We start from the raw sequence: 115343 nt of genomic DNA on the forward strand, positions 1-115343 counted from the left end.
CTCGCTGCGCGTGCCGCCGAAGCCGCCGCGCCCGCCTTTGCCCGCTGCGCTGCCGCCGCGAGCAGCCACGCCGGCACGGCCGCCGCTGCGTCCGCCGGAGCGCTGCCCGCCGCGTGCGCCGCCAGCTTGCTCGCGCTTGTACGACGCACGCCCGCTGCCCCGGCCCTCGCCTGCGCCCTCATCGTCACGCGCACTCACATTGCGGCGCGTGTTAATCTTTTTCAGCCTGCCGTCGGTGCCTTTCTCGATCTTGATCAGCTCTTCACGGTCGCGAGGAGTGGCAAACGTCACGGCAACGCCCTTGGAACCCGCGCGGCCTGTCCGGCCGATCCGGTGAATATAGCTTTCCGCATCATGCGGAATGTCGTAGTTGTACACATGCGTAATTCCCTCGATGTCCAGACCGCGCGCAGCAATATCTGTCGCTACAAGGAATTGCAGCTTCGCATCACGGAACTTCTTCAGCACCGCTTCACGCTTCGCCTGCGACAAATCCCCGTGCAGCTCGTCCGCCAGGAAGCCCTGGTCAACCAGTGCTTCGGTCAATGCGGCTGCCCGGCGCTTCGTGCGGCAGAAAATGATCCCCAAAAACGGCGGATCCTCTTGCATATAATTGATCAGCGCATCTTGTTTGCCGCGGTCCGTCGTTTCGATTACAATCTGCTCGATCTCATCCAGCGTCACTTTCCGGCCGGCAATACGCACTTCCTCCGGCTGCTTTAAATATCTCGAAGCCAGATGTTTAATCTGCGCAGGCATCGTAGCGGAGAACAGCATCGTCTGGCGGCGCCCCGCCGTCTGGGCGATGATTTCCTCTACTTCATTCAGGAAGCCCATGTGCAGCATCTGATCCGCTTCATCCAGCACCAGCATCTGCAGGTGGCCGAAGTGAACGGAGCCGCGGCGCAAATGGTCCAACAACCGGCCCGGCGTACCGATAACAATGTGAATGCCGCCCTTCAAACGGTGCATTTGCCGTTCCACATCTTGACCGCCGTATGCCGCCAAAACGTTAGCGCCAACGGTAGGGGCCAGCTTTTTCAATTCGGTCGTAATCTGCAAAGCCAGCTCCCGCGTCGGAGTAATAATTAATCCTTGCACATGGGAAGACTGTACATTGATCTTTTCGAGCATAGGAAGGACAAAAGCCAGCGTTTTGCCCGTACCTGTCTGAGCTTGTCCGATTAAATCTTTGCCTTTAAGCAAAATCGGAATCCCCTGTGTCTGAATCGGAGTCGGTTCCGATACGCCGTGCTGACGCAATGCATCTACAAGCTCCGGGCGGATGCCCAAAGCGGAAAATGCGCTGCCGTCCGCCTTATTGCGGCTATTTGAATTCGTTGTATCCATGTAATAGGTAGCTCCTTTTGATCAATAATCGGTAGTGTTCCACATTTTTCAAAAAATCAAACTTACAAGAGTATAACACAGATCAATTTTGTATGCGGTTTTGGTCAAAAATATCCGGTTGCACCTGCAATGTCAAACCAGTAAAATAGTCTGCATAACAAGTGATTAAACGTTTAATCAACCAGGTGGACACGTGCTCCCCTGACCAAATACCTTATAGAAACGGAAGATGAACATGGAAGACTCAAGCGCAGCGATTCACCCCGATAAAACCCAGATGGCAACCGTAGGCGCCAACATGCGCAATATCGGCAAAGTAAGCAGCTTCAGCAAAGTATCGGATTATGTGTACCGGGTAGACGCCCAAAACGCAAATATTGCCCTTTCTTTTGTAAGTGACGATATTGTCCGGATCAAAATCTTTTTCACCTCGGAATTCGATTTGAAAACGACGGCAGGCGTACTCCCGCAAAGGACGGCACCAACGCAGTTAAACGTAAACGAGACGGAGGAGTCCATTATAATCCGCACCGCCACGATGCAAGTCGTGATGGCCAAAGAGAATTTCACGCTGGAAGTGCAAGACTTGGAAGGCGGTAAATTCTACTCCCAAAACAACGTGATCTGGGACAACCGCGGCGCCGTGACGGCATTCAACAGCATGGATTCCGAAGCTCACTTTTACGGGTTAGGCGAAAAAACCAGCTTCCTCGACAAGCGCGGCGAGCGTTATGAGATGTGGAACTCGGATATTTTTGCGCCGCATGTGCCGGAAATTGAGGCTTTGTATGAGTCGATTCCATTTTTGCTTCATTATAATAGAGGGAATGTGTACGGCTTGTTCCTGGATAACCCGGGCAAAACCACGTTCGATATGCGCACGCATGCTGACATGTACACGGTAAAAGCCGATACAGGATCGATGGATTACTACATTATAAACGGTCCCCAGCTAAAAGATGTCGTGAAGCGCTACACAGACCTGACTGGACGCATGTCGATCCCGCCAAAATGGTCCATCGGGTATCACCAATCCCGCTATTCTTACATGAGCCAAGAGGAAGTCATGGACCTGGCCCGTACGTTCCGCGAGAAAAATATCCCGTGCGACGTCATCTACCTCGACATTCACTATATGGACGAGTACCGCGTGTTCACGTTTGACAAGACCCGGTTCCCGAACCCGCAGCAAATGATGAAGGATCTGCGCGAGATGGGCATCCGCATTGTGCCGATCGTGGATCCGGGCGTGAAGCAGGACCCTCGTTATCCGATTTATCAAGAGGGCATTGCCAATGACTATTTCTGCAAAAAGATCGAAGGCGACCTGTTCATCGGGCCGGTCTGGCCGGGGCAGAGCGCATTCCCTGACTTTACGGAAGACGAAGTAGGCCGCTGGTGGGCGGACAAGCACCGGTTCTACACGGATATGGGGATCCAGGGCGTGTGGAACGATATGAACGAACCGGCTGTTTTCGTCGAATCCAAAACGATGGATCTGGATGTCGTTCACCGCAACAACGGCGACATGAAGACGCATGAAGAGCTGCACAACTTATACGGCATGCTCATGTCCAAAGCGACATACGAAGGGCTTCGCGAACAATTGGCCGGCGACCGTCCGTTCGTTCTGACCCGTGCGGGGTACTCCGGCGTGCAGCGGTATGCCGCAGTTTGGACGGGGGACAACCGTTCCTTCTGGGAGCACATGGCGATGGCTATGCCGATGTGCCTGAACTTGGGTCTTTCCGGCATTCCGTTCACCGGTCCGGATATCGGCGGATTTGCGCACCATACGACAGCGGACCTGCTGACGCGCTGGACGCAGATGGGCGTGTTCTTCCCGTACTGCCGGAACCACAGTGTGCTGGATTCCGTCCGTCAGGAACCTTGGTCGTTCGGGCCGGAAGTGGAGACCGTTCTCCGCGAGTACATCGGGCTTCGCTACAAGCTGATGCCGCTGCTGTATAACTTGTTCTACGAAGCTTCGCAAACCGGTATGCCGGTCATGCGTCCGCTGCTTTTGGAATATCCGCATGACAAAAACGTATTCAACCTGAGCGACCAGTTCCTGTTCGGCAGCGACATGCTCATCGCGCCGATCATCCGCCCGGATACCGATCACCGTTCGGTGTACCTGCCTGAGGGCGTATGGTACGACTACTGGACCGGAGAGAAGTTTACCGGCGGCAAGCACATCCTGGCTTATGCTCCGATGCATGTTATGCCGATCTACGTGAAGGCCGGTTCCGTTATTCCGGAACAGAGCCTGCAGCAGTACGCAGATCAGCCCACCGACGGCGTGCTGCGCCTGAACGTGTACGGCGTTGGTGCCGAAGCTTCCTACAGACACGAACTGTATGAAGACGACGGCCGCACCTTCGCCTACGAGCAGGGTGCATACAACCTGGTGCGTCTGAACATGGAAGAAGGCGCAGCTGAAGCCGCCATCTCCTACGAGTACGCGCACAAGGGCTATGAGTCCGAGCACCGTACCTGGCTCGTCCGCTTCAAGTTCGCTGCCTTCCAGCCGACGGCTGTGGAAGGCCTGGAACAGCTCAGCGTCTCACAGATCGGCGCTGCTGACGCCGGCTGGGCGTTCGACGAAGCGGCTGGCGAACTTCTGGTGAAGTTCGCGCCGAACGCGGCCGGCGGCACGCTGCGCATCCGCGGCTAATCCTGTCCGGCCGGCCGATTCTTCCGGCCGCCGCCTATAACTGCAAGGCCCCCTATATTCCGGGGGCCTTTTTGCTTTTTCTAAAGCCACGTATTACCTATTGCCTTAAAGTTCACTTTAACCTGTATGATGAACTCAGCTGCTGAGAAACATAGGATGAGCAGCGGAACAACATATGTTAATAAGGAGCTTGATAATAAATGTACAAACCAACATTACAGCAGCCGATTGCCTCCGGGTTCGGAGCGGAGACAACGGCCTCTGAAGTAATGAAAGGCATTGATCTTAGCGGCAAAACGGCCATTGTAACAGGGGGTTACTCAGGAATTGGAGTAGAAACTACAAGAGCACTCGCCGAGGCCGGGGCAACGGTAGTAGTGCCGGTGCGTTCTATAGAAAGAGGGAAAGAGGCGCTAAAAGGTATACCAAACGTAGAGATGGATGTTATGGACTTAATGGATCCTTCATCGATTGATACGTTCGCGCAGCGCTTTCTGGACAGCGGCAGGCCGCTTCACATTCTGATCAACAGCGCAGGCGTGATGGCTACTCCGCTTCGCAGGGATGCCCGCGGGTATGAATCCCAATGGTCCACCAATCATCTGGGCCATTTTCAATTGACGGCCAGACTTTGGCCGGCACTGCAAAAAGCCGGAGGAGCGAGAGTAGTCTCCGTGTCTTCCCGCGGTCACAGGCTTGGGGGCATCCGATGGGACGATCCCAACTTCGAACACTCTGAATATGACAAATGGAAAGCTTACGGCCAGTCCAAAACCGCTAACATTCTGTTTGCACTGGAACTGGACAAACGGGGGGCGGCGCATGGAGTACGTGCTTTTTCCGTCCATCCCGGACTAATTCCGGCTACCGGCTTAAGCAGAGATTTGACGGAAGAAGAAGCTGCGCCGGTGGCTGTGAAAGACGAGGAGGGCAACGCCATCTCCAATGAACAGCAAGCATTCTTTAAAAGTGTGGAACAAGGTGCTTCCACCAGTGTCTGGTGTGCAATATCCCTGCAGTTAAACGGACTTGGCGGCGTATATTGCGAGGATACGGATATTGCTGTTGCCGTAAGTGCAGACAGCCTGGAACCGTTCGGTGTCCGCCCATGGGCGATCGACCCGGAATCGGCTGAACGCTTATGGAAACTTAGTGAGCAGGCTACTGGCGTGAAGTTTTCCGTGTAACAAAATGCTTCGTAAAACTCAAATGGCAGTGCAGGAGTAACCTTCCTGACCGCCATTTTTTGTTGCTCTTTGTTCAAATTAGGATAATATGAGCCTCTTTCCCGAATCAGAGAAAGAGAGACAGGGTAAATATAATAGTAGATACTTTTTTACCGATGTCCACGGTGAATGGACATTTGCGTCGTGTCCCCGTTAATCCAGAGCGGATCGTTAGAGGGAATAGGGCCGTTCGAGAAGAAATGTTTGATCATTACGTTAAAGTTATTTATCAGAGGTTTTGTATCCCGTCCGGACCAACCCACTTTGGCGTATGCGGCCATGGCATTGATGAATTCCTGATTTGCGCTGATATGCACTTCCAAGACGTGAGGGCTTTGGGCGCGTACAACTTCAGCTATTTTTTGCTTATATTCTTTGCCGAGATCATTATGGTCGTTCACTGTAAAGTAGGAATTGCGGCCTGTGACAACTTTTTGTCCGGAGCTGTTCTCCATCTGGTTTTCAAGCGCGCCTTTCATGGAACCGAGGTTCGTTTGTTCGCGGATGCTGCCGTCACCGCGGATATCCAGGCCTGAATCATCCAAAATGACAGCCACATAAGCATTTCTCTCCGTCAAAAAGACAATAGAACCGGCTACGCCGTCCATAGCTGACACAGCTGTGGACACTCTGTGACTATATTCAAAACGTTTGTTGTCGTGCTGCTTAGGGTCGGCCATTAAAGTGCCATAGGATCTGCTGTTATGCGCGTTGTACGTTTCGGTCTTTTTCTTCTCCTCGTAGCGGTGCTGCTGCGGGCTGCAGGAGCAGAGAAGCGCGGTGCTGGCAGCCGCGGCCAGTACGATGAGGGCGGTCCTCCGGAGTTTAAGGCCCATTTCATACCCCTCCTTATGATCTTAATACATATAGAGTTTGCTTTTTGGAGAGAATTATAATTGCCACATTTTAGGCTGAAAAGGGCTTCGAAAAAGCAAGAGGAAAGTGCGTTTTTTTCAGTCAGGAAGCGGGTTTTAGAACAATTTGTGAACTTTCCCCTGAAGATTGACAAATGTGTGACCCGAAATTATATTTAATAGGGTGACGAATTATTGACATTGTTATGCCATCCATGGTAATAGTAATAGAATGTCAGTAAGCGAACGGACGTTCTATTAAAACACAGAAGTGGGGTTGATGAGGGATGAATCGATGGCACTACGTAAAGCGTCTTCTGCCACTGATTGCAGCTATGACGATTTTACTCGCAGGTTGTGGGCAAGCGGATACATCGACGCTGATTCCGCAGGGTCCTGTAGCACAGAAACAATACGATCTAATGAAGTTATCCATCTCAATTATGATCGGTGTAGTTGTAATTGTATTCGCTTTAGCTATTTATGTCCTGATCCGGTATAGACGCCGTCCGGGGCAGACCAACATTCCCGTGCAAGTCGAAGGGAATCATAAATTGGAGATTCTTTGGACCGTAATTCCGATTCTGCTGCTGGTAGTATTGGCAATTCCGACGGTTCGTACCACGTTCGACCTGGCCAAGGATTATTCCAAGGAACCTGATGCTGTGAAAGTAAAGGTAACGGCTCACCAGTTCTGGTGGGAATTCGATTATCCTGAACTGGGCATTAAGACAGCACAAGACCTGATTATCCCGGTCGGTAAGAAAGTGCAGATCGAACTGGTATCCGCAGACGTTCTTCACTCCTTCTGGGTACCTTCCCTCGGCGGTAAGATGGACACGAACGTAGGCGAAGGCAATATCAACAAGATGTTCCTTATTGCCGACAAAGAAGGCGTATACAAAGGGAAGTGCGCCGAGCTTTGCGGTGCGTCCCATGCATATATGGACTTTAAAGTTCAATCTGTTCAAGAGCAGGACTTCAAGGCTTGGGTCAGCTCAATGAAAGCCGGAGCTGCGCTTCCTGCCGATCAAGAATTGAAAGACGTATTTACGCAGAAATGTCTGTCTTGCCACGCTGTGGGCGACCAAGGCGTACAATTTGCTCCTAACCTGACCGGTATAGGCAGCCGCGAAACGATTGCGGGTATTCTGGCTAACAACCCGGAAAACATCGCGAAATGGATTCATGATCCGCAGAAAGTGAAACCGGGCAACCTGATGCCGAAAGTGGATTTGACGGAAGAGCAAATCACCGGCATTTCAGAATATCTGTCAGGTTTGAAATCCAGCATCAGGCAGTAACTAACATGTAAGCAAAGGGGGTAAAGGCATTGGCGGCACATGCAGCACATTCTGCACATCACAAGGTGAAGCGTTATAGCGGAATTATGGACTGGCTTACTACAGTTGACCATAAGAAAATCGGGATTCTTTACTTACTTGCCGGCGGCATCTTCTTCTTAATCGGAGGTTTGGAAGCGGTTCTGATCCGGCTCCAGCTGATCCGTCCGGAGAACGATCTGATCTCCGCCGAAACATTCAACGCACTATTGACCATGCACGGTACGACGATGATTTTCCTGGCAGCGATGCCCGTTATCTTCGCCTTAATGAATGCGATAGTCCCTTTACAGATCGGGGCGCGCGACGTAGCATTTCCTTTCGTTAATGCTTTAGGCTTCTGGACATTCTTCTTCGGAGGATTGCTGTTAAATGTAGCCTGGATCGTCGGCGATGTGCCGGCAGCCGGTTGGACGGCTTACGCTCCGCTGGCCGGAGCTGATTACAGTCCGGGCAAGAGTATGGACTTCTATGCTGTCGGTCTTCAAATCGCCGGTATCGGTACATTGGTAGGCGGCATTAACTTCCTGGTTACGATCATTAACATGCGCGCACCTGGTATGACATTCATGCGGATGCCGATGTTCACATGGGCATCATTCATTACTTCCGCTCTAATCCTGTTCGCGTTTCCGGCCCTTGCGGTAGGGTTGGTTACACTCAGCTTCGACCGGATGTTCAGCGGGAACTTCTTCGTAGCTGCAAACGGCGGTACAGGAGTGCTTTGGGAACATATCTTCTGGATCTTCGGTCACCCCGAAGTATATATTCTGATTTTGCCGGCATTCGGTATTATTTCCGAGGTTATCGCAACCTTCTCCAGAAAGCGCCTGTTCGGATACAGCTCGATGGTATTCGCTACAGCGTTGATCGGTTTCCTGGGCTTCATGGTATGGGCTCACCATATGTTTACAACAGGGCTTGGTCCTGTAGCGAACTCGCTCTTCTCCATCGCTACGATGTTGATAGCGGTTCCGACAGGAATTAAAATTTTCAACTGGATCTTCACCATGTGGGGCGGGCAAATCCGTTTTACCTCGGCAAACCTGTTCGCGATCGGATTCATTCCTACTTTCGTAATGGGCGGCGTTACAGGGGTTATGCTTGCAGCTGCACCGGCTGACTTCCAGTACCACGATACTTACTTCGTAGTAGCGCATTTCCACTACGTTATCGTCGGCGGTCTCGTACTTGGTCTATTCTCCGGCGTTCACTACTGGTGGCCGAAGATGTTCGGGCGCGGCCTGAACGAATTGCTTGGAAAGTGGACGTTCTGGACGTTCTTTATCGGTTTCCATCTAACTTTCTTCGTGCAGCATTTCTTGGGCTTGATGGGTATGCCTCGCCGGGTATTTACCTACCTAAAGAACCAAGGCTGGGACGATCTGAACTTCATATCTTCCATCGGTGCGATTCTGATGGGTATAGGTACGATTATTTTCATTATTAATATTTTCGTTACTATGGCTAAACCTAAGAATGCCAAAGGCGATTTCTGGGAAGACGGCCGTACGCTGGAGTGGGCGATTCCATCCCCGGCACCTGAATACAACTTTGCGCAAACCCCCCTGGTACGCGGTTATGACGCGTTCTGGAAAGAGAAGATGGCAGGCAATGCCGAGATGACTCCTGCAGAACCGCTGGGTCCGATCCATATGCCGTCACCGTCGATTCTTCCGTTCTTCATGTCTCTTGGCTTGTTTATTGCAGGCTTCGGTTTTATGTATGCGGAGAATGAGTTCGCAAATTCAGCGATCAGCTATCTGTTCAGCAGCTATATTGTGGCGGGAATCGGCCTATTGATATCGTTCCTGTGTATGGCACTGCGGTCCTTGTATGACGATCACGGTTTCCACATCGAAGAGGATGAAATTACCGGCAAGGGGGTTAAAGCATGAGCAGTCACGATATTCACGCGAACGGCGAACTGCCCCACGAGCCCGAAAGAGCGACCTTGGAAGGACGCAATAAGCTTCTTGGCTTCTGGTTGTTCCTTGGCGGCGAGACCGTCCTTTTCGGAACGTTGTTCTCTGCGTTTCTTGCTTTGAGAAATAACGTCGCAGACGGCAAAACAGCGCAGCAATTGTTCGAATTGCCGCTGATCGCCCTTGCTACGTTCCTGCTTTTAACTTCCAGTATGACGAGTGTTATGGCCATTCAGGCTATGCATCGTCAAAAGCTGAAAGAGCTGGCTATTTGGCTCATCGTAACTGTTGTTTTGGGCGCGGCATTCTTATCACTTGAGATTTACGAGTTCTATCACTACGTACACGAAGGCCACAAGTTTTCAACAAGCGCCTTTAGTACTTCCTTCTACTCGTTAGTCGGATTCCACGGAGCTCACGTAGCCTTCGGTGTAATCTGGATCGGCTTACTGATTGGCCAATTGTTCCGCAAAGGACTTACGGTCGTAACAGCACCTAAGGTATATGTAGCCAGCTTGTACTGGCACTTTATCGACGTTGTCTGGGTATTCATCTTCACAGTTGTCTATCTGATGGGAAAGGTGGGGTAACACATGGCACAACCGCATGGAACCGCTGAACAAGGCGGAAGAAGACGCCGCCATGAAGGACCGCAAAAGCATCTGATTGCTTTCGTGTTCTCCCTGATCTTGACTCTGATCGCCTTTGCTGCTGTAGCGGCAGGCGAGATGAACCGCAACTTCGTCCTGGTTTTACTGGTTGTCATGGCTATCGGCCAAGTGTTGATCCAGCTGATTTTCTGGATGCATATGAAAGACCGCGGTCACCTGTACCCGATTATCGGGCTTGCGGCCGGAGCCTTCGTAGCCTTTACGTGTGTTATCATGGCGCTGTACTGGGTATGGTGGTAAACGGATAAACGGATACATGAAAAAGAACTGTCCGAATGGACAGTTCTTTTTTGCAGCTTTAAGCCGGGAATCACGCTCACTTATGATGTTTAACGATAATGATGACCCTAATTCTGACAAATTAAGCATGAACCCGACATTAAGGGATAATGTGACCTCTATCCATTTTTCTACAATATGACATCAGCTATTTTCACGAAATTGTAATTAGGAATTGCTATGGATTTACAGTACAATGAGATAAACCTCTATTGAGGTATTTTGATGCGAAATGATCGTTTAGATGAAGGTTTTTTCGCCAAGAAGAAGCCCGTTTTCAGTTCCGAAAACCTATACTTTCTTATGTGATAAGAAGGCCCGTTTTCGTTGCCGAAACTTACATTTTCTTATGTGGTGATAAAAGCGAAAGGAGGTCCGTCTATGTGGGGACTTGAAGTATTTGGCTTCACTGCGTTATTCAGCCCTTTCTTTTTGCTGTTCATGCTGTTCATTGCAGGCAGTTACTGGCTGCTGACAGGACCGCAGCGCGGCAGGTTTGAAGGTTCTGCGCCAGTATCGGTTGGAAAGCAAATTACTTTTTATACGGCATGTTTCCTGTTTTATCTGGTACAAGGGGGGCCGTTGGAGCTGCTAGGCCATTTGATGTTTACCTTTCATATGGTGAATATGTCCATCTCTTATATCCTGGTTCCGCCGCTGATCCTGCTTAGTGTGCCGGACTGGATGTGGCGGGCGTTATTTCGGAAGCGGTTTAATCCTAAGACAAGCCCTTGGATGCATCCTATTTTTACGGCAGTACTGTTCAATGTGTTGTTCTCGCTGTATCATCTGCCGAACATCCATGATGTGATCATGACCAATTATGCGCTGCATACGGCGTATTACCTTGTTTTATTGATTGCTTCCTTTATGATGTGGTGGAATGTGATCTGTCCTGTACCGGAGTACAACCGGCTTACGGAACTTCGGAAAATGGGGTACATTTTCCTGAACGGATTGCTGCTTACGCCTTCCTGTGCGTTGATTATTTTTGCGGGAGAGCCGATGTACGCCGTTTATAACAACCCGCAGGTGTGGGCCGATGCGATGGGGTATTGTGTGCCGGGTGATCCAGCGGAGCTCTTAAAGCTGTTCCAAAACGGGCCGGCGAGTGTCATCAATCTGCTGCCTCCTTTAGACGATCAGCAGCTGGGCGGGGTGCTGATGAAGCTGATCCAGGAATTTATTTACGGAGCCGTCCTGGCTTACGTGTTCCGTCAATGGTTCAAGCGGGAAAGTAAAGAGGACGAACTTCCTCCGGGCCCCTTGAACAGGTCGCCAAGAGAAGGTTTTCAGCCTTAACAATTACTATTATTCATGAATCGAAAGGCAGCTGATGGACGTGTTTCAAATTTTGCCGTTTATCTCAACTTCTTTTATCTTAATCAGCGCGATTCTTGTCGCCATCGGTTGGGTGTTGATCATCCAAGGTAAAAGAGAAGCCCACAAACGTGTTATGCTGATGGCCGCAGCGGCCGCGCTCATTTTCTTCATTATGTACGTGGCGCGGATTGTGCTGTTGGGTAGCACACCGTATGCGGGTCCGGACTGGCTAAAGCCTTATTATCTTGTGTTCCTGCTGTGCCATATCGTTCTGGCAACAATGGCAGGTGTCTTCGGACTCGTGACGATCTCTCTTGGATATAGAGAGAAGTACGCGAAACACCGGAAGATCGGCCGGGTTACTTCGATCATGTGGTTCATCACGGCTATATCTGGAGTTACGGTATATACTATTCTGTATGTGCTGTATCCGACGGAACATAAGAAGAGCTTGCTTGATGCCATTTTCGGAGGCTAAGCGGAGCCGGCTGCCCTGCAGCCGGTTTTTCTGTATGCAAGGTGTAGAAACGCTCAGTTTTATTAGCGGCATGAAATATGGTATCGTGAAAAGAAAAAGCTAAATTACTCTCTAGGAGGAAAAATGCTATGATACAAATCTATCCCGCCGCTTCCCGTTATTCGGCGGATCACGGCTGGCTGCAGAGCAACTTCAGCTTTTCGTTCGGTGACTACTATGACCCGGATAATACCGCTTTTGGACCGCTGCGTGTGTTTAACGACGATATTATCCACGCCGGCCGGGGCTTCGGTGCTCATCCCCATAGAGAAATGGAAATCGTATCCGTTGTTCTGAAGGGACAGCTGAAGCACGAAGACAGTGAAGGCAACAGCGTTGTTACTACCTTTGGAGAGATCCAGCGGATGACAGCGGGTACCGGAATTATTCATTCCGAAGTGAATCCGGGTGTAGACGAAACCCATATTCTTCAAATCTGGTTCACACCCGATGAACGGGGCCTGACTCCTTCTTATGAAGCGACAAGTTATGATTTTACGAAAGCCCAGAACGCGTTTTTGCCGGTTGTATCGAAGCAGTCCGGCCCGGACATCGCCCATATCCATCAGGATCTGACTATGTATATCTCTGAGCTGGAACCAGGCAAAACTCTGACATTTAAACAACCACCCGGCCGGCGTGTATACCTGTCAGTCATTGAAGGAGCTCTTCGGGTGAACGGGGAACAGTTGAACCGGCGTGATGCCGCTCGTATTACCGATACGCCTAAACTTGAGTTAACTGCCGAGCAGGGTACTCTATTTCTGCTGATAGATCTTCCTTAATGGAACGGAGGAGGGATAATACCGTGATCAATAAATTGCTGATCAAACATGTAACCGGGAGAATGCTTTTAAACACAGCGGCTGAGGAGTTAGCTTTTACCCACGAAACTGCAGGTGAGCAGTGGAGATTTACCGTCCAGGGGGTACCGGCGGAAACCGGAAAGATGATCTGTTCTTACGAGGATGAGCTGAACCTGTTTTACATGCAGGAAAATGCAGAGGGACAGCAGTTCAATAAATGCTGGTATTACGGAAAACAGACACCTGAAGTCATCTATGATGAGGCAGCCAGATTGTTGTCGATTCAATTGGATTCGCGGAAGTTCTATACGAACGAACGTGTATAGTTACATATATGAAGCAGGGAGCGCAGAGGCTCCCTGCTTTTTTATTTACATTGTTAAGGATGGAAATTTGAATTATCTTCTTGAATAAAATGTAAATTGAATATATACTGTATATATAAACATACACAGTATATACAGTGTAAGGAGGAAAGAGACATGTTAAACAATGCCTGGTTCATTGCAAAGAGGGATATGGTGATCCATAAATGGGGCTGGCTTACGACCTTCTTAATGGGAGCTTACTTTGTATTGATTTTGGCCGGAATTCTGCAAGATTATCAGGTGCGGGAGATGAAGGTCATGTTTCCGGTTGACCTGTTATTCTGTATTTTGGCAAGTGTGCTTGGATTTGCTTTTACAAGAGATTACATGCTGTATTTGAAGGAAGATACGTTCACGAAGAAGATGGCGCTCTATCGAACCTTGCCTTTACGGACGGAAGAAGTAGTACTGGGGCGGATCCTTCACATTCTGGTTTACACTCTGTATAATTCGGTGACGATTTTTACGGTGCTGTATTTTGTGAGCCGGGGATTGAACCGCCAGCTTACGCCGCTGCAGTACGTGGCTTTTGTGGCTGCGCTGATCGGGTTCTCTTTTGTATTCTCCGCATTCTATATTTTCACAGAGCTTGGGTATTCCGGCAGAACCTATTTTTGGCTGAACATGATAGTTGTGGTTTTGCTGATCGGAGGCATTTTTCTGCTGATGATGTTGAAGGTGAGTTTAACGGATGAGCTGATTGTCGGGATCCGGCAGTACGGATTTCTGATTCCGGGTATGATGCTGCTGATTGGGATAGGTTCCCTGAGTTATGCCTATCAAGCAACGGTTAGGCACCTGAGCACTCGAGAGTACAGATGAAGATAGATGCAGGCAGGATTATATAGTAAAGAAGGTGAGCACCATTCGAATTCCGATCCAATTAAAAGAGGACAGCGCCGAGCCTTTGTATCATCAGATCGAGGTTCAGCTCCGCGGGCTGATCATTAACGGCCATCTGCCGGAAGGGACACATCTCCCCTCGATTCGGGAGTTCGCGCAAGAGCTGTCATGCAGTGTAATTACGATCAGGCGGGTATATCAGGATTTGGAGCATGAAGGACTTCTGCGGACCAAGCAAGGGACGGGAACGTTTGTCAGCAAAATAGATACTACAGATCAGGCAAAGTTCCGTAAGGCGGAAGTGACGGAAGCTTTGAAAACAGCGGTTGATACAGGGATCCGGGCTCAATTCCAGGCGGAAGAGGTGGCGGCCCTGTTTCAGGAAGTGCTGAATGCCAGGTACGGAAAGGGAGAACGGACAGATGAGTGAAACAGTGATTTCTCTGGAAAGGGTTAGCAAGCCGCTGGGAGCGATCGAGCTCGGGCCTATCGATGTAAAGCTGGAGAGAGGGATGGTCTACGCAGTCGTAGGGCCCAACGGTTCAGGGAAAAGCTCGCTGTTCAAGCTGATCCTTGGCTTGCTGAAGCCGAAGCAAGGCGAGCTGCGGGTATTCGGATCCGACCCGGCTGTGCAGGATCCCGCCTTAAGGGAGCGAATTGGATATGTATCCGAATCGTCGGACGTATACGATGACCGTCTGACAGGACGGAGCTGGGCCCGTTTTATCCAGCGGTGGTATCCACAGTGGAACGGGAGGCTGTTCGCCGAGCTTGTAACCGAGATGGAAATCGATCTGACCCGCCAGCTGCGGAAAATGTCCAAGGGAGAACGGCGCCGGTTCGATTTGGCGATCGGCCTCGCGAAGGAACCCGAACTGCTGCTGCTCGATGAGCCGTCCTCCGGACTGGACCCGCTCGCTTGGCGGCATATGAACGACAGGCTCACCCGCTTTATGAGCGGGGGAGACCGGACGATTGTGATGGCAACGCACATCGTCGAGGAAGTCAGAAAGCTGGCGGATTATATTATTTTTATTCATAAAGGGAAGATGCTCGGGATCTATGAGAAAGATGAGCTTCTTGCCGGCTGGAAAGTGCTTTGGGTCGAAGGGCTGCTGGAAGGCAAACTGGGCAGTGCCGTGGAACAGACAGTGGAAGGGAAGCTTACCCGGGTGGTAACGCCGAGCCCTGCTGTTACCGAGCGGGAACTGGCGGAAGCGGGCGGACGTCTGCTGCGCACCGAAGCGCTTGGACTGGACGACATTCTCTATTATATGATCCAGAAAGGATGAGAGCTATGAATGCGTTAGAGCTGAACCATCTGTATAAGCAGTTTGGCGAGAAAACCGCCGTGAACGGGATCTCCTTGGAAGCGAAGCCGGGGGAGATTTACGGCTTGCTGGGAGCCAATGGGGCCGGCAAAACAACCACTATGCGCATGGTGCTGGGACTTATTTACCCTGATGCGGGAGAAATCCGGTTGAAGGGGCAGAAGCAGACGCTGGAAAATTCACGCCGTATCGGCTATTTGCCGGAGGAGCGCGGGTTGTATCCGAAGGTGAAGGTGAGCGATCAGATTCTGTATCTGGCACAGCTGCGCGGGGTGTCCCGAAAGCAGGCGGATGCGGATTTGAAGCGGTGGCTGGAGAAATTCGAAGTACCCGAGTATTACAACAAAAAGGTGGAGGAACTCTCGAAGGGCAACCAACAGAAAATTCAATTCATCGCCGCGGTGATCCACAATCCGGAGATCATGGTGCTGGACGAAGCGTTCAGCGGGCTGGACCCGGTGAATGTGGAGCTGTTGAAGTCCACCGTGAAAGAGCTGCGTGATCAGGGCGCCTGCATTTTGTTTTCCACACACCGGATGGAGCATGTGGAGGAGTTGTGCCGTAACATTTCTATTTTGCATAAATCGAATACCGTGTTAAAAGGAGCCGTTAAGGACATTAAAAATTCATTCCCTAAAGAAAAAGTGGTGCTTGGCGTAGAGCATGAGGTGCAGGGGTTAGAAGCAGTTCCAGGCGTGAACGGCGTGGAGCGTACGGAAGACGGATATTTGCTCCGGATTGCGCGTCCCGAAGCGGCGCAGCAAATATTGGCCGCAGCCATAGCCCAGGGGCCGATTCAAAGATTTGAAGTGTTGGAACCGACATTGAACGAAATTTTTATTAAATCGGTAGGTGAACGCCATGAATAATTTAGGTGCTGTCATTGGTTTTACGTTAAGGAACCGGCTGCAGACGAAATCTTTTGTAGTGACATCTCTTATCATTGGACTCATTATTACGGTTGTCATTCATTTGCCGTTTATTTTAGCGTTATTCGATAAGGGCGGGGCAAGGCAGATCGGGGTTGCGGATACCGGTTCGGAAGTCGTGCAGGCGCTGGAAGCTTATTACGCGAAGCAGGAAGAGCCGGATGTGGAGCTTGTGAAATTTAAGGACGCCACGGAAGAAACATTCAAGAAGGCGATTGTCGACGGCAAAATTGACGGATACCTGGAGCTGGCCGATCAACCAACCGGGTTTCCTGCATTGACGTATAAGGCGGAAGGGACCGGTTCTGGCGCTGTAAATGAACTGCAGCAGGCTTTGCAAGTAGTCAAGACTGAGCTGGTTATACAGAATGCCGGGCTCACGGAAGAGCAGAAAAACTTGATCTACGCTCCCATTGATATCAATCAGGTGCAAATTACAGCTGAGGGCGGCGCAGGCACGGTGGGCAGCGGCAAAACTTCTTCGGAAGTAGCCATGTCCATGGGTGTTGTTTACGTGACCATTATTCTGCTGTTCATGGGCATTATGATCACCGGGCAGCTCATCGCTACGGAGATTACCTCTGAAAAGAGTTCACGGGTTATGGAGGTACTGATCACTAGTGTGAATCCGTTGACGCAAATGTTCGGCAAAATTCTGGGGATGCTGGTTGTCGGTCTGAGTCAGATCGGAATTTTCATTGCCGTTGCAGTTGTTAATTTTCTTCTGCCGCATAACTTGCAGAAATTCAAGGAGATGGACATTCGGTTCAGCGATATCGACCCATTGATGGTTGTGTATGCCGTGGTATTCTACCTGCTGGGCTACTTCCTTTATGCTACGCTGTTCGCCGCGGTCGGCTCGCTGGTAAGCCGAACTGAAGATCTCGGGCAAGCGGTCATGCCGCTGACCTTCCTGTCGATGGGCGGATTCTATATCGCCATCTTCGGGCTGAACAGCGCGGACGCGCCGCTGATAAAGGCGGCCTCGTTCATCCCGTTCTTCAGCCCGTATGCGATGTTCCTGCGGATCGGTAACTCCGATCCGGCTGTGTGGGAAGTCGCGCTGTCGCTGGCCATCCTGGCGGCAAGCATCCTGTTCTTCGGTTGGCTGTCGGCGCGGATTTACCGCACCGGTGTGCTGCTGTACGGCAAGCGTCCTTCTTGGAAGGAGCTTCGCAAGGCAATGCGGGCTTATAAGGCTTGAGATAGTGTGCATAGACGGACTGATGCTGCTACTGCTGCTCAGTTTTTGGTGGGGAAGCGAAGATGCGCAGCAGTTACAGAAATTAGAGTCACCGTCTTTCAAGAGTATGATTCCAAATAATTCAACCTATGTTTCGGAGATAAATTCTACATTGCTGCCTATTATCTAAAAAGAAGGATACCGTCCCCGGTACCCTTCTGGTATGTTACTAACTTCATCTCAGACCTATTTGTTTTCTGTATCTTTGTTTTCATCTTTTTCTTGGTTCATCACGTTGTTAACCAGATTTTGAGTCGCATTTCGGGTAGCGCTAACTGCATTTCCTACGGCGTTCTGAACATAGTTTGCTGCGGATTGAAGTCCGTCTTTTGTAGTATCAACGGCGTTTTCCATCATGTTTTCTTGGTTCCGGTTATTTTCAGACATTGCTGTCCCTCCATTCATCGATTTCGTATATATTCTCCAGATATTGATGATCGTATTCCGGCCCGGCTGAAAGAGCGGCTGTCGATTGTTCAGCTTAAGGTTAGATGCCTTTATATAGAATTGATTGCCGGGTTCATTCTGATTGATGTGAAGTCGAGGGAAGAAGCCATAGAGCGGGCCATGCGAATGCCGGACCCGCAAGGACATGGGGAAGGTCAGATTGAATTGCGTCAAGATTTTGAGGCGCCGGTTGGGAACTTGCCGGAACGGTGGCAGGCTGGCGTTATTTCCGGAAACCTTATGTCTGGCTGATAACGCGCTGTCGGCGTTGGATGATACCGGCTGGAGAAGCGGAAAAAGCGGGAAAACTGCCGGGCAAGTTTATATAACGGCATATAAGAAGGCAGCCCTTACTCGTTCCATAGGAACAACCAAGGGCTGCCTTTCAACTTAGTTCCTTATTTCGATCCCACACCGATTCGCCTTTCACCAAAGTCACGTAAACCCGCTCATTCTCTACGCTCTCGCCTGCGATCAGCTTGAGAAGCTGTTCGGCTGCCAAGGCGCCCCACTTCTTCTTGGAGTAGTCGATGGTAGCGAGACGGGGGGTTGTATAGTCCATCATTTCAATATTGTCGAAGCCGATCAGGCTGATCTGTTCCCCGATGCGATAATCCGACTTGGCCAGTGCTGTATACATCCCCAATGCCATTTCGTCGTTTAGGCAGAATACTGCGCAAGGGGCGGTGTATTCCGCGATGAGCAGTTCGGCGGCCGCTTCGCCGCCTGATTTGTTAAAGTCCCCCGGGATAACGATTAACTCAATCTCGCTGTGCCGTTCCACCACTTGGTGCACAGCATGCATCCGCTGCTTAGAGTCGAAGGAATTGTCGGGTCCCGTCACTACATATATTTTCTTATGGCCTTGTTCAATCAGGTATTCAACCGCGAGGGAGGCCCCTGCCTTGTTATCCAGCTGAACCAGGTTGATGTTCGGATGGTTCAGTTCCCGGTCCAGAACGACCAGCTTATGGCCCCGGTCTGCATACTGCAGCAGCTTCTCGCTGTCGAAAGTCCAATCCAGTACAATCGCCCCGTCGATCATCCGCTCGGGCAGCATCCGGTGGGACTGCCTTCCGCTGCATACGACCAGATCGTAGCCTTTTTTGTTCAAAACTTCCTTCGTGCCCTGCACTAAATTCCCGTAAAAGCCTCCGCTGAAATCCGTCAGGAAGACGCCGATAATTTTCGTTTCGCGCTTCTTCAAGTTTCTAGCCGCTGCATTGGGAACATAGTTCAGCTCCTTGGCGATCGCCAGAATTCTTGCGCCGGTTTCATCGGTTACTTTGGGGCTTCCATTCAGCGCGTAAGACACGGTTGAAATGGAAACACCGGCTTTCTTGGCAATATCTTTAATGCTGACCACGGCACTCTCTCCTATTCTTTACTTCTCCTTCATACTATCTCATCTACTATGTTTTAGCCATGTATATCCATGATATTGATGTCGTCTGTCAAGTTCTCCTCCAGCCACGCACGGCTGATCCTAACACCTGCGGAACGGTACCGGTTGGCTTCAGCCGAAGCCTCAGCCGGACGCCCGTTCAACGTCACGCGGGCGATGGAACCGGGGCTCTGTGTCACCCAGTAAACGAATGTAACCGGCTTGCCGTGAACACGATACTCGAAGCGCATGCCGTCCAAGTGATCAGGCAGCACCGGATCCAGCAGCAAGTCGCCGCCTTCCATCCGGATCCCCAGCGCTTGGGAAATCAGCTGGTTCATGTAAATCCCCGGGCCGCTGGAATAGATGCGCCATCCGCCTTTGACCAGGACCGATCCGTCGCGCAGCCCGCTGAACTGCTGCTGAGCTTCGTACCGGCTCTTAAACTTTCCGTCGGAGGAGGAGAAGTAGGCGTTGCTCTGCCGCAGCTCCGCATTCGGCACAACCTCCTGCAGCCCAATCGGGTTAATGCGGGCAAGTCCGCTCCATACTTCCCCTCGTTTGCCCAACTTTGCCATCGCTTCCACATAGCGGATGTGGGCATGTACGTATTGCAGGCCGATCTCGCGCCCGAAGTTGGAAGCCTGCTCCGCACGCTTGAAATTTATGCTGACCCCTCCCGCGTAATGGGCAGGGCGGTTCATCAGCCGTACGCCGTCGGGACAGAACAATTCCTGTTGGATCAGCTGATAGTGCGCTTCCGCTTCCTCGGGGCTGAGCAGCTCGCCGATCATGCTCCGGGTCATGGGCAGCAGCCGGTATTGGATGCCCGTCTTGCGGTCCGTCGGATGCAGCATGCGCTCCGCCATGCCGGGTTCCTCCATATATACAAAGCCAGGTATAACTTCATCACTGAGCATGTAGCGGCGGAAATCCGCTTCAATGCGCGCAGCAAGTTCAGCAAGTTCACCGGATAAAGGAATATCCACCCCGGCCAGCACTTTAGACAGCTTGGCAATGGTCTGGTAGGTGAGGGCCACCGTCCAAGAGCTGGCCATAAACTGTTTCAACTGCGCGTTGGCGGGTTGAAGCGTGTCATCCCAATCCCCATCGCCGTATGCAGACAGATGCGTATCGTGAAGAAAGTGGCCGCGGATATAGTCCAGCTGCTTATGGATATGTTCCAGCAGAGCAGGGCGCCGCCCGGTAAACTCGAACGTATGTCGGTCCGTATAGGGCAGCGGCTCCTGCAAAATGCCGTAGTCCGCGGTTGCCGCCAAATAATCGCCGATCACTTTCAGCGGCCACACAATGATGTCGCCGTGGCTTTCTTCGGATTGGATCTTTTTATACCTGTCGAACATGAACCATTGGGGCCAGTTACCGGTATCCTCATACTGAGCGGAATAGACGGCGGCGATAATCTCCCGAACTGACCCGTACCGCTGTGTGGCGAGGAAGTACTCCGCAGGTCCCTGGCACACGTCGCGCGTCCCCCAGGCTGCGCCACCGTATTGCTCCAATCCGTGCGGGGATGAGTAGTGGACCAGCATATTGTGCGTATACCACCAAGCAAGGGTGTTCATTTTGAACATCTCCGCGCCCAGTTTCTGCTGGCCTTCGCCGGCGGATAGGCGGAAGCCGTTCATTACGTCCCGGTAGAACTCCCGGAACTTTACGGATTCTTCCTCGAAGGACAGATGGGAGAAGGCAGGCGTTCCGCCCTCCAGCAATCCCTGGATGGTTAAGCTCCAGGACGAAGCTGCGGCGAGCTCAAGCACCACCAGCGATGCGGAGCCAGGCGCGGCATGCCCGGCCAGTACCGATTCATCGGAGACGGTCACGGCCGCGCCGTCGACTTTCATCCGGTAAGACAACTCAGGCTGGATTGAGGCACTCATAGCCGCTTCATCTGCCTTAAAGGTAAGAATCCCGCCGGACTCCTGCATCCGGAATGGAGTTTCATATTCATTGCCGTTCATAACGACCTGCTGCGTAACAAGATACCGGTAAGCCCGGCCGCTTTGGGATAACACCTCGAGCCGGATTTCAGGGGTATCGAAGCGGGTATAGTTTGTCACTGTAATCAGGTCGTCTTCGGTCTTGTAAAACCAGCGGGCATAATGAAATCCCATCTCGAATGCAGAAGGCATAGTCAACAGCCGATACCGTCCCTGGTGCTCCAGATAAATCCGCTGTCCTGAGGTTTTCATAAGATTTAATGCACTTCTCGCGTTGGAGATCATTTTGTTGAACGAAGTATTGCCTACAACCACCTGCGAGTTGAACATTCCGTACATATAAGAAGTCGTGGCCAGTACGTCAGGCTTCATGGATGCGTTGCGGCCGGTCATCAGGATGTGGCCATGAGGACGCTCGGTTCTTACTTCTTTTTCCTGCAAAACTACATGCTCATGCGTTTCCGTGAAAAAAGAAAGCAGCATCCCGTTCTCCCATTCTTCCTGCTTGCGGGCGGGGAAGTGTTCCTTAAGCTCTTCGCCGGAGAAAGGCAGGGACTGGAGAGGAGGGCCGGCCAGAGGCGACGGCTTCGGCTGGCCAACATGCTGAAAGCGCAAGATGTCTGCGGGCCGTGCGCACACCCGGCGCCAGGCTTCGGCCACATCCTCCTGAAAGTCCGGTTTGGTAACGGCATCGGCATGATCCGGACGGTACAAGCCGTAAAATACAAAACGCGCGGTTCCATTCAGATCGACCAGCTCGGACTGCAGGGCCGTATAAGCGAACTCATACTGGTACACCTCATTGGCTAAGGCTGGCTTGTTTAGAATTTCCGGAGTATCCGTAACCTTATAGCTTAATCCGAAAAACTGGAAGCCGTCCGTGGAGTAGCCCGATGCCTTGGTCAAAGAGCCCTGCTGGACATAAGGGAAACGGCCGCCTTGAGGCTGATTTTGCCGGGAGCATACAATATAACCCAACTCACCGGTCTCAAAAACAGCATGGTCGATGTATTGTGACACGTAAGCCTCATTGCTGCGGACGAATCCCCTGTGGCCGATGCCCAGGTCCTGCCCGTAAAGGATATCGGCGTTGCAGTTCGTGCCGGTCAGCCGGATATCCCAAAACCAGATGCCGGCGGCGGTTAGATGAAATATGACAGAGTACTCGACGCCCCCCGTTTCTCCGTCAAAGCGGAGCGCTGTTTCACCGGCGGAAACCCGGCTGGCAGAAGCGGCGCCGAGCAGAGGAACCGCGGTAATGCCTGTGCCGGTATGCAGGCGCAGGTACAGGTTGTTCAGCGATCCGTCTACCGGGTTCCCGGCGAGCTGGTTGATGAGAATCTCGCCGGCGGACGCTTCGAGCAGGTCTCCGTTCGGGGAAAATGTGAATTGCAGCTCCCCGGCTTGCAGTTGAAGTTTCGTTTCTGTAGCTTGTATCACGGGAACACTCCTTCTTATGGGAACATGAATTTAAGTTTTCGGAAACGAAAACGGGCTTTCATAATTGACGAATAAATCTGGTTTTAGAAGCGGTCGCACCGCATCGAAAGATATCTGAAAACATCAGCATGATAAGTTTCTCGTTATACTCCATTCTGATATTCTCCGGAATGAAACGAACTGTTCCGCCTAAAGGACGGCGCCGGCGGTTTCACCTCATTTAGCGAGTTCAAAGGAAAGCTCGATTACATCGCGGCTGTTTGGGCCGATGTAAACGCGGAACGAGCCGGCATCGCTTGCGTGTGTCAGATCCGCGTGATAATAGCGGAGCTGCTCCTCGCTGAGCGTAAAGCGGACTACTTCGCTTTCGCCTGGCTCCAGCGCAGCTTTGCGAAACGCCTTCAGCTCTTTCACGGGGCGGACGACGTCGCCGGCCATGTCGCGCACATAGAGCTGAACGGTTTCCACGCCGGCTGCGCTGCCGTTGTTCGTCACGCGCACGGAGACCGTGAGCGGCTGATCCGGCGTCATGGTGCCGCCGGATAATGCTGCTTCACTGTATGCGAACGACGTGTAGCTTAGCCCGAAGCCGAACGGGAGCAGCGGTTCATTCGGAATGTCCAGATACTTGGACACGTAATGGTCCGGTGCGGTCGGCACGTTCGGCCTGCCTGTGTTGTAGGCGTTGTAATAGACCGGCACTTGTCCGACCGCGTAAGGGAAGGACATCGTCAAGCGGCCGGTCGGGCTCACATCGCCGAACAACAGGTCCGCGAGGGCGGCGCCGCCCTCGCTGCCTGGGAACCAGGCTTCCAGCACGGCGTCGGCTTCATCGATGACGCCGTGCAAATCCAGTGGGCGTCCGTTGAACAGGACGACCGCTATCGGCTTGCCAAGCGGCTTCAGCTTGGCGAGCAGATCGAGCTGCGCCTGCGGGAGGCGGATGTCCGCGCGGGAGCAGGCTTCGCCGCTCATGGAAGCGGACTCGCCGAGCGCCAGCACGATGACGTCGGCCGTGCGCGCTGCTTCCAGCGCTTCGGCCAGCTGCGCCTCCGTTGCCGGCGCTTCAACGCCGCAGCCTTCCGCTGCGGTGAGCAGGCCGGCCGGGAGTTTCGCAGCCATGCCGTCATACAGCTGTACGGCATCGTCGTGCACCCCGCGCCAGCACCAGGCGCCGAGAAGATCCCCGCTCCGGCCGAACGGGCCGATCAGCGCGATGCGGCTGTCCTTGCGAAGCGGAAGGACGCCTTCGTTCTTCAACAGCACGCAGGACGCCGCAGCGGCGTCGCGGGCTGCCTGGCGGTGCTCGGCGGAATATACTACCGCACGTTCCAGCTCTACATCCGCACCGCGGTACGGATTTTCGAACAGGCCCAGCTTCTGCTTAAGCGTCAATATGCGCAATACCGCTTCGTCAATCAGCGCCTCGCTGATTTCTCCGGATTCGACAAGTCCCTTCAGATGCTTAGGGTAGCAGGACGTCATCATCTCGATATCTAATCCGGCTATGATCGCCTTTCGCGCCGCTTCCGCTTCGTCTGCAGCTACGCCGTGCGGAATCATTTCCTTTACGGCCCCCCAGTCCGAGATAACAACGCCGTTGAAGCCCCATTCCTCCCTGAGCAGCTTCCTCATCAGCCAGCGGTTGCCGGAAGCCGGAATCCCGTCGATCGTATTAAAAGAGGTCATCACCATTTCGCATCCCTCTTCCAATGCGGCACGGTAGGCCGGCAGGTAGAACTCCCTAAGCTGGCGCTCGGACATATCTACCGTGTTGTAATCCCGTCCCGCCTCAGCCGCGCCGTAAGCGGCAAAATGCTTCACGCACGCCGCCACACGCAACGGATCCTGCAAGTCGTCCGTTCCTTGGAAGCCGCGTACGAAGGCTTTAGCGAACTCGCTGTTCAAATACGTATCTTCCCCCGTAGATTCCATGACGCGTCCCCAGCGGGGATCCCGGACCAGATCGACCATCGGAGCAAAAGTAACATGAACACCCGAAACAGCAGCCTCCTTCGCCGCCACCTCAGCGCTGCGCTCCGCCAGCTGCAGGTCCCATGAGCAGCCCATAGCGAGCGGGATCGGGAAGATCGTCCGGTAGCCGTGTATAATGTCAGCCATAAACAATAAAGGAATACCCAGCCGGTTTCGTTCCAGATGGGCTCTCTGCAAAGTAATGACATCCTGCGCTCCGGTGACGCCAAGTACAGAGCCTGTATCGCGCACCGTTTCTTCTGTAATCCCTAAAGATGCCATAGGACCTGTGATTTCGCCATGGGTTCCGTCAAAGAAATGGCCGGCCAGCTGCAGCAGCTGTGAGATTTTCTCGTCCAGGGTCATCTTTTGAAGCAGTACTTGCAGATCGTTCACCATCGTCATAGTTCCTCCCGAGTGCGGTAATGTAATGAAAATGAAGAAAAGATACTCAATAGAAACGTTTCTATAAACTGTAAAATGCATTATAAAGATAATAAAAAACGAAGTCAAATTGTTAAATAGCATATCGAAACGTTTATATCTTTGCTATTTTTGGTTCATTATAGCATAATAGAAAGCAGTTGAATACGATTTCAAAATGTTTTATAATCTTATCGAAACGTTTTTATTGCGAATGTCAAAGCTGAATCAGGCATCCGGAGAATCGTTTCACAACCGCGCTTTAAAGTTTTTGAAAGCTGTTTCAATCCGGGAAACGGACGATTTCTGTAAGATGCATGGTAGAATTGTACTTTAAGGGGAGGAAGACATCATGAAGAAGAAGATGGTTACAGCAGTACTGGCAAGCACTCTGCTCCTATCCGGGATGTTGGCGGGATGCGGTTCCGACGGAAACGGCAGCGGCAAAGACGGGCAGGTAACGCTGAACGTATGGGGAATGGGAGAGGAAGCCAAGTCGCTGCCGAAAATTGCCGAAGCGTTCGAGAAGGACAATCCGGATATTGACGTGAAAGTGCAGGCGCTTCCTTGGGATACGGCTCATGACAAGCTGTTGACCGCCGTGGCTTCGAAGAAAGGCCCGGATGTCCTTCAGATGGGAACAACCTGGATTCCGGAATTCGCCTCCGCCAAAGCGCTGCTCGATTTGAAGCCGCACCAGGAGAAGTATCCTGAATTAAAGAATGACAATTTCTATGAAGGCACGCTGAATACCGCCGCTTATGAAGGTGCCGTAGTCGGAGTTCCATGGTATATCGACACCCGGGTACTTTATTACCGCACGGATTTACTGGAGTCGGTCGGCTATAAGCAGGCTCCGAAAACCTGGGAAGAGCTGAGCGATGCGGCCCAAAAGCTGGCCAAACGAGGCAAAGGGAAGTACGGGATCTCCCTGGATGCGAAGGAACAGAGCCTGGGCTTTATGTTCGCGCGTCAGAACGGCTCCAAGCTGATCGACGGCGGCAAACCGCAGTTCAATCAGCCGGAATTTGTGGAAGCTATCGAATATTTGAATTCCTTCTATACTAACGGTTCCGCTCCGAAAGATCTGGGTCTGGACATCGTCCAAGGCTTTAAGGGAGATGCCATTCTGCCGATGTTCATCAGCGGCCCTTGGATGGTCAAGCTGATCAATGATCAGGCTCCTGAATTGAAAGGCAAATGGGCTACTGCCGTCCTTCCGATGAAAAAGAATAACATTTCCGCATTGGGCGGTTCCAACTTGTCCATCTTCCAGCATTCGAAGAACCAAGAGGAAGCTCTGAAATTCCTTGCTTATATGAGCAAGCCAGAAACTCAGGCAGAGTGGTTCAAGCTGACCCAGTCCATGCCTTCGACGAAGAAAGCCTGGGAGGATCCGGCGTTGAAGGATGATGCGAATTTCCGTGTCTTCGGCCAGCAGCTGGAGGCGTCCGAGCCTATGCCGCTGATCAAGCCTTGGGAGAAAATTGCGCAAAGCTACCTTCAGACATTTGAGAAAATATACCGCGGTACAGGCGATGTGAAGCCGGAGCTGGATGCTTTCAACAAACAGGCGGAACAAATACTTAACTGATAATCGCCCCGGGCAGGCGGCCTTCAGCGGGCTTCCCGCGTGTGCCGCCTTGTCTAACGGCTTTCATGCATCAACGCAACGAAAGAAGGGATAGCTTTGAGAAGCTTCAGCACAAACAAGGCTGCACCATACTTGTTTATAGCACCGGTCATTGTGTTGCTTACTTTGTTCTCGCTGCTGCCGATTCTGGTAGCTCTGGTCATCAGTTTTACCGACATGGACATTGCGGGACTGGGGGATTTTTCTTCGATTCAATTCATCGGTTTCGGGAATTATGTGCAGGTGCTGTCGGATCCGATATTTGTCAAATCGATCTTGAATACGCTGTTTTACGTCGTCATCGGGGTACCGCTTGTTATTTTGTTCTCGTTGTCGATCGCTTTGCTTGTTAATTTCGGAAAATCACGGACGTTTAAAGTATTCCGCGTCGTTTTCTATATGCCATCGGTAACGAACGTAGTAGCGGTGGCGGTCGTATGGAGCTATCTGTATAACCCGAGTATCGGACTTTTTAATTATTTACTGGAAAAAGCGGGCGCAGGAACCGTACCGTGGCTTACAGACCCTGTCATGGCGAAAATTTCGCTGATCATTCTGGCATTATGGCGCGGGATCGGTCTAAATATGATTATTTTTATCGCGGCCCTGCAGGGCATTCCGAGATCATATTACGAGGCGGCGGCTCTGGACGGGGCAAACCGTTGGCAGCAATTGGTTTATATTACGATTCCGATGCTTCGCTATGCTATATTCTTCGTGTCCATTACAACAATGATCGGCTGGCTGCAGTTCTTTGAGGAGCCGTTCATTATGACAGAGGGCGGACCGCTCGACAGTACCACATCCGTAGCGCTGTTCATCTACCGTAACGGGTTTTCCATGAGCAACTTCGGTTACGCGGCCGCGGGCTCTTTCGTTCTGTTCCTTGCGATCATTGCGATCACGCTGATTCAATTCCGTCTGCAAAAGAAAGAGACCGATTTTTAACCCGGTCTATAGGTGAGGTGATCTTATGAGTTCCATGACAGTGAACCGGACGAAAACGCAGGGAAGGGCAGGGGACAGCGGGTTCCAGTGGGCTGCGGGCATTGTTTTGACGGTCGGCGGCCTTCTGATGCTGCTGCCGTTTCTATGGATGATTCTATCGGCGTTCAAAACGGAAAGCGAAGTGTTGCAGATTCCCCCGACAATGATTCCGGCGGAAGTGACATTTGATAATTTCCGTAATTTGTTCGCCAATATGAACTTCGCTTTATATTTGAGAAACACGCTGATTATCGTATTGTTCTCTTTTCTCGGCCTGTTTTTGAATGCCATGGCGGGTTTTGCTTTTGCCAAGTATACATTTAAGGGCAAGGAGAAATTTTTCCTGCTGGTGCTGGCCACGATGATGATTCCAGGACAGGTGACCATGATTCCGGTATATCTGATTCTGAACTATATGGGCTTGACTAATACGATGGCGGGCATTGTGCTTCCTGGATTAGTAGGCGCGTTCGGCATCTTCCTTTTCCGCCAGTTCATGTCGACGATACCGGATGAGCTTCTGGAAGCGACACGGCTCGACGGTGCCGGCGAGTTTCGAACGTTCCTGCAGATCGTGTTGCCGATCTCGAAGCCCATTATTGCCGTTCAGGCGATCTTGACGTTTATCGCAGGGTGGAACAGCTTCCTGTGGCCGCTGATTATCGCCAACGATGAGGCTCTGTATACGCTGTCGGTGGGGCTTTCCTTGCTGAAAGGGCAGTACGGGGGCAATTATGCGCTCCAGATGGCCGGCTCCGCCTTCATGGTCGTGCCGATCATCGCCATCTTTGTGTTTTTCCAAAAGCATATTATTGAAAACTACTCGATCTCGGGGATGAAATAAGAAATATCCACTCCCTTTCAGACAATGGTACTTTAAGGCGTGCGTAACGGGCATAAAAAAGCGGCAGAGCAGGAAATATCCTGTACTGCCGCTTATTTGCTTTTGTGGAGGAGCTTACCCAAGCTTAATGCCGATCGCAGCATTGTCTTCCGGTGTTCCAAGCCAATAGCCGTAAGCTATGGCCGTTCCAACAAACTTCTGCAGAACTTCAGGGGAGGGAGGACCCGGTTGAACAGATTCCGCCGGACGGCCGATTTCAACAAAAAAATCTCCCATTTTCGCAGTCGATGTAAGCAGCAGGGTTGCAGCTTCATTGGTGGAATTCCTCCAAGCATGCTTTACATCTCCCGGAATATCAATGGCTTCGCCGGCTCGAACGGTTTTCCAGCTGTCTTTTACATAAGCTTCAAGTTCGCCCGAAAAAACATAAAAGGTTTCGCGGTCTTCATGACTGTGAAGAGGTACGACAACATGCGGCGGAACTTCAGCAATCATCTGGCTGTAATCCCGGTTTTCCGCTAACTCCGTCAAAAGTCTGACACGTGGTCCCATAACATCTAAATACGACACAAACCCATTCCTCCAATATCGGTATCTTTGAGCTGCAATCCAGGTGAATAACGTTCTAGCAAAATGATGCGACGAGGCGTGTTTCTAGGACAGAATGTTGTATTTTCTACAACAATCGCATTGAAGTTTCCTCTGCTTTACCCGAAATGCGCACTCTATACAACATTTTCAGCATAAACCGTACATTTGATCAGCTTATTGTTGTACAAAGTGCAACATTCCGCCTTTTGGGGTCAAAACATCTAACAAAGTGTTGTAAAAAATACAACATGTAGCTTTCCCTGTCCCCACTCTGTTAGCGATGAACATGTTCTCATCCGCCTCCTGTCCATCCACAGCGACTATATCGTGCAACCTTCGGAAGCCATGTCATCCGTCCGGAGGAAGCGATGGCCCGCCCCGAGGAGGAGTGTGTTAGGTGTTTCAGGAGAAGCTGGAGCGGAACAAACAACGCCCGCTGCCCGGGTACCCGGGAGCGGGCACGTTATGTTCAGGAGCTTTTGCGGAGACGGTACATCTGGGAATGCTTAATGAATAAATCGACCTCGCCAATAAGCAGCAGGAACATGAGCTGAAGGGGGAAATGCGCCGTTGCAAGATCCTATTCATGGAAACTTCCGGAAACCTGGCCGCCGGCTTTGCGGTGAATCCAAAGAACGACGTAAGACAGGATGATAAACCCGAAGAACGAGTAGATGTGCTTCCAATGTTGAAGGAAGAACATGTGGAAGAAGATGAACACCGGTTCTATGATGAAGCTGAACAAGAAAGCCAGAGCCAGCGTGCCTATGAAATACTTGCGGGCGGTACTTGCCCATTTATACATCCACATATATAGCACCGGGATCACCGTCAAGTCAGCTGGAAACATAGGCGGAACCATCGGCAGCAGTTTATCGGGGTACCCCCACAGCAGCAGTTCTCCTCCGATGACATCAAAGCTGGTGGCCAACGATGCCCACAGAAACCCGTATGACAGGATTTCATAGCTTCGGTTTCGATCTCTGTACCGCCGCCAAACGATCCATGGCACAATCGAGACTAACAAAAGGAACCACCATTGCCACGAACCTAAATCTTCATGGTACCAGTGGGAAGCCGACACATCACGCAGACGTTCCCTAGCCTGAAGGACATCATCATAGGTAGGATATTGCATGTGGTCGGCCTCCTTTGTTCCTTATTTTACGAAAGAAGGAGAAAATTATCCGGTAATGCTTAACAAACAATACCATACCGCTCCCGTTTCCTACATAGGGAGCGGCCGTGATCAGGAAGGCACATTCAGTGCAGTCTCGATATTTTGCAGGTCCAGCTTGATTTGTTCGTTAACGTTGTGCGGATGATAGAGTCCTTTCTGAACCAGGTAAGCGGAGATGATCTCATGGGTGTCGATCGCTTCCTCCAGCTGCTTCGTAAGAATGGCTTTCACTTCAGGGGTAGCGCATTCGGTGACGGCCATAGCATAGTTACGGACACCGCTCTTGGCAGTGATTAGAAAATCCATTGCGATGACCTGATCGGTCAGTGTATTCATCCCTGTTAAGCGCTCAATAATGGGATTCATCGGATCATCTCCCTTGCTGTGTATTGGACAGCAGCCCGCCGAGTTCCTGAAGCTGCCGGGTAGATAGCTGAACATCATCTTTCAAGATCTGCTTTAGTTCCGGGTCCGATATAAGCAGCTGCATGGTTTTGGACTTCGTAAGGCAGACCGTCTTAAAAGCAGCGATTTCATGTACCTCAAGTGTTTCATGCAGCGCATAGGTTGATTGATCCATTTGCATGTTTCCTCCCGTTTCCTTCATCTCTTACGGTTTCAGGACTACTTTGATGCAATCGTCCGTCTTGGTATCGAACACTTCATATCCCCGTTTGGCCTCGCTCAAGGGAAGGACATGGGTGATCACATCCCCCGGATCCACCTTGCCTGTTGTAATCAGCTCGTACATATACGGCATGTAGTGAATGACGGGAGCTTGTCCGGAGCGGATATTGACGTTGCGTTGAAATATATCGCCGAGCGGAAAAGCGTTATAACGGCCGCCGTATACGCCGGTAATCTGGATGGTTCCGCCTTTGCGGACCGCTTGGGAGGCGATCACTAACGCGCTCATCGTTCCGCCGTGCAGCTTCAGACCGCTGGCAAGGAACTCCAGGTCGCTCATTTTGCCATCCATGCCAACCGCATCGATAACCACGTCCGCTCCGCCTTTGGTGATCTCCTTCAGATAGCTGCCGGTGTCCTGATGGTCCTCGAAATTCACGGTTTCCACGTTGTTTGTACGCTTCGCATGCGCAAGGCGATAACCTACGTAATCCACGGCTATGACGCGCTTGGCGCCTTTCAGCCAGCAAAATTTCTGGGCGAGCAAGCCTACCGGGCCGCAGCCCAGGACGATGACCGTGTCTCCGTTTTTTACCCCGGCATTATCTACGGTCCAGAACGCAGTGGTCATGGCATCGGCAATGAGGCATAGCGTTTCATCGGGATGCTCGCAGCTTTCGGGCAGCTTGAAATGAGTGAAGTTGGCAAAAGGAACGCGTAAATACTCGGCTTGGCCGCCAGGAATGCCACCGGTGGTTCCGGAATAGCCGAAAAAACCGCCTTGTTCACCGTTATCGTTGGAGTTATCGCATTGGCTTTCCAACTGGTTTTTGCAGTAAAAACACTCTCCGCATGCGACGTTGAACGGGATAATGACCCGGTCGCCCTTTTTCAGCTTGGTCACGCCAGGCCCCACTTCTTCTACAATCCCCATCGGTTCGTGCCCGATGACATAGTTCTCCTGAAGGTTGGGAATCATCCCGTGCAAAAGGTGAAGGTCCGATCCGCAGATGGCCGTCGTAGTTAGGCGTATGATCATATCGTCCGGCTTTTCGATTTTCGGATCCGGGACCTCTTTTACTTCGATATTTTTGATGCCTTGGTAGGTTACGGCTTTCATGCTTCATGTCCTCCTGCGTGTTCGTCCGGCGTCCGGTCGAACATTCCCTTGCGGCGTGTATCTTTCGGGAACAAATTCATTTGGCCGATCATCACAGTATTTTTGGCAGATTGCTGGTCGAGTTGATATTGTTCGCTCAATTCATAGGGATGGAACCACTTCTTGCGGATCATAAGCTCGGAAATTTCCTGGTGCATGGCAAGCCCCTCGCGCAGCTGGCTGCGAAGAAGCGCTCTCACGTCCGGTGAGGCGGCCTCCGTTAGGGCGATGGCTGTATTTCTTACGCCTTCCTTGGCACGGATCAGAAAGTCCATAGCAAAGGTCATATCCGCCGTTTCCGGCATATTCAGCGCGTTGATCGGATCTAAATAATCGTTGTTCATTCAATAGTCCCCTTTAATTTAAAATTGGAGTCGGCCGGTGAGCCGGTACGGGTACTTGGAAGGGAGCTCTGGCATAAACGGCTTGCAGTTCGGCAATCGCACGGATGGATTGCTCGACATCTTTTTGCATCAGGTCTTTCAGTTCCTGGTCAAACACAAGGCCCTGCATCAGCTTGGACTTTGCAAGGCAAAGAGTTTTAAAGTTCAAAGCTTCGTGAAGGTCTACAGATTCGTGCGGGGCTAACGGCGGCAGTTGATTCATTTTCGTATCACCTCCAGTTATGGTTTTACTGAGATAGCGTTTCCTTCCGAAATTGGTTTATACAAACAAAAAAAAACGAGCTGTCCGCGGCAAGGGAAGCTCGTTCTTTCAAGATTATGGATGTATGGAAATCTGCTGGGCCGCCTCTTTTATCGTATCTATGAGTAGGCCGGGTTCTGCCAGTTGAGGAAAATGCCCGCTTTTTGCAGCGATAATGTGTTTACTGCGGTTGGATAGCGTGAGGAGTTCCAGCTGGTGGTTCAGTCTTAGTTTACGTGCTTCCTCCGGCATCATCCGGTTTTCCTTGCCGCCTGTAATGACGTAAACGGGAATGTCGGGGAACGGTCCTGCTGTTTGCAGCTGTTCCGCGGTCTTTTTCACAAAATGGACCTCATTCCATTGCTTATGGGGAGAAAAAGAGTCGAACATGGAGAAGATCTTATTGAGGCTTTTGACGGCGCTGCCTTGGTACTCGTTGAGTTGAAGATCTTTGGGATGGCTGGCTTCAACCAGGATGACGCCTGCTGCTTCTTCAGGGTAAAGCCGGGCATATAGGTTGGCGTACAACCCGCCGAGGGAGTGGCCTATCAGCAAGTAGGGAGGTTCCAATTCAACTAGTGATAAGGCTTCCCGCAGCGTTTCCACGATCGTCCTGCCGTCTTGAGGCTCTTTCGGCTTATCGCTGCCGGCGACACCAAGCCGGTTATACGCAAAAATCGAGCCGGTCTCGGAGATACCGGGCAGGATTCTCATCCAGCCTTCGATAGGACCCGATCCTCCGTTAATCAGTACAATATGGGGCCGGCCGTTCCGGTTGAGATGGTAACGCAGCTTTCCTTTGGAAGTTTGAAGGGTATGCTGTTGAATGTTCATGTAAGCACCTCGCTTTGTTTAAAGAAGATTTGATTAACGATACGCAGGCGGGGAAGTGTCCGTTTCACCAACTTTGAAAATCACGGTGGAGCAGTCTGTGCCTGCTCCCGCATGTTAGGCCAGCCTGGCAACTGTGTCTGCCTCAACGCTAACGAACCCACCCAGGACACCCTATTTGCCCGAAATTTACTAATTTCAGATTGTAAGGAACTCTAGTAACGTTATTTCCCTCTAATCCATGCAAACTTCTGCATTTTTGGCTTCATAGCGATGTTACGGTTCGTTAGATTTGTAAAAGAGCCATTTTTGAGTAAATAGGGTGTGTGCGGTTCGTTAGCGGAATGTAAGGATTGACGGTTCGCAAAAAGCATCAAAACGGTGCAGAAAAAGTCGGGCAGCCGTAAGGCGGACCTGTTACTCTTGTTGTAAGAAAGGAGGGATGTTATGGATTCGCTGCAAAAGATGAACGAGGCTATGAAGTATATTGAGGACCATCTGGCGGATGACATAGATTTGAAGGAAGCGGCGAGGATCGCCATGTGCTCGGAGTATCACTTTACGAGAATGTTTTCTTTTCTGGCTGGAGTTACGTTATCGGAATATATCCGCCGCAGACGGCTCAGCCTTTCGGCTTTTGAACTGGTCCATGGCGATCAGAAGGTAGTTGATGTTGCCGTAAAGTATGGATACAGCTCCCCGGACTCTTTTGCAAGAGCTTTCCACCAGCTGCACGGGGTGACACCTTCAGAAGCAAGGCATCGGGGGCAGCCGCTGAAATCCTTTCCGACCATGACTTTTCAGCTTACTATCCAAGGAGGGAATGAAATGAATTATCGCATCGTAGAGAAGGAAGCTTTTCGGATTGCAGGGATTACAAGACGGGTGCCGATTGTGTTCAACGGCGTGAATCCGGAGATCGCGGCCATGTGGCAAAGTCTGAATGAGGAAACGATCCGGACCATCAAAGAGTTATCTAATGTAGAACCGGCTGGGCTGGTCAGTGCTTCTGTGCATTTTTCCGAGGGCAGAATGGAGGAGAAGGGAGAGCTGGATCATTATATCGGGGCCGCCACAACCAAAGAGTGTCCTGCCGGTCTGGCTCAGCTTGAAGTGCGGGCTTCCACATGGGCTGTATTCGAGTCGGTTGGCCCGTTTCCGGAGACGCTGCAAAATATATGGGGGAGAATTTATTCGGAATGGTTCCCTTCCTCCACCTACCAGCTGGCAGAAGGGCCGGAAATGCTGTGGAATGAGCACAAGGATGTGTCTTCACCGGTATTCCGAAGCGAAATTTGGGTCCCTGTTACCAAAAAAGATTTGGATTAAAAGACTGTCCTCCAAAGAAGCAGAACCAATTTGTCAGATTTTGTCTTGTGAACTAGTCCCGAATGACTATAATTAATGGAATGTATTGTTAATTTGTCATAGCATCCAGACAGGGGCTTTGCGGGAAACGAGGAATCAAGATGAAGATGAATGCGAGAAAACAGCTGATCGCGGCGGTGCTTGCCGGCACGATGGTGGCGCTGGCTTCGATGATGCCGGCAGCGGTATCTGCAGAAACGGTATGGGATTCATACAATCAGGCAGTAAAGCTGGAGACGAAGAAGGATTATACAGGGGCCATCAACAAGTACAAAACGGCGGTTCCTCAATTTCTAGCGAAAAAAGAGTACGGAAATGCTGGACAAATGCACCGCCGGATCGGCGAGAATTACGTTAAGCTGGGCAATTATGATAAGGCTGTGGAGAACTGGGATTTGGAGTCATCCTACTACGCCAAAGTAGGCCGGACCCAGGACAGCATTGCGGTTAAGTATAAAGCGAACCGGCTGCGGAGCAGTGCCAGCCTGTATTATGAAACAGCTGTGGAGCCTTCCGGCGGCAAGCTGGCGCTGCTGGAGCCGGCGAACGGGGTGCTGCTCGGCGCTTATGCGGAACAGGATCCGGCGGTGCATAACCCGAAGAACGGGAAGCCTTTTTATACAGAACAGTTTCCGATTTTGACGGGGAAGCATCATGCGGGGTATCTGATCTATTTTACGTATGGACAGCCTCTGTCCGTTATCCGCACGCATATCGCGAAGGCGAAAGCCAACGGCGCTGCGCTGCAGATCGGCCTTCAGCCGCTTAAGGGCATCGATGAAGTAAAAGATGACGCGTACCTGCATCAATTCGCAAAAGACTTGAAGGAAGCGGGCATTCCGTTCTTCCTGCGCTTTGCCAATGAGATGAACGGGAAATGGGTGCCTTGGTACTCCACACCGAAGCAATATATCGAAAAATTCCGCATCGTGGCGGATGTGGTGCATCAAGAGGCTCCGGACAATGTAGCGATGGTTTATGCTCCGAACCCGGAACCGGAAAACACGATTCAGGATTATTATCCGGGCGACGCTTATGTGGATTGGGTAGGGATCAGCCTGTACAGCATCTTTAATCCGAAGGATGATCCGCTGAAGCTGGGCGAGGACCGGACAAGCCATCTCGGCAAGCTGGATGCGGTCTATAAGCTGTTCGCGAACCGGAAGCCGATCATGATTTCCGAGGGCGCCATTTCCTATATGTATCCTGAGAAAATGCTCGACAAATCAGACTGGGCCGTGTACAAAGTCCACGAGCTGTATGGCACGCTGCCGCTGCTGTATCCCAAAATTAAAGCAAATTTCTGGTTCGACACGAACCATGATGCGGCACGGATCAAGTACTATCAACTTTCGGCGAACGCACGTCTGCTCCAGGCTTATAAGGACGTGATTGCTTCGCCTTACTATCTTGGTGCCGTCGGAGACGAGTCCTCGATAGCTTATCGGCCGATGGCCGTCGGATCCGTTCCGGCAGCCAAGCTGAAAGTGGCGGGCTATGTAAAAACATGGGCTCCTGTACTTTCCAGGGTAACCTATGAGATCAACGGCCGAAAGGTCGGCGAGGCACAGCTGCCTCCATGGCGTACGGACATTGACTTCGCAGCATATGCAGGCAAAAACGTGGCGGTTGTCGTGAAGGCATACGGCCCGTCGGGCAGTTTGGTCACAACGAACACAGTAAAAGTGACGGTACAATAAGAAGGATTGCGGTGCAGACGGGAAATGTCTGCACCGTTTTTTTGTAATTATCAGAATGTATAAGTTTTTCCGCCAACCTTTTCACTTTGCTGTGGAAATTGAGCGGAGGCTAATCCCCATTTTAGGCGAAGTATTGGAAACTTATGAGAGCGTGCAGGTAACCCATTTCGCTAATCTGCTTTGTCATTACTCTATATCCGGAAATTTGGAGTGTCTGGCAGAAACTTCGACGATGAATTACCTTGTCGTGTTGTTACAGGTGCTCAACAAGGAAAATGGCAGTCGTGCCTTTGCTGGTTTTCCCTGGATCCAAGCAAATAGCGAAAACCGGCAACAATACAAGGAAATTCATTGCCTTACCAGCTGCGTTGTCCCGAAAACGAAAACGGTATTCTTATCGGTGAATCTACCTGGATCTTAACGCGGCCTTCCCTCTCGACAGAGGTTTTGTTCTATGCGCGGACAAGTTGATGACTTGCTGTTGTATCGATCCAGCCCGGTACAGGTAATGTTTCCTGGTATCCTTTCCGCGCCGGCACGCTCCTTCGTCAACGCTCCTTCTTCGTCATCGCTGCTCATGATGGCGGAAATGTTGGGGGGAGACTCCCGAGAATTTTTTGAACAGGCGCGAGAAATAGAAGACGTCCGCAAACCCGAGCGAACCGGCAATATCCTGGACGGATTGGTCGGTGTTGAGCAGCCTGTTCTTGGCCTCCGAAATTTTAAGCCGGTGCACATACTCGTGAAGCGAGTAGCCTGTATGGCGGTGAACGAGCCGGCGCAGCGTCGAGATGGAGATCAGGTGGCGCTTGCACAGCGCCTCGGCATCGAACCGCTGATGGATGGTTGCTGCAATGTCCTCCATCAGTTCCGTATAGCGGTCTCCCCCTGTCAGGTGCCGGGGGCGAGCGTCGCTGCCGGCCGCAAGCTCAAACAGCAGCGATTCCAGCAGCAGTGCGGCGCGGTCCAGATTGTCCGGGATGCTGCTGTCCATCAGCAGAAAGATGCGGTCGATTTTATTTTGCACGGCATCATCATGCGTCGTGCGGCGGACGCGTTCCGGCTCCGTCAGCCAGCTGGACATCCACTCTCCGATCCGCGGACCTTCGATTGTGAAATAGTATTCGTCCCATGTTTGCCGCCCCTCCGGACCATAGTCGTACACTGACCCCGGCGCGAACAGAAACCAGCTGCCTTGCTCCACGGCCTGCTTCTCCCCGTTGTTAACGCGGTAGGTGCCGGATCCGTCTGCGATATAGACTAGCGCGTAATGGAGGAATGTTGCTTCGGACCGGTACTGGACCCGGTTCGGAAGATGTCCGACGCTGTAGATGGATAGGGACTGTATGCTCAGCTTGCTTCGATCGGTGGTGCGGTCAATGATTCGAATCGGGTTCAGGCTGACCGTATAATCCATGTAAGTGGCCATAATGGGCATTCTTCCTTTTCAACTGTCATGTTATCCTGATTGTATAACAAAACCCACCCTTCATACAGGAGGTATCATTCCATGTTGAACAAGCTAAAGATCGGTGTCATCGGAGCGGGCTCGATTTCCGATATGCATTTGCAGGCCTATGCCAAAAACCATAACGCCGAGCTGTACGCCATTTGTGATGTAAACCGGGAGCGTGCGGCCGCCGCAGCGGAGAAATACCGGATGCAGCATGTGTACACGAACTACGCGGACTTGCTGGCGAATCCGGATGTGGAGGCGGTCAGCATCTGCACATGGAACAATTCGCATGCGGAGATTAGCATCGCTGCCTTGCGGGCCGGCAAACATGTGCTGGTGGAGAAGCCGCTTTGCCGCACGGTTGAAGAAGCGAATGCTATAGAAGTTGCGGTGCGGGAGACGGGCAAGACGCTGCAAGTCGGCTTTGTGCGCCGTTATGACGCTAACGCGCAGCTTGTGAAACATTTTATCAACCAAGGTGAACTTGGCGATGTTTATTATGCCAAAGCTTCCTGCATCCGCAGGCTGGGCAATCCGGGCGGCTGGTTTGCGGACCCGGAGCGTTCCGGCGGCGGGCCGTTGATTGATCTGGGGGTACATATCATCGATTTATGCTGGTACATGATGGGGCGTCCGAAGCCGGTATCGGTAAGCGGCAACACCTATCACAAGCTGGGCAACCGTTCTAATGTGAATAATTTGTCTTTCTATAAGGCGGCTGACTATGATCCTGCTACGAATGGCGTGGAGGACTTGGCCAATGCGCTCATTCGCTTCGAGAACGGCGCATCCCTGCTGATTGATGTAAGCTTCACGGTGCATGCGAAGCAGGATGAAATTGCAGTCAAGCTTTACGGCGACAAAGGCGGCGTTGAGATTGAGCCGGAGCTTGCGATGGTTACGGAGAAGTACGATACGATTCTGAATATGGCACCGCAGACGGATAGCAAATCCATTGATATAACTCAGGCATTTTGTAATGAAATCAATCATTTCATCTCCTGCGTACAGAAGGGAACGGCGCCGATCAGCCCGGTGGAAGACGGAGTCTCTATGATGAAAATGCTGTGCGGTATTTATGAATCGGCGGCCAAGGGACGGGAAGTTCTGCTGTAGGCCGGAAAATCTCAGGAAAAGAGGCGGAAGCTATGAAACTGGGTGTGAGCTCATACAGCTTGCTCGGAGCGATGAAGTCCGGGGAAATGGATATTTTGGGTGTGGTGGATTGGGTTGCGGATCAGGGCGGCGAGCATATCGAAATCGTTCCGCTCGGCTTTGAACTAACCGGAAATGGGGAACTGACTGACGCAATTCGGGAGAAAGCGGCTGCGCGAGGCATCGACATTTCCAACTATGCTATTTCGGCCAATTTTGTCACTGAGACCGAGGAGGCGTATGAAGCGGAAATTGTTCGTGTCATGGCTGAGGTGGATACTGCTGCGCGCCTTGGCGTCAAGCGCATGCGCCACGATGCGGCGAGCTGCAGTGATATCTCCATCGGCAATTTCAACCGTATGCTGGATCGGATTGCTGCGGCTTGTGCCCGAATTGCTGACCATGCGGCACAGTACGGCATCGTGACGAGTGTAGAGAATCACGGATACTTCGTTCAGAACAGTGACCGGGTGCAGCTTCTCGTGAACCGGGTCAACCGGGATAACTTCCGGACTACGCTCGATATCGGCAACTTCATGTGCGCGGATGAGGATTCCATTGCCGCTGTAAAGAACAACATTTCGATCGCTTCCATGGTTCATGTGAAGGATTTCTATTTGCGTCCGGCTTCTCAGCATCCCGGCGAGGGCTGGTTCAGAACTGCCAGCGGGAACTACTTACGCGGTGCGATCACAGGCCACGGCGATATTAACATTCCCGAGGTGCTTCGCGTCATCAAGAACTCCGGGTATGACGGATATTTGTCGCTGGAGTTCGAAGGGTTGGAGGAGTGCAGGCGGGCCACGAAAATTGGTTTGGACAATATAAGGAAATATTGGGCCGAAGCGTAATTAGGCTGCATCAAAGGCGGGAAAAAGAGGAGGATTATGGCAAATGACACTGGTTAACCCGATTGGAATTATGGTGGACAGCTTGCGCCTTGATTTGCGAGAAGGGCTAAGAAGAGCGAAGGAGCTTGGTGCTGACGGCGTGCAAATCTATGCCGTTTCCGGGGAAATGGATCCCGCGAACATGACGGCAGCGCAGCGTGAGGAGCTGCGAAGCTACGTCGATTCGCTGGGCCTGAAGATCAGCGCGCTTTGCGGCGATCTGGCCGGTCATGGCTTTCAGGACGCGGCGGCCAACGCTGCCAAGATCGAGAAGTCGAAGCGTATTCTTGATTTGGCAGTTGATTTGGGCACGTCCATTGTCACTACGCATATCGGCATCGTTCCGCAGGAGGAGAACAGCCCGGTATATGAAACGATGCAGCGTGCGTGCGAAGAGCTGGGCATGTATGCGAAAAGCATGAATGCTTATTTTGCCATCGAGACAGGGCCGGAAACGGCGGCGCATTTGAAGCGGTTTCTCGATTCGCTTAGCACGAATGGCGTCTCGGTCAATTTCGATCCGGCGAATATGGTGATGGTGACCGGCGACGACCCGGTTCAAGGCGTCTATCAACTGAAGGATTATATCGTTCATACGCATGTGAAAGACGGCGTCCGCCTGCGCGTCGTCGATCCTCGCGAGGTGTACGGCGCGCTCGGTTATGAGCCGATGAGCCATGAACGGCTCGCCGAGGAAGCGCAGGCGGGCGCAAGCTATCGGGAGCTGCCGCTCGGCGAAGGCCGTGTGAAGTTTGATGACTATTTTAAGGCGCTTCAGGATATCGGGTACACGGGCTACCTGACCATCGAGCGTGAAGTCGGCAACAACCCGGAAGCGGATATTGCCAAAGCGATTCAATTTATTAAAGGTTATAAATAATTGCTGCAGTTAAGTGTATTGGATGCACCGAACGGACCTGATGTCCTGTTCGGTGCATTTTTGTGTTTCCGGAGATTTCATAGAAACGATTACATGTAATTTTTGATTTTTACCCGTAACCGCATAAATTACAGCTTGGACACGGTTCCAGCGCAATTGGTTATAATTGCGAAAGGGAGAGGAACACGGGTTTTCATCAAAAACTACACATGCATGCAAGATTGGCATATGGGGGAAACAAGTTATTTTGCAGGAAAAGGCAACGGCTGCCGGCTAAACGAAAATGACATATTTACGGTTTCCGCCTCTGTTGGCTATGGTTAATGTAAGCGCTGGCAAAGACCGGTTTGCGGAGATACAAGATATCACAACTTATATGAAATTGTTCGGGAGGGAGGATACGATGCAGCCTTCAAAAGCTATCTTGAGAGGCCGTACGCTTGCGCACAACGGAATAGGAAGAAACAAGCGGTGGAAGAGCGTACTGCAGAATTGGGAGCTATATCTGTTCATTGCGCCAGCTTTTTTCTACTTTCTTATTTTCAGCTACGGTCCGATGTACGGTATTCAAATCGCTTTTAAAAACTTTGTGCCGACTAAAGGAATATTGGGGAGTCCGTGGGTAGGCCTCGACCATTTCGTCCGATTCTTTGACTCCTATTATTTCTGGGATTTAATTTGGAACACGTTAAGCATTAGCCTGTATGACCTGGCGGTCGGGTTCCCGATTCCGATCATTCTCGCGCTTGCCTTCAATGAAGTGAAGGACGGTTTCTTCAAGCGGCTCGTTCAGACGGTCACCTATGCGCCGCATTTCATTTCCGTCGTTGTGATGGCAGGCATGATTATTACATTCTTGTCTCCGTCATCAGGTATTCTCATTTATATGTTAAAATGGCTCGGAATCGATGCACCGGATGTTTTGACAGACCCGGCCTGGTTCAAAACGATGTATGTATTCTCAGGCGTGTGGCAGAGCGCGGGATGGGGAACGATCATTTATTTGGCGGCGCTGGCCGGCGTCGATCCGCAATTGCATGAGGCGGCCATTATGGACGGGGCTTCGCGCTTCCAGCGTGTACGCCACATCAATATTCCCACGCTTGTGCCGACTATGACGATTTTATTAATTCTGAACATGGGCAGTCTCCTCGGTGTCGGCTTCGAGAAAATATTGCTGCTGCAAAATCCGTTGAACATGAGCTCCTCGGATGTCATTTCGACATTCGTGTACCGTTCAGGCCTCATCGATGCGCAGTATAGTTTCTCCACAGCGGTCGGCCTGTTTAATTCCGTCGTTAATGCCGTTCTGCTCATCATGGTGAACCAGATTGTACGCCGCACAAGCGAAAACAGTCTTTGGTAGAGAAAGGAGGTGGAATCGATGATATCCGGCGTGAGAGAAACGGGCAGGGATAAGCTATTTCTCATTTGCAATTATATTTATGTCATGTTGGCGCTTATCATTGTCGCTTATCCTGTCATTTACATGGTAAGCGCTTCGATCAGCAATCCCAAGTTCGTGGGCTCGGGGGAAATGTGGCTATGGCCGAAAGGGCTTACATTTAAGGGGTATCAGATCGTGTTTCAGAATCAAAAAATTTGGTCCGGCTACGGCAACACGATTTTCTACACGCTGCTTGGTACGGCAATTAACCTGCTTGTCACGATACCCGCAGCTTATGCGCTCAGCCGCAAAGACTTTGTCGGACGCCATTTCTTTATGGGGATGTTCATGGTGACGATGTTTTTCGGCGGCGGCCTTGTGCCCACGTATTTGCTGGTCAAAAACCTTGGCATGGTGAACACCGTCTGGGCCATCGTCATTCCGTCGGCGGCGTCGATCTGGAACATTATTGTAGCGCGGACTTTTTTCCAGTCCTCCATTCCTAAGGAATTACAGGATGCTGCGCAAATCGACGGATGTACCAACATGCGGCTGTTCCTTACAATTATATTGCCGCTCTCGATGCCGATTATTGCGGTTATGGCGTTATTCTATGGTGTAGGAAACTGGAACAGCTACTTCTCGGCGCTTATTTATTTAAATGATGAAGCCAAGTATCCGCTCCAATTGATTTTGCGTCAAATTCTTGTGTTGCAGGAAATGTCGGCGCAAGCGGGCGGTGCAATGGATTCTGCGTCTGCCGCAGCCTTGAATAACAAGGCGGAAGTCGCCTCGCTGGTCAAATATTCCGTCATTATCGTGTCCACGCTGCCGGTGATTGCGATTTATCCGTTTTTGCAGCGTTACTTTGTCCAAGGTGTCATGATCGGTTCCGTTAAGGGCTGATTTTGAACATAAATAGCCAGAATGGGGAGGATTCTCGAATGCATAAGTTACGTAAACCAGGGTTGCTGCTGCTCAGCCTCACAATGCTTTGCTCGATTGCAGCCGCGTGCAGCTCGTCCAATGAAGGACCGAAGACAGCCAACAACGGTGGAAGTAAGGGGGGCAATACGCCTGCCGCAACCTCCAATGTGAAGAAAGATGGATTCCCGATTGTGGATAAGCCGGTTGAGCTTACGATGATGGCGCCGGATACCGGCGTGGCAGATTGGGATAAATTACCCGTCCTGCAAGAGATGGAGAAGCTGACGAATGTAAAGCTGAAGTTCCAGAATGCGCCGCTGGACAGCTTTGACACGAAGAAAAACCTCGTCTTTGCAAGCGGAAGCTTGCCGGATATTTTCTACGCGGCCGATTTGAAGCCTTCCGAGCAGGTAACCTATGGCAGCCAAGGTGTCCTTCTCCCATTGGAAAAGCTGATCGATGACTATGCGCCGAACCTGAAGAAAATATTGGACGAGCATCCGGATCTCCGCAAATCGATGACGACGCCGGACGGACATATTTACGCGCTTCGTGCCATTGACCTGTCTGCAGTCTGGTATCGCGGACCGATGTGGTACAACGGTAAATTCCTGAAAAAGTTCGGCATGGAAAACAAGCTTCCGGCGACAACGGAAGAATTGTATACCTATCTTAAGCGAGTGAAGGACGAGGATGCGAACGGCAACGGCAAGCCGGATGAAATTCCGCTCACTTCCGTCAAGCTGGACGATTTGCGCATGTATTTCTTCGGCTTTTGGGGCATGTACAATGACGGCATTTACTCGGACAAGGCCGGCAAGGTTCATTATCCGTGGCAGGAAGAGGGTTACAAGGGCTATTTGACCTTTATGAACCGCCTGTGGAATGAGAACTTGCTGGATCACGAGACGTTCTCGCAAACGGACGAGCAGAAGAAAGCGAAAGGCAAAAACAATCAAATTGCACTTTTCAGCGATTACTTCCCTTACTTTACGCTTGGCGGCGAACCGAGCAAGGACAATCCGCTCATGACGCCGGTAGCGAGCGACATTGCCGGAACGCCTGTCTACGGGAAACATCCGGGCATTTCTTCAAACGGCACGTTTGCGATTTCGAGTACGAACCCGAATCCTGAAGCATCCATGCGCTGGGTTGATTATCTCTACGGCTACGAGGGTGCAACTCTGTTCTCCCAAGGACCTGAAAATCTGCTTTGGAAGTATACGAATAAAGAGAAGCATGAGAAAGAATGGCTGCCGGTTCCGGGCGGCAAAGAACGTGAGGAATATAAAGGCACAATGACACCAAATTACGGCATCGTGAATCCGGGCGTTAATGACAACTCGTTCAGCCTCGGTTTGCGAAGCGATTTCGACAACTGGATTGATGAGGAGAATGCGAAGAAGCTGACTCCGATCGGCAAGGCTCCTTTCGCGGATGTGTTCCTGTCAACGGAGGAGCAGTCGGAAGTGTCTGCGCTTCAATCCGATCTGGACACCTATGTGAAGCAAATGGAAGCCAAATTCGTGACGGGCGCGGAGCCTCTGTCGAACTGGGATAAATACAAGGCCCAGCTTCAGAAGATGGGAAGCGACAAAATCGTTACCATCTATCAGGGCGCTTATGACCGTTGGAACTCGGGCAAGTAAGAAATAAAACAGCATGAGGCCTATGGCAGCAACACGCCATGCAGGCTCTCAGGTTACGTTCGCAGCGGACCTGCGGCTGAAGCCGGTACACAAAGCAGCTTCCCGCCATGATTGCATTGTGGCGGGGGCTGTTTCGGTTTTATTGCAGTTGCAGATGATCCTCCGCATCAGAAGTTTGCGCTTGCATTTGACGGAATTGCCCCGGTGTCAGTCCGGTTTCCTTCTTGAATTTGCGGATAAAGTTCGGCGTGTCCAGATAGCCGACGCGCAGAATGATGTCTTTGAGCGGATCGTTCGTCGTTCTGAGCTGATGCTTAACCGCCTCCAACCGTTTTTGCCAGATATATTGGATGAAGTTCGTGCCGACCTTCTCTTTGAAGGAACGGCTGAGATGAGAAGGTGAAATCGTAAATTCCAGGGAAAGGGTTTCGAGACTTAGCGTATGATCCATATAATGAGTGTCGATATAGCTCACGATCCGATCCATGAGCGAATGTTCTTCCTTCTTGTGATTCCGCTCGACCTGGGCGCAAATCCGGGAAGCGAGCAGAGAGAAATTTCGTTCAAGCTCCTCAAACGAGCCGGCCATGAAGTTCGGTCCCGCCTCTTGCAGAACATGGTGGATGCCAAGCTCTGATGCCGTCTTGAGCATGGTGTTCAGAATATCGAAGCAAACGCATCGGATGAGCAGCGGTGACAGCTCCGAAGTTTGCAACTCGAGCAAAGACTGCCGGATCATCTGAAGAGCTACATCCGAATTCCCCAGCTTCAGACTTTGCGTGAGCTTCAGCAAGACACTGTTGTCGATCCAGGCGGTCTCTTGCTGCAAATAAGAGGGCTTCTCGAAATAGGCAATTGCAGTGGGGCCGCCGGATGTGAGCATTTCCAGGGCGGAGCAGGCTTCGATAAAAGACTGATTCAGCTGCTCCAGACTTGGATAGCATGTTCCGACGCCGATGGCCAGATTGTCATGGGACATATCCTGCACCATGCTGCGCACCTCTTCCACGATCAGCTGCACATGCGTAAATTCGTCCATGCGGCGGTCCGGATGGAAGCTGACAATAAGCGCAAGCTGGTCCAATTGGGGAAGCTCGACACCATAAGCTTGGGCGGCAAGCTCAGGAAACCGGATATGGGAAAGCATTCGAATCATCTCTTGGAGGTCGTGAAGATCACCATGCTCGTTCTCTTGCTGGGTCCATCGGATGACCATCGCGAAGCAATGCGACTGATCGAACTGCAAATTGAACGCTGCAAGAAGGTCAGGCGATAAGCTGCGGATGCCGCCGTATTTCAGCAGCATGGAAAGAAAATGGTTGCGTGCATAGGGTTCTTGGAGGTCGATTTTGGAGCTGTAATCCTGCAAGGTTGTCCGAATACGTTCCAGCTCATTGCCTGAAGTGCGGTCCTTGCCGGACTTCGTATTCGCGAAGTTGACAAGCTCCACAATCGGCAAATACTGCATTCTGGCCAATGCAAGCGCAATGGCTGCCCCGACAAGCACGAGGATGCAGAACAAGATCATAATAAAGCTGCGAACCTGCAGCACGCTGCTAAAAAATTGATCACTGGTCATTAACGTGACATACGTCCAGCCGTTCTTTTCGGATTTGACGGAAACGACAGAATGAGCCCGGCCGTCGATGATCTGTTTATGAATGCCGTCGGAGAGCCGGAAGAGCGGGAGGACGGCATCCGCTGCCAGAGACTCGCCGTTACCGCTGTGCGTCAGGATATGGCCCTTAGCGTCAAAAATATAAGTTAAGCCGCGATAGTTGCCAAGTACGGACTCGATCAGGCCGGTAACTTCCGATTCACGAATCAAGTACATGACAGAGCCGTGAGGATTGGGGCTGTTCGGTGTGATCGGAACGTTGTATACAAGCATCGACTGCTCCAGATTCGCGTTGCGGACGACTACATCGGCGGGCCGCATGCTTGGGAATTTGGCCGTATTGAGTTCTTTTACCAGATCGTCAGATTTCCAGTTTCGGAAGCCATAGTTGCCTGCGAACACCTGAAGATTGGACATGCCTTTCGAGGAGTAGATTCTGTCGTCTTGATGATAGTACAGAAACAGTTCTCCGATAATGGAGCTGGTTGCTTTGTAGTTGTTCAAGGCAAGTATCGAATCCCTGCTGTCATACGGGTCATGGACTTTGTAACGGGTCAGCCGCTCATCATAAGCGATACGGGTAGCAATCTCGTTCAATTCCTTAATACGGCCGTCGATCACCGTCTTCGTCTGCGTCAGCTGATTAAGGTGGGCTTGCCCGATTTCCGATTGCAGATTGGTGACCGCATTGCGGTAAATGAATACGGTTGCAAGAATGAGCGGGATGAGCAGGATAAACAAGTAAGATCCGATGAATTTCAGAAACAGTTTCGATTTAAAGTAATTCCGGTTCATGCCCGTTGCCTCCTTGAGTTCAATAGTAAAAAGTCCGCAACCCATCGGTCGTCGGTGTTGTACGGCGGAACAGCAGGCGCACCAGGGTGAGCAATGCGCATGTTGCAAGGGCGCGTGAAATCACCCGGCTATGATGAATTTAATGGATTTACAAAGGTGTTGTCAAATCATGGACGGCAGCAGAGTTGAGTTACAGTATGAATCCATAGGACGGCAGAAGATATGCATGAGCATGTGATGCACTAAAGCTGGAATGGAACGTGGAGCTGGAGAGGTACGGCGGCTCCGGCAAAGGTATTACGCATAACAAGCAATGTGCTGCCAGACCGGCAGCTTGGTGTGCCAAAACACGGGAGGAGGCTAAAGCTATGATCAGATCCGGAGTACCGGAGCCGAGGATTGACTTTGCGCCGAAGCATTACATATGCCGCCGTGCAGACGGCGAGCTTACCCTGGATGGACGGATTGACAAGCCGTTCTGGGAGAAAGCGGATTGGACTGATACGTTCGTCGATATCGAAGGCGATCTTCGTCCGCTGCCGCCGAAGCGGACGCGGGTCAAAATGCTATGGGACGACCGCTATTTCTATTTTGCGGCAGAACTGATGGAAGATCAGATTTGGGCAACGCTGACGGAGCGGGATTCGGTCATCTTTTATGACAATGACTTTGAAATCTTCATCGATCCAGACGGCGATTCGCATCAATACTACGAGTTTGAAATCAATGCGCTGAACACCGTATGGGACTTGCTGCTCGTCAAGCCGTACAGAGACGGCGGCCCTCCGGTAAACGGCTGGGATATTGGGGGGCTGAAGACGGCCGTTCATATTGACGGGAAGCTCAACGTACCGGGGGCGGACAACCGCAAGTGGACTATTGAGGTCGCAATGCCTTGGACGAGCCTGGGGGAATGCGCATCCGCAGGAAGGCCGCCAGTAGCAGGGGAGTTCTGGCGTGTTAATTTTTCCCGCGTTGAATGGAGAACGGAGGTTCATAACGGCAAATACCGCAAAGTGGTGAATCCGGCATCCGGCAAGCCCTACCCGGAAGATAATTGGGTCTGGTCGCCGATGGGGATTGTTAACATGCATTATCCCGAGCTGTGGGGCTATGTCGTCTTTGCCGATCAGGATGGTCCGGACACGTTCGAACTCCCTCCGGATGAGCTTGTGAAATGGGAGCTGCGCAAGCTGTATTACCGGCAGCGGAACTATTATGAAGCACATGGCAGGTTCACGCGTGAAGCAGAGAAGCTTATGGGAGACGAGAGCTGGAGCATACAGCCGACCATCGAGACGACGAGCCGGTCGTTCCTGCTGTCGGCTCCGTCGGTTGACGGAACGGCGACTATATATATTCGTGAGGACGGAAAGCTGTGGAAGGAGTGAGAGGCGTGACGGAACAAACTGGTGTATTTTCGTTGGACACAGCGGCTATGGAGCGGATTGAGCGGAAGTTCCAAGAGAAGCGGCAGCTCGCTAAGGCAAGAGAGCGGGAGCTGTTTCATGTTTTCGATGAACCGTTGACGGAGGAAGAAGAATGGGCGCTCAAATTGCTGTATGCGTATATGCCAGTGAACGATTTGGCCGATTATAACGGTGAGCTGTTTCTCAGCCATGTTCGGACAACGCTGGACATACGCCGACAGATGCCTTGGGGGCAACGGGTTCCGGACCCTTTGTTTCTTCATTTTGTGCTGCCTTACCGGGTCAATACGGAGAATATCGAGGACAGCAGAGGTATTCTGTTCCGTGAATTGGCCGAGCGGACAAAGGGCTTGCCGATGGCATCCGCCATTCTGGAGACAAATTACTGGTGCCATGAAAAAGCAACTTATATCGGCAGCGATCTGCGCACGGTGTCTCCGCTGACGATGCTGAGAACGGCGCGGGGGCGGTGCGGAGAAGAGTCGACGCTTGCCGTAGCTGCATTGCGCAGCATCGGCATTCCGGCCCGCCAGGTGTATACGCCGCGCTGGGCGCATTGCGACGACAACCATGCCTGGGTGGAAGCCTGGGCGGACGGCACATGGCATTACCTAGGCGCTTGTGAGCCGGAAGCGCGTCTGGATCAAGGGTGGTTCAGCCCTCCGTCAAGACGTGCGATGCTGATTAATACTCGCATTCTTGCCCGTTATCCGGGTCCGGAGGATATTACGCTTGCGGATCCGTGGTTTACGGAAATCAATTTGCTGGAAAGCTATGCGCCGACACGTACGGTGAAGGTGACGGTCAAGGACATGCACGGCAAGCCGGTGTACGGTGCGTATGTTGAATTCCAACTATATAATATGGCGGAATTTTATCCGATTGCGATAGTACCAACGAATGAGCAGGGAGAAGCGTCGTTGAAAACCGGATGCGGCGATCTCCTCATCCGAGCGGTTAAGGACGGATGTTGGGGCGAACAAAAGGCGGCGGCCGACGGAGGCGGCGAGCTGGAGCTGGTCATTGACCGGCGTGAGCAGCCGACAGCCAGCCAGGATTTCGACATGGCGCCCCCGCCGGAACGGGAGGGAGAACCAGTTGAACCGCTCTCCGAGGACGCGCTGCTCCGGCATCAAGCCCGTTTGGAGGAAGGCACGTCCATCCGGACGGGATATGAGGCCTCCTTCCTGACGGAGGCTGGAGCAGAAGAGGTTGCTAAGCGCGCCGGCCTTCCAGCCGACCGGGTATGGGATATATTGCGCAAGGCGCGTGGCAACGGCCGCGAAATTGCTGCGTTTCTCGAGGAGCGCGCACCGGCTTACGGGGAATGGCCTTTGCGGCTGTTGGAAAGGATGAACGAGAAGGACTTGGCAGATACATTCCGGCCCGCGCTCGATGATTTTCTCATCGGGGCGCTGGCCCTTTCCGACGGGATGGATGAGGAGTTGTTCAGTGCCTATGTCCTCTGTCCGCGCGTTCGTTATGAGATGCTTGGGGCCCACAGGCGCGAGTTCCAGGAAGCGTTCCGGCGCGAGGCTGAGCTGTACAGAAACGAGCCTGCACAACTTGCCCGGTGGATCGAGTCCACTTTCCGCATTTGGGAGGATCTCCCCTATTTAAAGGGCAGGGGAACGCCGCTGGGCACATTCAACCTGAAGGCGGGGGACCCCGACTCTCTTCGGATTCTGTTCGTCGCCGTCTGCCGCAGCCTGGGCATACCGGCCCGCCTTCATCCGAGCGAGCAAAAGCCGCAGTATTGGATGGACGGCGCTTGGAAAGACGCGCGGGTGGCGAAGGGACCGGCGGAGCCATTATCGCCGTCCCAACCGGGGATGCTGCGCTTGCTGTGGGATAGCGCCGCCCCGAATGAAGCCTCCCAAGCTGCATATGCGGTCAATTTCACAGTTGCCCGCCTGGAAGGCGGACGCTACAAAACGCTGGACTATCCTCATGGGAAATCGGATGTGTACGACGAAACGTTTGAAGTTGAGCAGGGCTCTTATCGGCTCACATCAGGTGTGCGGCTTCCGGACGGAACGGTGCGGGCGCGGTTTGTATTTTTTGCCGTTCGCGCTGGGGAGTTGACGGAGGTTCCTCTGACATTCCGCCGATTAGAGATGAACCTGCCGGTCCTCGGTGAGATGGACCGTACCGGCTTGCTGGCATCGTGGGAAGGAGCGGAAAAGCCATTGGGCGAGTGGATCGGCAGGTGCAGCGCGTTGGTCTCCTGGCTGGAGCCGGAACGGGAGCCTTCCAAGCATCTCCTCCGCGAGCTAACGGAGCTGCAGGCTTCGTTCACGGAGCAAGCCGTCCCCGTCGTTCTGATTGTCGGAGACCGGCAGCTGACTGCGTCCTTCGATCCGGGAAGCTATCCGGCGCTGCCTGCGGGGACCCGTTTTGCCCGTGACGCCACCTATGCATTGCTCCCGGCGTTCCTCTCCGAGCCGCCTGCAAGTGAAGCGGGCTTTCCGCATCTCATGGTGCTGGACGAGAAAGGCCGCATTCGGTACACGGCCTCCGGGTACAGATTGGGAGCGGCCAAGGAAGCGCTGGAAGTGTTGATGAGCCTACGGCAATAAGCGGGAGGGCAGCAAAAGTTACAGTGAAATAAAGGATAGTCAAGCACAGACGGGAATCCGTTTGTGCTTTTTTGGCATTGACATGCTTTGAAAACGCATACTATACTCAGGTAGACAGAAACGATCATAAACGGTCAATAAGAGTCAGACTCAATCAAGGAAACAGTCAGCACATTGTCGGGACATTCATTCAGGAGGTGGAGGCCTCTTTATGTACGAAGCGGAACGAAAACGCAGCATCTTGGCTTTATTAAAGGAGCAGGAACGGGTAGAGGTGCAGGATCTGATTCAACTGCTGGACGTATCAGAATCTACGGTCCGGCGGGATTTGAAGGAACTGGAGCAAAGCGGCTTGCTCAAACGCACGCACGGCGGGGCGGTTCCCGTGCATACGGTCAACTATGAGCCGACGTTCAGCGAGAAGGAGATTACTCACCGGGAGCAAAAGCAGGCGATCGCCCGGGAGGCGTCGGCGCTTGTAAGCGAGGGCGACGTAATCCTGTTGGATTCGGGAACCACGATGGTGTATCTGGCCAGAGAGCTGAAGCGGTTCCAGCGGCTTACGGTGGTCACCAATGCGATTCCGGTAGCGCAGGAGCTGCTTGGTTGCGGGGGGATTGAGCTGATCTTGCTGGGCGGTACGCTGCGAAAGGATATTTTGTCGCTGGTTGGGCCTTTTGCTGAAGAAATTCTTGGGAAACTGCATGTGGACACCGCTTTTATTGCAACCAATGCGATTCATGCCGAAGCAGGGCTCAGCACGCCGAACGTGACGGAGGCCAGCATGAAACGCAGGATGATTGCTTCGAGCAAACGGGCGGTTCTGTTGGCGGACTCCTCCAAAATAGGGAATATAACGTTGGTGAACTTTGCTTCCTTGAAGGATATCGACCTGTTTATCACAGATGGGGAAGCTTCAGAGGGACTTGCGGAACTGGAAGCAGCCGGATTACAGGTGAAGGCAGCAGCAGAGAGAAAGTAAAGTATTCATAGAATGAGGTGCCATATGTACGATGTAGTAGCGCTTGGCGAGCTATTGATTGATTTCACGCCGCAGGCTTCGCCTGACGGAAAAGAAACCTTCTTTCAGAAAAATCCTGGCGGAGCTCCGGCTAACGTGCTGGCCGCTTTATCCCGGCAGGGGAAGCGGACCGCCTTCATCGGAAAGGTAGGCGCGGATGCTTTCGGGACATTTTTGGCGGACGTTCTGGAGACTAACGGTATTTCCACGCGAGGCATGCGTTTCTCGGAAACGGAGAACACCACGCTGGCGTTTGTGGAGCTGAACAGCGAAGGTGACCGTACGTTCACGTTCTACAGGAAACCCGGGGCGGATATGATGCTGCAGGAATCGGAGCTGGATAATGAGTTGATTGCGGATGCGCGTGTGTTCCATTACGGGTCGATCTCGATGACGAACGAGCCTTCCCGCACGGCAACGCTGAAAGCAATCGGGTATGCGAAGGAGCAAGGGCTGCTGATCTCGTACGATCCGAATCTGCGCCTGCCGCTGTGGCCGGACGCGGCTGCGGCTAAAAGAGCCATCCTTGATGCAATGGGATATGCGGATGTGTTGAAGATCTCCGAGGAGGAGCTGGTGTTTCTGACCGGCACGGAGGATGCCGAAGCGGGTTCGGCTCAGCTTCGGGAGCAGTTCGGCATTTCGCTCATTTGTGTCACGATGGGCGAGAAGGGGTGCTTTTACCGTGCCGGCGGGATCACCGGCCACGTTCCCGCTTTCCGTGTGAAGCCGGTGGATACGACCGGCGCGGGCGATGCGTTTATGGGCGGCGTGCTGTCGCAGCTGCTGGATGCGCCGGCCCCGCTGGCTGCCTTGACGCGGGAGCAGCTGGACGGCATCATCGCGTTCGGCAACGCGATGGGGTCGCTGGCGACGACGCGGCGCGGCGCGATCCCGGCGATGCCGTCGCCGGAGGAAGTTCGGGAGCAGCTGGCCTCGAGTAAGTAAGCATTTTATATTAGAGAAAAGGTGCTGAATATGATGACGACTTCCTTTTACAATGAAAAGTTTCGTCCGCAGTTTCATTTTACCCCTGAAGCTCATTGGATGAATGATCCGAACGGGATGGTATTTTTTGAAGGAGAGTACCATTTGTTTTATCAATATTACCCGAACGGGACGGTATGGGGGCCGATGCACTGGGGGCATGCGGTAAGCCGGGATCTGGTTCACTGGGAGCATCTGCCCGTAGCGCTCGCACCGGATGAACATGGTTATATTTTCTCGGGAAGTGCGGTCGTGGATTGGAAGGACAGCAGCGGGCTGTTTGGCGGAAAGCCAGGTTTGGTTGCCATCTTCACGCATCACAGGTTTGATGAGGAAGCTCAGGTTGTGAGGCAGAGCCAAAGTATCGCTTATAGTGCGGACCGGGGCAGAACCTGGCTGACCTATGAGGGCAACCCGGTGTTGAAGGGCGAGGGAATTGTCGATTTTCGGGATCCGAAAGTGTTCTGGCACGAACCTTCGCAGCATTGGATCATGGTGTTGGCTGTGGGCGATCATGCGCGTTTCTATCGTTCTGCGGATTTGTTAAACTGGACATTCTGTTCCGAGTTTGGCCGCGAAGAGGGATCCCATGACGGCGTATGGGAATGCCCGGATTTGTTTGAGCTCCCTGTAGAAGGTTCGGCAGGGGACAAGCGGTGGGTGTTGATTATCAGCATTGGCAACGAGGAAGGAGTTCCGGAAGGGTCGCGGACGCAATATTTCGTCGGCCGCTTTGACGGGGAAACGTTCGTGAACGAGGAGTCGGCGGATCAGGTGCTCTGGCTGGACCATGGACGGGACAACTATGCGGGAGTTACCTGGTCAGATATTCCGGAGGAGGACGGCCGGAGGCTGTTCATCGGGTGGATGAGCAACTGGAAGTATGCGAACCTGACTCCTACGGAAAGCTGGAGAGGCGCCATGACGCTGCCGCGGGAGCTCTGGCTGAAGAAAGAGACCGGTGGTATCCGGCTATATCAGAAGCCTGTGGAAGAGTTGAATTCTTTACGGGTAAGAACGGTTACCTTACAAGAGAGACTTGTGGCCGCAGAGACACAGCTGCTCCTAGAATCAGGCAATGGTTTGCTGGAAGTGGAAGGAACGGTGAATGTGAACGAATCCGGGGCAGCTGAGTTCGGATTTAGATTGGACTATGCGTCTGGGCAGTCCGGTACGGTCGGATTTGATTTGAAGCGCAGCACTGTGTTTATTGACAGAAGCGGTTTGGAGGGGGATGTGCCTTTCCATGAAACGTTTGCGGGCAGGCATGAGGCGAGTGTACAGGGGGATCATGAAACGGTTACGTTCCGAATCTATGTTGACCGCTCCTCTGTGGAAATCTTTGCAAACGGGGGCCAAGCTGCGCTGACGGATCTTATCTTTCCTGAGTCAGAAGAGTTCGAGCTTTCCTTCTATTCGGCAGGCGGAAGCGTTGAAATCGTAGAGTTGAACATACATGAACTGGCGTCTGTTTATGAGTAACTAGAGTAATATAGTGCTGTTACCAAAGGATCGGCGGAAAGAGTAACTTTTCGGGCAGATTGGTGCGAGTTAGTGATACCACATATCACTAACTCTATCTGTCGGGCGAGCTAGTGATATCATATAGCACTAACATGGCCGGATCGGCGGAAAAAGTAACTTTTAGGGCAGATTGGTGCAAGTTAGTGATACCACGTATCACTAACTCTCTCTGCAGGCGAGCTAGTGATATCATATAGCACTAACATGGCCGGATCGGCGGAAAAAGTAACTTTTAGGGCAGATTGGTGCAAGTTAGTGATACCACATATCACTAACTCTCTCTGTCGGGCGAGCTAGTGATATCATATAGCACTAACATGGCCGGATCGGCGGAAAAAGTAACTTTTAGGGTAGATTGGTGCAACTTAGTGATTCCACGTATCACTAACTCTATCTGTCGGGCCAGCTAGTGATACCACATAGCACTAACATGGCGGGATCGGCGAAAAAAGTAACTTTTCGGGCAGATTGGTGCGAGTTAGTGATACCACATATCACTAACTCTATCTGTCGGGCCAGCTAGTGATACCACATAGCACTAACACAGCGGGATCGGCGGAAAAAGTAACTTTTAGGGCAGATTGGTGCAAGTTAGTGATACCACGTATCACTAACTCTATCTGTCGGGCCAGCTAGTGATACCACATAGCACTAACATGGCGGGATCTGCGGGAATAGCCCAATTACACCTTAAACGATCTTCCCACCAACGGATACAACCACTTCACACCCTTGGGCGTTAACGTATCCGCAGCAAGGTGGGAGACATAGCCGGCGACGGCGGTGTTCATCAGCCCGGGGATGCCCAGCTGCCGTTCCAGCCCTGTACTGATTGCGGCCCATGCCAGAATGGCCCACACCGTATGGGACAACCCGCGGTGCTTTAGCCAGGGTACCCAGGCGATGAATAAACCGAAGCCGGCGAGCCAATGCATTTGCATGGTAAATCCGGCGTACAGCAGACCGCAGCCAACTAGACTGACCAGGCTGTTGCGCAGGACACCTTCCCGGACGACCAGTCCAAGGAGAAGAATCATAACGGAAACAGCGGCAAATTTCCAATACAGCTGTCCGTTCAACACATATTGCAAGCCTACAACGACCGCGAGGATCACTCCCGCGGTCGTTGTCCATTGTTGGAACATGCGGGATGCCTTATCCAGCTTGCTGCTCAGCATGCTGGGGCCGTCGAGGTCCGCAGCAAGTGCGGAAAAGCCTGCAACGGCAATGTAGATGGCGGCATTAGTTAATGTAAACGGATTTAATGAAGCAGACGCGATCCCGATAGCAGCGCCGATCGCAAGATGGGTGGTTCCTTTCATTACAGGCCTCCGATGACTGATATGTATGATACAAGCAAACAAATGTTCCTGTAAGGATTATACCTGATTTGAAGAAAACTTTACACCCTATCCCTGATTAATTCCCCTCCTGCCTATGCCTCGCCCGGTATTCCATTGGGGTTATGCCAAGATGGCGCTTAAACTATGCCGGTACCAAACAAGACGTTGATTTTGTACTAGTTTTCATTGGTCTGCTGACTTGTAAGGGCTTACACCTTTCTCTATGCTGAAATTACCCTACGGGGAAGATGTTATGAGGAGGTTTAGATTCATGAAGCAACTGCGCTTTATGCCTGCCCTGCGTGCATCGCTGCTTGCCGTATCGCTGGCCGTATCAGGGCTGGCGGCACCTATGGCTTCTGCGGAAACCGGTGCGGTACCGGTCAAGGTAGACTGGAAAAAGGAAACGGGGAAAGTAACGGATTTTATGTACGGGTTAAATGCGTTTCAGGCTTTTAATCCCGAAGTATCGGGCAATCCGGTATACAACAAGAATTTGAACTATATGAACCCGGGCGTGCTCCGCTTTCACAGCTGGGAGTTGATGGGGGACTCCAAAACGACAAGAAACGGCTGGATCGACACGGCCAACCGCAAGTGGGATGCGGATAAAATCAAGGCGTCTATTCAAGGATTGAGCCCGGATCATCCGGAGATTATGATCAACATCCCCGGCTGGCCGTCCTGGATGGACACCAATAATGACGGGTATCTGGATCAGGACCAGATCCAGGCCTTTGCGGAGTTTTGTGCAGACCTGGTGCGGATTGTTAATGTCGATGGCGGCTTCAAGGTGAAGTACTGGGAGCCAACGAACGAACGCGATGACCCGTACTATGTTCATTTCCGGAATGCCGGCCAGGCGGATCGCTTGGATGAATTGATTGGCATCTATAACGAATGCGCTAAGGCGATGAAAGCGGTAGATCCGACCATTCATACAGGCGGCTTGGCCTTCGCGCGCGGCGACTTGTACGATCAGGTGGAACGCTTTGTGGCGGGGACTGTCAATGAGGGCACGCTGGATTTCCTGGCCTATCATTTCTATGCCAGCGGAGATTTGGGGCAGTCCGACAAGGAGATTTACGATCGGGTGAACCCTGCGGATCCTTCCGTCAATTCGCTTGCTAAGCACACGAAGGACATCCGTGCCATCCTGGATGCGGCAAGCCCTGAGCACCATATTCCCTTATGGATGGATGAGTACAACGTCAGCTGGTCTTGGACCAACAACGATCCGCGGATGAGTAACTTTAAGGGTGCTGTGTTCGATGCGTTGACTATGGTTTATGCGCAGCGTAACGGTGCGGATGTAACAGCGGCATGGAATGATTACGACGGAGTTTACGGCAAAATGACAGGTGACGACTACGCGTTCCGACCGTCGGCGCATACGTTTCAGCTGTTGAACAACTATTTTACAGGAGATGTTGTAGAGGTATCCTCTGCGGATGAAATGAAGGTGGTTGCTTACGCTGTTACAGACCGCAAAGCGGATGTTCATTCCCTGATGGCCATCAACCGTACGGACGATGTGCAGCTGATTCAGCCTTCATTGGCGGGAATGAAGAAGAGCCGCGGTGCCATTCAGCAGCATCAGCTGTCGGAAGCGGGGTACGGGATTGCTTCCGCTGAATGGGAAAAGGTAGACAGCCATATTGTTGCTATTCCTCCGCATTCTGTAACTGTGTGGACGGACAGCACTACGGTGCCGAGCCAGCTGCCGCCGCCTTTAGTGACTGCGCAGAAACCGCCTGCAGGTACGGAAAACCCGGCACCTGGCGAGGAAAGCAACTTGAGCGGGAGAGTGACGGATACCTCTTCGGTAAATCTGACCTCCGAAGGCACTTTGGATTGGGCGGCATGGGGCACGGATACGGCAAATCCGACGGCAGCCGTGCGGAAAGCAGGCGGCGGACAGCAAATCTCCGACGTGCAGTTAATCGGCGACCCGAAAGTATACGGCTACACCCCCCAATGGTGGGGCACACATAAGGCGACTTGGACGGACGGCGACCCTGTGGCTGCTGCCCAGGATACATCGGGAGCACTTGTAGCGGAGGGCACCGGTAAAGGCTTTACCTTCACGGTACCGGCGGATACGACGGAGAAGCAGCTGAAGGTGTACTTAGGGGTCATGGGAGCCAAAGGCGTCCTGACAGCGCATCTGAGTGACGGAAGCGCTCCTGATTTCGTTACTTCCTATAATGACAGCGACCCGAATGTTATTAATAACAGCAGCGGCGCCCGCGCCAAGGCAGTCGTGCTGAATTTCAAGGCGAATTCCCCGGGCCAGACGCTTACCGTATCTTATGTGATGAATTATAACCACTGGGGCAACGCGCTCTGGCTGCAGGGTGCGACGTTGTCATCACCGAAATCCGCTATGATGCGAGGCAGTGTAGCTCCGTCCTCCTCGGCAGATTTGACGAAAGAAGGAAATCTGGATTGGGCCGTATGGGGAACCGATGCAGCGAACCCGCAAGCGGCAGTGAGCAAAGCGGATGTCCCGAAACAAATTTCCGGTCTGACGTTATTGGGCAAACCTGAGTATGTAAAAGCCTATACCGGCGATTGGTGGGGGACGCACAGCGCTTCCTGGTCCGACGGAACGCCGGTCCCTGCGGCATCCAATTCCACGGCCGCCATTGTCACGGGAGGTCCGCAAGGTAGTGGGTTTAAGCTCAGTGTGCCTGCCGATACAACGGCCAAAACCCTTAAGCTGTATTTGGGCGTCATGGGGACCAAAGGTGTCTTGAAAGCCCATCTAAGCGATAACAGTGCTCCGGATTTTGTTACGTCCAACAATGATTCCGATCCTACCGTAATCAACAACAGCGGCGGACCTGCAAGTAAAGTAGTCACGATCACCTATCAGGCAGCCTCGGAAGGGCAGACGCTGGATATTGAGTTTACGCTAAATTACAACCACTGGGGGAATACGTTGTGGCTGCAGAGCGCTTCGCTTTCCGGTGCCGATATTCTTCCGCCTGCAGCTCCGGGAGATGTGGCTTTGCTGTCTCCGCCATCCTCAACTTCTGCAGCCATTACATGGAGTGAGGCAGCGGATAATGTAAAAGTGACAGGCTATGAAGTGTATAAAGACGGCGTATATGTCGGTTCTACGACAGCACCGACACGCACCTATTATCTGCACGGATTGGTACCGAACCAAAGCAGCACCGTCACTGTGAAGGCAAGAGACGCGGCTGGAAATCGGTCGGAGGCGAGCGCGCCGCTGGCCATTACGGCTACCGATGACGCACAAAGGCCGACAACCGTAACGCTGTCCGCCGGCGAAGGGGAAAACGGCTCGCTCCTGTTGAGCTGGACGACGTCGTTCGACGATTCAGCAGTGAAAGCATACAAGGTTTATGACGGGAATACGCTTTTGGGTACCGTGGATGCTGCCCAACGCTCTTTCATCATCCCGGGTGAAGGGGAGAAGTACAAATTTACAGTCGTCTCTGTGGATTCCAAGGACCTGCCGTCCGAAACCAGCAATACGGTCGAATGGACAAAGAACGGTAAGGTAAAAACCAAATAAAGCTTGGGTGACTCCCGTCTTTGTATGTTAAGACGGGAGTTTTGTTGTAAAAGTATACCTTTTCGTTGTTTTGAACGATGGCGGACTTCGCGGTTAGGGGCGTAATGTATAGGGTGTAGGCAGTCTTTTGAAGCGCTTACAAATTGTTGGTCGGAGGTGATGGGAATATCGGATACAGCATGTTCAACAGCAGGCTAGAGTCGCTCTAAGTGTACCGCAATTCAAGCAGCATCCGGTCACAGGCAAGCTTTGCTAGGTTGGTTTGCATTCCATTTTGTAATTAGAGGAGGAAGTTCATGAAACAGAAGTGGAAAAAGTTCGGGGCCCTGACGGTCGCAGCGGCACTAGTAACAAGCTTGATCTCGTTCTCCCCGGTATCGGCGGCATCAGTAACGGCCACTGTCAATTGGGGAAGCAATCAGGGTTCCACCACGAACTACAGTTACGGTTTGAATATTTTTAAAGCGCAGGAAGGAACCGTTGCATCGGATACCGATTATAAGAACAATGTGGCATACATGAAACCGGGGATCATCCGGTATCACCGTGCGGATCAGATGGGAGAGTCCACGACAGGCAACGGCTGGGTGAAAAATCCGGGGGCTTCGAACTACTCCTGGGATGCCGCTAAAATCGGTACCATCCTCTCCAACACGTTCAGCAACAATCCTACACGGATGATCAATATTGCCAACTGGCCGGCCTACATGGACGACGGTACAGGCAAGCTGAAAACGACGATGTATGATGCGTATGCGGCTTTTTGTGCGAACCTGGTGCAGATTGTGAACATCGATCAGGGCCGCAATGTTCAATATTGGGAAGTGCTGAACGAGAAGGACGACACGTACGCCTCGAATATGGCTGAGCTGGCGACGATATACAAGAAAGCCTACGATGCGATGAGAGCGAAGAGCTCTACGATCAAAATCGGGGGGCCTGCATTCGCAAGACCGGATCTTACAGCCCGTGTCGATACGTTTGTGGCTAATGCCCATACGAAACTGGACTTTATCTCCTATCACACTTATTCCAGCGGCAGCACGTCCGACACGAACGCCTCCATTTGGAACAGTGCGCAAGGTCTCGGAGCCACGACTACAAGTATCAAAAATATTATTGCTAACTACACGACACGTGCCATCGAGACGTTCCACGATGAGTACAATATCAGCTGGAACCCGCCGGATGGCCGTATGAACAATGAGAAGGGCATGATCTTCGATGCCTTGTCGCTGATCTCCATCACTAAAGCCGGGGCAACGGGTTCGATGGCCTGGAACGAGTCGGACGGCTGGTACGGAAAGCTGGAAGGCTGGGCTCCGTATAACAAGCGTGCTTCCGCACATCTGTATAACCTGTTCAATACGGATATGGGCGGAACGATCGCGGGCTCAACAACAAGCGATGCCTCGAAAATCGATTTGATGGGTACTTATGGAGGCAGCTGGAAAAAGCTTGCGCTAGTCAACCGCTCTGGGGCGGATCAGACGCTTCAGCTTTCTTTCAGCGGATGGTCGACTTCGATTCCGGGAAATACCTTGTTTACGGTGAAGCGCGTATACGGTTGGGGAGTTGTGTATGACAGTGTGCGCTATGATGTACTGACATCGTCTGCAGGCTACACGCTGCCGGCGGATAGCGTAACGCTGCTTATTTTGGATGAAAACAACAAATCGTACGCTACCGCGACCAATTACATTACCAACCCGAAATTCGATTCCGGCATGACGGGTTGGAGCACTTGGGCCTTGCAGACCGGCGATGATGCTGCCGATTATACCGAAACTTACGGCGGCCGCGACGGAGCTCATTTGACTCATTGGAAAAACGCATACTATGGTGTGCATACTTACCAGACGGTGACAGGACTGACCAATGGCACTTATACGCTGAAAGCTTGGGTTACTTCCAGCGGCGGACAGTTTGAATCCCGCATGGAAGCCAAAAATTTCGGCGGCACCCAAATCAATGCCAACATTCCTGCCGGCGGATGGACACAGATCTCCATCCCGAACATTAACGTGACGAACGGCCAAATCGAGGTTGGCTTCTGGTCCAAAGCCAATGCCGGCAACTCTGTGTATATTGATGATGTGGAGTTGACCAAGAACTAAGTAACTGCAAATAGATGGCCGACGCATTTGCGTCGGTCTTTTTTGTTTGGCTTGAGGAGCGGGAGAGTACCTGTAACGCCCAAAGGTACCGTTGGAGCAGGGAGGGAGTATCTGTAGCGCCCAAAAGTACCGTTGGAGAAGGGAGGTAGTGTCTGTAGCGGCCAAAAGTACCGTTGCAGTAGTGAGGTAGTGTCTGTAACGCCCGTAAGTACTGTTGCAGCAGCACGGGAGCACCTGTAACGCCCAAAAGTACCGTTGCAGCAGTGAGGTAGTGTCTGTAACGCCCGTAAGTACTGTTGCAGCAGCGCGGGAGCATCTGTAACGCCCAAAAGTACCATTGCAGTAGTGAGGTAGTGTTTGTAACGCCCGAAAGTACTGTTGCAGCAGCGCGGGAGCATCTGTAACGCCCAAAAGTACCGTTGGATATTAGCGAACCTTTTTTCCTCTAGTTACTCCTCCGCCCCGTGCTGCCGTTCTTAAAATCACTAGTTACTCCTCGCCAAACTGCCGCTCATGAAACCAGCTACCTCTTCCACCCATACGACCGTTCTTACCTAGTTACCTTGCCCCGCAACTATCATCCGGCATCTTATTTCTAACTGTTAGTCACGCTCGTCCTACAAAGAGACCAACAACAGTTGAATTAGTATAGAGTTTCGTTGTTCCCCTCGATAGCGAGGCCGGGAAAGGAACCGCTACAATAAAGTTACAAAACCAACTAATAAACAACGTAAGGGTGGTGCTCCAGTGAAACCGGAACTTAAACGTGCGACGAACCTCCCAAGAGCCAAACTTTCGCTGCCCGGACGCATGATGAAACAATGGGACCTGCAGCTGATGGCCATCCCGGCTGTCCTGTTCATCCTGGTGTTCAGCTACGTGCCGATGTACGGCCTGGTGATGGCTTTTCAGGATTACGATATTTTCAAAGGCATTTCGGGCAGTCCTTGGGTCGGGTTCAAGCATTTCAACATGTTTTTCGATTCCTCCGACTTCTGGCTCGTCATGAACAATACGCTCATCATCAGCTTTCTAAAGCTGCTGTTCGTTTTCCCGGCCCCGATCGTGCTGGCGTTGATGTTCAATGAAGTGCGGAATATGGTGTTCAAAAGAGTGATCCAAACCATCACGTACCTGCCGCATTTTATCTCCTGGGTGATCGTGGCCGGCTTCGTATCTTCGATTCTGGCAGTGGACGGCGGTACCCTCAACTCCGTCCTCCTGAAATTTAACCTGATTAACGAACCGGTCAACTGGCTGTCGATCCCCGAATATTTCCGGACGATTCTGATTTCCTCCGGTGTCTGGAAAGAGGTCGGTTTCGGTTCCATCGTCTACCTGGCGGCCATCGCAGGGGTGAACCCGCATTTGTACGAAGCGGCGGCCATCGACGGGGCCAGCAGAATCAAGCAAATTTTCACAATTACGATACCCAGCATCGCGCCGGTGATCATCATCTTCCTGATCCTTGCCATCGGCAACATCCTGAATGCCGGCTTCGAGGACATTCTGGTTCTGACGAACAACGGAAATAACTCCATCCTGACGGATGTTTCCGAGGTCATCGACACGTATGTGTACCGGACGGGGATCAGCGAACTGAGATACTCTTTTGCAACGGCGGCGGGATTGTTCAAGTCCTTAATTAATGTGATTCTACTGGTAGCCGCGAACGGCATCGCCCGCAAGCTCGGGAAACAATCGTTATGGTAAAGAAAGGGGGTGCGCCGTTTTGAGACTCACTTGGGAAGACAAAACGCTGAACGCGTTCATCTACACATTGCTCATTCTGCTGGCATTCATCACGTTTTATCCGTTCTGGAACACACTTGTGATGTCTTTTAATACAGGTGCAGACACTTCGCTCGGCGGGGTGACGTTCTGGCCGAGAGATTTCACAACAGAGAACTATAAAGTTGTGTTCAGCAACGACCAGTTCTTCCAATCACTCATGATTTCCGCAGCCAGAGCGCTTTCCGGTACGCTGTTATCCGTCTTTTTCACCGCCATCTTCGCCTACAGCATGTCCAAAAAAGAACTTGTCGGCCGCAAATACTACATGCTCATCGCCGTCATCACGATGTACTTCAGCGGCGGCCTCATTCCGACCTACCTGTGGATGAGGGAGCTGCATCTGTTCAACAACTTCTGGGTGCTCATCATTCCCGGCCTCATCAGCGTGTGGAATATGATCGTGTTCCGGACGTTCTTCGCGGAGCTGCCGGACGGCCTGGAGGAATCGGCGAAGGTGGACGGGTGCAACCATTTCGGCATCTTCTTCCGGATCGTATTGCCCGTATCGGGCCCGGTTCTGGCGACCCTGTCGCTGTTCACCGCCGTTTATCTGTGGAACGAATGGTTCCATGCGGGAATCTACATCAACAACCAGGATCTGCTGCCGATCCAGACGTATCTGATGAACGTGATCAATTCGAACTCTTTTGCGGAACAGATGGCGCAGCTTACAGGGGTAGCCAACGTACAGGGATTCAAGTCGGCCGTAACCTCGAAGTCCCTGCAGATGGCGACGCTGATGGTAGCGACGATTCCGATCATTCTGGTGTATCCTTTTGTGCAAAAATACTTCGTCAAAGGCGTTCTGGTAGGCTCTCTCAAAGAGTAGCTTGAAAGCGGTTTAAGAGCGAAAGCTTTTAAATATATAATAGACTTGAATGAAAAGGAAGGGGAACAACGTATGAAAGGGAAAAAGCTCGGACTACTGCTGTTAATCCTGATCGTCAGCCTTACAACCGCCTTGGCGGGGTGCAGCAACTCCGGAAACAAAGAGACGAACGCCGACAAGCCAGCTGCAGAGAACACAGATAAGAATGCGCCTGCTGGGAACGCAAGCAACACGCCGGCCCCGGCCGACGGCCCGTTTGAAATCGGCAAAGAACCGCTGAAATTCAGCTTTTACGTCAACTATGACTGGTATGCGCCGAAAGGCTTCGGGTCGGCTACTACACCAACACTGAAATATTTTGCGGATGAGAAGAAAGTGACATTTGAGGAAATCAGCTCGAACGGTAACGCAGCGCAAAAGCTGGGTACGATGATTGCCTCCAACGAATTCCCTGACGTGATTCAATTGGACCGCGGCACCGACTTCGACAAATTGGTGGAAGAAGGAAAGTTGGTTGCGTTGGATCCATATTTGGAGAAATACCCCAACTTGAAAGAACTGGCGGACCCGGAAATGCTGAAAATGCTCAGAAGCAAAGACGGTAAGCTGTATGGGATTCCGAACTGGTTCGGCAACTCCAAAGCGGCAAGAACCAATAATTCAGGATGGGTCATTAACAAAAAAATCTACAAAGAACTCGGTTCCCCCAAACTGGAGACGTTCGACGATCTAACCGCTTACCTGAAGACGGTAAAAGAGAAATATCCGGACGTAGTACCGCTCGACACGGCCAACACGAACGGCGGCGTAGTTCAGGTTCAGAACTTCATCTACGGCGGCATGGGCGAAGGGCGCCAAACCTGGTACACGAAAACAGACGGCATGTTCGCTTATCCGGATATGGAGAAGAAAGAATTCACTTCGATCTTTGACGATCCGGCCTTTAAAGAATCGTACAAATACACTAATCAGCTGTTCAAAGACAAATTACTGACACAAGACGCATTTACCCAAAAGCTAGAGCAGTTCACTGAGAAAATGAACAATGGCAAAATCGCCGTGCTGGCCACCTATGATGTGGCGGGCAATGCGCAAAAAGCAAATGACATTCTTCAACCGAATGACAAAGAAGCCGGGTACGACTATGTACCTTATTTCTACAAAACAGGACTGGATCCGAATAAATTGTCCCCGGGCGGTTACGGTACGATGGGTTGGAACATGAATGCGATTACAACATCCGCCAAAAATCCGGAAGCCATCTTCGCTTTCTTTGATTGGCTGATGAGCAAAGAAGGTACGGCAGCGGCGGCGTACGGCCCTCCTGGATTGTATTGGGACGGATTCGATGCGAACGGTGCGCCGACGCCGACGGAGAAATATAAAACATCCACTACCGAGCAGCGCAACGCAGAGAAAATCGGCGATTTCAACATGCAGGGTTCTCCTCGCTGGACCGAACTATCCGATGCCCGGATCAAGCAGGATCCTTCGCTTCAAACGTGGGGCGACAAAGCCAATCGGTTCTACGGCAAATGGGCCAACGTGAACAATGACCAGTTCAACAACGTTCAGAACTTCCCTGCTAACTCGGAAGAGAAACTGGTGTACACACGGGTGAAGCAGATTATGGAGAAGGCTGTGGCGAAGCTGGTTTTCGCCAAGAACGATGCGGAATTCGACGCAGCGTATGAAGCGGCCAAGAAAGAAATCAACGATGCCGGATACGACAAACTGCTGAAGTTCATGACGAACGTATGGCAGGAGAATTTGAAGAAGATCGGCTGACAGGCCGCCTGAAAAGATAGCGCATACAAAGCCGGGAGGGTATACTTTACGTATATCCTCTTGCTTGTATTGCAAGCAGAAAAAGCGAGGTGTTCCCGTGGCTTACAATGTGATGCTGGTTGACGACGAGAGAGTAGATCTGGAGTGGCTCAAGCGCAGAATGCAGTGGGAGGAGCTGGGGCTGAACGTAGCGGCGACCGCCAATAGCGGGTTTACGGCGCTGCGGCTGCTGGAGGAGCAGCCAGTGGACATCCTGATTTCGGATATCAAAATGCCGATCATGTCGGGGCTGGAGCTGGTCCAGAAGGCAAAGGCGCTGTCCCCGTCGCTGAAAATCGTATTCATCAGCGGCCACGAAGACTTCGAGTATGCGAAACAGGCGATAACGCTGAATGCGGCGGGATATGTGCTGAAACCGATTGAAAACCAGGAGCTTCATGACCTGTTGAAATCGGTGGTGCATCAGCTGGATAAAGAGAATCAAACGGTCCACGAGCGCCAGCAGTTGAACCGTACGCTTCCGCTGGTGCGTAATGAGCTGATCTCCCAGTGGCTTGAGGGGAAATCGGGCGGGGAATTTGGCGAACCGGAGCTGGCCCGGTTCGGCATCCGGCTGGACGGAGGCGGCATGAGGGTGTGCATCCTCGAGACGGACGACCTGGACTGGAAGCTGATGCATGTCCCGCATGAGAAGCAGCAGGAGCTGCTGCGGCAGGTGACCGAGCTGATGACCGACAGTCTGGATCATTACAAGCTGGGCTATTATTTCAAATCCTCCCATCACCGCATGACGCTGCTGACAAACCATCCGGAGCCGGAAGGCATGATGGAGGAAATCATTGACCTGATTAAGAAAAATTCTCCCTTTACAGTGACGATAGGGCTCGGTCCGGTTGCGGAAGATGCCGCAGGCTTGCCGGCCTCCTACGAGCAGGCTAAGAAAGCTTTAGATCATAAATTGTTCGTAGGCAAAAGCAGGCTTATCCCGCACGACGCGGCCAAAGAAAAGATGGTTCAGAGCGCCGTCAACCTGGAAGAGAGGCTCAAACAGCTGATCGGGGCGATGATGGAATACGATTTGGTGAGTGTTGACGACCATCTGGAGGAATTGTTTGCCTTTGTCCATCAGCTGGATACGAAAATATCGGTTTATAACTTCGCGCTGCATCTCGTGTCCAAACTGGATGCGGAATTTCAGAAGATGGACGAGAGTGTGTATGAGATTTTGCAGTGGGAATACGACCGGCTCGAAGAGCTGTTTCAGTTTGAAACCGTTCATGACATGAAATCGTGGATCCGCCGCAGGCTGTTTGAATTGTCGGAGCTGCTGCTGCGCAAGCATCAGAGCCGGGACCGCAAGATTATTTACGCTATTAAAGAGTACATTGAGGAAAACCTGGGCGGGAAGATTACGCTTCGTCATGTGGCGCAGCATTTTGCTTTTTCGCCGAATTACCTCGGGTTTCTGTTTAAGGAAGAGACGGGCGACCATTTCAGCGACTATTTAATTAAACGCAGGCTGCACAGGGCGTGCGAGCTGCTGAAGGACCCTACCTTGAAGGTATACGAGATTACGGAACGGATCGGATACAAGAATATGATTTATTTTAACAGGCAGTTCAAAGAGCATTTAGGTATAACCCCGAGCGAGTACCGCAAAAAACATAAGGTGTGAATCCGATGCAGCTGATCCCTGTCCGCAAGACGTTTGTCCCCTTTGCCTACAAAGTGATGATTCCTTATCTGATCCTGATGCTGGTTACGGATGTGGTGATCGGGTACTTTTCGTACAGAACGGCACTGGAATCCAAAGAAGAGTATATCCGGACCAACATGGTGCGGACGCTGCAGCAGATTCGGGACAATACGGAGTATCAGATCAGCGACATTGAGCGCATTACGGAGCAGCTGTTCAGCAGCTTGACGCTCCAGAGGTTACTGCAGAGCAATGAGGGCGATTATCAGATTTATGATGATACGGTAAGTACGCTGCTGCCCCAGTTGGAGTCAACGCTTAAGTTGTCTGTGAATAACATCCGCCTGAACTTGTACGTGGAAAATGAAAAGCTGAAAGAGATTTACGTGCCGGAGAATGTAGAGGATCCTCTAATCCAAGGCAAAAGGTTTAACATCTACCACATGAGCCGCATTATGGACAAGGACTGGTACCGTACTGTGGAACAGGAGAAAATCGACAATGTGTGGAGACAGGTGGACACGGACCGGGACCGGGGCAATATTTCGACCTTGCGGAAGCTGATTTCCTTCGATAATTACGGCGCGACGATCGGGTACTTGCGGATGACGACGAGGCTCAAAGATCTGTTTCAGTCGGTCGATTCGTTTATTATCAGCGAGGGCACGAACGTCATGGTGGTGAATGAGCGGGACGGGACGGTACTGTACAGCAAAATGCCGGTAGAAGCGCAAGCATGGAAGGAAGCGTTCGGAAACGCGGGGGAGGCAGGTCGTGCGGATGACGGAGAAGGCGAGGTCGTTGACAGGCAGCAGCTGATGATCAGCGAGCCGCTTCCCGGCACCGACTGGAAGCTGACGGCGTTGGTTCCGCTGACGGAGCTGAGGACCGATGCACAGAAAATCAGGAATCTGACGATTCTGGTCTGCGCGCTCAGCTTTCTAGCGATGGCGGGGCTCGGGCTGCTGGTGGCGCGGTACTTTTCCCGGAGAGTCGGCAAGATTGTGTCCTTGATTGCTTCCTTTAAGAACGGGGAGTTCGGCAAGCGGATCCGGTTTGCGGGCAATGACGAATTTGCGGTGGTCGCAGGCGCTTTCAACGGGATGGCGCAAAACATCGAGGAACTGATTCAAGAAGTGTACATTAAGAACATCCAGAAAAAAGAGGCCGAACTGGAGTCGCTGCAGGCACAGATTAACCCTCATTTTTTGTATAATACGCTGTCCTCGATCAACAGCCTGGCCAATCTGGGGGAAGTGGAAAGCTTGAGCCGGATGGTATCCGGTTTGGCGAAATTTTACCGGCTTACGCTTAACGACGGCAATTTGATGATTTCGCTGGATAAAGAGCTGCAGCAGGTGAAGTCCTATATCGAAATCCAGGCGATTAAGTATGGCGATGCATTTGAGGCGTCGTACGACATCGAGGAACAGGTGCTGCATTATGAGACCATTAAGCTGATTTTGCAGCCTTTTGTGGAAAATGTGCTGAAGCATGCGTGGTTTGAGGAGCGCATCCATATCCGGATCGTGATGGCCTTGGTGCAGGACGCGGTGGAAATCCGCATCATCGACAATGGTGTCGGCATGCGGCCGGAGACGCTGCGGCGGCTGAAGGGAACCGGCGCCGTCGTAGGAGGGTTGGACGACGCCGGAAGCCGGAAGGAGGAGGCGGGAACGGCATTAGGTTCTGCCGCAGGCCAAGCGGCAGGAGCCGAAGCTCCTACCGAAGGCGGCTACGGCATCCGCAATGTGGAGGAGCGGATCCGCCTCCAGTATGGCCCGGACTACGGCGTACAGATTTTCAGCAGGCTGGGCATCGGCACGACGGTGCTGATCCGCCTGCCCCGGACGGCTGTATCCGGAGCCGTTGCCGGCAGGGCGGGTTAACGTAGAGGTCTGGTAACTCATTACCTTATTCTGCTGACAAATTACGTTAATTCATGGTGAATTACTTGATAATCCAACAACATCGACCGTGATTTACCTAAACCGGCAGCGGGAGCTGCGCGACAAGGAAAATCAGGGTCGACCATATCTGATTACTCTCCGTACTAACCATATTAGTGAAATGGGGCTACACTTTAGCGAAAGATGTTACCCTAACCGACGTGGGAGAGAGTGTAGTATCCGGGAACACTCACCGCATTAAGCTCCCGGAGCGCGGGGTTCGCTGTCAGCTGACGATGACCAACCACATGCCGCCAAGCTACAACTCGAAGATCTAATACACCCGCGGCAGCGTAATCCGAACTTGGGTTCCGATGCCTACGCGGCTGTAGCACTGCACACCGTACTCCTCCCCAAAAGCCAGGCGAATCCGCTCATCCACGTTCCGGACGCCAAAGCCGGAACCTGATTCCGTCTTCCTCAGGGCCATCTCCTGGCGCTCCTTCGTCATGCCCATACCGTCATCGATGATGTCGATGACCACACGGTCCATGCCTGCCGCATGGACCCGGATGACGATGCCTATGCCGCGCTCATCGTTCCAAATGCCGTGATGGATGCTGTTTTCCACAAACGGCTGCAGGATGAGTTTAATTGTGGAACATTCGCGCAGCGTTTCATCTACATCGTAGGTAACATGCAGAAGATCTTTGAACCGGGTCTGCTGGATGGAGATATAATTCCGGGTAAGTTCCAGCTCCTCCCCGATCGAGATCCTATGCTTGCCTTTGTTCAACGAGATGCGGTAAAACTTGGCCAAATGCTGTACCATCGCATACACTTGATTGTCTCCTTGCTTTAGAGCCAGCGCCGAGATCGAGCCTAGTGTGTTGTACAGAAAATGAGGGTTGATCTGGGATTGCAGCATGTGAAGTTCGGTTTCTTTTTTGGCGATTTCTTTTTTGTAAACCTCGTTAATTAAAGTATCGATTTTCCCCGACATTTTCATGAACGCCCCCGAAACCTGTCCAATTTCATCGTTGCCCATGTCTCCCAGACGGATGTCAAAATCTTCCCTGCCCACTTTCCGGATTCCGTTCAGAAGCTTCTCAAACCGTTTGGTCAGCAGGCCGGACGTGAAATACAATAGAATCACGGCAGACAACGTAATGGACAGGGCCATCCAGAGGATGTTCCGGGTAGCCGAGTCAGCCTTGGCCAAAAAGCTGCTGTAAGGGGCAATGGAGAGAGTATGCCAGCCGTTTGTGAGTGTTCGGTACACTGCCAGGGAGCGCTCACCGTTATAAACTGTATCGAACGTGCCGGACGCCTGCTGAGGCAGCTTGGTGGGCAGCAGGTCATCCACGCGCTTGGACACCAGGGACTTGTCGCTGGCCGATACGATGACCCCGTCCGCATCAGTTACCATGATCTCTTTGTTGCTGGATTCCTTGGACATAAGCGAATAGATCTCATCCTCTTTCATCTCAAAGACGAGAATGCCGTAAGGGTAATTAAGGCTATTAATATTTAACAGTCGGGCTAATGTGAACACACGATTCTGGTCTTGATCCATGATCGTGGTACCGTATACGGCTTTGCCGTAAGTCTGGCTTACTTGCTTAAACCAGCCGGTTTGACGGACGCTGCCGTCGATGGGCCGGATATAAAAACCGTCGGCAGGAAATTTATCGTTCGGTATGTAGACCTGGATGCTGTGTATGTCCGGATTGGTCGTACGGATATTGCCGAACACTCTGTTGATGTATTCATAAGCCTCCAAATAGTTGGTGCTGTTGGAATAATCCCGTGTGAGATAATCCTGAAGATTGACATCCAAGTACAGCGAGGCGGTGATTTTGGACCAATTGTCCATTTTATCTTGAAGATTGTCTGCAATCTGGCTGACGGTGTTAGACATCGCTGAATAGGTCTGTTCCGTTAGCTCGCTTCGAATCGTTGCATAGGAATACAAGACGAAGACGAATAAAGGGATGATTGACAGGAGCAGGTAGACGACAAACAGCTTCGAGCGCAGCCTCATATTCAGTGCCACGCGCCTGCCCGCCCGGAGTACGGTAGAGAACGTTCCCATAGCGAAACCTACTTTGCATAGAGTTGGGTTACAGCAGCTTTTTGCGGTATTCGTTAGGAGTGGTGCCTTTATATTTTTGAAAAATCGAGCAGAAATACGAGACATTCTCGTAACCGATCCTGTTGGAGATTTCGTGGATTTTCAGAGATTTGTCCTTCAGCAGCTCTGTGGCTTTACGCAGCTTCGTATCCGTGATGTAGTCATGCAGCGTCATGCCGGTCCGTTCTTTAAAGATGGAGCGCAAATAGTTCGGCGACAAGTAAACCTGCTGCGACAGATCATGGAGGGTGAGCGGGGCATGCAAACTGCTCTCCACGATGCGTTTCACCTGCTCCACGACCTGGGCATAGCGGTCTTGTTCCTGGCTGCTGCAGCGGCGAATCATCCGGTCCAGCCGTTCTTCTAGCAGCTGCCGGAGCTCATCCGCGGTTGTACAGGCGGAGATGAGTCCCCATAAGGTGGTACGGCTCCCCAAGAGGACAGGCATCTCTGCGTCGGAGGAGAACAGATCCCCATACACGCCAAGAATCAACTGGTACGCATGGGAACATACCCAGTGCTTCTCCATAACCAGCTCTTTGAGCACGTTGAAATGATCGGATAACAGTTCACTGGATAACGCCGCATTCCCTTGGCGGACAGCTTCGCTTAACCGTGTTGTAATGCCTTCCAGCGAGACGGACGCATCCGCAGAAGCGGGCAGATGAATGTCCCTTGGCGTAATCAGCGCGTCAGCCCCGGCATAGAAGCGGTGTTCCGCGAATTGGCGGGACAACCCGTACTGCGAAGGCAGATCCGCCATGCGGCATGTTTTCAAACCCGTTCCTATGGCAGCCATCGTTTGAACCTTTTGTTCCAGCATGGCGTTCAGTTCCGCCAAGAAGTCATGCTCCTCGAACGCAGCCCTCTCCCCAAAGGCAATCAGGGCGAACTCGCCTTCTTTCAGCTCCACTGTCTGAATTGAGTACGCTTTCATAATTGGCCATCCTTCAAGGGCAACAGCTGCCTGATGATGCCGTTCCGGCTGGTGCAGCAGAAGGGAGGCTGCTCTCATCCGCTCCGGAGACCCCGGCAATCCGAGCTGCTGCAGCTCCTGTACGATCCGGCTGTGTACCTCCAGGTCCTTCCCTGTAAGCAGTTCCTTCCACAGCTTCCCCTTCCGCAGTTCCGTATCCTGTCGGGCATGCAGATCGATATCACACGAACGGACAGCGGCCTGAAGCACTCTATGCACTTCCTCGAAGTCAATCGGCTTCAGCAAATAATCCGCGGCCTGAAGGGCCAGCGCTTTCTTAATATATACAAATTCGTCATACCCGCTTAAGAAAATAATCTTCACCTTAGGATACAGCCGCCTAGCTTCCGCTGCGAAGTCCAGGCCGTCCATAATAGGCATCTTCACGTCGGTAAGTATCAGGTCCGGGGGATGCTGCTCCGCCAGCTGCAGCGCTTCTTTTCCGTTCTTGGCCAATGCGCCGATTTCAATGTCCATAGACTTCCAGTCTACATTATCCCGGAGGGTCTCGAGGACAAGTTTCTCATCGTCGGCTATCAGGATCCGGTACATGGAGATCACCGCCTTACTTCAGTTATAAATGCGTTACTCTCATTGTAGAAGAAGGGCTGAGAGAACACAACGAGCCGAAATCAACATTGTTAAATCGGGATATGTTTCTTTACATTGTGGTATGGATACGCTTCCAAGTCCAGCCTTATAATGTGGAACAAGAACCGAAAACGGTTACAACGAAACGCGGAAAGCGGGGTGAACATCACAATGATGAAATCGCAGACAGCAGCACCGGCACCGGGACAGAGAATGATCACGAAGCGCAGCAGAGGTGTCGGCCGGCGCATGCTCCAGCAGAAATACCTGTACCTTATGATTCTCCCCGCCTTGATATGGGTGGTGATCTTCTCCTATGGCCCGATGTTCGGGCTGTATATGGCGTTTATCAATTACTCGCCGGGAGGAGCCTCGTTCTTCTCCCAATTTTTTCACAGCAAGTTTGTCGGTCTGGAGTGGTTTCGTTACTTTCTGGACAATGGGGACTTTTATATCGTCTTGAGGAACACGCTTGCCCAAAGCTTATTGACCATTCTGTTCGGATTTCCGGCTCCGATACTCCTTGCCTTGCTCATCAACGAAATCAGCGGTAACAAAGTGAAGAAAGTGTTTCAGACCGTGTCATACCTGCCGCACTTTATTTCCTGGGTTATTGCCGCAAACATTATCATCACGATGCTGAGTTCCGACGGGCTGATCAACAAGCTCCTGATGCTGTCAGGACTGGTCAGTGAACCGGTTCGCTTCCTACAGGTCGGCCCGTACTTCTGGTGGATTATCGCCTTGTCGAACACGTGGAAGGAAATGGGGTTCGGGGCGATTTTGTACCTGGCCGCCATAGCCTCCATCAATCCGGAGTTGTACGAAGCGGCCCGGGTAGACGGGGCTAGCCGGATCCGGTTAATGTACCACGTTACGCTTCCGGCGCTAAAGCCTACCATCGTGATCATGGCGATTCTATCCGTCGGCGGGATACTCAATGCAGGGTTCGACCAGCAGTATTTATTGCAAAATGACACAATCATGCAGTACTCGGACGTTATCGACACCTACACCTACCGGTACGGCCTGCAAAACTCCATGTTCTCTTATGGCGCCGCAGTAGGATTGTTTAAATCAGTCGTCTCTTTCGCCTTGGTACTGACCGTGAATTCCATTGCACGAAAACTAAATGACCATGCATTATTCTAGCCAAATTTAGCAGGAAAGGAGGGTTTCTATGAACAGCAGAACGGCAGGCGAGAAGGTGTTTCTGGCAGCGGTCTATGTGATTTTGGCCTTCGTCTTCTTTATTACGCTGTATCCCTTTTGGAATATTCTCGTGCTGTCCATCAATAACGCTTCGGATACGATGAGGGGCGGCATTTATTTTTGGCCGAGGGAAATTGATTTCTCCAGCTTCCGCCAGATTCTATCCGATTCGGAAATACTGAATGCCTCTAAGGTAACGATAGCCCGGACTGTGGTCGGAACACCGCTTACGGTACTGGTCATCTGCCTGTTGGCTTACCCCCTAAGCAAAAGAGAACTGGTCGGCGGAAAAGCGCTCACTTTGATCTTCATCTTCACGATGTATTTCAGCGGCGGGCTGATTCCTTACTACATGATCCTCAAAAGTGTCAATCTGATCGACTCCTTCTGGGTGTTTATCATTCCCGGACTGATGAACGTATTCCATATGATTTTGGTCCGGACCTTCATCCAGCAGCTTCCGGGGGAACTTGACGAATCCGCCAAGATTGACGGGGCCAATGATATCCAGATTTTCTACAAAGTCATCTTGCCGCTGTGCATGCCGGTTCTCGCAACGATCGGATTGTTTACGGCCATCGGCCATTGGAACGCCTGGTTCGACTCCTATGTGTTTACCTACAAACCGAGCCTGAAAACGCTGCAGGCCGTGCTCGTGAAAATCCTCAACCAATACCAGACCGGCAGCATGGTTAGCGACGCACAGAAGCTGGCGGATTCCGCCAAGAAAATGGCCGTCTCCTCGGACTCCATCCGAATGGCAGCCACAGTTGTAGCCACACTGCCGATTATTATGGTGTATCCGTTTCTGCAGCGGTATTTTGTAAAAGGCATGACATTGGGCGCTGTAAAAAGTTAAATCGGTCATTTGGAAAGGAGGTGACGTGGCGGACACGGCGAACGGTTGTAAAGGAGCTTTCTGCGATAAATCATATTACCGATTATCCAATATGCGAATTAGGGGGAAGTTCGATGCGTAAACGGAGACAAACGACGGCTATTCTGCTGGCCATGATTCTGATTCTTTCGATGCTGGCGGGATGCGCAGGCAATAACAAAGGTAATGAACCTTCCAACACGGCAGCAACAGAGGAGAATACGGCGAAGCCGGAAGGAAATGGAGCGGCCGAAGAGGACAGCGGAGAGAAGGCTGAGGCGCCGATCAAGCTAACGTTTTTCGACAAGAATACCGGCGATGCCTTCAATAACGATGTGGCAAAGGAAATTACGAAGCGTACCGGAGTTACTCTGGAAATTCAGCAGCCTACCGGCGATCCGAAAGAGAAGCTGAACCTGATGCTGGCGAGCAACGATCTGCCGGATATTCTCCTGATGGACCGGGGCGGCGACATTGTGAACAAATATGTTGCAGCGGGAGCCATTATTCCGCTTAACGATCTGATCGACAAATTCGGTCCGGATATAAAGGAAATGTACGGCGATATTTTGAAGAAGACCCGGCATTCCGACGGCAAAAATTATTATCTGTCCAATTGGTACGGGCTGGACCGGGATCCGGTGTTCGGCATGAACATGAGGCAGGACCTGCTTCGCGAGCTGGCTCCGGAGAAAGCGGACGGCGGCCAGCCGTTTACAACGGATGAATTTGAAGCGCTGCTGAAAAAGTTCAAAGAGAAATATCCGACGATCGACGGGAAAAATTCCATCCCACTGACGCTGAATGCGGAAAATATGGGTGCGCTGCTCGGAACATTCAAGGGCATGTGGGGCATGAAAAGCTATTTCGAGGACAACGGCCAGTTGAAGCTGGACGTGAAGGACCCGAGGTATAAGGAAATGCTCATGTATCTCAACAAATTATACACGGAGGGTCTCATTGATAAGGATTGGGCCATCAGCAAGCAGCAGACATGGGAACAGAAGATCTCGAACGGTTTCGTTTTTGCTAGCCCGGGCGCTTATTGGGATCTCGGCGGCCCGAACACGGCCCTCAAGAAAGCGGGCGGCGGCGCGGAGAAACAACTGTATGCTTACAAGGTAGTTGCTCCGGGAACCGATCCGGCGGCCACTACGTTCGGCCCGCGCAGCACGCTGGGATGGGATGCGATTGCGATCTCCAAAACGAACAAAGATCCGGAGCGCACCATGAAGCTGATTAATTTTCTGGCCAGCGAAGAAGGGCAGTACCTGCTGCTATGGGGAATCGAGGGCGTACATTGGGATATGAAGGACGGCAAGCACGTGCCTAAGCCTGAACTCGTGCAGCAGTTTAAAGATGATTGGAGTGCGACAGCCAAGAAAACAGGAATTCGCAAATGGACCTGGTTTATCAAGAACGGCAACGGAGCTGACGGCACGCCTTACGATATGCCAGCTAAATACGACAGAGCGAAGGATGCTCAGATAGCTACGAAAAACCTGCTGGATTCTGTTTGGGATACATCCCCATATGACAACTTGAACCCTGAGGGCGGAACGCCGGATGCGTTGATCTATCAAAAAGTACAGGATATTTTGAAGCAGCAAATCCCGAAAATTATTATTTCTGCTAACGCGGATGCGGCCCAGGCGGCTTATGACAAAATGCTGGCGGACTTGAAGGGTGCCGGCGACGAAAAAATTGAAAAAATCATCAACGAAAACTACCAAAAACGATTGGAGTTGTGGAAGTAAGTTGAGTTGGATACGGGAGGCTGCAAAGCCTCCCTTTCCATATAACAAAACAGATTTAAAGGAGGAATGAATGATGATGAAATGGAAACAATGGGCTTCCGCTGCAACGGCTGCCGTACTATGGGCTTCCGTGCTGCTAAGCGGGGGCGCCTTAACGGGCGGCTCCAAGGCTTACGCCGCAACGGCCTATGAAGCGGAGGCCTCGGGCAACACGTTGGGGGGAGCCGCCTCGGTTTCCGCCTGTGCTGCCTGCTCAGGGGGATCGAAAGTGGGCAACTTAGGCAACAACAGCGGCACACTGCAGTTTAACGGGATTAGCGCAGCTTCAGCAGGTACGAATACGCTGGTCATTTCGTACACCGCCGGGGACAATACCCGGTCTCTCCAGATGAGTGTAAACGGCGGGGCGGCCACCACTCTTACTTTTGCTTCGACAGGGGGCTGGGGTACGCCGGGTACTATGCAGACATCAGTTACCTTGAACGCGGGAAGCACAAATACGATCAAATTCTTCAACAACACCGGCTGGGGACCTGATGTAGACAAAATATCGGTGGACCCGGCGGGGACCGTTTACAACTATCAGCAGACGACGGTGACCGATAATTCAGGAACTACGACCATGGTCAACGGAGGCCTTACCATTGTTTACAACAAAACAACAGGGCTGTCCGATTTCAGCTGGAACGGGGTCCGTAAAGCCGGAAATATGTACAGCGAGTTTGCCACCGGCACTACGTACAAATCCAAGGATTATACATCGCATACGTTCTCCACGGCGGATGTGGCCACTTTTACGGACGGTTACGGGAACGGGACGAGAGTTACTTTTGTAAACAGCGCGGCAGGGAAGCCTTCCATCAGGCAAAATTTTTATATCTATGACGGAAAGCCGTATTTCTTCGTCGATCTTAATGTAACGAACGGAACCTCGCTAAGCACCAATTACATGGCTCCGATCAAAATCGACAGCGGTGCTACCTCTATTAACGGAAGCTCCAACAAGAGAGCCTTGCTCGTACCGTACGATAACGATGAATGGTCGAGATATAATGCCAATTCAGTGAACGCTTCCGGGAACGGGTACGAGGTTTTTGCGACGTACGATAATGACAGCCGAAACGGACTGATTTTCGGTTCCATAACACACAGTACCTGGAAAACGGGCATCTGGTACTTCGGTACGGGCAACAATGTGACGGAGCTGCAGGTTTACGGCGGGGCGGCGGACGGAAACACAAGGGATAACCAGTCCCACGGCAGCCTTTCGGGCACATCGGTATGGTCGCCGAAAATTATGATCGGATACTACAGCGACTGGCGTGACGGCATGGAGGCTTACGGGGCTGTGAACGCGATCGAAAATGGCAGCATGAGCTGGACCGGCGGCGTTCCGTTCGGCTGGAACAGCTGGGGCTCCATTCAGACCGGCCTGAATTACGATATTGCGGTTGCCCATTCCAACTGGATTAAGAACAACTTGCAAAATAACAATTTCAACAGCAATAACACCGCATACATTAACCTGGACTCCTATTGGGATAACATGACGGATCAGCAGCTTACGGATTTTGCGGCAACGGTCCATGCAAACGGGCAAAAAGCCGGCATCTACTGGACCCCGTTCGTGTACTGGGGGACGGACATGAACCGGCAGGTGGAGGGATCTACCTATAAATACGGCGACATCATCCTCCGCAAATATGACGGGACGAACCAAAGCCAGCGGAACGGCGGTTACCCGGTGGATCCGACCCATCCCGGAACGAAGGACCGGATCAATTATTTTATCGATAAATTCAAGGCCAAAGGGTACGATTTTATCAAGCTGGACTTCATGATTCACGGGGCCTTGGAGGGGCAGCATTATGACAGCGCCGTCAAGACGGGAACCCAAGCCTACAACCAGGGTATGCAGTACATCAAAACCCGGATCAACGGCACCATGTTCATTTCCTTATCCATTGCCCCCTTGTTCCCGAGCCAATATGCGCATGCCCGGCGGATTTCCTGCGACGTGTACGGCACTATCAGCGGCGTGAACGAATCTACCGAATACATGCTGAACAACTTGACCTACGGCTGGTGGCAAAATGGGACGATCTACAAATTCACCGATCCGGATCACATGAAATTAAGCAGCGATATCGAGGAGGCCCGCAGCAGAGTGAACTCGGGGGCCATTGCCGGCACTGTCTTTTTAAACGGAGATGATCTGCGGGATACGGCTTCTCAGGCAAGAGCCTCTCAACTGCTGACGAACAACCAGGTCAACGGTGTGGCGCGCAAGGGAAAAGCATTCCGCGCTATCGAGGGCAATACGGGTTCGGGAGCGGCCAACGCCTTTGTGCTCAATGACGGCGCGGGCGTGTATTACCTGGCTGTGTTCAATTACAGCACGACATCCGGGACCACCGTTTCCGTCAATTTGGGAAGAGCCGGCCTGAACGGCAGCACGTCCTACACGGTAACGGATCTCTGGACCGGCGGCACCTCGACAGCGAGCGGCAGCCTCAGCGTGACACTTGGCGCAAAGCAGTCTAAGTTGTTTAAGTTGAATTGACGGTAGAATAATGTAGCGTAAGCCCCCCAACCTTGGCTTTTCGGTTGGGGGGCTTTGTTTTTTGTGGGCAGCTCTTTCTTCGTTTTTTTATTCTTGTCATCCGATAAGCAAAGAACAGCCATATCCACAGGACATGGCTGTTCTTTATTTTGATGCGTAACGCTACAGGAATCTGACCAGAGTCATTACTTGGCGGCTAATCTCACAATGGTATCCTCAATTGCAGTGTAAGGATCGAGTGCGGAGAATTCTGCCTGAAGCCTATGTGCATTCTTTAAGTAGCTTGGATTCGAAAGGACGTTTTTCACAGCCTCACGAACGGCCTCCGGCGTAGGCTTCTGCGTTTTGAGGTTGATCGCCGCGCCTGTATGAGCCGTACGAACGTTAGTCTCGAGCTTGTCTTCCGTTTCGCCGGCCAGCACCATCGGCACTCCGAAGCTTAGAGCCTGCTGCGTTCCGCCGAATCCGCCGTTCGTCACGAGTACGCTGGTATGCGGGAGAAGATCGACGAAAGGTACGAACTCTACTACACGGGCGTTGGCAGGGACGTTCTTGATCTCACTCTTGCTGCCGGTTGCCGCGATCACCAATACCGGCAGATCAGCTAATGCTTCAAGTGTCGGTTCAATCAGATCTCCGAAGTCACCGTTCGAGGCTGTCCCCTGGGTCACGACAACAACATGTTCCGCAGCCAAGACATCTGGCCACCACGCCGGAAGTTGGACATCAACGGATGGCGGAGTCGGAAGTGCGCCGATGAACCTGACGGACTTTGGCAGATCCGAACGCTTATAGTTGATCTCTTCCACGGAGAGTTGAAGAAAGCTGTCCGCGTAAGCAGGGATATCGAACATATAAGGAATTTCCGCGGTAACGCCTAAATCGGTCAACACCTTCTCATACAGCTTTTGTTGTTCGGTATTCTTCATAAATTCATTCTGTGCCATATTGCGCGCGCGCCCTTCTTCCGAGCTGTCTGGATCAAGTCCCATACCGAATGGCGCGGTATCCATACTCGAGTGTGTAAGCGATGTGGTGCCTATGACTACATATCCTTTTGCTCGCAAGCCAGGGGCACCAAGCAGATCGGGTCCAGCCCCGAACATAGCAAAGCCTGTTTCCGTAAGTACAACCGGCTGGTCTTCTCCATAGGCTGCCAGTACCTTTTGGAGCGTCTTATATTTCCCTGCCATAGTGCCGATTAAGAACCGTTCCATGTCGTAATTAGCCCGGTCCAGACCTTGCAGTGCCAGCCGCTCAGGATCATTGTAGTCTTCAGGATCAAAGTCGCCGGAGTCTAACAACGGCACGAATCCGGCACCAGTCTTCTCGACGGCCTCCTTGAAGAACGAACCGGTAATGACAGTAACCTCATGGCCGCGGCTGATTAGTTCCTTTGCTATATATAGCATGGGCGCGACATGTCCGTGTAAATTAAAAGCCGGAATGATGACTTTGGTCATAAGTAAGCCTCTTTCTCTTACCGTTATAGGCAAGTTTTTTTGAAGTGTTCTCATGATGGAGGATTTTGATTACACTAATAACGACATAAATGATCGCCGATTACAAGTATCTATAATAATGAATATATACTTGTTTTACAACGAACAAATATTGTATTTATTGATAAATAAATTGAAATTGAAAAGATAGACAAAAATTTTACACAAAAAAAAGCCGCGATTATCGCGGCAGTTCATGAAGTATGCTTTTCATCTAACTAATTTAGCCAATAACGTTCGAGATGACTTCGATGTTGCCGCGGGTAGCTTTTGCATACGGGCAAACATTATGTGCTTCTGCTACAATTTCTTCAACAACGTTTCTTTCAACGCCTTTAATTGTGATGTCTAAATTTAGAGCTAGAACGTAACCTTCGGTTGCATCTTTACCAAGAGCATAGTTGGAAACAATCGTAACTCCTTCTGATTTGATCCCTTTTAATCTCATTACAGTACCCATTGCCCCTTCAAAACATGCAACAAAACAGCAGCGAACAACTGCTCCGGGTTTGTTCCAGCGCCGTTACGGCCAAGCTCTTAAGGATATCTCAAATACAGCGTCTTCATCGAATTCCTTGGTTCTGGCCAACTGCACGAAATGAACATGGGGATGACTTGGATGACAAGGTATTCAGTTTTTTTCAAAGCAATGATCGCTATGCATTCGAAAAGGCGAAGAGCTTACACATTGACGTTATAGTTGGGGATGTTAAGAACTCAAATAACACTGTGGAAGACCCAGATGATCACCTACGAGTAATGCAGCTAGAACATATTATGGGAATTATGGACGCAAGATTATCCCCTCAGACTTCCAAAGTTATAAAAGAGTATAAAATTGAAAGCCCAGAAGCGCTACGCTTCTGGGCTTATAAGTCCGGTGAAGGGTTATTTATCCCTTATTTTTTTCTTGCTGAGCCCGCTGTTCCAGTACCCGAATATGAAGTAGAGGACTACACCGATAGTCAGCCATATTGCGAAGCTTATCCAGGTTGTTGCCGGCAGCTGAAGCATCAGGTAACCGCAGGAGAGGACCGCTAGGATCGGAATCAAAGGTACCAAGGGCACTTTAAATCCGCGCTTTAATTCAGGATTTGTCCGTCTTAATATAAGGACACCCAAAGACACAACTACAAACGCAGACAATGTACCGATACTTGTCAAATTCGCAAGCTTGTCGAGCGGCACGAATCCTGCGAATAGACCCCCAATAGCCGCCGTTACCCAGCTTCCGTAAACCGGTACTTGACGTTTGGGACTAACGACTGAAAATGCTTTAGGCAATAATCCGTCACGGCTCATGGCATAGAAAAGACGCGTTTGTCCAAAGAGTAAAACAAGAAGAACTGTCGTGATACCGGTGATCGCTCCAAGCGAGATAAATCCTGCAATCCAGTCTTGACCGATAAAATTTAACGCAAATGCTACAGGATTTTTCACATTCAATTGGTCATAAGGCACAATGCCGGTAAGAATAAGCGAAACAATAATATATAGTGCCGTACAGATTGATAGGGAAGCGATAATGCCGATTGGCATGTTGCGTTGCGGATTTCGGACTTCCTCCGCTGCGGTAGAGACTGCATCAAAGCCAATGTAAGCGAAGAAAATGGTTGCCGCTCCTGCAGCTACACCCTGAAACCCAAAGGGCATGAACGGCGTCCAATTGTCCGGCTTCACATACCAAACGCCTACGAATATGAAAAGAAGGATAACGGCAACTTTAATGATGACCATGATTGCATTTAGACGCGAAGATTCTTTCACTCCGCGAGTTAATACAATCGTAATGAGGAAAATAATTACCATGGCCGGCAAATCAACAAAGGTTCCTTTTTCCGCGTTAAACGCGCTAGAAAGCATCACAGGGATTTCTATTCCGAACCCTTGCAACAAACCTTGCAGGTAACCTGACCAGCCGCTTGCGACTGCAGAACTAGCTAGTCCATATTCCAGAATAAGAACCCAACCAATCATCCAGGCGATAATTTCACCAAATGCGGCATAACTGTAAGTGTATGCACTGCCTGACACAGGAACGCTAGAAGCGAATTCCGCATAGCATAGGGCTGTAAATACGCACGCTAGGCCGGCTAAAATAAATGAAATAACGAGAGCCGGCCCGGCATGTTCTGCCGCTGCTACTCCTGTTAGTACAAAGATTCCTGTGCCGATAATTGCGCCAACCCCAAGCATAGTCAAGTCAAAAGCTCCAAGAACTTTTTTAAGCCCACTGCTTTTACTTGACTGTTCTGCCAGCAAAGAGGAAATTGACTTTTTGCGAAGTAAACTCATGATGTATTCCACCTCTTTTTTTTTCTGAAAATTACGAATATGTTCTCTACTTTACTATACAGAACGGTAAATATAAATTGGAATGTTTTGGGCATGGGGCCACCCACCCATTTATACTAAATAAACCATCAGAGGCCATTGGCCAATACCCACCAGAAAGCGCCATATGAGAAAAGGCCAACCAGAAAACTCTGGCTGACCTGATAATAAAAACTCTTTGCAGGGTTGGTCCCGAATTATACTTGAGACGCGGATCGTGCCGGCGCACTACAAAATCACTGGAACATTTGCAACAAAGTTCAAGCGGTCTTTATTTGTATCAATACTTACTAACAAAATTTTATTTTCTATATCTTAGAATGATACAAGCTTATTTTTGTGTACTAACAAACCTACCCTTTGTTTTATTACAGTCACTAAAAAATTTGATTTTCTTGTATCATTTTGTTGTTCTGTTTGCTTTCGTGATTTGCAGCTTCTGCAAACGGCAATGGTTTACGTCGTGGAATTTCTCCCAGAGACCCGCGGCAGCTCATATTTGCCGAATATATTTATTATTTATCAATTAACCGCAGAAGGAAAGAATGCCGATATACTACATGTATTAGAATCAATGGCTTTTTCGGGAATATTTTGAAATTGGGGGGAGAAAGAAACACATGCTTAGTTTGATGAGAAAAATATCAGTCGTGTTTATTTGCATGACGCTTCTAGCACTGGGAAATGGTTCGGCGTGGTGGTTACAGGACATCACGTATGCGAGTACAACAAAGCTAATATTCACGAATGGCACTGATATCTCAGGGGACACCGTTACGGATGGCCAGGGGGGATCGGTTGATATACCAGGGTTAACGATTCAGTTGATCAGTGGGGACAGATATGTTTCAAGTTATGAGACACCGTACCCCGGTACCCCCCCCCGTTCAGTGGTGACATGGGGCTATCAGGGGAGCCTTACACAGACTCTAATAACGATAAAGAGCCTGAATCCGAATGAAAACTTTAGCCTAAAGTCCTTCTTTGTCGTCGACAGCGGCGGTGAACCAATTACAGTGACCGGTTACAATAACGACGTATCTTTAGGTTCTGTTGCTTTAAATACGACCTTGAATGGCTGGGAAAACACGTTCGATAGTGCAAGCGGATTAACAGCCTCCATTTTTCAAAATGTTGATGAAGTGAGAATTACCCCGCAGGTCGGTAATGAAATGTGGATTGGACTCAATAATATCGAGATCGGCGATCCGGTAATTCCTATGGTGAATAGTGTAAGCGTGACTCCCAGTTCAGCATCCCTGTTGCAGGGTGGTAGTCAACAGTTGACTGCATCGGTCAATGTATCGGGAGGAGCAGCGCAAACGGTTAACTGGACGAGTAGCGATGGAACGAATAAGGTCTCCGTCGATAGTACTGGAAAAGTGACGGTCGCGGCGGCCGCTGCCCCAGGCAATTACACGATTACGGCTGCTTCAACGGCAGATAATAGTAAATATGGAACATCGGTTATCACGGTGAACGCGCTGACGAATGCGGCGGCACCGAGCATTACGACGCAGCCGTCGGACCGGACCGTGAACGTGGGCAGCTCGGCGAATCTGGCGGTGGCGGCGACAGCCAGCGGCACAGTGAGCTACCAGTGGTACCGCAACACGACGAACAGCACGACAGGCGGTACGCTGATCGCAGGTGAGGAAGGCCCGGCATTCAGCGCGCCGACCGCTGCGTTTGGAACAACGTATTACTACGCGGTGGTAACCAACACGGATACAAGCATGACCGGCACGCAGACGGCCGCGGCGACCAGTTCGGTGGCGAAGGTCACGGTGAACGCGTTGACGCATGCGGCGGCGCCGAGCATCACGACGCAGCCGGCGGACCGGACCGTGAACGAGGGCGGCTCGGCGAACTTGACGGTGGCGGCGACAGCCAGCGGCACAGTGAGCTACCAGTGGTACCGCAACACGACGAACAGCACGACAGGCGGTACGCTGATCGCAGGTGAGGAAGGCCCGGCATTCAACGCGCCGACCGCTGCGCCTGGAACAACGTATTACTACGCCGTGGTGACCAACACGGATACAAGCATGACCGGCACGCAGACGGCCGCGGCGATCAGTTCAACGGCGAAGGTCACGGTGAACGCGTTGACGCATGCGGCGGCGCCGAGCATCACGACGCAGCCGGCGGACCGGACCGTAAACGAGGGCGGCTCGGCGAACCTGACAGTGGCGGCGACAGCCAGCGGCACAGTGAGCTACCAGTGGTACCGCAACACGACGAACAGCACGACAGGCGGTACGCTGATCGCAGGTGAGGAAGGCCCGGCATTCAGCGCGCCGACCGCTGCGCCTGGAACAACGTATTACTACACCGTGGTAACCAACACGGACACAAGCATGACCGGCACGCAGACGGCCGCGGCGACCAGTTCGGTGGCGAAGGTAACGGTGAACGCGTTGACGCATGCGGCGGCACCGAGCATCATGACGCAGCCGTCGGATCGGACCGTGAACGTGGGCGGCTCGGCAAACCTGACGGTAGTGGCCACAGCTAGCGGCACGATAAGCTACCAGTGGTACCGCAACACGACGAACAGCACGACGGGCGGCACGTTGATCGCAGGTGAGGAAGGCTCGGCATTCAGCGCGCCGACCGCTGCGCCTGGAACAACGTATTACTACGCCGTGGTGACCAACACGGATACAAGCATGACCGGCACGCAGACGGCCGCGGCGACCAGTTCAGCGGCGAAGGTAACGGTGAACGCGTTGACGCATGCGGCGGCGCCGAGCATCACGACGCAGCCGACGGACCGGACCGTGAACGAGGGCGGCTCGGCGAACTTGACGGTGGCGGCGACAGCTAGCGGCACAGTGAGCTACCAGTGGTACCGCAACACGACGAACAGCACGACAGGCGGTACGCTGATCGCAGGTGAGGAAGGCTCGACATTCAGCGCGGCTACCGCTGCGCCTGGAACAACGTATTACTACGCCGTGGTGACCAACACGGATACAAGCATGACCGGCACGCAGACGGCCGCGGCGACCAGTTCAGCGGCGAAGGTAACGGTGAACGCGTTGACGCATGCGGCAGCGCCGAGCATCACGACGCAGCCGGCGGACCGGACCGTGAACGTGGGCGGCTCGGCGAACCTGACGGTGGCGGCGACAGCCAGCGGCACGGTAAGCTACCAGTGGTACCGCAACACGACGAACAGCACGACAGGCGGCACGTTGATCGCAGGTGAGGAAGGCTCGACATTCAGTGCGCCGACGGCTGCGCCTGGAACAACGTATTACTACGCGGTGGTAACCAACACGGACACAAGCATGACCGGCACGCAGACGGCCGCGGCGACCAGTTCGGTGGCGAAGGTAACGGTGAACGCGTTGACGCATGCGGCAGCGCCGAGCATCACGACGCAGCCGGCGGACCGGACCGTGAACGAGGGCGGCTCGGCAAACCTGACGGTAGTGGCCACAGCTAGCGGCACGATAAGCTACCAGTGGTACCGCAACACGACGAACAGCACGACGGGCGGCACGTTGATCGCAGGTGAGGAAGGCTCGACATTCAGTGCGCCGACGGCTGCGCCTGGAACAACGTATTACTACGCGGTGGTAACCAACACGGACACAAGCATGACCGGCACGCAGACGGCCGCGGCGACCAGTTCGGCGGCGAAGGTAACGGTGAACGCGTTGGCGAACTCCACGACTCAATCCTCGGCTACAACTGGTGTGTATGTCCTGGTGAACGGCAAAGTCGAGAACGCCGGTACGGCGACAATTAGTCAGCAGGACGGCCAAACTGTCACGACGATTGCCGTCGATGAGAAAAAGCTGGAGCAGCGTCTAGTAGCAGAGGGAAGCGGCACTCTCATCACAATTCCGGTAAACATGGAGACGGATGTGGTAGCCGGTGAACTAAACGGCCGAATGGTCAAGAGTATGGAGAATAAGCAGGCAACAGTGGAAATCCGTACATTAAATGCGAGCTATACATTGCCGGCGAAGCTAATCAACATAGATGCTATTACTTCGCAGATAGGCAGCAATGCCGAACTGCAGGATATAAAAATTAAGCTCCAAATAGCAAAGTCGAAAACGAAAACCGTAAAGGTTGTCGGAGATGCGGCGTCGAGCGGTAACTTTACACTGGTCGTGCCCGCATTGGAGTTCACTGTGAGCGCAACCTATGGCGAAAAAACAGTGGAGGTTAGAAGCTTCAATGCGTATGTGGAACGGACGATCGCCATCCCGGACGGCGTCGATCCTAAACGGATCACGACTGGCGTCGTCGTTGATCCGGATGGCATGGTTCGCCACGTGCCGACCAAGATTATACTGATTGACGGTAAATATTATGCCAAGATCAACAGTCTGACGAACAGCACTTATACGGTTGTGTGGCATCCGCTAGAATTCTCCGATGTCGCGAAGCATTGGGCGAAGCAAGCGATAAACGACATGGGATCAAGGATGGTAGTGAAAGGGTTTCAAGACGGAACCTTCAAGCCAAACCAGGACATGACTCGAGCGGAATTTGCAGCGATTATGGTACGCGGCCTGGGGTTGAGGCTGGATACCGGCAAGGCACCTTTCACCGATGTACAGTTAGATGATTGGTTCAGTGCCGCCGTGCAAACGGCTTCGGCGTATAAGCTGATCGACGGCTTTGAGGACGGGACATTCCGTCCGAATGACAAGATCACGCGTGAACAGGCGATGGTCATCATCGCCAAAGCTATGAAGATCAGCGGTCTACAGGGCAAGATGCAAGTGCAGGATGCCTCGGTAATGCTCAATGATTTCGCCGACGCGAATCATGTCTCCGTATGGGCAAAGGATAGCGTATCCAGCACGGTGCTTGCAGGCATTGTATCCGGTAAATACGGCAAGGTTGTGGATCCCAAAGCTCATATCACTCGGGCAGAGGTGGCCATAATGATTCGGAATTTGCTGATCAAGTCGGATTTGATCTAGGACCGAACGCGAAGGCTCTCCAATTTGATGGGCTATTTCGTATTGATGAGGATAACACTACTCGATCGGCATAAAACGAGGTGATCTCACTATAGAGACACCTCGTTTTTTTCGTTTAGAATGTTCTTTGGATAAATAGAGTAATAAGGAGCCATAGTTATGGGGGCTACTCCATTTAGCTATTTGGGGGAAGGGGTGTGAGAAGCAGGTGAAAAACTTTATTATATTGCATTAAAAGCTATCAATATTGTGAAAGGAAATCGCTATCAAACCAGCGATGAATATTTTGAAGCCTGGAATAACGCCAGCGTCCTCCTGGACGATGGAATTTTTAGGGCTATGACTCGTTGCGTATTTCCATCGTACCGAGGCGCTCGTTTTTTTGCAAAGCGGAAATTTAACGCTCTACAGGAATGCTAACAGGCAGATTAGTTAAAGGTAAACACTCCGAATTAAGTGAATTATTATAAAAATGATATGTACATTTTTATGAAATAAATGGCAGAGGGGAAATGTCGTGCTAGACCTGACAAAGAACGTACTCGAAGACATGAACAAACAGCTTGATCGAATCACTAAGAGCTTAAACCAACTGGAAGATGATTTGATTTGGAAAAAAATGAAGGATTCCATGAACAGCATTGGTAACCTATGCTTACATTTAGCAGGAAACGAGTATCAGAATTTCATAAGTGCAATCGGAAACAAACCTTTCATTCGGGAACGCTCTCGAGAATTTAATACGGATGGCGGCATATCGAAAGATGAATTGAGTAATCTTCTTTTGAGGACACGGTCCGAATCGGAAAGTATATTATCCGTTTTGTCCGAGGAGGATTTAAAAAGGGAAGTCATCATTCGGTATGACTTGGAGGATTGGAACAGAATGCTTCGGGTTAACGCTTTAGAAAATGAGACCTATGAAGTGAGAGTAATCAGCCGACTTCTTGTTCAAGTTGCGGCTCACTACGGATACCATGCAGGGCAAATTGTATTACTCTCCAAACTATTAAAAGATTCAAATGAACACATAACTGGACAATATCATTGATCATTCATTCAATTAACGAGATACATAGTTAAATAAAAACTTAACGAGGCTGCCGCGAATAAAACGGCAGCCTCGTTAAGCTAAAAGGCAGTATTACGTTTATTGGTACAGATTTACTAAGATATCGCGAAGACATCGCAAACACTAAAACTCATAAACCGGCGGTACGGATATGAAAAATTCGCGATTCGGCCGGCCTCAGTATAATTTGGTAGTCGGCGGACAGAGAGTCCACTGTACCGGAGACTAGATCCTGCAGCGTATAAGCAGCTCCTTCCGTGAGCCCTAACGTTGAAACCGGCAGCACTTTCACTGCGGCGTTTACAGCGGAGTAGTTGAAAACAGCTAGGTACATGCTGCCATCGGACTCCATTAGCATGAACATGTCGCTGGCACCCTCGCCGGCATCCGTCAGGAGCGGACGGAAGGAGCGGCCTTTGGCGGCGATGTCGTTCAGCAGCGGATTCGTGAGCAGGCGGGCGGCTCGGTCCCGGGCCTCCGGCTTGCGGAAATCGTCACCGGCCATCATCACGGTACCGGTAATCACAGAGGCCAAGTACCGGGAGAACGCCTCCTCTTCGGAAGAAGGGCCTGCGTTAAAGCTTTCGTACAGCACGGTATGGTCCGGATCGTTAAAGCGGTACAGGTTATCGTTGATCCACCAGCCGTATGTCAGCGAGTTCAGCATATACGCGGTGTCGTCGATATGCCCGAAAGCATCGCAGGAAATGCGGCGGCTGTGGGCAAAGCAGTAAGGAAAGAGAGGGGCAATCGACAAATTAATAAAAAACGGCCTGCCGATCCGCTCCGGCGAGATCCTGTCGGCCATACGTTTCATGGCGGCGTTATAAGCAGCCGTACCGGTCGGAACGGACTTGTCGAAACGTACCCCCTCTTGCGCCCCGTGCGTCAGGAAATCCAGTTTCACATAGTCGAAGCCCCATTCGGCAAACTGGTCCATCATCCGGTCAATTTCGCCCAGAACATACGGATGGGTCGCATCCATAGGGATGCCTCCGTCGATAGGAGGGAGCGGCTCACCGTCCTCGCCTTTTAACAGAATGTCCCGGACCGTCCAGGTTTCCGTGCCACTCGTCAGCACCCGATCCAAATCTCTCCACCAATACGAGAACGGAGTCCAGTAAATGCCCGGCTTCTGCCCGTTGCTTTTCACATGACGGACGGCTTCGGACAATTCTTCTTTCGATAAATTGCTCCAGAACGCATCGAAATTGATATACACTTCAGACCCGGCCCCGTATCCATGCGGTTGCAGCTGCTCCTTGAGGAAGTCCGAGGCTCCGGTATACACCTCGTAATCCAGCTTCGTGCCCACCGCCGCCCAGCTGTTCCAGCCGAACGGAACCCCCTCGTTCCAGGGCAAAGCGGGAACCACAGCCGCATTTGCGGCACCATAAGCTTCCAGCCCGTCCCGGTAATCCTCAAAGAAGCCGACAAACATGCGTGCGGAAGCGACTGACTCCCCCTGCAGCAATCCATGCGGCTGCGTATCCCGGGTGGTGACGGATGCCATGCCGGAAAACAACGATAGATGCCTCAGCTCATTATTCATTCCCTCAATGGCAACCCCGCTTTTCCACACGTCATGGGTCACGGAGCCAAGGATCAGGCCGGGGCCGTTCAAAGGGTCTATTATCCCGCCGGCCTCACTGCTTTCCCTGGCGGCAGCAATGGTGTAAGTGCCGTACGTTTCGTACATATCGTTATCGTATGGTATATATAGGGCTTTGGCCGTTCGTTCCAGTTTCATGCCGAAGCGGGCTCCATCCGATGAATTCAGAACAAGCGGGGCCAGGTAACGGGTGGAAACCCCATCCGGGCTGCTAACGCTCAGCTGCAGAAAAAAATAAGGCAGGTTATCGTAAAGGGACCACTCCATCGCCGCGTTGAGCCCATTTGCATACGAGTAGGTTACAGTACAACGGATTCCTTCCCCATACACATCATCGGCAGTCTGCTGCACGGCAGGCTGAGCTTCCGGTTGCTGCTCGGCCTGCGTATGATTCCACCGTTCGCCGTTGGCCTCAAAAGCGAAACCGGCCTGCATCAGGCGCGGCTCTCCTTGCCATGAGGCGGTCCAGGTGTTTTTTTCATTGTCAAAATCGATTTGAATGACTCCATTAGTCAAAGAAGCTTTCGCGGGATCGTAGGTGCAGCGGGTTTGTTGGGATTTCAGCATGGGATCGACTCCTTAGCGTTCATGGATTTGAAGTAAACCGGCATCAAAAGATTCGAGCGTAATTACAAGGCGGTCAGCATTTACAGTGAGTTTCTCACCCGTCCAAAGATTGACCGCTGTATAAGTATGGCCCTTATCAAGGCCTAGCCGCTCCAGAGGTATCTCAAGCTGCTGCGTGCTGTTCTGATAATTAAATACAGCGGCATACCGGCTCCCGTCAGGCGTGTGCAGCTGAAACCAAGCTGGAGCTTTGGAACCTGTATTTCCCTCGACCGGGCGGAAAGACAGGCCCGATTTAGCGAGCTCGTTTATGGCAGGGTTGGTTAAAAGAAGTTTGGCGCGCTTTTGGGCTTCAGGGTCCAGAAAATCATCGCCGTTCAAAAACACAGTCCCGGCAATGACCGCCGAAGTTACCCGGGAGCGGGCTTCTTCGAGTGTGCCGCCGGTCAGCTTCATATGGTCCGGATCGTTGAACGTATAGACGGTCCCGTTCAACCACCAGCCGTACGATACCGAGTTCAGCATATATTCGGTGTCGTACATCGAAGAGAACGCATCGCAGGAAATCCGTCTGGCGTGTGCGTACTGGCCGGGAAACAGAGGAGAGATGGCTTGGCTGATGAACATTTTGGAACCGATGCGCTCCGAGATATACCGCATGCCCAGATTGTAAGCTTGGGTTCCGGTTTGGACTGCCGGGTCGTAGTGGACGCCTTCCATCGCTCCGTGGGTCAGGAAATCCAATTTTACATAAGCGATCCCCCAGTCCAGGAACCGGCTCAGCATCCACTCCATTCTGGCTATCGTCCCGGGATGGGAGGGGTCGAGCGCATACCCGTTATCCACGGGAGGCAGTACTTTCCCTTCGGGATCTTTGAGAAGAAGTTCCGTATACCGGTACTTTCCATCGGTTCCTTCAACGACGCGGTCGAAATCCGTCCCCCAAAAAGTAAACGGCGTCCAGTACATTCCCGGCTTTTGGCCGTTGGCACGGATCGTGTCAAACACCGAAACAAGCTGATCCTCGGATAAGTTATCCCAATAAGAGTCCATGTTAATGTACACTTGCTCTTCATTCGTAAAAGTATGTGGCTGAAGCTCGTCATGAAGGAACTGAGAAGCCTGCAAAACGCCTTCGGCGGTCAGCTGTTCCCGGTAAGCAGACCAGCTGTTCCACCCGAACGGGACGCCCGATGTCCACAGGAGCTTCGGGGCGATGACGGCATTCGCCCTCCCATAGGCCTCCAGGCCGTCGCGATAATCAGCATCGTAGCTGACCCACAGGAGCGGGGAACGAATTTCCGTTCCGGTCACCATCCCGTGGGGTAAAGCGTCGTGCGTGACGGAGGAGGACGCGCCGCCGTAAACGGTGAGCTCCGTAAGGCGGTTATCCTTACCGCGGTAATCGATGCCCGTTTTCCATGTGTCGTGCGTGATCGAACCTAGAACCAGGCCGTTCCGGCTCGTGTTATCATATACCGCCGTCACTTCATAGCTGGTTCCCCCTCCGCCCAGCGGATTCGATTCGTATCTGATAAACGCGTCATTATCATAAGGAACATTTAGAATCCGTCCGTCCATACCCGGACCCTCCGGAAGAGAAAGGCCGCGGGACAGCACTAGCGGAGCTATGTATTGGCTGGCGGCCGGTTTACGGTCTTTGCGGGTAAGCTGCGTTTGAACTTGAAATCCAGGAGAATTCTCATACAGCGTTAACATCAGAAGCATCTGAAGCCCCGCGGCAGATTCATGCAGCACTTGGACTTGAAGTCCCCGTCCGAAGCCGTTTTGGAGCCGGAGCGGTGTTTTCTGAAGCAGAGAACGCTTGTGAGAAGAGCCGGTCGTCTTCAATTGAGTCCCGTCGGACACCGTCACGGAAGCGGCGGCTCCGCTAAAACGCAGGATCCCCCCGGTCCGGAAAAGATAAGTTCCCTTGGCAAGGTCATATTCCACTTCAGCCAATCCGTTGGACAGCTGCACTACTGATCCGTGAAGCGAATAGGTTACTTTGCCATTGTGAGTATCTTTTTGTGCATAAAAAGGGAACCACAGCAGCACAGCCGCCGATAGGAGTAAAACGCCGAGTACAGTATATGGCCACCATTGTGTTCGCAGGGGGAGAATGGGATCACTTCCTTTCATCATGCCTGGAGTTGATCTCATTATAGGAAGGAAGCGGGGGCGCCGCCATAACTGAAAGTGCAGATTTATAGCCGAATATGTGGGAAATGAGAGAGGGATGTGAATATGCTAAAAGGCGGAATCGTACCCGTTGAACCTATCGATTTTGATCTTGTACTAGGCTGCCGCTCAGGCTAGAATGAAAGAAAAACGAATGGGTGATGAGCATGAACGTTGTGTTGTGGCCTGAAGGAGCCCCGCTGGCCAAGGGCGATCAACCTGCCGACCAGCCGTCGATGACAGCGTATCTGGTCGAATCGGACGCCCCCGCGGCAGCGGTAGTGGTCTGCCCCGGCGGCGGGTACTGGCTGAAAGCGTACCACGAAGGGGAGCCGGTAGCCCAATGGCTGAACTCCATTGGGATATCGGCCTTCGTGCTGCACTACCGCACAGCGGAGGATGGTTACCACCATCCATGTCCGCTGATGGACGTGCAGCGCGCCATGCGCCTTGTGCGCAGCAAGGCGCAAGACTGGAACGTCGACCCTCACCGGGTCGGCGTCCTGGGCTTCTCGGCCGGCGGCCATCTGGCAGCCTCGGCAGGAACGCTGCCGGACATCCGCTACACCGGACGTCCGGCAGCCGACGACACGGACCGGCTGGATGCCCGGCCGGACCTGATGGTACTGTGCTACCCGGTCATATCCTTCGGGCCGCACGGACACCACGGCTCGCGGGATAACCTGCTCGCCGGGCACACCGACGCCGCAGAGCTGGCTGAGCTTTTCTCCCTGGAGAACCGGGTTAACGGGCATACGCCGCCGGCGTTTCTATGGCACACCGCCGACGACGAGGGCGTGCCGGTGCAGAACAGCCTCATGTTCGCGGAGGCGCTCAGCCGCCACAACGTACCGTTCGACCTGCATGTATACCGGCATGGCCGGCATGGACTCGGTCTTGCCGAGGAGGACGCCCACGTCGGTACATGGACCGCCGTTTGTGCGGAGTGGCTGAAGGCGAACGGGTTTTGATCTTACGGCAGCATGCTTTTGCGGCTTCAACTCAATTCTACTGTCTTCAACACCGCCGCCCTAACTTTTGCACAAGTCCGTCTAGCTCCCCGCTGCCTAGTGCCCGGCAGATTTCCGTGATCGTCAAGCCGGGGTTGATTTACCGCAAAGAATTCAGGAAATAATATCCTGGGTGAGGCATTTTTCGGAAAGCGGTGATAGAATGACTTCTTATTTATGGCTCATTTATGCATTGTTATCGGCGGTCACAGGGGCGTTGGTAGCTATTTTCGGCAAAATCGGGCTTCAGCAGCTGGACTCCAACGTAGCAACGGCGGTGCGCGGTGTTATTATGGCTGTGTTTTTGATCGGCGTGATTGCGGTGCAGGGGAAACTGGGCATGGTCCCGGGCCTTCTGGCGAACAAAAAAGCGCTGACCTACGTAGCCCTAAGCGGAATCGCGGGCGCGGTATCCTGGATTTTTTACTTTTTGGCCGTGCAAAACGGCAAAGTCAGCCAGATCGTACCGGTGGACCGGCTCAGTGTAGTGTTTGCCATCGGGCTGGCCTTTGTCTTTCTCGGAGAGCGGATATCGGCTTGGGGCCTGTTGGGAGCCGCGCTGATGGTGGCGGGTGCGATCATGATCGCCTTAACGTAAGTAAGTTGCAGGGAGGGTTCTTCTTGGGGATGGAACCGCTTAGTTTGTATGACGAGTCGCTGCGCTCCGGCAGCTATCAACCGAAAATTGTGGCGTATTATTACAAGCAGTGGAACGGGTTCGATATGCTGCCGCATACGCACAAGGCTGTGGAAATTATGTATGTCATCTCCGGGCGCTGTACGATTGGAACCGACAATGAAGTGCTGCACATGAAAAAAGGCGACCTCATTCTGCTCGACTCCGGCGTCCGCCATTCGCTTGTAGTGGAAACGGCCTATCCTTGCCGGATGCTGAATGTCGAGTTCTTGTTTGCGGAGCGCTCGGGCGGCGGGTTCTCCACACTGGCTGACCTGTACCGCGGGGATGCTGCCGTCGCTGCGCTGTTTCAGGCGGCTCCCCCTTATGTGGCCGTCCGCGATTCCAACGAGGTATATCAATGCCTGAAAAGCCTGGTGCTGGAACTGGACGAGAAACGGGAAGACGGGGAATGGATGACCCAGCTGCTTATGCATCAGGCGCTTGTGAGAATTGCACGGCTGGCCCGGGAGGCAAAGGCGGAGGAGAAGCCTTACGACGTCTACATCCGAAAATGTATCAAATATCTTCATCAAAATTACGACCGTCCTCTTCACGTCAAAGATGCCGCAGCGGAAGTAAGCCTGCATCCGAATTATTTGCAGCGAATTTTTCGGGAACGTGTCGGCTGTACGATCATGGATTATCTTAACGGGATCCGGATGGATAAAGCGCAAATGCTGCTTACCCACACCGACCTGCCGGTGAACGAGATTCCGGAATATATCGGCATCAGCAGCAGGGAGTATTTCAGTTCCTTGTTCAAAAAGAAGTTCGGACAGCCGCCGGCACACTTCCGCAAATCCTTGGAAACGTTCGTTCACCCTGTTCCATCGGTGGATCTGTAGTAAAGGAAAGTTAGAATTTTATACATTTGGTCATGAACGCGGTTATGATTTTGATAACGCTTCCTCAATAGTCCCTGATACAATCTGGTTAGATTCAGATTTGGAGTGGATGAAGAGGAGGCGTTTTTATATGTCGTTTAAAGTTACCTTTATCGGTGCGGGCAGCATCGGGTTTACCCGGGGGCTGCTGAAGGACTTGCTGTCAGTGCCGGAGTTCCGGGATATCGATGTCGCTTTTACGGATATTAATGAGCATAACTTAGATATGGTGACCCAGCTTTGCCAAAGGGATATCAACGAGAACGGACTGAATATCGAAATTCAATCTACTTTAAACCGGCGGGCGGCGCTGGAAGGAGCGCGTTACGTATTTGTAGTGGTGCGGATCGGCGGGCTTGAGGCGTTCCGGACGGATGTCGACATCCCGTTGAAGTACGGAGTGGACCAGTGTGTGGGCGATACGTTGTGTGCCGGCGGCATCATGTACGGGCAGAGGGGCATTGCGGCGATGATGGATATTTGTAAGGATATCCGCGAGGTGGCCGAGCCCAATGCTTTGATGCTGAACTATGCGAATCCAATGGCCATGCTGACTTGGGCATGCAACAAGTACGGCGGCGTGCGGACGATCGGCTTGTGCCACGGGGTGCAGGGCGGCCATCGCCAAATCGCCGAGGCGCTGGGGTTGGAGCAGAAGGAAGTGGATATCATTTGTGCGGGCATCAACCACCAAACCTGGTATGTTCAAGTGAAGCATAAGGGCGAGGATATGACAGGGAAGCTGTTGGAGGCGTTTGAGAACCATCCGGAGTTTTCCAAGACGGAGAAAGTGCGTATCGACATGCTGCGCCGGTTCGGTTATTACAGCACGGAATCGAATGGTCATCTCAGCGAGTATCTGCCTTGGTACCGAAAGCGCGCGGATGAGATTATGGACTGGATCGACCTTGGCTCATGGATTAACGGGGAGACCGGAGGTTATCTGCGGGTATGTACGGAAGGCCGGAACTGGTTCGAAACGGACTTCCCGAACTGGATGAAGGAGCCCGCGATGGAGTATAAACCGGAAGCGCGGGGACAGGAGCACGGCTCTTATATTATCGAGGGGCTGGAGACGGGCCGAGTGTACCGGGGTCACTTTAACGTGGTGAACAACGGGGTAATCTCGAATTTGCCGGATGATGCGATTATCGAGGCACCGGGGTATGTGGACCGCAACGGCATCAACATGCCGAAGGTCGGCGAACTGCCGCTCGGCTGTGCCGCGGTCTGCAACGTGAGCATTTCAGTCCAGCGGCTGGCGGTGGAAGCGGCCATCCACGGGGATGACCGCCTGCTGCGCCAGGCTATGCTGCTGGACCCGCTGGTCGGTGCGGTCTGCAACCCGAAGGAAGTGTGGCAGATGGCCGACGAAATGCTCGTGGCGCAGGAAGCCTGGCTGCCGCAGTATGGCGAAGCCATTGCCGCGGCGAAGAAGCGGCTGGCCGAGGGTCCGCTGGTTCCGACACGGGATGGGTACCAGGGCGCGGCGCGCCTGAAGGTGAAGACCGTGGAGGAAATGCAGCAGAACCGCGAGGAAGCGAATCGCAACGCCGGCGAAGCCGACAAGGCCATGGAGCGCCCGGCCGCGGCGCACTAACATACAAGAACGCCACCTGCGGGTGGCGTTTTTTGCGTGCACCCACATAGCCGAGCGCCGCCCAAGGAGAGTAAAAACTACTCACCATCCCCCGTATGCCGACTAAGGAGGGTAAAAACTACCCAACATACACTGAACGCCAACCCAAGGATGGCAAAACCTACCCACAACTGCGCATGCTGCTCTGCTTTTACTGCCCCACGCAAACATTGATTACTTTCCTATATTCAGACTTTATTATTGACCGATGGATACATGACGGGTAGAGTGGATTTTAACGTATAAATGATAGAAAACCATCGGCGACATCGCCGTTTTTTGAAGGAAAGCAAGGTGTTAAGACAAATGGATGACAACAGGGCAGCAACTCGAGAACATGAACATGATCTTCATCCGGAAGGTCACGGAGAGAATGAAACTAGCCATTCCAGAACAGGGGACGCGTCTAACGCAGATAACACTGCTTACACCACGGCAGCATCCGGTTATTTGGGCAACCTCCTGCAGCCGCTCCGTAAGTCCAAAGCATTCCGCAGCCTCTGGCTGGGTCAGTTGCTTTCTGCACTGGGAAGCTCGGTCAGTATGGTGATTTTGCCGATCGTTGTCTACGCGATGACGGGGTCTACAGTAGCGATGGGAACGGTCATGGCCGTATACATGGCACCTTATGTGCTGGCGCTGCCTTTTGCGGGGCTGGTTGTGGACCGCATGAACCGGGTCAACGTCATGCTGGCTGCCGACGCCGTCCGATTCCTGCTGATGTTGGCACTGATGGGGCTGCTGCTGACGGAGCGCCTTACGATGCCCGTGCTATATCCGCTCATGGCCGTATACGGACTGATGGAGGGCGTGTTCCAGCCGGCTTATTCCGCGATGCGGGCCCGAATTTTCACACCCGACATTCGTAATGCGGCGAACGCGCTGACGCAACTCACCCACCAAGGGGTGCGGCTGCTGGGACCAACGCTGGGAGGCACCTTGGCCTATTCCGTTTCGGGAGGCTTAGGCTTCGGACTGGATGCAGTTACCTACTTGCTCTCCCTAATTTGTTTGTGGCAGCTAAAAGAAATCGGAACCAACCAGCTAACCCCATCCGGCGCCGCCGATAAGCCCAATTTCAAAAAAGATTTCCTCGAGGGCCTTCACATCCTCCGCCAAAATCCGTGGCTCTGGATTACGATTGCCGCTTTTGCCTTGGTGAATATTTTTTACAGCGGGGTCATTTCGGTGCTCGTTCCGTGGCTTTTTCAGGTTCATTATCAGCTTCCTTCCTATATGTACGGATTGGCTGTCACCTGTTCGGGGGTCGGGGGAGTTACGGCAGCCTTTCTTTTTGGGTCCAAAAGAAACTGGCACCGCCGGGGACTGCTTGCTTACGGAGGCGTGTTCCTTAGTGCTTTGGCGATGCTGATGCTGTCTTTTGTCTCGTGGGCACCGGGGTTGCTGGCCCTGATGTTCGTAGAGGGGTTCGGGATCATGATCTTCGCCTTGATCTGGGAAACCAGCCTGCAGGAGCTAGTTCCGGAAGAGGCATTCGGCCGCGTGGCCAGCATCGATCTGCTGGGTTCGTTCGCGCTCATGCCGCTCGGCTACCTGCTGGTGGGAGGGGTGGCGGATTCCATAGGCGGGGTGGCAGCAGTGGGCATCATGGCGGGCTTAGTACTGGTTATCGTGATCGCTGCGCTTTGTTCCCCAGCCATCCGTAAGTTTGATTAAGTTGTTTAGTGGTGAATTGTGATACCTTTTCGTTAATTTTATATCTATTATCCTACCGGTTACTTCCTTACTCTTGTTATAAAAGACAAGAAATGAGGGAGTCCAGTGGCAATTAACAATAAACTGAACAAAATCTGGTATGGCGGCGATTACAATCCGGAACAATGGGATCGGGAAATTTGGGATGAGGATGTTCGCCTTTTTCAATTGGCCGGGATCAATGTGGCTACGGTGAACGTGTTTTCCTGGCCGCTGCTCCAGCCGTCAGAAGACGAGTATGACTTCCGCCAGTTGGACGATATTCTAGACAACCTGCATAAAAACAATGTCCATGTATGCCTGGGAACAAGCACGGCGGCCCATCCGGCTTGGATGGCTGCACGATACCCGGATATCTTGCGCGTAGACTGGGAAGGCCGCAAGCGAACTTACGGCGGCAGGCATAATTCATGCCCTAACAGCCCGACCTACCGTAAATATGCCGCTAAACTTGCGGGTAAGTTAGCGGAACGCTATCGCAACTACCCTGGCCTTTTACTATGGCATGTGAATAACGAATTAGGCGGGTACTGCTACTGCGACAACTGCGCCAAAGCCTTCCGGGTGTGGCTGAAACGGCGCTACGGTACCCTTGAGCAGCTCAATAAAGCTTGGTATACGGCTTTTTGGGGACATACTTTTTATGACTGGAACGAAATTGTGCCGCCCAACCTGCTGAGCGAGGGAGTCCATTGGAATTACCAGCGGAGCAACCAGAACAGCATTTCCCTGGATTACTTCCGTTTTGGATCGGACAGCATCCTGGAGTGTTACCTGATCGAAGCAGAAGCGATTCGAAAGCATACGCCGGACATACCCATTACAACGAATTTCATGGGAACGTATAAGGAAATGAACTATTTTCAGTGGGCTCCTCATCTGGATATCATCTCCTGGGACAGTTATCCTGCGCCGAATCAGCCGCCCAGCTTTAACGCCATGACCCACGACCTTATGCGCGGATTGAAGAACGGCCGGCCCTTCATGCTGATGGAACAGACCCCGAGCGTAGCCAACTGGCAGCCATACTGCAAATTAAAAAGACCGGGTGAAATGAAAAAGTGGAGCTACCAGGCCGTAGCGCATGGTGCGGATACGGTCATGTTTTTTCAACTGCGCAAATCGGCAGGTTCCTGTGAAAAAATGCACGGGGCCGTCATTGAACACGCGGGCCACGAGCATACAAGGGTGTTCAGGGAATGCGCAGAGCTGGGGGCGGAGCTGAACCGGCTGGGCAATACCCTCATCGACTCCCGTATTCACGCTAAGGCAGGCATCCTCTACGATTGGGAAAACCGCTGGGCTGCTGAACTTTCGAGCGGACCTAGCAACGATCTGGATTATGTGAACGAAGTGCATAAATACTATAGCGCTTTTTATGAGCAAAGTATCCCCGTAGACATGGTAGGAATTGAGTCCGATTTTGGCCGCTATGACATTTTAATTGCCCCGTTACTATATATGGTGAAACCCGGACTTGCCGAGAAACTGGAGGCTTTTGTAAGCAGAGGCGGCACGTTCGTAACCACTTATTTTAGCGGAATCGTTAATGAGACGGACTTATGTTATACGGGCGGTTTTCCGGGACCTCTGCGGAACGTTCTGGGGATCTGGACGGAAGAGACGGATGCGTTGTATCCGGGAGAATCCAACTCCCTTGTGTTGACCCGATCTTACGGTGAATTAAAAGGAGCATATACTTCCGATTTTCTCTGTGATTTGATTCATTCGGAAGGAGCAGAGGTGATGGCGGTGTATGGCTCTGATTTTTACAAAGGCATGCCTGCGCTGACGGTGAACCGCTTCGGATCAGGTACCGCGTGGTATGTGGCGACTAGTCCGGAGGCATCGTTTATGCGGGGATTCATTAAACAGCTCTGTGAGGACAAAGGGATTACGCCGCTGCTGCCTCCTCAGGAGGGGATTGAGGTAACCTGCAGGGAAAAAGAAGGGGCAGCTTACTTGTTCATCTTGAATCATAACATGGAACAACGCACCATCGAGCTCCCGCCTGGCCTGGCTGCGGTCAAGGAATTGATCAGTGGAATCATGGTGAACAACGAACTGAAACTACCGCCGCACGGGACGGCCATCTTGCAGCTGCCCGTTCGATAAGGAACATTGCCAGGGTGTTTTTTATTCAGTAGAATAGGTCTGAACGATCAAGTCTTTACGATAAAGGAATGGCCTAATGACAACAACATCTGATTCTTCCGCAAAATTCGGGAACACGGGCCCGATCAGCCGCTCCAAGCGTCTTTGGCTGGCGGCAATCCTCGGCTCGTTATCCGCATTCGGACCGCTGTCGCTGGATATGTACTTACCCGCGCTGCCGCAGCTCGCGGAAGATTTAAATACCACAGCATCCTATGCCCAGGCCAGCTTAACCGCTTGTCTGGTTGGATTGGCCGCCGGGCAGCTGCTGGCCGGACCGATCAGCGATATGCGCGGGCGAAGAGGGCCATTGCTCATCGGCCTCATCTTATACGCGGCAGCCTCGCTGTTATGCGTGTTCGCGCCGTCCATAATCACGTTTCTGCTGCTCCGGTTTGTGCAGGGCTTAGCGGGCTCGGCGGGGATTGTCATTTCCCGGGCTATTACCCGTGATCTGTACTCCGGTCCGGAATTGACCAAGTTCTTCTCGCTGCTCATGCTGGTGAACGGAGCCGCACCGATTTTAGCCCCGATCTTCGGCGGTCAGCTGCTGGAATACATGTCCTGGCGGGGCGTATTCGGCGTCCTCAGCGGTCTCGGCGGCCTCATGCTGCTAGGTGCCCTATTCGGCTTGAAAGAGACGCTGCCTGCACAACGCCGCATTGAGGGAGGCCTCAAGGACCTGAAAACCGCCTTCGGCACGCTGCTGCGCGACCGTACGTTCATGGGCTATGCGCTGACACAAGGCTTTGTCATAGGGGCGATGTTCGCCTACATCTCTGGATCACCGTTCGTGATCCAGGATGTGTTCGGCGTATCGCCGCAAGGCTTCAGTCTCATCTTCGCCATGAACGGGCTGGGCATCATTACGGCCGGCCAAATCACGGGCCGCATCGCGGGCCGTGTGCCGGAAGCCCGGCTGTTCGCCGCCGGGCTCGCCATCGCCGCCACCGGCGGAGCGCTGCTTCTGGCCGCCGTGCTCTCCGGCGCCGGCCTGCCGCTGGTGCTGGCGACGCTGTTCCTCGTCGTGTCCAGCGTCGGCATCGTCAGCGCGTCCGGCTTCCCGCTCGCCATGTCCCGTTACGGCCATGCGGCCGGAACCGCGTCCGCGCTGCTCGGCCTGCTCTCCTACATCCTCGGCGGCGTACTCGCGCCGTTCGTCGGCATCGCCGGCCGCTACAGCGCCATGCCGATGGCCGTCGTCATCGCGTGTGCCGAAGCATGCGCCTTGCTCTGCTACTTCCTGCTTGTGAAGCGGGGCAGGCGCGAAAACTCATAACATGGAGCCTTCAAAGGGATCAATCCTTTTGAAGGCTTTTTTTAAGGCAGGAAAGTACGTTAGTCCTGGCGAACATGAGGAGGTGGAAGGAATTTCATAAGGGCGGGAGACATCAAATGAAATTAGCAAAGGTGAAACCAAATTCATCTAAAATACCAATCATAGCGGGGTTACTGCTTGTCTTTTTGCCAGGCGTTTATGAAGGATATCAGTATTGGCCGCACTATGAAAGTTATACCGCTATGGGCGAGTTGGTCGATGTGAAGCAATTGGGTATCCAGGGTTCCGTGCAATTCGTCTATCTGAAGGAGGGGGTCACGAGAAACAGGCAAGAGAAGAAAGAAGCTCAGAAGCTCATGCCCGATGCCCTTTTTGAAACAACCGATGCCGAAGCGCTCGACTATCTTCAGGAGGAAGCGGAGGAAGGGGAGGCGTACCGCTATGAAACGATCCGAAACGCGGTAGTTTCCACCTTAGGCCAGGACGGGGATGAAGCAAACGAAGAGTCGATCGAATTCAAAATTTCAACCTTGGACGACGAAGCTTCTATGTACATAGGTGATTCTTTTGGCTTAATGGTGGCAATTGGACTCTATGAAGAGGCGCACAATCTGGACTTTTCCTGGGGCGGCAGATTTACAATAGCGGGAACAGGCACGATGGAGGATGACCATACCGTAGGTTCGGTGGGCGGAATCCGGGACAAGCTGCGCACGGCGGAGCGGGATCGGGCAGAGTATTTCTTTGTTCCCAAAGATAAAGAAACTTATATGAATGAGGGGATGAGCAACGAGGAAGAGGCATTTTTGGCTGCAAAGGAGTTAGATTTGCAATTAAACATTGTGCCCGTCGTTACGCTGGAAGAAGCTATCACTTTCCTAAAAGATTTAAATTATATGACCATACCCAAAGGGGACTAAAGCGTGAACATTCAATCCAATACAGTAACTGTAATCTTAAAAATTCTATTGGCAGCACAAATCTTCCTTTCCGCGTCAGATCTCGTAATCAACATTGTTGCCTGGTACTATTTCAGCTGGTATGACGAACATTTGTATGCCTTCTACGGATTTATCTCATCACTTTCCAACCTATTTTACATGATCTCCATTCCCTTATTCTTGACCTGGATCTATACAGTCCATAAAGATGTAAACAGGATGTTTATGAACTACCCGATCTCGCCGGGGACGTCGATTGTGGGTTTATTTATGCCTTTATTTAATTTTTACTTTATGCCAAAAATTTTCCTTGCAATGGGCTCCGCTTTTCTCGGTAATGGTTCTGCCCGTACAGAAGGCCGTGCACTTCGCTGGCTTGCCCTTCCGCTGCTTGCGGTAATTTTATGTTCCCGTTTCTTTAATCGGCAAGTCTCTATGAGTGAAGCCCCTGAGTTGAGTCTGATCGTCAAAGCCGGAGTGACTGTTCTGGCCGCTAACTGCATATACATGGCAATCACCTGGTTAGTTTCGAGGGGAATTACTAGAAATACAAGAAGACAGATTTCACAGGAGGTTGCTGATATAGATACGGCTGCTGAGCAGAACAACTCGGTGCTTACTGCCCCTTAACGTGAAGGAGACTAGTAAATGAAGCAATATCACTTAAAACGGGATTCTTTTAACAAAGTCATGAAGAGTTACACCCCATTTATCGCAGCTACTCTTGCGGGACCGATCATTATGATGCTGCTTTTGTATCCATTGCTTGGAGACATTCTGGGGGCGGGCACCGTGACCACATTGGTATTGCTTTATTTTGCATATGCCATTGTCAGAATCCTGATCAAAATCAACAAAGCCCGAAGAGACTGGTTCAGCTACCTAATCATTTGGGATGAAAACTATATAACGAAGAAACAGCATAAAACGCAGGACCTCACGATTTTGATGTCAGAGATAACCCGGATTGTTCAAGTTGCCGGCGGTGTTTCCATACAGACAGGGGACCCCCAGCGATTTCTGTTCGTGTCCAGTGAGCTTGAGGAGTACCCGGGCTTTCTCGGCCGATTGAATGCCATTCACGTTATTGAAGTGAGCACGCTGCCTTCGATGGAAGTTCCCAGTATGTACACGATTACTCAGCATAGGAAACCCGCAGGAGTTCTGAAAATCCTGCTTAAATGGCTCCTCGTCACTGTTATCATCATCGTGATCTTTATCGCCTTCATGTCTCTGCTCATTTATAGTTTGGAGAACAATTTGCTATGATCTAACAACTCTTTACCGAGCTTTATATTAAGCCCATGAGGTGATATATAGTGAAAAAGCTTTCCTTTTTCCATAATTATGTATATTCTCCCCGTAACTAAGCACATTAAGTGGAAAAGTTCGGAGAGGATGCACGAATGGATTTCATCAAAAGCCAAGAGTCGTTGACCGCCCTAGAATGGATACTGCGCAGCATTGTCGGGTTTATCTTTTTGATCATTGCCGCCAAAATGATGGGCCAGCGCTCCATCTCCCAACTCCGGTTTCTTGATTTTATTATCGCGCTGACGCTGGGAAATATTATTGCGCATCCGCTGTCGGACGAACACCTTGGGATGAAAGGCTCGATGATCACGACAGTAGCGCTCGTCTTCTTATACATAGCTGCAATTTGGCTGAGCTTGAAGGTCCCGTTGCTGAAGCAATTTTTTGATCCTCCTGCAGTCACGCTAATTGAAGAGGGAAAACTCGATTACCGGAACCTGAAGAAAGCAAAATTGCCTATTGAATTTTTGTATGCGGAGCTGAGAAAATCAAACGTAGAGGATATTTCAAAGGTTGCCTATGCTGCCTGGGAGCCGGGGGGAACGCTGTCTGTCTTCGTAAAACCAGAGTATATGCCTATAACGCCATCCGATCTGAAGCTCCCCGCCCAGCCGTTTCATCTTACCAAACCGATTATAGCGGACGGCCACATTGAACATGCCCTGTTACGCGAGATCGGCAAAGACCGTGAATGGCTGAATTCACAGATAGGGCCCCACTCCTTGCACAACGTTATTTTGGCAACCGTCGACACCAATCTTACAATTCAAGTACACACGGTACGGACCACTCACTGATCAGTATATAGTAAGGGCAGTCGACAGAGTCAATCGGCTGCCTTTTCTGCATTGACAAGGGATTTATTATATAAAGCCTTAATGCAACTTAGCGTTGCGGGGGCAGTAACCAGAACGTTCTTTACATTTACAGTTACTTCAATAAATAATGGCTTTAGGTCAGGGAAAGGTAGTTGGTACATGAATTTTGGTTCGAAGCTGAAGGGCGAAAGAATGAGGAAAGGCTGGTCCCAAGAGGAACTGGCGGAACAACTGTTTGTAAGTCGACAGTCCGTTTCCAAGTGGGAGAATGGGCAGAATTATCCCAGCATTGAAATGATCATTAAAATAAGTGATCTATTCCACGTTACGATCGATGAATTATTAAGGGGTGATGAGGAATTGACAAAAAAAGTAATAAACGACAGCAAACAACTGGCTTATCCGAAAATAAAATTCACATTTGATGTCATTTTTCTACTTGGTGCTTTATTGTTAGTTATCAAACTAGTTGTTCTTATAGGAAACAGATTAACCTCTTTGGATCTTCCGTTACTGAGAGGGACGTTTTTCTGGAACTTCGGATCGTTGATTCTGATGGTCATTGGGGGGATAGGTTCGGGTATTTTTAAAGAGAAGTATAGTTCAGAGTAATAAATTAAAGACCCGAACCTGCCCCTAGGATCGGGTCTTTCCTTTAATCCGTAATATTCCGCGTATAGTACTCGATGATATCTTTGCGTCGAATAATACCGAGGAATACACGTTCGTTATCCACGACGGGAACGAAGTTCTGATCGGCTGCCAATGTCAGCATTTCGTCCAGATCGGCGCCGATGGTGACGCATTCGATTTTCATTCGTTTGTTAATGGAAGTGATGGGGACTTCATGCATATTTTCGAAGGTGAGGCCGGGGGTGGTTTTCATTTTCCACAACAAATCCCCTTCGGAAAGCGTTCCGAAGTAGACGCCATTCTCATCCAAAATCGGAACAGCTGTATAGTGGCATGCCTCCAATTTATCTAGGGATTCCTTCATGTTAGATGATGTCGTGAGGTATGAGACCTCGTCCTTGGGGTACAGAAACGACCGAATGTCCACGGGTTCACACTCCTTTGGGATCGTAGTACTGGAGGTGGCAACGGATGATAATGGTTTCACCTATTTTTATAAGGATATCACCATTTGGAAGTTATAAACAACTATGACGGGCATAAAGGGGACCATTTCTGTAACCATACCTGATTCTCATTCGTTTCACTTGTGGTCGTAAGAAAATATGGAGGAGCCCATATGAAACGAATAGCGGTCACTTTATTGATCATCTGCATATGCGTCTTTGGATTGTATGGCTGCAGTGATAAAAACAATACAACAGGCGGGGACCTGAAAGACAGTGCAGTTGTGGTCGTGAAGGGGAGCTTCTTTGAGAAACGACTCACAGAGAAGGATGAAATAAACAAGCTGGTTAAGCTTTTGAACAAAAAGAAAGCTGTTTCCACTCCAGAACTAGCCAAAGGCATAAAGCCTGAAGTTGCGGAGAATACAGTTCTATTTCATTTTCCTAGGGATGATTTTTTCTACATCGGTGACGGTTACGTGTACTATGGAAATGACGACAAGTACTATTCTGTCTCCAAAGATATTGAACAATTTTTTATCCCAGTTGAACAATAACCCCGAAGGTTGTGAGTGCCGTGGAGTATTTTGCAAAAGGATAACCATGCGGCAACCTCGCGTTAGCCGCCTATTCTTTCCGAAACCATATGCCTCACATGACCGGAATGTTTACTGTGATTGATAAATAAATCTAAAGATGGCTGACGGGTTTCTAGCGGCCATTATTAATTTTGACCCAGGAGGAAAAACCCGTGAACAACCTAGACATTCTCCTACGCCAACTCAGTGATAGAGATGCACGATTGTTACTCCATAATCTTGTGCAAACCTCGCATCGCTACGCAACCGAGGGGACTTCAGAGGAACAAAAATTTGCAGAACACCTTCTAAAGCTGCTTTTTGATCAAGCTCAGTCCATTCATAATGAGCGGACAAAAGCGGAAGCCCTGCAAACCCACGTTCACCTTGTGTTTAGCCTCTCTGACGCCGGGTCGCTGAAAGTGGCTCTTAGTAAAGTCGGAAAAAGAAGTTCATGCCAGGTATTAGCATTTAATGAGTTGTTTTCGGTAGGTCCAATAACAGATTTGGATACATCCGCCGGTCAGCGAAACAGGTTATTATGGTTGATGGAACACGATGGGGAATACAGATATGGAAACCATACCACTCGGGAGCATCAGCTCGAAAACTTGTGTGAAGCGCTCAAACGGATTCCCGAAAACAAAACCATTGTCATCTGGTGCGCGGATAACGCCCATGATCAGACAGGGCTGCGATTTGCCTTACATTTGTTAAGGGAGAGAGAACAGCCAGTTCACGTTGTGAATGTTACCGAGGTAGCTGCTGCCATGGGTTTTAGGAGCAAGAACGGTCTTATCCCTTATGCAATAGGCTTATTGAAGAAAGAACACTATGAGGAGATTTTGAGGCTGCATTATGAAGGCATCCCTCTTGAACCTGCCATGAGAAAACAACTGGAATCGGAATGGCTGAGCCTTGCGAAGCAAGATCATGTATTTCGTGTATGGCAAAATGGAAAGGTTACAGGCAGTGAAGCCAGCGAACTAGACGAGGTCATTGCAAACTCGGTCCGTGAACTGCAAGAAGATCAACATGACGGCGGCTACGTGAAGGCGGGGAGTGTCATCCTTAAGGTGTTTGAAAATTCCAGACAGCTGGTAGGGACTTTTTTTATCATCTACAGAATTTGGGTTTTAGTCGATGAAGGTGTTTTGGCTTTCCGAGGTTTCCCAAGTGCACCGCATCAATTTTCGGTAAGGTTGGTTGGCCAGGAGTGAATAATGAAGAGGATGAAGGAGACTCGCAAAGATGTTTATGGTCGCCACTCTTGCGGGACCGATCATCATGTTGTTCCTGTTGTATTCGTTACTCGCGGAAATGATTGGTGCGGGTACCGTGATCTTTTTATTCTCGCTCTATTTTGCATATGCCATAATCAAGATCCTTATCAGAATCAATAAAGTCCGAAAAGACTGGTTCAGTTTTCAGGACACTCGGTGGGAAAATGAGGCTGCCCAAAAAGCCGGCTATGAAGACATTTATAAAGAGGATGTTCTCTACGATGCCAAAATAATGAGCATAACTCCTGCTATTGATAAAAAATACGGCAATATTTATAACGCAACCATTTCAGCGAAAAATAACATGAACGGAACCTTTCAAATAACCCTGCCTGTAGTGAAAGATAAACAACAATGGAAGGTTCTCATTACTGGTATTGCATTACCGCCGGCAAGTCAGTAATAAGAAGAAATATGACAGTGCCCAAACAGTCTTGCTATCTCATGGAATCAGGGGTAAAATGAAATCATAAGAACATATGTTTCTATATTCGTGAAGCCAAGTTGACAGGGAGTTGGGACCTTGAAGTTCGATTTATCAGGTAAGGTTGCGTTAGTTACAGGGGCGTCACGCGGGGTTGGCAAAGGAATCGCGTTAGGGCTTGGAGAATGCGGGGCAACAGTTTATGTTACAGGCCGCAGCACGGTGGAAGGCCAGCTCGTGGACGGCCTGGGCGGAACACTGCAACAAACTGTTAACGAAGTTGAGAAACTAGGCGGGCGTTGTATTGCTATCCCATGTGATCACTCGATCGATGAACAGACGGAAACTGTTTTTCGGCAAATCTACGAAGAGCAGGGAAGAATAGATATTCTTGTGAACAACGTTTGGGCCGGTTATCAATTCATGCTGGAGAACCTGGATACGAATCCTGAATTCACATGGGAAAAACCTTTCTGGGAACAGCCCCGCTGGAGATGGGATGCGATGTTCCAAGCCGGCGTAAGAGCGCACTATGTATCCAGCCAACTGGCAGCACGCTCTATGGTACCTGCTAGAAGCGGACTTATCGTAAATATATCCTTTTGGGCAGCGCAGATGTATATGGCTAATGTCGCTTACGGCGTCTCCAAAGCAGCAACCGACAAAATGGTTCGAGATATGGCCCATGAACTCACCCCACACCAAGTCGCAGCTGTTTCCCTCTACCCAGGATTAGTCAGAACGGAAGGCGTTATGCGGGCGGCGCATGCCTTCGACTTAAGCAATTCCGAATCTCCCCAATTTATCGGCCGTGCGATAGCTGCTCTGGCTTCAGATCCTCATATTCTCCACAAAACCGGCAAAGTTCTCATTGCCGCTGATCTTGCATTGGAATACGGTTTTAAGGATATCGACGGCAAACAGCCCCGCCCTTTACGAAGGGAAGATTTATAAGGTAGGGGCTACTAAATATTAAGTATCCAGTATAGGCGGCCGGCGGCGCATTGTCGCTTGTTCGAAATTATAAGCGATACGAATTAGTGTCGGTTCGCTAAACGCTCTCCCGGAGAAAACAACCCCGAAAGGCCCCTGAGTAGAATCATCGTCTGAATCTATGATTTCTTTTAAATCCAGTAAATCTTAAATCGTCCCTCTAATTGAAGAAAATAACATACTGAATTAACTACCAACGGAATCGACACCAGATCTGTGAATAAGAAAAACCGGCCTACTGGCCGGTCCTCGTCTTTCAGGGGTGTACTATGATTTTCAGACTGACATGTTCTTCAAACACGCTTCAAGCCGATCAAGATTTTGCTCATTGGCTGGCTCTGCGACGTTTTTAATGGCTTTGAATACAGCAGCCTCTTCGAAAAGCTGGCTCCAAGTCAGTCTGGTTTTGCCGCCGAGATCCTCGAAGCTTACCGTAAGCTGGAAATGAGGGGCTCCAAGATGCCACAGAACGATCTGTTTAGGTCCAATTTCGATAAATTCGTTTATGTTGGGGTAATCCACTCCGTTCGGTCCATGCATTACAAATTCCCATATTCCTCCGGGACGGAATTCAAATTTGTGAAAAGTATTCGTAAACCCGTCCGGACCCCACCACTGGGCCAAATTTTCAGGTTTTGACCAAGCTACATAAACGTCAGCAGGAGCAGCATTGAGCACCCGTGTTGTTACAAGTTCATTTGGTTCCGTTGCGCTGTTGTCGGTGTTTGCTGAGAGGTTTTCCGTCATGCCTATTCCTCCTATGTATATGAACGCCGGTTGCCAAGTTTCATTCGCAGCAGCTTACCAAGCTTGTCCAGCATTTCTGTTGCCTGTAACTCTCTAATTAAGTATGGTGCCAGGAATTTCCTTATATTACCTCGAAACACTTATAACGATAACAGGTTTAGGAGGAGAGGGCAACGGAATGAGGTTATTTTGACGACTAGCTGAATACACAATACACATAGTACCAGCTAATGAAAATGATCGAAAATACATGGTTTTAGGGAGGGATCAAGATGGAACTTAGAGACACTTTCAATCAAGTGGCCAAGGAATATGATAAGTTCAGACCTAAATACCCAAGTCAGCTATTTACCGACATTTTAGAGTATGCGTGTATAAAACAGAACGATGACATACTAGAAATTGGCTGTGGCACAGGTCAGGCAACCCAAGGTTTTATTGAGTTAGGATACCGTAATTTAACTTGTATTGAGTTAGGACAAAATTTAGCAGAATTCACCCGTGAAAAATTTAAAGATGAAACTAGCCTTCGTGTAATTCATTCTTCTTTTGAAACATGGCAAAATGACAAAAGTCACTTTAAGTTAGCTATTTCCGGAACAGCTTTTCATTTTATCCAGCCACAAGAGGTTGGTTATCGGAAAGTGTTTGATCTTTTAAGCAGTCAAGGGTCGATTGCTTTCTTTTGGACTATTCATGTTCCTTCATCGGATGCCACTTTCAACCTTATCAGGGAATGTTACAGGGTGTATGCTCCGCAACTTGATGATTCAAAGAATATGACTATGGCGCAAGTCATTGATGAAAGATCTGCCCTGACTTTACAAGACGGACTTTTTAAAGATCTGGAGGTAAAGCAATACAGTTGGAATGATGCATATACATCTGATGAGTACATCTCATTATTGAATACGAATTCAAGACACAGGGTGCTCCCTGAGGATGTGCGCTCAGACTTGTTTAGCGGAATAAAGAAGATCATTGATCAGAACGGTGGAACGGTGATCAAGCCGCAAGCGGTTGCTTTGTTTTTGGCGAGAAAGAACGATTAGCTGCATTTTATAGAGTTTAAGGAACTAAAAATCGAGGATATTCGTTTTTATATATGATCAAATTGTGCAATATCAAGGAGGTCTATCTCTTGATTTATGTAGTAAGGCATGGTGAAACGGATTTAAACAGAGAAGGAAAGCTGCAGGGCAGAAAGGGTTTACCCCTAAATAATGTGGGAAGGCATCAAGCAATATTGCTAAGAGATAATCTTGAAAATGTAGTGTTTGACTATGTTTATAGCTCACCTCAAAAAAGAGCAATTCAAACAGCAGAGATAGCTACAGGTGCAAATGCAATAATTGACGAAAGACTCGATGTTTTTGATTTGGGCGAAGCTGACCTATTAAAAAAAGGAGAAGTCATAATGCAGGGAGTAGTTCCTGACTCCAGGCTCTATAAAGGAGTCGAAGAGATTCCTAATTTTATTAAAAGGGTCTTCTCCTTTATGTATGAACTTAATTCCAAGCATACTAACAACCATGTTAATATCTTCATTTCTGGACACAGATGCACGACAGGTTGTATTGGTGCTTTTTTTATGGGTATTCCCAACGATGGGAACATACTAAAGTTCTCGTCAGATAACGGCAATTATAAAATGTTTTCCTTCAAATAATCGTCTTCTTATTAATGGTGTTTACTATTTCAATCCTAAGGAGGACACTGCATGACTTTTAATTTCGTTGGCATCGACCACATTCAACTAGCTGCACCGAAAGGTTGCGAGCAAGAAGCGAGAAGTTTCTTTTCGGATTTGTTAGGGTGGACGGAAATACCCAAACCCGAGAATCTCCAAAAACGCGGCGGGGTCTGGTTCCAATGTGGAACGCACCAAGTGCATATCGGGGTTCAGGAAGATTTTGTCCCGGCAACGAAAGCTCATCCCGCATTCCAAGTGCAGCATCTTGCTGCATTGAGACAGTATTTGATTCAGAATAACGTTACCGTCATAGATGATGATGCTCGAGCAGAGGAAAACATTAATCGTTTCTATGTAAATGATCCGTTCGGCAATCGGCTGGAGTTTATGGAGATGCACCTGTAGTGGTTACTATGCGTTTTAGGGGCGATCATTTTGAACATAGATGAAACTTGGCACCGGCACCTTGGAGTATATGGGATCTGTTTAGATGAAGGTAAGTTACTAGTAGTCAAAAAGGGCCGAGGCCCGTACATCGGAAGATATGATCTTCCCGGGGGATCAGTGGAAGTAAACGAATCGTTACAAGAGGCCTTACAGAGGGAGTTTAGGGAGGAAACAGGTATAGACGTTCATGTTGCAAAACATCTTGGCGCTCGAGACTATATCATTCCTTACGAACTGCCAAACAGAGGAACTTCCCATATTCATCAGATCGCTTTATTTTATGCTGTAAAATCTATGGAGGGCACGTTTTTACCGCAGTCGGACCATTTTTATGGGCAGGATGCTTTGGGAGCTTTATGGCTTCCTATTCAAGAACTTACAACGGAACATTCGTCGCCACTTGTAGTGCAAGCAGTGGAATGGTTTGAGACAGGCCAAATCCCTACTGGCATCATGAGACTGGATGATTGGATTATGAACTCGAACGATTGGGAGAGCAAGTAGATGACGACTATACGATTAGCCACCCTAGACGACATAGAAGAGCTAGTACAAATGCGGTGGGATTATACTTTAGAGGAGCAATTATTAACCACGGCAAGTTTTGCTGAATTCCACGACACCTGTAGTACCTTTTTGAGAAAAGCCATGGAGAGCGGAGATTGGCACATTTGGGTTGCGGACATAGGTAATAGAATAGTTTCACACATGTATCTGCAGTTCATCCATAAGGTGCCGAGGCCAGGGAAATCCCCGGACCCTCGTTTTGGTTATGTAACTAATGTCTATACTCGTCCAACTTTTAGAGGGCAAGGCATTGGTACAAAAATACATATCGCTTTGGAAACATGGTCCAAAGAAAACGAAGTTGAGTTTCTAATACTTTGGCCGAGCAGTCATAGTGTAGAGTTCTATGAGAGAAATGGATTTGTTCGTTCTGAGGAAGCATTGGAGAAGCATTGGTGACAGCAATGAAAGGACGCAGAGGTGATTGAGTGAACAAGTCCAAACGATGTATTGCCATTGCAGCCATTTTATCCTTATCATCGGCATGCAGTACAAGTAATACAGTAATCCCGGAGACCCCAGTGCAAACAGCTAAAGGATCTCAACACCCCCGTACTAGTAACCCTACTGACGAAAAAAAGCCTACTG

At 51.3% G+C, this 115343-nt stretch carries 92 protein-coding genes and 1 pseudogene (1 of these 93 running past the window's edge); 67 read left to right on the forward strand and 26 right to left on the reverse strand.

Annotated elements, in window-relative coordinates:
- Positions 1-1350, reverse strand: a 1350-nt coding sequence (locus tag ACFSUF_RS20990; RefSeq protein WP_377606268.1) for a DEAD/DEAH box helicase, incomplete at its 3' end; no start/stop codon positions are given.
- 235 nt (positions 1351-1585) lie between these two features.
- On the opposite strand from ACFSUF_RS20990, the gene ACFSUF_RS20995 reads away from it, so the two are divergent.
- The gene (locus ACFSUF_RS20995; protein ID WP_377606270.1) at positions 1586-4027 is read left to right on the forward strand and encodes a glycoside hydrolase family 31 protein; all 2442 of its coding nucleotides are present in this window, start codon (positions 1586-1588) and stop codon (positions 4025-4027) included.
- A 200-nt stretch (positions 4028-4227) separates the two neighbouring features.
- Positions 4228-5214, forward strand: a complete 987-nt coding sequence (locus tag ACFSUF_RS21000) for an oxidoreductase (protein WP_377606272.1) — start codon at positions 4228-4230, stop codon at positions 5212-5214.
- A gap of 149 nt (positions 5215-5363) precedes the next feature.
- Here ACFSUF_RS21000 and ACFSUF_RS21005 read toward each other — a convergent pair whose 3' ends face one another.
- On the reverse strand, positions 5364-6089 hold the full coding sequence (locus ACFSUF_RS21005) for a hypothetical protein (protein ID WP_377606274.1): 726 nt from the start codon (positions 6087-6089) through the stop codon (positions 5364-5366).
- A 305-nt stretch (positions 6090-6394) separates the two neighbouring features.
- Between ACFSUF_RS21005 and coxB the strand changes: the two genes are divergently transcribed.
- From coxB to ACFSUF_RS21070, 13 genes are all read left to right on the forward strand, one after another.
- Positions 6395-7411: a cytochrome c oxidase subunit II gene (coxB, locus tag ACFSUF_RS21010; RefSeq protein ID WP_377606276.1), complete on the forward strand. Its 1017-nt coding sequence runs from the start codon at positions 6395-6397 to the stop codon at positions 7409-7411.
- Between the two features lie 86 nt (positions 7412-7497).
- Positions 7498-9348, forward strand: coding sequence for a cytochrome c oxidase subunit I (ctaD, locus tag ACFSUF_RS21015; RefSeq protein WP_377606725.1), 1851 nt, complete (start codon positions 7498-7500; stop codon positions 9346-9348).
- Complete coding sequence (locus tag ACFSUF_RS21020; RefSeq protein WP_377606278.1) at positions 9345-9965, forward strand: cytochrome (ubi)quinol oxidase subunit III; 621 nt, start codon at positions 9345-9347, stop codon at positions 9963-9965. Before ctaD ends, ACFSUF_RS21020 begins: the two co-directional genes overlap by 4 nt.
- Before the next feature lie 3 nt (positions 9966-9968).
- Positions 9969-10286 (forward strand): cytochrome C oxidase subunit IV family protein, encoded by a 318-nt coding sequence (locus ACFSUF_RS21025; RefSeq protein ID WP_377606280.1) that lies wholly within the window; start codon positions 9969-9971, stop codon positions 10284-10286.
- Between the two features lie 420 nt (positions 10287-10706).
- The gene (gene ctaG, locus ACFSUF_RS21030) at positions 10707-11627 is read left to right on the forward strand and encodes a cytochrome c oxidase assembly factor CtaG (protein ID WP_377606282.1); all 921 of its coding nucleotides are present in this window, start codon (positions 10707-10709) and stop codon (positions 11625-11627) included.
- Between the two features lie 34 nt (positions 11628-11661).
- Positions 11662-12126 (forward strand): DUF420 domain-containing protein, encoded by a 465-nt coding sequence (locus tag ACFSUF_RS21035; RefSeq protein WP_377606284.1) that lies wholly within the window; start codon positions 11662-11664, stop codon positions 12124-12126.
- Positions 12127-12254: 128 nt separating this feature from the next.
- Entirely contained in the window at positions 12255-12950 is a 696-nt protein-coding gene (locus ACFSUF_RS21040) for a pirin family protein (RefSeq protein WP_377606286.1), read from the forward strand.
- A 23-nt stretch (positions 12951-12973) separates the two neighbouring features.
- The gene (locus ACFSUF_RS21045) at positions 12974-13297 is read left to right on the forward strand and encodes a hypothetical protein (RefSeq protein ID WP_377606288.1); all 324 of its coding nucleotides are present in this window, start codon (positions 12974-12976) and stop codon (positions 13295-13297) included.
- 156 nt (positions 13298-13453) lie between these two features.
- Positions 13454-14161, forward strand: coding sequence for a hypothetical protein (locus ACFSUF_RS21050; protein ID WP_377606291.1), 708 nt, complete (start codon positions 13454-13456; stop codon positions 14159-14161).
- 43 nt (positions 14162-14204) lie between these two features.
- Complete coding sequence (locus ACFSUF_RS21055) at positions 14205-14612, forward strand: GntR family transcriptional regulator (protein ID WP_377606726.1); 408 nt, start codon at positions 14205-14207, stop codon at positions 14610-14612.
- Entirely contained in the window at positions 14605-15474 is an 870-nt protein-coding gene (locus tag ACFSUF_RS21060) for an ABC transporter ATP-binding protein (protein ID WP_377606292.1), read from the forward strand. Before ACFSUF_RS21055 ends, ACFSUF_RS21060 begins: the two co-directional genes overlap by 8 nt.
- Before the next feature lie 5 nt (positions 15475-15479).
- Positions 15480-16382, forward strand: a complete 903-nt coding sequence (locus ACFSUF_RS21065; protein ID WP_377606294.1) for an ABC transporter ATP-binding protein — start codon at positions 15480-15482, stop codon at positions 16380-16382.
- Positions 16375-17646 carry an ABC transporter permease gene (locus ACFSUF_RS21070; RefSeq protein ID WP_377606296.1) on the forward strand — a complete coding sequence of 424 codons (1272 nt, stop codon included), beginning with the start codon at positions 16375-16377 and terminating at the stop codon, positions 17644-17646. The genes ACFSUF_RS21065 and ACFSUF_RS21070 overlap by 8 nt, the downstream gene beginning before the upstream one ends.
- 225 nt (positions 17647-17871) lie before the next feature.
- Here the strand turns inward: ACFSUF_RS21070 and ACFSUF_RS21075 are convergent, their stop codons facing one another.
- A complete protein-coding gene (locus ACFSUF_RS21075) occupies positions 17872-18072 on the reverse strand; it encodes a hypothetical protein (protein WP_377606298.1) in 201 nt (66 codons plus the stop codon).
- 117 nt (positions 18073-18189) lie between these two features.
- Here ACFSUF_RS21075 and ACFSUF_RS21080 point away from each other — a divergent pair.
- Positions 18190-18384, forward strand: a pseudogene (locus ACFSUF_RS21080) (hypothetical protein); the annotation flags it as partial.
- A 133-nt stretch (positions 18385-18517) separates the two neighbouring features.
- Here the strand turns inward: ACFSUF_RS21080 and ACFSUF_RS21085 are convergent.
- The 3 genes from ACFSUF_RS21085 to bglX all read right to left on the reverse strand — a co-directional run bounded on the left by ACFSUF_RS21085 (position 18518) and on the right by bglX (position 25290).
- On the reverse strand, positions 18518-19498 hold the full coding sequence (locus ACFSUF_RS21085; protein WP_377606300.1) for a LacI family DNA-binding transcriptional regulator: 981 nt from the start codon (positions 19496-19498) through the stop codon (positions 18518-18520).
- 53 nt (positions 19499-19551) lie between these two features.
- Entirely contained in the window at positions 19552-22917 is a 3366-nt protein-coding gene (locus tag ACFSUF_RS21090; protein WP_377606302.1) for a GH36-type glycosyl hydrolase domain-containing protein, read from the reverse strand.
- A gap of 216 nt (positions 22918-23133) precedes the next feature.
- Positions 23134-25290 carry a beta-glucosidase BglX gene (gene bglX / locus ACFSUF_RS21095; protein ID WP_377606728.1) on the reverse strand — a complete coding sequence of 719 codons (2157 nt, stop codon included), beginning with the start codon at positions 25288-25290 and terminating at the stop codon, positions 23134-23136.
- 376 nt (positions 25291-25666) lie between these two features.
- On the opposite strand from bglX, the gene ACFSUF_RS21100 reads away from it, so the two are divergent.
- The 3 genes from ACFSUF_RS21100 (at position 25667) to ACFSUF_RS21110 (ending at position 28778) form a co-directional block, all read left to right on the forward strand.
- Positions 25667-26908, forward strand: a complete 1242-nt coding sequence (locus tag ACFSUF_RS21100; protein ID WP_377606304.1) for a sugar ABC transporter substrate-binding protein — start codon at positions 25667-25669, stop codon at positions 26906-26908.
- Positions 26909-27004: 96 nt separating this feature from the next.
- Positions 27005-27895 carry a carbohydrate ABC transporter permease gene (locus tag ACFSUF_RS21105; RefSeq protein ID WP_377606306.1) on the forward strand — a complete coding sequence of 297 codons (891 nt, stop codon included), beginning with the start codon at positions 27005-27007 and terminating at the stop codon, positions 27893-27895.
- Between the two features lie 34 nt (positions 27896-27929).
- A complete protein-coding gene (locus ACFSUF_RS21110; protein ID WP_377606730.1) occupies positions 27930-28778 on the forward strand; it encodes a carbohydrate ABC transporter permease in 849 nt (282 codons plus the stop codon).
- A gap of 114 nt (positions 28779-28892) precedes the next feature.
- Here ACFSUF_RS21110 and ACFSUF_RS21115 read toward each other — a convergent pair whose 3' ends face one another.
- From ACFSUF_RS21115 to ACFSUF_RS21150, 8 genes are all read right to left on the reverse strand, one after another.
- A complete protein-coding gene (locus ACFSUF_RS21115) occupies positions 28893-29348 on the reverse strand; it encodes a cupin domain-containing protein (RefSeq protein ID WP_377606308.1) in 456 nt (151 codons plus the stop codon).
- Between the two features lie 601 nt (positions 29349-29949).
- Complete coding sequence (locus ACFSUF_RS21120) at positions 29950-30507, reverse strand: CBO0543 family protein (protein WP_377606310.1); 558 nt, start codon at positions 30505-30507, stop codon at positions 29950-29952.
- A 111-nt stretch (positions 30508-30618) separates the two neighbouring features.
- The gene (locus tag ACFSUF_RS21125; RefSeq protein WP_377606312.1) at positions 30619-30915 is read right to left on the reverse strand and encodes a spore coat protein; all 297 of its coding nucleotides are present in this window, start codon (positions 30913-30915) and stop codon (positions 30619-30621) included.
- Positions 30916-30919: 4 nt separating this feature from the next.
- Entirely contained in the window at positions 30920-31129 is a 210-nt protein-coding gene (locus tag ACFSUF_RS21130) for a hypothetical protein (RefSeq protein WP_377606314.1), read from the reverse strand.
- A 30-nt stretch (positions 31130-31159) separates the two neighbouring features.
- Positions 31160-32296, reverse strand: coding sequence for a zinc-dependent alcohol dehydrogenase (locus tag ACFSUF_RS21135; RefSeq protein WP_377606316.1), 1137 nt, complete (start codon positions 32294-32296; stop codon positions 31160-31162).
- Positions 32293-32679, reverse strand: coding sequence for a spore coat protein (locus ACFSUF_RS21140; RefSeq protein WP_377606318.1), 387 nt, complete (start codon positions 32677-32679; stop codon positions 32293-32295). Before ACFSUF_RS21140 ends, ACFSUF_RS21135 begins: the two co-directional genes overlap by 4 nt.
- A gap of 13 nt (positions 32680-32692) precedes the next feature.
- A complete protein-coding gene (locus tag ACFSUF_RS21145) occupies positions 32693-32941 on the reverse strand; it encodes a spore gernimation protein GerQ (RefSeq protein ID WP_377606320.1) in 249 nt (82 codons plus the stop codon).
- 114 nt (positions 32942-33055) lie between these two features.
- Positions 33056-33814 (reverse strand): alpha/beta fold hydrolase, encoded by a 759-nt coding sequence (locus tag ACFSUF_RS21150; protein ID WP_377606322.1) that lies wholly within the window; start codon positions 33812-33814, stop codon positions 33056-33058.
- A 444-nt stretch (positions 33815-34258) separates the two neighbouring features.
- On the opposite strand from ACFSUF_RS21150, the gene ACFSUF_RS21155 reads away from it, so the two are divergent.
- Positions 34259-35140, forward strand: a complete 882-nt coding sequence (locus tag ACFSUF_RS21155) for an AraC family transcriptional regulator (RefSeq protein WP_377606324.1) — start codon at positions 34259-34261, stop codon at positions 35138-35140.
- 140 nt (positions 35141-35280) lie between these two features.
- Positions 35281-36879, forward strand: coding sequence for a glycoside hydrolase family 26 protein (locus ACFSUF_RS21160; protein WP_377606326.1), 1599 nt, complete (start codon positions 35281-35283; stop codon positions 36877-36879).
- A gap of 565 nt (positions 36880-37444) precedes the next feature.
- On the opposite strand, the gene ACFSUF_RS21165 is transcribed toward ACFSUF_RS21160, so the two are convergent.
- A complete protein-coding gene (locus ACFSUF_RS21165) occupies positions 37445-38308 on the reverse strand; it encodes an AraC family transcriptional regulator (RefSeq protein ID WP_377606328.1) in 864 nt (287 codons plus the stop codon).
- Positions 38309-38392: 84 nt separating this feature from the next.
- Between ACFSUF_RS21165 and ACFSUF_RS21170 the strand changes: the two genes are divergently transcribed.
- The 6 genes from ACFSUF_RS21170 to ACFSUF_RS21195 all read left to right on the forward strand — a co-directional run bounded on the left by ACFSUF_RS21170 (position 38393) and on the right by ACFSUF_RS21195 (position 45223).
- Positions 38393-39451, forward strand: a complete 1059-nt coding sequence (locus ACFSUF_RS21170; RefSeq protein WP_377606732.1) for a Gfo/Idh/MocA family protein — start codon at positions 38393-38395, stop codon at positions 39449-39451.
- Positions 39452-39483: 32 nt separating this feature from the next.
- Positions 39484-40341 carry a sugar phosphate isomerase/epimerase family protein gene (locus ACFSUF_RS21175; RefSeq protein ID WP_377606330.1) on the forward strand — a complete coding sequence of 286 codons (858 nt, stop codon included), beginning with the start codon at positions 39484-39486 and terminating at the stop codon, positions 40339-40341.
- A gap of 43 nt (positions 40342-40384) precedes the next feature.
- Positions 40385-41260 carry a sugar phosphate isomerase/epimerase family protein gene (locus ACFSUF_RS21180; RefSeq protein ID WP_377606332.1) on the forward strand — a complete coding sequence of 292 codons (876 nt, stop codon included), beginning with the start codon at positions 40385-40387 and terminating at the stop codon, positions 41258-41260.
- 403 nt (positions 41261-41663) lie between these two features.
- Positions 41664-42626: an ABC transporter permease gene (locus ACFSUF_RS21185; protein WP_377606334.1), complete on the forward strand. Its 963-nt coding sequence runs from the start codon at positions 41664-41666 to the stop codon at positions 42624-42626.
- An 18-nt stretch (positions 42627-42644) separates the two neighbouring features.
- Positions 42645-43553, forward strand: coding sequence for a carbohydrate ABC transporter permease (locus ACFSUF_RS21190; RefSeq protein ID WP_377606336.1), 909 nt, complete (start codon positions 42645-42647; stop codon positions 43551-43553).
- Positions 43554-43591: 38 nt separating this feature from the next.
- The gene (locus tag ACFSUF_RS21195) at positions 43592-45223 is read left to right on the forward strand and encodes an extracellular solute-binding protein (RefSeq protein ID WP_377606338.1); all 1632 of its coding nucleotides are present in this window, start codon (positions 43592-43594) and stop codon (positions 45221-45223) included.
- 139 nt (positions 45224-45362) lie between these two features.
- Here ACFSUF_RS21195 and ACFSUF_RS21200 read toward each other — a convergent pair whose 3' ends face one another.
- Entirely contained in the window at positions 45363-47636 is a 2274-nt protein-coding gene (locus ACFSUF_RS21200) for a helix-turn-helix domain-containing protein (protein WP_377606340.1), read from the reverse strand.
- A gap of 368 nt (positions 47637-48004) precedes the next feature.
- On the opposite strand from ACFSUF_RS21200, the gene ACFSUF_RS21205 reads away from it, so the two are divergent.
- The 5 genes from ACFSUF_RS21205 (at position 48005) to ACFSUF_RS21225 (ending at position 55135) form a co-directional block, all read left to right on the forward strand.
- The gene (locus tag ACFSUF_RS21205; protein ID WP_377606342.1) at positions 48005-49027 is read left to right on the forward strand and encodes a carbohydrate-binding family 9-like protein; all 1023 of its coding nucleotides are present in this window, start codon (positions 48005-48007) and stop codon (positions 49025-49027) included.
- Positions 49028-49032: 5 nt separating this feature from the next.
- Positions 49033-51645, forward strand: coding sequence for a transglutaminase domain-containing protein (locus tag ACFSUF_RS21210; protein ID WP_377606344.1), 2613 nt, complete (start codon positions 49033-49035; stop codon positions 51643-51645).
- 211 nt (positions 51646-51856) lie between these two features.
- On the forward strand, positions 51857-52627 hold the full coding sequence (locus ACFSUF_RS21215) for a DeoR/GlpR family DNA-binding transcription regulator (RefSeq protein ID WP_377606347.1): 771 nt from the start codon (positions 51857-51859) through the stop codon (positions 52625-52627).
- Positions 52628-52651: 24 nt separating this feature from the next.
- The gene (locus tag ACFSUF_RS21220; protein ID WP_377606349.1) at positions 52652-53614 is read left to right on the forward strand and encodes a PfkB family carbohydrate kinase; all 963 of its coding nucleotides are present in this window, start codon (positions 52652-52654) and stop codon (positions 53612-53614) included.
- Positions 53615-53644: 30 nt separating this feature from the next.
- Positions 53645-55135, forward strand: a complete 1491-nt coding sequence (locus ACFSUF_RS21225) for a glycoside hydrolase family 32 protein (protein WP_377606351.1) — start codon at positions 53645-53647, stop codon at positions 55133-55135.
- A 725-nt stretch (positions 55136-55860) separates the two neighbouring features.
- Here ACFSUF_RS21225 and ACFSUF_RS21230 read toward each other — a convergent pair.
- A complete protein-coding gene (locus ACFSUF_RS21230; RefSeq protein WP_377606353.1) occupies positions 55861-56499 on the reverse strand; it encodes a metal-dependent hydrolase in 639 nt (212 codons plus the stop codon).
- 292 nt (positions 56500-56791) lie between these two features.
- On the opposite strand from ACFSUF_RS21230, the gene ACFSUF_RS21235 reads away from it, so the two are divergent.
- From ACFSUF_RS21235 to ACFSUF_RS21265, 7 genes are all read left to right on the forward strand, one after another.
- Positions 56792-60067, forward strand: a complete 3276-nt coding sequence (locus tag ACFSUF_RS21235; RefSeq protein ID WP_377606355.1) for a fibronectin type III domain-containing protein — start codon at positions 56792-56794, stop codon at positions 60065-60067.
- A gap of 296 nt (positions 60068-60363) precedes the next feature.
- Positions 60364-62184: a GH39 family glycosyl hydrolase gene (locus ACFSUF_RS21240; RefSeq protein ID WP_377606357.1), complete on the forward strand. Its 1821-nt coding sequence runs from the start codon at positions 60364-60366 to the stop codon at positions 62182-62184.
- A gap of 810 nt (positions 62185-62994) precedes the next feature.
- Positions 62995-63897 carry an ABC transporter permease gene (locus ACFSUF_RS21245; RefSeq protein ID WP_377606733.1) on the forward strand — a complete coding sequence of 301 codons (903 nt, stop codon included), beginning with the start codon at positions 62995-62997 and terminating at the stop codon, positions 63895-63897.
- 19 nt (positions 63898-63916) lie between these two features.
- The gene (locus ACFSUF_RS21250) at positions 63917-64807 is read left to right on the forward strand and encodes a carbohydrate ABC transporter permease (RefSeq protein WP_377606359.1); all 891 of its coding nucleotides are present in this window, start codon (positions 63917-63919) and stop codon (positions 64805-64807) included.
- A gap of 72 nt (positions 64808-64879) precedes the next feature.
- Positions 64880-66595 carry an extracellular solute-binding protein gene (locus tag ACFSUF_RS21255; RefSeq protein ID WP_377606361.1) on the forward strand — a complete coding sequence of 572 codons (1716 nt, stop codon included), beginning with the start codon at positions 64880-64882 and terminating at the stop codon, positions 66593-66595.
- A 97-nt stretch (positions 66596-66692) separates the two neighbouring features.
- The gene (locus tag ACFSUF_RS21260; RefSeq protein ID WP_377606363.1) at positions 66693-68270 is read left to right on the forward strand and encodes a response regulator; all 1578 of its coding nucleotides are present in this window, start codon (positions 66693-66695) and stop codon (positions 68268-68270) included.
- A 5-nt stretch (positions 68271-68275) separates the two neighbouring features.
- Positions 68276-70180: a cache domain-containing sensor histidine kinase gene (locus ACFSUF_RS21265; RefSeq protein WP_377606365.1), complete on the forward strand. Its 1905-nt coding sequence runs from the start codon at positions 68276-68278 to the stop codon at positions 70178-70180.
- 334 nt (positions 70181-70514) lie between these two features.
- Here the strand turns inward: ACFSUF_RS21265 and ACFSUF_RS21270 are convergent, their stop codons facing one another.
- Together ACFSUF_RS21270 and ACFSUF_RS21275 are read right to left on the reverse strand one after the other, a co-directional pair.
- Positions 70515-72275, reverse strand: coding sequence for a cache domain-containing sensor histidine kinase (locus ACFSUF_RS21270; protein ID WP_377606367.1), 1761 nt, complete (start codon positions 72273-72275; stop codon positions 70515-70517).
- Positions 72276-72303: 28 nt separating this feature from the next.
- Positions 72304-73842 (reverse strand): response regulator, encoded by a 1539-nt coding sequence (locus tag ACFSUF_RS21275; protein WP_377606370.1) that lies wholly within the window; start codon positions 73840-73842, stop codon positions 72304-72306.
- A gap of 213 nt (positions 73843-74055) precedes the next feature.
- Here ACFSUF_RS21275 and ACFSUF_RS21280 point away from each other — a divergent pair, with 213 nt between their 5' ends.
- The 4 genes from ACFSUF_RS21280 to ACFSUF_RS21295 all read left to right on the forward strand — a co-directional run bounded on the left by ACFSUF_RS21280 (position 74056) and on the right by ACFSUF_RS21295 (position 80290).
- Positions 74056-75033 (forward strand): ABC transporter permease, encoded by a 978-nt coding sequence (locus ACFSUF_RS21280; protein WP_377606735.1) that lies wholly within the window; start codon positions 74056-74058, stop codon positions 75031-75033.
- A 28-nt stretch (positions 75034-75061) separates the two neighbouring features.
- On the forward strand, positions 75062-75952 hold the full coding sequence (locus ACFSUF_RS21285) for a carbohydrate ABC transporter permease (protein WP_377606372.1): 891 nt from the start codon (positions 75062-75064) through the stop codon (positions 75950-75952).
- 113 nt (positions 75953-76065) lie between these two features.
- Positions 76066-77727 (forward strand): ABC transporter substrate-binding protein, encoded by a 1662-nt coding sequence (locus tag ACFSUF_RS21290; protein ID WP_377606374.1) that lies wholly within the window; start codon positions 76066-76068, stop codon positions 77725-77727.
- Between the two features lie 70 nt (positions 77728-77797).
- A complete protein-coding gene (locus ACFSUF_RS21295; protein WP_377606376.1) occupies positions 77798-80290 on the forward strand; it encodes a carbohydrate-binding protein in 2493 nt (830 codons plus the stop codon).
- A 185-nt stretch (positions 80291-80475) separates the two neighbouring features.
- Here ACFSUF_RS21295 and ACFSUF_RS21300 read toward each other — a convergent pair whose 3' ends face one another.
- From ACFSUF_RS21300 to ACFSUF_RS21310, 3 genes are all read right to left on the reverse strand, one after another.
- Positions 80476-81753, reverse strand: coding sequence for a nucleotide disphospho-sugar-binding domain-containing protein (locus ACFSUF_RS21300; protein ID WP_377606378.1), 1278 nt, complete (start codon positions 81751-81753; stop codon positions 80476-80478).
- 262 nt (positions 81754-82015) lie between these two features.
- Positions 82016-82252: a hypothetical protein gene (locus ACFSUF_RS21305; RefSeq protein WP_377606379.1), complete on the reverse strand. Its 237-nt coding sequence runs from the start codon at positions 82250-82252 to the stop codon at positions 82016-82018.
- 428 nt (positions 82253-82680) lie between these two features.
- Complete coding sequence (locus tag ACFSUF_RS21310; RefSeq protein WP_377606380.1) at positions 82681-84087, reverse strand: amino acid permease; 1407 nt, start codon at positions 84085-84087, stop codon at positions 82681-82683.
- Between the two features lie 1055 nt (positions 84088-85142).
- On the opposite strand from ACFSUF_RS21310, the gene ACFSUF_RS21315 reads away from it, so the two are divergent.
- Entirely contained in the window at positions 85143-89078 is a 3936-nt protein-coding gene (locus tag ACFSUF_RS21315; protein ID WP_377606381.1) for an S-layer homology domain-containing protein, read from the forward strand.
- Between the two features lie 517 nt (positions 89079-89595).
- Positions 89596-90129: a DUF1572 family protein gene (locus ACFSUF_RS21320; protein ID WP_377606383.1), complete on the forward strand. Its 534-nt coding sequence runs from the start codon at positions 89596-89598 to the stop codon at positions 90127-90129.
- Positions 90130-90280: 151 nt separating this feature from the next.
- On the opposite strand, the gene ACFSUF_RS21325 is transcribed toward ACFSUF_RS21320, so the two are convergent.
- Positions 90281-92329, reverse strand: a complete 2049-nt coding sequence (locus ACFSUF_RS21325) for an alpha-galactosidase (protein ID WP_377606385.1) — start codon at positions 92327-92329, stop codon at positions 90281-90283.
- Positions 92330-92341: 12 nt separating this feature from the next.
- Positions 92342-94474, reverse strand: coding sequence for an alpha-galactosidase (locus tag ACFSUF_RS21330; RefSeq protein WP_377606386.1), 2133 nt, complete (start codon positions 94472-94474; stop codon positions 92342-92344).
- Positions 94475-94677: 203 nt separating this feature from the next.
- On the opposite strand from ACFSUF_RS21330, the gene ACFSUF_RS21335 reads away from it, so the two are divergent.
- The 12 genes from ACFSUF_RS21335 to ACFSUF_RS21390 all read left to right on the forward strand — a co-directional run bounded on the left by ACFSUF_RS21335 (position 94678) and on the right by ACFSUF_RS21390 (position 107556).
- The gene (locus tag ACFSUF_RS21335; protein WP_377606388.1) at positions 94678-95481 is read left to right on the forward strand and encodes an alpha/beta hydrolase; all 804 of its coding nucleotides are present in this window, start codon (positions 94678-94680) and stop codon (positions 95479-95481) included.
- 202 nt (positions 95482-95683) lie between these two features.
- A complete protein-coding gene (locus ACFSUF_RS21340) occupies positions 95684-96118 on the forward strand; it encodes an EamA family transporter (protein WP_377606390.1) in 435 nt (144 codons plus the stop codon).
- A gap of 29 nt (positions 96119-96147) precedes the next feature.
- Positions 96148-97044 (forward strand): AraC family transcriptional regulator, encoded by an 897-nt coding sequence (locus tag ACFSUF_RS21345; RefSeq protein WP_377606738.1) that lies wholly within the window; start codon positions 96148-96150, stop codon positions 97042-97044.
- A gap of 130 nt (positions 97045-97174) precedes the next feature.
- Positions 97175-98683, forward strand: coding sequence for an alpha-glucosidase/alpha-galactosidase (gene melA, locus ACFSUF_RS21350; RefSeq protein WP_377606392.1), 1509 nt, complete (start codon positions 97175-97177; stop codon positions 98681-98683).
- 345 nt (positions 98684-99028) lie between these two features.
- Positions 99029-100399: an MFS transporter gene (locus ACFSUF_RS21355; RefSeq protein WP_377606394.1), complete on the forward strand. Its 1371-nt coding sequence runs from the start codon at positions 99029-99031 to the stop codon at positions 100397-100399.
- Between the two features lie 105 nt (positions 100400-100504).
- Positions 100505-102553 (forward strand): beta-galactosidase, encoded by a 2049-nt coding sequence (locus ACFSUF_RS21360; protein ID WP_377606396.1) that lies wholly within the window; start codon positions 100505-100507, stop codon positions 102551-102553.
- A 76-nt stretch (positions 102554-102629) separates the two neighbouring features.
- Positions 102630-103871, forward strand: coding sequence for a multidrug effflux MFS transporter (locus tag ACFSUF_RS21365; protein ID WP_377606398.1), 1242 nt, complete (start codon positions 102630-102632; stop codon positions 103869-103871).
- 116 nt (positions 103872-103987) lie between these two features.
- Positions 103988-104791 (forward strand): hypothetical protein, encoded by an 804-nt coding sequence (locus tag ACFSUF_RS21370; RefSeq protein ID WP_377606400.1) that lies wholly within the window; start codon positions 103988-103990, stop codon positions 104789-104791.
- A gap of 3 nt (positions 104792-104794) precedes the next feature.
- The gene (locus ACFSUF_RS21375) at positions 104795-105442 is read left to right on the forward strand and encodes a hypothetical protein (protein ID WP_377606402.1); all 648 of its coding nucleotides are present in this window, start codon (positions 104795-104797) and stop codon (positions 105440-105442) included.
- Positions 105443-105460: 18 nt separating this feature from the next.
- Positions 105461-106081, forward strand: a complete 621-nt coding sequence (locus tag ACFSUF_RS21380) for a hypothetical protein (RefSeq protein ID WP_377606403.1) — start codon at positions 105461-105463, stop codon at positions 106079-106081.
- A gap of 137 nt (positions 106082-106218) precedes the next feature.
- The gene (locus tag ACFSUF_RS21385; RefSeq protein ID WP_377606405.1) at positions 106219-106923 is read left to right on the forward strand and encodes a DUF421 domain-containing protein; all 705 of its coding nucleotides are present in this window, start codon (positions 106219-106221) and stop codon (positions 106921-106923) included.
- 180 nt (positions 106924-107103) lie between these two features.
- On the forward strand, positions 107104-107556 hold the full coding sequence (locus ACFSUF_RS21390; RefSeq protein ID WP_377606407.1) for a helix-turn-helix domain-containing protein: 453 nt from the start codon (positions 107104-107106) through the stop codon (positions 107554-107556).
- A 43-nt stretch (positions 107557-107599) separates the two neighbouring features.
- Here ACFSUF_RS21390 and ACFSUF_RS21395 read toward each other — a convergent pair whose 3' ends face one another.
- Entirely contained in the window at positions 107600-108004 is a 405-nt protein-coding gene (locus ACFSUF_RS21395) for a CBS domain-containing protein (protein WP_377606408.1), read from the reverse strand.
- Between the two features lie 192 nt (positions 108005-108196).
- Between ACFSUF_RS21395 and ACFSUF_RS21400 the strand changes: the two genes are divergently transcribed.
- The 4 genes from ACFSUF_RS21400 to ACFSUF_RS21415 all read left to right on the forward strand — a co-directional run bounded on the left by ACFSUF_RS21400 (position 108197) and on the right by ACFSUF_RS21415 (position 111262).
- Complete coding sequence (locus tag ACFSUF_RS21400) at positions 108197-108580, forward strand: hypothetical protein (protein WP_377606410.1); 384 nt, start codon at positions 108197-108199, stop codon at positions 108578-108580.
- Positions 108581-108774: 194 nt separating this feature from the next.
- Positions 108775-109821, forward strand: coding sequence for a DUF1835 domain-containing protein (locus ACFSUF_RS21405; protein ID WP_377606412.1), 1047 nt, complete (start codon positions 108775-108777; stop codon positions 109819-109821).
- A 31-nt stretch (positions 109822-109852) separates the two neighbouring features.
- A complete protein-coding gene (locus ACFSUF_RS21410; protein WP_377606414.1) occupies positions 109853-110287 on the forward strand; it encodes a hypothetical protein in 435 nt (144 codons plus the stop codon).
- 120 nt (positions 110288-110407) lie between these two features.
- The gene (locus tag ACFSUF_RS21415) at positions 110408-111262 is read left to right on the forward strand and encodes an SDR family NAD(P)-dependent oxidoreductase (protein WP_377606416.1); all 855 of its coding nucleotides are present in this window, start codon (positions 110408-110410) and stop codon (positions 111260-111262) included.
- Between the two features lie 315 nt (positions 111263-111577).
- Here ACFSUF_RS21415 and ACFSUF_RS21420 read toward each other — a convergent pair whose 3' ends face one another.
- Positions 111578-112048, reverse strand: coding sequence for an SRPBCC family protein (locus ACFSUF_RS21420; protein ID WP_377606418.1), 471 nt, complete (start codon positions 112046-112048; stop codon positions 111578-111580).
- 272 nt (positions 112049-112320) lie between these two features.
- Here ACFSUF_RS21420 and ACFSUF_RS21425 point away from each other — a divergent pair, with 272 nt between their 5' ends.
- From ACFSUF_RS21425 to ACFSUF_RS21450, 6 genes are all read left to right on the forward strand, one after another.
- The gene (locus ACFSUF_RS21425; RefSeq protein WP_377606419.1) at positions 112321-113100 is read left to right on the forward strand and encodes a class I SAM-dependent DNA methyltransferase; all 780 of its coding nucleotides are present in this window, start codon (positions 112321-112323) and stop codon (positions 113098-113100) included.
- A gap of 89 nt (positions 113101-113189) precedes the next feature.
- Positions 113190-113717: a histidine phosphatase family protein gene (locus tag ACFSUF_RS21430; RefSeq protein ID WP_377606421.1), complete on the forward strand. Its 528-nt coding sequence runs from the start codon at positions 113190-113192 to the stop codon at positions 113715-113717.
- A gap of 51 nt (positions 113718-113768) precedes the next feature.
- Positions 113769-114146, forward strand: a complete 378-nt coding sequence (locus ACFSUF_RS21435; RefSeq protein WP_377606423.1) for a VOC family protein — start codon at positions 113769-113771, stop codon at positions 114144-114146.
- Positions 114147-114176: 30 nt separating this feature from the next.
- Positions 114177-114692 carry an NUDIX hydrolase gene (locus ACFSUF_RS21440; protein ID WP_377606424.1) on the forward strand — a complete coding sequence of 172 codons (516 nt, stop codon included), beginning with the start codon at positions 114177-114179 and terminating at the stop codon, positions 114690-114692.
- Positions 114693-115154, forward strand: coding sequence for a GNAT family N-acetyltransferase (locus ACFSUF_RS21445; protein WP_377606426.1), 462 nt, complete (start codon positions 114693-114695; stop codon positions 115152-115154).
- Between the two features lie 29 nt (positions 115155-115183).
- Positions 115184-115343 carry the start of a hypothetical protein gene (locus ACFSUF_RS21450; RefSeq protein WP_377606428.1) on the forward strand. The gene runs 458 nt beyond the window's last position, so the window shows 160 of its 618 coding nt (coding positions 1-160); its start codon is at positions 115184-115186; the stop codon falls past the right edge of the window.

This window comes from Paenibacillus gansuensis, assembly GCF_042684925.1.
GTDB lineage: Bacteria > Bacillota > Bacilli > Paenibacillales > DY6 > Paenibacillus_N > Paenibacillus_N gansuensis.

Excerpts from the sequence above, each read along its gene's own strand:
- ACFSUF_RS21040 (WP_377606286.1), top strand. The coding sequence starts at position 12,255 with ATGATACAAATCTATCCCGCCGCTTCCCGTTATTCGGCGGATCACGGC.
- ACFSUF_RS21110 (WP_377606730.1), top strand. The coding sequence starts at position 27,930 with ATGACAGTGAACCGGACGAAAACGCAGGGAAGGGCAGGGGACAGCGGG.
- ACFSUF_RS21060 (WP_377606292.1), top strand. The coding sequence starts at position 14,605 with ATGAGTGAAACAGTGATTTCTCTGGAAAGGGTTAGCAAGCCGCTGGGA.
- ctaG (WP_377606282.1), top strand. The coding sequence starts at position 10,707 with ATGTGGGGACTTGAAGTATTTGGCTTCACTGCGTTATTCAGCCCTTTC.
- ACFSUF_RS21285 (WP_377606372.1), top strand. The coding sequence starts at position 75,062 with ATGAACAGCAGAACGGCAGGCGAGAAGGTGTTTCTGGCAGCGGTCTAT.
- ACFSUF_RS21425 (WP_377606419.1), top strand. The coding sequence starts at position 112,321 with ATGGAACTTAGAGACACTTTCAATCAAGTGGCCAAGGAATATGATAAG.
- ACFSUF_RS21180 (WP_377606332.1), top strand. The coding sequence starts at position 40,385 with ATGACACTGGTTAACCCGATTGGAATTATGGTGGACAGCTTGCGCCTT.
- ACFSUF_RS21175 (WP_377606330.1), top strand. The coding sequence starts at position 39,484 with ATGAAACTGGGTGTGAGCTCATACAGCTTGCTCGGAGCGATGAAGTCC.
- ACFSUF_RS21070 (WP_377606296.1), top strand. The coding sequence starts at position 16,375 with ATGAATAATTTAGGTGCTGTCATTGGTTTTACGTTAAGGAACCGGCTG.
- ACFSUF_RS21275 (WP_377606370.1), bottom strand. The coding sequence starts at position 73,842 with ATGTACCGGATCCTGATAGCCGACGATGAGAAACTTGTCCTCGAGACC.
- ACFSUF_RS21005 (WP_377606274.1), bottom strand. The coding sequence starts at position 6,089 with ATGGGCCTTAAACTCCGGAGGACCGCCCTCATCGTACTGGCCGCGGCT.
- ACFSUF_RS21185 (WP_377606334.1), top strand. The coding sequence starts at position 41,664 with ATGCAGCCTTCAAAAGCTATCTTGAGAGGCCGTACGCTTGCGCACAAC.
- ACFSUF_RS21000 (WP_377606272.1), top strand. The coding sequence starts at position 4,228 with ATGTACAAACCAACATTACAGCAGCCGATTGCCTCCGGGTTCGGAGCG.
- ACFSUF_RS21365 (WP_377606398.1), top strand. The coding sequence starts at position 102,630 with ATGACAACAACATCTGATTCTTCCGCAAAATTCGGGAACACGGGCCCG.
- ACFSUF_RS21270 (WP_377606367.1), bottom strand. The coding sequence starts at position 72,275 with ATGGGAACGTTCTCTACCGTACTCCGGGCGGGCAGGCGCGTGGCACTG.
- ACFSUF_RS21435 (WP_377606423.1), top strand. The coding sequence starts at position 113,769 with ATGACTTTTAATTTCGTTGGCATCGACCACATTCAACTAGCTGCACCG.
- ACFSUF_RS21245 (WP_377606733.1), top strand. The coding sequence starts at position 62,995 with ATGATGAAACAATGGGACCTGCAGCTGATGGCCATCCCGGCTGTCCTG.
- ACFSUF_RS21120 (WP_377606310.1), bottom strand. The coding sequence starts at position 30,507 with ATGCAATATCCTACCTATGATGATGTCCTTCAGGCTAGGGAACGTCTG.
- ACFSUF_RS21370 (WP_377606400.1), top strand. The coding sequence starts at position 103,988 with ATGAAATTAGCAAAGGTGAAACCAAATTCATCTAAAATACCAATCATA.
- ACFSUF_RS21165 (WP_377606328.1), bottom strand. The coding sequence starts at position 38,308 with ATGGCCACTTACATGGATTATACGGTCAGCCTGAACCCGATTCGAATC.
- ACFSUF_RS21330 (WP_377606386.1), bottom strand. The coding sequence starts at position 94,474 with ATGATGAAAGGAAGTGATCCCATTCTCCCCCTGCGAACACAATGGTGG.
- ACFSUF_RS21230 (WP_377606353.1), bottom strand. The coding sequence starts at position 56,499 with ATGAAAGGAACCACCCATCTTGCGATCGGCGCTGCTATCGGGATCGCG.
- coxB (WP_377606276.1), top strand. The coding sequence starts at position 6,395 with ATGAATCGATGGCACTACGTAAAGCGTCTTCTGCCACTGATTGCAGCT.
- ACFSUF_RS21290 (WP_377606374.1), top strand. The coding sequence starts at position 76,066 with ATGCGTAAACGGAGACAAACGACGGCTATTCTGCTGGCCATGATTCTG.
- ACFSUF_RS21385 (WP_377606405.1), top strand. The coding sequence starts at position 106,219 with ATGGATTTCATCAAAAGCCAAGAGTCGTTGACCGCCCTAGAATGGATA.
- ACFSUF_RS21390 (WP_377606407.1), top strand. The coding sequence starts at position 107,104 with ATGAATTTTGGTTCGAAGCTGAAGGGCGAAAGAATGAGGAAAGGCTGG.
- ACFSUF_RS21300 (WP_377606378.1), bottom strand. The coding sequence starts at position 81,753 with ATGACCAAAGTCATCATTCCGGCTTTTAATTTACACGGACATGTCGCG.
- ctaD (WP_377606725.1), top strand. The coding sequence starts at position 7,498 with ATGGACTGGCTTACTACAGTTGACCATAAGAAAATCGGGATTCTTTAC.
- ACFSUF_RS21280 (WP_377606735.1), top strand. The coding sequence starts at position 74,056 with ATGAAATCGCAGACAGCAGCACCGGCACCGGGACAGAGAATGATCACG.
- ACFSUF_RS21295 (WP_377606376.1), top strand. The coding sequence starts at position 77,798 with ATGATGATGAAATGGAAACAATGGGCTTCCGCTGCAACGGCTGCCGTA.
- ACFSUF_RS21340 (WP_377606390.1), top strand. The coding sequence starts at position 95,684 with ATGACTTCTTATTTATGGCTCATTTATGCATTGTTATCGGCGGTCACA.
- ACFSUF_RS21160 (WP_377606326.1), top strand. The coding sequence starts at position 35,281 with ATGAAGATGAATGCGAGAAAACAGCTGATCGCGGCGGTGCTTGCCGGC.
- ACFSUF_RS20995 (WP_377606270.1), top strand. The coding sequence starts at position 1,586 with ATGGAAGACTCAAGCGCAGCGATTCACCCCGATAAAACCCAGATGGCA.
- ACFSUF_RS21240 (WP_377606357.1), top strand. The coding sequence starts at position 60,364 with ATGAAACAGAAGTGGAAAAAGTTCGGGGCCCTGACGGTCGCAGCGGCA.
- ACFSUF_RS21310 (WP_377606380.1), bottom strand. The coding sequence starts at position 84,087 with ATGAGTTTACTTCGCAAAAAGTCAATTTCCTCTTTGCTGGCAGAACAG.
- ACFSUF_RS21335 (WP_377606388.1), top strand. The coding sequence starts at position 94,678 with ATGAACGTTGTGTTGTGGCCTGAAGGAGCCCCGCTGGCCAAGGGCGAT.
- ACFSUF_RS21130 (WP_377606314.1), bottom strand. The coding sequence starts at position 31,129 with ATGGATCAATCAACCTATGCGCTGCATGAAACACTTGAGGTACATGAA.
- ACFSUF_RS21355 (WP_377606394.1), top strand. The coding sequence starts at position 99,029 with ATGGATGACAACAGGGCAGCAACTCGAGAACATGAACATGATCTTCAT.
- ACFSUF_RS21100 (WP_377606304.1), top strand. The coding sequence starts at position 25,667 with ATGAAGAAGAAGATGGTTACAGCAGTACTGGCAAGCACTCTGCTCCTA.
- ACFSUF_RS21400 (WP_377606410.1), top strand. The coding sequence starts at position 108,197 with ATGAAACGAATAGCGGTCACTTTATTGATCATCTGCATATGCGTCTTT.
- bglX (WP_377606728.1), bottom strand. The coding sequence starts at position 25,290 with ATGGTGAACGATCTGCAAGTACTGCTTCAAAAGATGACCCTGGACGAG.
- ACFSUF_RS21305 (WP_377606379.1), bottom strand. The coding sequence starts at position 82,252 with ATGGGTACTGTAATGAGATTAAAAGGGATCAAATCAGAAGGAGTTACG.
- ACFSUF_RS21190 (WP_377606336.1), top strand. The coding sequence starts at position 42,645 with ATGATATCCGGCGTGAGAGAAACGGGCAGGGATAAGCTATTTCTCATT.
- ACFSUF_RS21075 (WP_377606298.1), bottom strand. The coding sequence starts at position 18,072 with ATGTCTGAAAATAACCGGAACCAAGAAAACATGATGGAAAACGCCGTT.
- ACFSUF_RS21135 (WP_377606316.1), bottom strand. The coding sequence starts at position 32,296 with ATGAAAGCCGTAACCTACCAAGGCATCAAAAATATCGAAGTAAAAGAG.
- ACFSUF_RS21205 (WP_377606342.1), top strand. The coding sequence starts at position 48,005 with ATGATCAGATCCGGAGTACCGGAGCCGAGGATTGACTTTGCGCCGAAG.
- ACFSUF_RS21345 (WP_377606738.1), top strand. The coding sequence starts at position 96,148 with ATGGAACCGCTTAGTTTGTATGACGAGTCGCTGCGCTCCGGCAGCTAT.
- ACFSUF_RS21025 (WP_377606280.1), top strand. The coding sequence starts at position 9,969 with ATGGCACAACCGCATGGAACCGCTGAACAAGGCGGAAGAAGACGCCGC.
- ACFSUF_RS21225 (WP_377606351.1), top strand. The coding sequence starts at position 53,645 with ATGATGACGACTTCCTTTTACAATGAAAAGTTTCGTCCGCAGTTTCAT.
- melA (WP_377606392.1), top strand. The coding sequence starts at position 97,175 with ATGTCGTTTAAAGTTACCTTTATCGGTGCGGGCAGCATCGGGTTTACC.
- ACFSUF_RS21410 (WP_377606414.1), top strand. The coding sequence starts at position 109,853 with ATGTTTATGGTCGCCACTCTTGCGGGACCGATCATCATGTTGTTCCTG.
- ACFSUF_RS21155 (WP_377606324.1), top strand. The coding sequence starts at position 34,259 with ATGGATTCGCTGCAAAAGATGAACGAGGCTATGAAGTATATTGAGGAC.
- ACFSUF_RS21035 (WP_377606284.1), top strand. The coding sequence starts at position 11,662 with ATGGACGTGTTTCAAATTTTGCCGTTTATCTCAACTTCTTTTATCTTA.
- ACFSUF_RS21065 (WP_377606294.1), top strand. The coding sequence starts at position 15,480 with ATGAATGCGTTAGAGCTGAACCATCTGTATAAGCAGTTTGGCGAGAAA.
- ACFSUF_RS21020 (WP_377606278.1), top strand. The coding sequence starts at position 9,345 with ATGAGCAGTCACGATATTCACGCGAACGGCGAACTGCCCCACGAGCCC.
- ACFSUF_RS21195 (WP_377606338.1), top strand. The coding sequence starts at position 43,592 with ATGCATAAGTTACGTAAACCAGGGTTGCTGCTGCTCAGCCTCACAATG.
- ACFSUF_RS21150 (WP_377606322.1), bottom strand. The coding sequence starts at position 33,814 with ATGAACATTCAACAGCATACCCTTCAAACTTCCAAAGGAAAGCTGCGT.
- ACFSUF_RS21325 (WP_377606385.1), bottom strand. The coding sequence starts at position 92,329 with ATGCTGAAATCCCAACAAACCCGCTGCACCTACGATCCCGCGAAAGCT.
- ACFSUF_RS21235 (WP_377606355.1), top strand. The coding sequence starts at position 56,792 with ATGAAGCAACTGCGCTTTATGCCTGCCCTGCGTGCATCGCTGCTTGCC.
- ACFSUF_RS21050 (WP_377606291.1), top strand. The coding sequence starts at position 13,454 with ATGTTAAACAATGCCTGGTTCATTGCAAAGAGGGATATGGTGATCCAT.
- ACFSUF_RS21380 (WP_377606403.1), top strand. The coding sequence starts at position 105,461 with ATGAAGCAATATCACTTAAAACGGGATTCTTTTAACAAAGTCATGAAG.
- ACFSUF_RS21255 (WP_377606361.1), top strand. The coding sequence starts at position 64,880 with ATGAAAGGGAAAAAGCTCGGACTACTGCTGTTAATCCTGATCGTCAGC.
- ACFSUF_RS21145 (WP_377606320.1), bottom strand. The coding sequence starts at position 32,941 with ATGAATCAACTGCCGCCGTTAGCCCCGCACGAATCTGTAGACCTTCAC.
- ACFSUF_RS21220 (WP_377606349.1), top strand. The coding sequence starts at position 52,652 with ATGTACGATGTAGTAGCGCTTGGCGAGCTATTGATTGATTTCACGCCG.
- ACFSUF_RS21265 (WP_377606365.1), top strand. The coding sequence starts at position 68,276 with ATGCAGCTGATCCCTGTCCGCAAGACGTTTGTCCCCTTTGCCTACAAA.
- ACFSUF_RS21420 (WP_377606418.1), bottom strand. The coding sequence starts at position 112,048 with ATGACGGAAAACCTCTCAGCAAACACCGACAACAGCGCAACGGAACCA.
- ACFSUF_RS21125 (WP_377606312.1), bottom strand. The coding sequence starts at position 30,915 with ATGAATCCCATTATTGAGCGCTTAACAGGGATGAATACACTGACCGAT.
- ACFSUF_RS21215 (WP_377606347.1), top strand. The coding sequence starts at position 51,857 with ATGTACGAAGCGGAACGAAAACGCAGCATCTTGGCTTTATTAAAGGAG.
- ACFSUF_RS21445 (WP_377606426.1), top strand. The coding sequence starts at position 114,693 with ATGACGACTATACGATTAGCCACCCTAGACGACATAGAAGAGCTAGTA.
- ACFSUF_RS21200 (WP_377606340.1), bottom strand. The coding sequence starts at position 47,636 with ATGAACCGGAATTACTTTAAATCGAAACTGTTTCTGAAATTCATCGGA.
- ACFSUF_RS21140 (WP_377606318.1), bottom strand. The coding sequence starts at position 32,679 with ATGAACAACGATTATTTAGATCCGATCAACGCGCTGAATATGCCGGAA.